Source organism: Moraxella catarrhalis (genome assembly GCF_001656295.1).
GTDB lineage: Bacteria > Pseudomonadota > Gammaproteobacteria > Pseudomonadales > Moraxellaceae > Moraxella > Moraxella veridica.
Genome location: NZ_LXHE01000017.1, coordinates 57,672 through 161,950 on the forward strand (window position 1 = coordinate 57,672; position 104,279 = coordinate 161,950).

General features: G+C 44.2%; 81 protein-coding genes, 1 tRNA gene and 4 pseudogenes (1 of these 86 only partly in view). 47 read left to right on the top strand and 39 right to left on the bottom strand.

Annotated features, from left to right (window positions below; translation table 11 throughout):
- From rpsA to pyrF, 4 genes are all read left to right on the top strand, one after another.
- Positions 1–98, top strand: partial view of a 30S ribosomal protein S1 gene (gene rpsA, locus AO382_RS07700; protein ID WP_064619783.1) — the 3' end only. Its footprint begins 1,579 nt before the window's first position; 98 of the gene's 1,677 nt are visible here — the last part of the coding sequence; its start codon lies off the left edge, out of view; the stop codon is at positions 96–98.
- A gap of 206 nt (positions 99–304) precedes the next feature.
- Positions 305–604: an HU family DNA-binding protein gene (locus AO382_RS07705; RefSeq protein WP_064609950.1), complete on the top strand. Its 300-nt coding sequence runs from the start codon at positions 305–307 to the stop codon at positions 602–604.
- A 19-nt stretch (positions 605–623) separates the two neighbouring features.
- Positions 624–1,025 (top strand): lipopolysaccharide assembly protein LapA domain-containing protein, encoded by a 402-nt coding sequence (locus AO382_RS07710; RefSeq protein ID WP_064619787.1) that lies wholly within the window; start codon positions 624–626, stop codon positions 1,023–1,025.
- A 128-nt stretch (positions 1,026–1,153) separates the two neighbouring features.
- The gene (pyrF, locus tag AO382_RS07715) at positions 1,154–1,846 is read left to right on the top strand and encodes an orotidine-5'-phosphate decarboxylase (protein ID WP_064619790.1); all 693 of its coding nucleotides are present in this window, start codon (positions 1,154–1,156) and stop codon (positions 1,844–1,846) included.
- Positions 1,847–1,920: 74 nt separating this feature from the next.
- Here pyrF and queC read toward each other — a convergent pair whose 3' ends face one another.
- A complete protein-coding gene (gene queC, locus AO382_RS07720) occupies positions 1,921–2,619 on the bottom strand; it encodes a 7-cyano-7-deazaguanine synthase QueC (protein WP_064619793.1) in 699 nt (232 codons plus the stop codon).
- A gap of 157 nt (positions 2,620–2,776) precedes the next feature.
- On the opposite strand from queC, the gene AO382_RS07725 reads away from it, so the two are divergent.
- Positions 2,777–3,424 carry a MarC family protein gene (locus tag AO382_RS07725; RefSeq protein ID WP_064619796.1) on the top strand — a complete coding sequence of 216 codons (648 nt, stop codon included), beginning with the start codon at positions 2,777–2,779 and terminating at the stop codon, positions 3,422–3,424.
- A 30-nt stretch (positions 3,425–3,454) separates the two neighbouring features.
- Here AO382_RS07725 and mnmD read toward each other — a convergent pair whose 3' ends face one another.
- The 6 genes from mnmD to dnaQ are packed head-to-tail and all read right to left on the bottom strand — an operon-like array spanning position 3,455 to position 10,745.
- Entirely contained in the window at positions 3,455–5,401 is a 1,947-nt protein-coding gene (gene mnmD, locus AO382_RS07730; RefSeq protein ID WP_064620002.1) for a tRNA (5-methylaminomethyl-2-thiouridine)(34)-methyltransferase MnmD, read from the bottom strand.
- Between the two features lie 11 nt (positions 5,402–5,412).
- A complete protein-coding gene (locus AO382_RS07735; protein ID WP_064609960.1) occupies positions 5,413–5,709 on the bottom strand; it encodes a YciI family protein in 297 nt (98 codons plus the stop codon).
- A 21-nt stretch (positions 5,710–5,730) separates the two neighbouring features.
- Positions 5,731–6,999, bottom strand: coding sequence for a DUF2868 domain-containing protein (locus AO382_RS07740; protein WP_227513659.1), 1,269 nt, complete (start codon positions 6,997–6,999; stop codon positions 5,731–5,733).
- Positions 6,996–7,850, bottom strand: a complete 855-nt coding sequence (locus AO382_RS07745) for an RnfABCDGE type electron transport complex subunit B (protein ID WP_064620008.1) — start codon at positions 7,848–7,850, stop codon at positions 6,996–6,998. Before AO382_RS07745 ends, AO382_RS07740 begins: the two co-directional genes overlap by 4 nt.
- 13 nt (positions 7,851–7,863) lie before the next feature.
- Positions 7,864–8,715, bottom strand: a complete 852-nt coding sequence (nudC, locus tag AO382_RS07750) for an NAD(+) diphosphatase (protein ID WP_064619799.1) — start codon at positions 8,713–8,715, stop codon at positions 7,864–7,866.
- Positions 8,712–10,745, bottom strand: coding sequence for a DNA polymerase III subunit epsilon (gene dnaQ, locus AO382_RS11480; protein WP_227513660.1), 2,034 nt, complete (start codon positions 10,743–10,745; stop codon positions 8,712–8,714). Before dnaQ ends, nudC begins: the two co-directional genes overlap by 4 nt.
- Before the next feature lie 135 nt (positions 10,746–10,880).
- Here dnaQ and trmB point away from each other — a divergent pair, with 135 nt between their 5' ends.
- Positions 10,881–11,561: a tRNA (guanine(46)-N(7))-methyltransferase TrmB gene (gene trmB, locus AO382_RS07765; RefSeq protein ID WP_064619802.1), complete on the top strand. Its 681-nt coding sequence runs from the start codon at positions 10,881–10,883 to the stop codon at positions 11,559–11,561.
- On the top strand, positions 11,558–12,766 hold the full coding sequence (locus AO382_RS07770) for a TIGR03862 family flavoprotein (protein ID WP_064619804.1): 1,209 nt from the start codon (positions 11,558–11,560) through the stop codon (positions 12,764–12,766). The genes trmB and AO382_RS07770 overlap by 4 nt, the downstream gene beginning before the upstream one ends.
- 46 nt (positions 12,767–12,812) lie before the next feature.
- Here the strand turns inward: AO382_RS07770 and AO382_RS07775 are convergent, their stop codons facing one another.
- The 6 genes from AO382_RS07775 to AO382_RS07800 form a co-directional block, all read right to left on the bottom strand.
- Complete coding sequence (locus AO382_RS07775; protein ID WP_064619807.1) at positions 12,813–14,180, bottom strand: ABC1 kinase family protein; 1,368 nt, start codon at positions 14,178–14,180, stop codon at positions 12,813–12,815.
- Positions 14,181–14,316: 136 nt separating this feature from the next.
- On the bottom strand, positions 14,317–15,588 hold the full coding sequence (purD, locus tag AO382_RS07780) for a phosphoribosylamine--glycine ligase (RefSeq protein WP_064619810.1): 1,272 nt from the start codon (positions 15,586–15,588) through the stop codon (positions 14,317–14,319).
- A gap of 107 nt (positions 15,589–15,695) precedes the next feature.
- The gene (locus AO382_RS07785) at positions 15,696–16,328 is read right to left on the bottom strand and encodes a fumarylacetoacetate hydrolase family protein (RefSeq protein WP_064619813.1); all 633 of its coding nucleotides are present in this window, start codon (positions 16,326–16,328) and stop codon (positions 15,696–15,698) included.
- A gap of 107 nt (positions 16,329–16,435) precedes the next feature.
- The gene (locus AO382_RS07790; RefSeq protein ID WP_064619816.1) at positions 16,436–17,425 is read right to left on the bottom strand and encodes an alpha/beta fold hydrolase; all 990 of its coding nucleotides are present in this window, start codon (positions 17,423–17,425) and stop codon (positions 16,436–16,438) included.
- A gap of 6 nt (positions 17,426–17,431) precedes the next feature.
- Positions 17,432–17,596, bottom strand: a complete 165-nt coding sequence (rd, locus tag AO382_RS07795; RefSeq protein WP_003658257.1) for a rubredoxin — start codon at positions 17,594–17,596, stop codon at positions 17,432–17,434.
- A gap of 202 nt (positions 17,597–17,798) precedes the next feature.
- On the bottom strand, positions 17,799–18,713 hold the full coding sequence (locus tag AO382_RS07800; RefSeq protein WP_064620011.1) for a transaldolase: 915 nt from the start codon (positions 18,711–18,713) through the stop codon (positions 17,799–17,801).
- A gap of 203 nt (positions 18,714–18,916) precedes the next feature.
- On the opposite strand from AO382_RS07800, the gene pheA reads away from it, so the two are divergent.
- The 10 genes from pheA to AO382_RS07850 all read left to right on the top strand — a co-directional run bounded on the left by pheA (position 18,917) and on the right by AO382_RS07850 (position 34,564).
- On the top strand, positions 18,917–20,029 hold the full coding sequence (gene pheA / locus AO382_RS07805; protein WP_064619819.1) for a prephenate dehydratase: 1,113 nt from the start codon (positions 18,917–18,919) through the stop codon (positions 20,027–20,029).
- A 30-nt stretch (positions 20,030–20,059) separates the two neighbouring features.
- Positions 20,060–22,363: a bifunctional prephenate dehydrogenase/3-phosphoshikimate 1-carboxyvinyltransferase gene (locus AO382_RS07810; RefSeq protein ID WP_064619822.1), complete on the top strand. Its 2,304-nt coding sequence runs from the start codon at positions 20,060–20,062 to the stop codon at positions 22,361–22,363.
- Positions 22,364–22,397: 34 nt separating this feature from the next.
- Positions 22,398–23,285, top strand: a complete 888-nt coding sequence (rarD, locus tag AO382_RS07815; protein ID WP_064619825.1) for an EamA family transporter RarD — start codon at positions 22,398–22,400, stop codon at positions 23,283–23,285.
- Entirely contained in the window at positions 23,286–23,657 is a 372-nt protein-coding gene (gene folB, locus AO382_RS07820; protein WP_064619828.1) for a dihydroneopterin aldolase, read from the top strand. It begins immediately after the preceding gene.
- Positions 23,641–24,066, top strand: a complete 426-nt coding sequence (locus AO382_RS07825) for a 2-amino-4-hydroxy-6-hydroxymethyldihydropteridine diphosphokinase (protein ID WP_064619830.1) — start codon at positions 23,641–23,643, stop codon at positions 24,064–24,066. The genes folB and AO382_RS07825 overlap by 17 nt, the downstream gene beginning before the upstream one ends.
- 27 nt (positions 24,067–24,093) lie before the next feature.
- Positions 24,094–24,384 carry an FMN-binding negative transcriptional regulator gene (locus AO382_RS07830; protein ID WP_064619833.1) on the top strand — a complete coding sequence of 97 codons (291 nt, stop codon included), beginning with the start codon at positions 24,094–24,096 and terminating at the stop codon, positions 24,382–24,384.
- Between the two features lie 405 nt (positions 24,385–24,789).
- Entirely contained in the window at positions 24,790–27,537 is a 2,748-nt protein-coding gene (gene aceE / locus AO382_RS07835; protein WP_064619836.1) for a pyruvate dehydrogenase (acetyl-transferring), homodimeric type, read from the top strand.
- A gap of 27 nt (positions 27,538–27,564) precedes the next feature.
- Positions 27,565–29,253, top strand: coding sequence for a 2-oxo acid dehydrogenase subunit E2 (locus AO382_RS07840; protein ID WP_064619839.1), 1,689 nt, complete (start codon positions 27,565–27,567; stop codon positions 29,251–29,253).
- Positions 29,254–29,626: 373 nt separating this feature from the next.
- A complete protein-coding gene (yghU, locus tag AO382_RS07845; RefSeq protein WP_064619842.1) occupies positions 29,627–30,433 on the top strand; it encodes a glutathione-dependent disulfide-bond oxidoreductase in 807 nt (268 codons plus the stop codon).
- A 21-nt stretch (positions 30,434–30,454) separates the two neighbouring features.
- A complete protein-coding gene (locus AO382_RS07850) occupies positions 30,455–34,564 on the top strand; it encodes an exodeoxyribonuclease V subunit gamma (RefSeq protein WP_064619845.1) in 4,110 nt (1,369 codons plus the stop codon).
- 36 nt (positions 34,565–34,600) lie between these two features.
- Here the strand turns inward: AO382_RS07850 and AO382_RS07855 are convergent, their stop codons facing one another.
- Together AO382_RS07855 and AO382_RS07865 are read right to left on the bottom strand one after the other, a co-directional pair.
- Positions 34,601–35,632 (bottom strand): sulfate ABC transporter substrate-binding protein, encoded by a 1,032-nt coding sequence (locus tag AO382_RS07855; RefSeq protein ID WP_064619848.1) that lies wholly within the window; start codon positions 35,630–35,632, stop codon positions 34,601–34,603.
- A 189-nt stretch (positions 35,633–35,821) separates the two neighbouring features.
- Entirely contained in the window at positions 35,822–36,907 is a 1,086-nt protein-coding gene (locus AO382_RS07865) for a sulfate ABC transporter substrate-binding protein (RefSeq protein WP_064620012.1), read from the bottom strand.
- A 212-nt stretch (positions 36,908–37,119) separates the two neighbouring features.
- On the opposite strand from AO382_RS07865, the gene AO382_RS07870 reads away from it, so the two are divergent.
- The 3 genes from AO382_RS07870 to AO382_RS07880 all read left to right on the top strand — a co-directional run bounded on the left by AO382_RS07870 (position 37,120) and on the right by AO382_RS07880 (position 40,120).
- Positions 37,120–38,355 carry an O-succinylhomoserine sulfhydrylase gene (locus AO382_RS07870; protein WP_064619852.1) on the top strand — a complete coding sequence of 412 codons (1,236 nt, stop codon included), beginning with the start codon at positions 37,120–37,122 and terminating at the stop codon, positions 38,353–38,355.
- Positions 38,356–38,590: 235 nt separating this feature from the next.
- Positions 38,591–39,721 carry a class Ia ribonucleoside-diphosphate reductase subunit beta gene (gene nrdB / locus AO382_RS07875; protein WP_064619854.1) on the top strand — a complete coding sequence of 377 codons (1,131 nt, stop codon included), beginning with the start codon at positions 38,591–38,593 and terminating at the stop codon, positions 39,719–39,721.
- Between the two features lie 87 nt (positions 39,722–39,808).
- The gene (locus tag AO382_RS07880) at positions 39,809–40,120 is read left to right on the top strand and encodes a 2Fe-2S iron-sulfur cluster-binding protein (RefSeq protein WP_064619857.1); all 312 of its coding nucleotides are present in this window, start codon (positions 39,809–39,811) and stop codon (positions 40,118–40,120) included.
- A gap of 50 nt (positions 40,121–40,170) precedes the next feature.
- On the opposite strand, the gene AO382_RS07885 is transcribed toward AO382_RS07880, so the two are convergent.
- Both AO382_RS07885 and AO382_RS07890 read right to left on the bottom strand, forming a co-directional pair.
- Positions 40,171–41,040, bottom strand: a complete 870-nt coding sequence (locus AO382_RS07885; protein ID WP_064619860.1) for a hypothetical protein — start codon at positions 41,038–41,040, stop codon at positions 40,171–40,173.
- 171 nt (positions 41,041–41,211) lie between these two features.
- Complete coding sequence (locus AO382_RS07890) at positions 41,212–41,424, bottom strand: DUF2905 domain-containing protein (RefSeq protein WP_064619863.1); 213 nt, start codon at positions 41,422–41,424, stop codon at positions 41,212–41,214.
- Positions 41,425–41,509: 85 nt separating this feature from the next.
- On the opposite strand from AO382_RS07890, the gene AO382_RS07895 reads away from it, so the two are divergent.
- The 11 genes from AO382_RS07895 (at position 41,510) to lptB (ending at position 50,730) form a co-directional block, all read left to right on the top strand.
- Positions 41,510–42,712 (top strand): carboxynorspermidine decarboxylase, encoded by a 1,203-nt coding sequence (locus AO382_RS07895; RefSeq protein ID WP_064619866.1) that lies wholly within the window; start codon positions 41,510–41,512, stop codon positions 42,710–42,712.
- A 191-nt stretch (positions 42,713–42,903) separates the two neighbouring features.
- Complete coding sequence (locus AO382_RS07900) at positions 42,904–44,154, top strand: saccharopine dehydrogenase family protein (protein ID WP_064619868.1); 1,251 nt, start codon at positions 42,904–42,906, stop codon at positions 44,152–44,154.
- A 119-nt stretch (positions 44,155–44,273) separates the two neighbouring features.
- Positions 44,274–44,870, top strand: a complete 597-nt coding sequence (locus tag AO382_RS07905) for a 6-pyruvoyl trahydropterin synthase family protein (protein WP_064619871.1) — start codon at positions 44,274–44,276, stop codon at positions 44,868–44,870.
- Positions 44,867–45,313: a tRNA (adenosine(37)-N6)-threonylcarbamoyltransferase complex ATPase subunit type 1 TsaE gene (gene tsaE, locus AO382_RS07910; protein WP_064619873.1), complete on the top strand. Its 447-nt coding sequence runs from the start codon at positions 44,867–44,869 to the stop codon at positions 45,311–45,313. Before AO382_RS07905 ends, tsaE begins: the two co-directional genes overlap by 4 nt.
- Positions 45,313–46,422: a tRNA (adenosine(37)-N6)-dimethylallyltransferase MiaA gene (gene miaA / locus AO382_RS07915; protein WP_064619876.1), complete on the top strand. Its 1,110-nt coding sequence runs from the start codon at positions 45,313–45,315 to the stop codon at positions 46,420–46,422. The genes tsaE and miaA overlap by 1 nt, the downstream gene beginning before the upstream one ends.
- 55 nt (positions 46,423–46,477) lie before the next feature.
- A complete protein-coding gene (hfq, locus tag AO382_RS07920; protein ID WP_064619880.1) occupies positions 46,478–47,122 on the top strand; it encodes an RNA chaperone Hfq in 645 nt (214 codons plus the stop codon).
- A 190-nt stretch (positions 47,123–47,312) separates the two neighbouring features.
- On the top strand, positions 47,313–48,290 hold the full coding sequence (locus AO382_RS07925; RefSeq protein WP_115346524.1) for a KpsF/GutQ family sugar-phosphate isomerase: 978 nt from the start codon (positions 47,313–47,315) through the stop codon (positions 48,288–48,290).
- 38 nt (positions 48,291–48,328) lie between these two features.
- Complete coding sequence (locus tag AO382_RS07930; RefSeq protein ID WP_064619885.1) at positions 48,329–48,850, top strand: KdsC family phosphatase; 522 nt, start codon at positions 48,329–48,331, stop codon at positions 48,848–48,850.
- Between the two features lie 9 nt (positions 48,851–48,859).
- Entirely contained in the window at positions 48,860–49,435 is a 576-nt protein-coding gene (gene lptC / locus AO382_RS07935; RefSeq protein WP_064619888.1) for an LPS export ABC transporter periplasmic protein LptC, read from the top strand.
- Positions 49,436–49,467: 32 nt separating this feature from the next.
- Entirely contained in the window at positions 49,468–49,995 is a 528-nt protein-coding gene (lptA, locus tag AO382_RS07940; protein ID WP_064619891.1) for a lipopolysaccharide transport periplasmic protein LptA, read from the top strand.
- 9 nt (positions 49,996–50,004) lie between these two features.
- Positions 50,005–50,730: an LPS export ABC transporter ATP-binding protein gene (lptB, locus tag AO382_RS07945; protein WP_049236039.1), complete on the top strand. Its 726-nt coding sequence runs from the start codon at positions 50,005–50,007 to the stop codon at positions 50,728–50,730.
- 75 nt (positions 50,731–50,805) lie between these two features.
- On the opposite strand, the gene putA is transcribed toward lptB, so the two are convergent.
- Entirely contained in the window at positions 50,806–54,390 is a 3,585-nt protein-coding gene (putA, locus tag AO382_RS07950) for a bifunctional proline dehydrogenase/L-glutamate gamma-semialdehyde dehydrogenase PutA (RefSeq protein WP_064619894.1), read from the bottom strand.
- A 342-nt stretch (positions 54,391–54,732) separates the two neighbouring features.
- Between putA and AO382_RS07955 the strand changes: the two genes are divergently transcribed.
- On the top strand, positions 54,733–55,491 hold the full coding sequence (locus AO382_RS07955) for a YoaK family protein (protein ID WP_064619896.1): 759 nt from the start codon (positions 54,733–54,735) through the stop codon (positions 55,489–55,491).
- A gap of 38 nt (positions 55,492–55,529) precedes the next feature.
- Here the strand turns inward: AO382_RS07955 and AO382_RS07960 are convergent, their stop codons facing one another.
- Positions 55,530–56,975: a M16 family metallopeptidase gene (locus AO382_RS07960; RefSeq protein ID WP_064619899.1), complete on the bottom strand. Its 1,446-nt coding sequence runs from the start codon at positions 56,973–56,975 to the stop codon at positions 55,530–55,532.
- 12 nt (positions 56,976–56,987) lie between these two features.
- Positions 56,988–58,382, bottom strand: coding sequence for a M16 family metallopeptidase (locus AO382_RS07965; RefSeq protein ID WP_064619902.1), 1,395 nt, complete (start codon positions 58,380–58,382; stop codon positions 56,988–56,990).
- Positions 58,383–58,775: 393 nt separating this feature from the next.
- Here AO382_RS07965 and AO382_RS07970 point away from each other — a divergent pair.
- The 12 genes and pseudogenes from AO382_RS07970 to dusB all read left to right on the top strand — a co-directional run.
- Positions 58,776–60,887, top strand: a pseudogene (locus tag AO382_RS07970) (PhoX family protein); the annotation flags it as partial.
- 154 nt (positions 60,888–61,041) lie between these two features.
- On the top strand, positions 61,042–61,983 hold the full coding sequence (ftsY, locus tag AO382_RS07975) for a signal recognition particle-docking protein FtsY (RefSeq protein ID WP_064619905.1): 942 nt from the start codon (positions 61,042–61,044) through the stop codon (positions 61,981–61,983).
- Positions 61,980–62,602, top strand: a pseudogene (locus tag AO382_RS07980) (methylated-DNA--[protein]-cysteine S-methyltransferase). Before ftsY ends, AO382_RS07980 begins: the two are co-directional and overlap by 4 nt.
- A gap of 38 nt (positions 62,603–62,640) precedes the next feature.
- Positions 62,641–63,666: a quinone-dependent dihydroorotate dehydrogenase gene (locus AO382_RS07985; protein WP_064619911.1), complete on the top strand. Its 1,026-nt coding sequence runs from the start codon at positions 62,641–62,643 to the stop codon at positions 63,664–63,666.
- A gap of 4 nt (positions 63,667–63,670) precedes the next feature.
- Entirely contained in the window at positions 63,671–64,183 is a 513-nt protein-coding gene (locus AO382_RS07990; RefSeq protein ID WP_064619914.1) for a CvpA family protein, read from the top strand.
- Between the two features lie 65 nt (positions 64,184–64,248).
- The gene (purF, locus tag AO382_RS07995) at positions 64,249–65,778 is read left to right on the top strand and encodes an amidophosphoribosyltransferase (RefSeq protein ID WP_064619917.1); all 1,530 of its coding nucleotides are present in this window, start codon (positions 64,249–64,251) and stop codon (positions 65,776–65,778) included.
- Between the two features lie 240 nt (positions 65,779–66,018).
- Positions 66,019–67,350 carry a lytic murein transglycosylase gene (locus tag AO382_RS08000; protein WP_064619921.1) on the top strand — a complete coding sequence of 444 codons (1,332 nt, stop codon included), beginning with the start codon at positions 66,019–66,021 and terminating at the stop codon, positions 67,348–67,350.
- Between the two features lie 122 nt (positions 67,351–67,472).
- Positions 67,473–69,587, top strand: a complete 2,115-nt coding sequence (gene uvrB, locus AO382_RS08005) for an excinuclease ABC subunit UvrB (RefSeq protein ID WP_064619924.1) — start codon at positions 67,473–67,475, stop codon at positions 69,585–69,587.
- Positions 69,588–69,653: 66 nt separating this feature from the next.
- Positions 69,654–70,244, top strand: a complete 591-nt coding sequence (locus tag AO382_RS08010; RefSeq protein WP_227513661.1) for a uracil-DNA glycosylase family protein — start codon at positions 69,654–69,656, stop codon at positions 70,242–70,244.
- Between the two features lie 85 nt (positions 70,245–70,329).
- On the top strand, positions 70,330–74,277 hold the full coding sequence (locus AO382_RS08015) for a UvrD-helicase domain-containing protein (protein ID WP_064619930.1): 3,948 nt from the start codon (positions 70,330–70,332) through the stop codon (positions 74,275–74,277).
- A 34-nt stretch (positions 74,278–74,311) separates the two neighbouring features.
- On the top strand, positions 74,312–76,360 hold the full coding sequence (gene recD / locus AO382_RS08020) for an exodeoxyribonuclease V subunit alpha (RefSeq protein ID WP_064619934.1): 2,049 nt from the start codon (positions 74,312–74,314) through the stop codon (positions 76,358–76,360).
- Positions 76,361–76,471: 111 nt separating this feature from the next.
- The gene (gene dusB / locus AO382_RS08025) at positions 76,472–77,488 is read left to right on the top strand and encodes a tRNA dihydrouridine synthase DusB (protein WP_064619937.1); all 1,017 of its coding nucleotides are present in this window, start codon (positions 76,472–76,474) and stop codon (positions 77,486–77,488) included.
- A 58-nt stretch (positions 77,489–77,546) separates the two neighbouring features.
- Here the strand turns inward: dusB and nfsB are convergent, their stop codons facing one another.
- The 3 genes from nfsB to ppk2 all read right to left on the bottom strand — a co-directional run bounded on the left by nfsB (position 77,547) and on the right by ppk2 (position 81,143).
- Positions 77,547–78,203, bottom strand: a complete 657-nt coding sequence (gene nfsB, locus AO382_RS08030; protein WP_064619939.1) for an oxygen-insensitive NAD(P)H nitroreductase — start codon at positions 78,201–78,203, stop codon at positions 77,547–77,549.
- Positions 78,203–79,852 (bottom strand): exodeoxyribonuclease VII large subunit, encoded by a 1,650-nt coding sequence (xseA, locus tag AO382_RS08035; protein WP_064620013.1) that lies wholly within the window; start codon positions 79,850–79,852, stop codon positions 78,203–78,205. Before xseA ends, nfsB begins: the two co-directional genes overlap by 1 nt.
- A 106-nt stretch (positions 79,853–79,958) precedes the next feature.
- Complete coding sequence (gene ppk2, locus AO382_RS08040; RefSeq protein ID WP_227513663.1) at positions 79,959–81,143, bottom strand: polyphosphate kinase 2; 1,185 nt, start codon at positions 81,141–81,143, stop codon at positions 79,959–79,961.
- Between the two features lie 275 nt (positions 81,144–81,418).
- Here ppk2 and AO382_RS08045 point away from each other — a divergent pair.
- Together AO382_RS08045 and AO382_RS08050 are read left to right on the top strand one after the other, a co-directional pair.
- Positions 81,419–81,505 (top strand) — tRNA-Leu (locus AO382_RS08045).
- A gap of 279 nt (positions 81,506–81,784) precedes the next feature.
- Positions 81,785–82,150 carry a hypothetical protein gene (locus AO382_RS08050; protein ID WP_064619943.1) on the top strand — a complete coding sequence of 122 codons (366 nt, stop codon included), beginning with the start codon at positions 81,785–81,787 and terminating at the stop codon, positions 82,148–82,150.
- A 107-nt stretch (positions 82,151–82,257) separates the two neighbouring features.
- Here the strand turns inward: AO382_RS08050 and AO382_RS08055 are convergent, their stop codons facing one another.
- From AO382_RS08055 to AO382_RS08120, 14 genes are all read right to left on the bottom strand, one after another.
- Positions 82,258–83,367, bottom strand: coding sequence for an ABC transporter permease (locus AO382_RS08055; RefSeq protein WP_064619945.1), 1,110 nt, complete (start codon positions 83,365–83,367; stop codon positions 82,258–82,260).
- Positions 83,367–84,548, bottom strand: coding sequence for an ABC transporter permease (locus AO382_RS08060; RefSeq protein ID WP_064619947.1), 1,182 nt, complete (start codon positions 84,546–84,548; stop codon positions 83,367–83,369). The genes AO382_RS08055 and AO382_RS08060 overlap by 1 nt, the downstream gene beginning before the upstream one ends.
- A 23-nt stretch (positions 84,549–84,571) precedes the next feature.
- Positions 84,572–85,729, bottom strand: coding sequence for an HlyD family secretion protein (locus AO382_RS08065; protein WP_064619950.1), 1,158 nt, complete (start codon positions 85,727–85,729; stop codon positions 84,572–84,574).
- Between the two features lie 68 nt (positions 85,730–85,797).
- Positions 85,798–87,207, bottom strand: coding sequence for a TolC family protein (locus AO382_RS08070; RefSeq protein ID WP_081261393.1), 1,410 nt, complete (start codon positions 87,205–87,207; stop codon positions 85,798–85,800).
- A gap of 190 nt (positions 87,208–87,397) precedes the next feature.
- On the bottom strand, positions 87,398–87,694 hold the full coding sequence (locus AO382_RS10705; protein WP_154806263.1) for a hypothetical protein: 297 nt from the start codon (positions 87,692–87,694) through the stop codon (positions 87,398–87,400).
- Between the two features lie 407 nt (positions 87,695–88,101).
- Positions 88,102–88,497 (bottom strand): acetyl-CoA carboxylase biotin carboxyl carrier protein, encoded by a 396-nt coding sequence (locus AO382_RS08080; RefSeq protein WP_064619959.1) that lies wholly within the window; start codon positions 88,495–88,497, stop codon positions 88,102–88,104.
- A 15-nt stretch (positions 88,498–88,512) separates the two neighbouring features.
- Entirely contained in the window at positions 88,513–89,703 is a 1,191-nt protein-coding gene (locus tag AO382_RS08085; protein ID WP_064619962.1) for an NRAMP family divalent metal transporter, read from the bottom strand.
- Between the two features lie 66 nt (positions 89,704–89,769).
- Positions 89,770–90,501, bottom strand: a complete 732-nt coding sequence (gene pxpA, locus AO382_RS08090; RefSeq protein ID WP_064619965.1) for a 5-oxoprolinase subunit PxpA — start codon at positions 90,499–90,501, stop codon at positions 89,770–89,772.
- Between the two features lie 33 nt (positions 90,502–90,534).
- A complete protein-coding gene (locus AO382_RS08095) occupies positions 90,535–91,458 on the bottom strand; it encodes a biotin-dependent carboxyltransferase family protein (protein WP_064619968.1) in 924 nt (307 codons plus the stop codon).
- Positions 91,459–91,468: 10 nt separating this feature from the next.
- Complete coding sequence (pxpB, locus tag AO382_RS08100) at positions 91,469–92,158, bottom strand: 5-oxoprolinase subunit PxpB (RefSeq protein WP_064619971.1); 690 nt, start codon at positions 92,156–92,158, stop codon at positions 91,469–91,471.
- 8 nt (positions 92,159–92,166) lie between these two features.
- Complete coding sequence (gene accC, locus AO382_RS08105; protein ID WP_064619975.1) at positions 92,167–93,540, bottom strand: acetyl-CoA carboxylase biotin carboxylase subunit; 1,374 nt, start codon at positions 93,538–93,540, stop codon at positions 92,167–92,169.
- Positions 93,541–93,715: 175 nt separating this feature from the next.
- Positions 93,716–94,207 (bottom strand): acetyl-CoA carboxylase biotin carboxyl carrier protein, encoded by a 492-nt coding sequence (gene accB / locus AO382_RS08110; RefSeq protein WP_064619978.1) that lies wholly within the window; start codon positions 94,205–94,207, stop codon positions 93,716–93,718.
- 1,467 nt (positions 94,208–95,674) lie between these two features.
- The gene (locus AO382_RS08115; RefSeq protein ID WP_064619981.1) at positions 95,675–96,214 is read right to left on the bottom strand and encodes a hypothetical protein; all 540 of its coding nucleotides are present in this window, start codon (positions 96,212–96,214) and stop codon (positions 95,675–95,677) included.
- Entirely contained in the window at positions 96,214–98,130 is a 1,917-nt protein-coding gene (locus tag AO382_RS08120; RefSeq protein WP_201030225.1) for a hypothetical protein, read from the bottom strand. The genes AO382_RS08115 and AO382_RS08120 overlap by 1 nt, the downstream gene beginning before the upstream one ends.
- A 276-nt stretch (positions 98,131–98,406) precedes the next feature.
- Between AO382_RS08120 and AO382_RS10885 the strand changes: the two genes are divergently transcribed.
- The gene (locus AO382_RS10885; protein ID WP_064619987.1) at positions 98,407–98,727 is read left to right on the top strand and encodes a hypothetical protein; all 321 of its coding nucleotides are present in this window, start codon (positions 98,407–98,409) and stop codon (positions 98,725–98,727) included.
- Here the strand turns inward: AO382_RS10885 and AO382_RS11485 are convergent.
- A pseudogene (locus AO382_RS11485) lies at positions 98,710–99,120 on the bottom strand (hemagglutinin repeat-containing protein); the annotation flags it as partial. The gene AO382_RS10885 and the pseudogene AO382_RS11485 sit on opposite strands and share 18 nt — an antisense overlap.
- A gap of 323 nt (positions 99,121–99,443) precedes the next feature.
- Positions 99,444–104,255, bottom strand: a pseudogene (locus tag AO382_RS08130) (filamentous hemagglutinin N-terminal domain-containing protein); the annotation flags it as partial.
- Between the last annotated feature and the right edge of the window lie 24 nt (positions 104,256–104,279).

A 104,279-nucleotide genomic window follows, 5' to 3' on the forward strand; every position in this document is an offset into this window, starting at 1 on the left:
CTGATGAGCGTCAAGCAATCAAAGAGCTTTCTAATACAGCAGCTGAAGCACAGCCAAAAACACTTGGCGATATTTTCGGCGAGCAGCTTAAAGGTTAATTACCTTAAGTATTATTAAGCCTATTAAAAAGAGCGATGTTAATCATCGCTCTTTTTTATTGCAGTAAACTACTCAGACTGTAGTTGCAAATATTTGAATGTGTTATGTATTAACAAAAAAATCATTTTCTTTTTTTGTGTTTTAAGTTATTATTTTATTTTAAGGTTATTTTATAAAAGCTTGACTTGTGATTGAGGTAGGTAGTATGCAGGCGGTAATAAATAAATCTAATTTGATTTCAAATTTGGCATCAGTCTGCGAGGATTTAGAAGAGCGTGTCGTTGATGAAGCAGTGCGCCTAATGATTGCAATGATGGTAAATGAGTTAGTGCATGATGGGCGTATTGAAGTCAGAGGTTTTGGTAGCTTCTGCTTGCATCACCGTTCTGCACGCATCGCCCGCAATCCGCGTACAGGCGAGAGCGTTTCTGTCAAGGCTAAAGCTGTTCCCCATTTTAAGCCCGGTAAAGCGCTACGTGAAGCAGTGAATTCGGTTAATGACTGACTAAATATAAGAGTTAATTATGCATATTATTTTAATCATCCTTTTGGTATTGGCATTCGCTTATTCATTGGCGCTTGTCGTTTTGAATAATCAAGCAATCGCTGTTAATTTGTTATTTTCAAACGTTGCAAATATGAGCTTAGGCTTGGTTTTGGTTGCGACAATTTTTCTAGGCGTTCTGATTGGAATTTTGCTTGCGCTTTTATTGTTTCGTGTCTTTCAAAACAAATGGGAAATCAGCCGTCTTAAAAAAGAAAAAGCTGCCATTCAAGCCGAACTTAGTGAAGCCAATCTTAAGTTAGCCCAGCGAGCCGAAGAGGTCCGCAGATTGGAGCTTGAGCACCAGCCAAATGTATCAACTTTAGCTGAATCCACGTCACCAAAAGTGACCAATGATAACTACCATAATCCGAATTTATAAATTAAATTCTTATCAATGGCGGCTTTTCGGTAAATTGCGAAAGTAAGTGAATTATGCTATGATTGCCGCCATAATTTTAATAAAAAGCCGTTATTTGCGGCTTTTTATATTGATAACAAGGATATCTCATGGCGATTACTTCACCCATTATTGTAGCAGTTGATAAGCATAACTTAAACGACGCATTAGCTTTAGCGGACAACTTAGATCCGGCACTGTGTCGCCTAAAAGTGGGTAAAGAGCTATTTACTGCATGCGGTACCCAAGTGGTCAAGGCATTTCATGAACGTAAATTTGAAGTGTTTTTGGACCTAAAATTCCACGATATCCCAAATACAACAGCAAAAGCGGTGCTTTCAGCGGCTGATATGGGCGTATGGATGACCAATATTCATGCCATGGTTGGCACCGACGCGATGCGCTTGTGTAAGACCCGCTTACAAGATGGTGGCTATGATACGCTACTGATTGCGGTAACTGTCCTGACTTCTATGACGGAGGCTAACTTATCTGAGCTTGGTATTCAGCGTCCTTTGAGCGAGCAGGTCTTGCATTTGGCGGGATTGGCGCATGATTCAGGATTGGATGGGGTTGTCTGTTCAGCCCAAGAGGCGCAGCTTTTGAAACAAAAATTTGGTCCACAGTTTAAATTGGTTACCCCTGGCATTCGCTTGTTAGAAGACGCCAAAGATGATCAAGCGCGTGTTTGCACACCATATCAAGCACTGCAAAACGGCTCGGATTATTTGGTCATAGGGCGCTCAATCACAAATGCGCCTAACCCGAACGATAAGCTTCGGACAATTTTAGCTGGTATTTAATTTAATTCAGCATTCACTAAAACTAAGCCCTGTGATCAAACAGGGCCTAGTTTATGATAATCGGTGAGTCTGCTTTATTGATAGCGCGTTGGATCGGCGATCTGGGCATCCATAAAGCCTTGTTTACGTAGGTGACAGCTGTCACAGTGACCACAAGCGCGCCCGGACTCATCGGCTTGATAGCAAGAAACGGTCAGTGAATAGTCCACGCCCAATGAGACACCAAGCTTTAAGGTTTCAGCTTTTGATAAATTTTGTAATGGCGCAATGATGGATAGGTGGTTGCCTTGTCTGCCTGCAACAGTGGCAAGGTTTGCCATGGTTTCAAAGGCGGCGATATAGTCAGGGCGGCAGTCAGGATATCCTGAATAATCCACCGAACTTACGCCAATGATAATGGCGGTAGCTTGTGTTACTTCAGCGACTGCCAACGCATAAGATAAAAAGATGGTATTGCGTGCTGGCACATAAGTGATCGGTGCAACTTGATCATCATCGTTATAGATGATGGATTCATCGTGAACTGGTACTGATAGAGTCATATCGGTCAATGCCGAACCGCCAAGTTTTGCGATATCAATATCAATGACATGATGCCTGATGCCAAGTTTTTTGGCGATATTTTGAGCGGCGTCAAGCTCGCTTGAATGGCGCTGACCATAGCGAAAACTGACGGCAGTGACAGTATTAAATTGTGATTTTGCCCAGTATAAGCAGGTGGTTGAGTCCAGCCCCCCTGAAAATAACACAACGGCATTTTGATTGTTATTCATATGATATTTCATTGGATAAAGTTTCAAGAAAGATACTCTAAATTGTTGCATATTTCAACTATTTTTTAGCCAAGATTCTTTCATAAATACAAATGCCATCAAAGCATGATAGAATGAGCAGCCATAATTGATCTAAATTTGCTGTACCGAGGAATGAATGGAAGTTGAGATTATCAAAATTATTCTAGCCTTTATCGTGCTGATTAACCCATCGGCAGCTTTGGCAATGTTCGTTAATTTTACGCATGGATACAGTTATGAGGATAAACGCCGTGTTGCACGGATTGCCAGTGCGACAGTATTTATTGCGATTGCATTTTTTTCATTATTTGGTGAGACCATGTTGCGTGGTTTGGGCATCTCGTTGGGGTCGTTTCGAGTTGCAGGCGGTATTTTGCTATTTTTAATTGCGCTTGGTATGATGAATGATGGAAATAATCCCGTCAAGCCTAACGAAGATGAGCTAGAACTATCTCAGCCTAAGGCAAAAGATCCAAGCTCTTTGACGGGCATTGCAGTGGTACCGCTAGCGATCCCGATGATGGTTGGACCTGGTGGCATCTCTACCGTCATTATCTATTCGTCTCAAGTGACGGGTGTTGTTGGGATGTCACTGATCATCGTTGCAGGGCTGTGTATTAGTATCTTGTGTTATTTATCTTTGATGGCGGCAGGGCGGATTAGTAGACTGCTTGGAGATACTGGCTTAAATATCATCAACCGTATTATGGGGATTATTTTGGCGGCTTTGGCGATAGAAATCGTTGTGGCAGGTTTAAGAACCATTTTCCCAAATTTATTATAATCAGCCAAACAGTTTAGGCTAAAGATCGCTTTAGTCTTTTTCTTGGATAGGTGTTTTTAATCGGTCACGATTTGGCGACAGTTTCGCCAATAGCTTAGATGACACGGGAAAAATGCCCCCATCCATCATATCAGCCAATACTTCAGCACAAAACGGCGCAAAGCTAAAGCCCTTAGATCCCATGCCATATAGACAAAATATATGGTTACTATTGGCAAGCTTACCGACCAAAGGGTGATAATCCGGCGTTTGGGCACGGATGCCAACGCGACCTTTAAAATTGGCGTCTCTAGAAATATTTAAAGCATGACAATAGTTGGGCAGAGCTTGGTTGAATTTTTGGAAGTTGCTAAGATGCTCATCGTCATTGACCGTGGTATCTGTGCTATTGCGTATAAAGCTTGCGCCAAACAACAGGGATCTTGATTGACTCTTAGGATCAAAAAATTCAGTGCTATAACCATCATATTTGATGGCGTTGGCAGCTTGAGTTGGCTTTTTTGGATCATCGCTGTCGGTAAGGGTAAGCCAAGTGACTTGACCACGAATTTTTCGGCAATTAAAAAGCCGATCATCAATTAAATGGCTGGCAAATCCTGCAGCGATCACGACTTGATCAAAGCTGAAGTTTTGATCATTCTCACCATTAAATGCTGTCAGATCCACCCCATTTTCTTGCTCATGGATCTGCGTGACCCTATAAGGATGGTGTATAAAATGATCTTTGAGCGAAGCAGCGATATTGGCTGGATATAAAATACCACCCATGGGGATGTGCGCAACGATCTCTGTTTGCAGCAGGTCTTGGCTGAGTGCAGAGCTGTCTTTTTGTGGATGATGGGTGCTGATTAATGATTTTGGATATTCATCAATCAGTGCCTGTCTTTTTTTGACCGCTTTTTGACTGGGTAATAAAAAATCAAGAATGCCAATCTGATCAAATATTTGTGAGTGCAAATTCATTGCTTTATAATGGCGATATGAATACAAAAAACTGACTGTAGGCAGATGAGTGGCAGCATGATCTAGCAGTGTTAATTTGGGTGCGAATAATGCACATGGATTGCCCGAAGCGCCCGTCATGATGGCATCAGGCTCAAACAAATACACCTCATGCCCGCGGCAGCTCAAGGAAGCGGCGGCACTGACGCCACTGACGCCACCGCCGATGATTGCGATTTTTTTGGGCTTAAAATCTGCTTGACCAAGACTCAGGGTAGGCTGATTTGGCGTTGGCGATGTACATAGCATCTGTCTTTTTCGCCCAAAGCCTGCCGATTTAACCATATCAAACCCTGCATCAATCAAGCCACGGCGTACAAATCCTGCCGCAGTAAAAGTTGCGACTGTGGTTTGGTTATGAGAAATCCGTGCCATCGCCTTAAATAAATCATCGCTCCACATGTCTGAGTTCTTGGCAGGGGCGAAGCCATCTAAAAACCATGCATCAATCCGCGCACTATGTTTGTGTTGATTATTGGCAATTTCATTCAGGCTGTCTAAAGCCTCGCCAAACCATAAATCCAAAGTAATCCGCTCGCTCAGATGTAAGCGGTGGCATCCTGCTAAAGGTAAGGGATAACTCTCAATCAGCGCATCAACCCAATCACTTAAGTCATCGTCAGTACGCCATACAGACAATGCCTGTGCAAAATCATCATGACCAAGCGGATATTTTTCGGTACTGATAAAGTGTAATCGAGCGGATTTTGGGGCTAGTTTTTGCCAAAGCTGACAAACTGCTAAAAAGTTTAACCCTGTGCCAAATCCAGTTTCAGCGATAATAAAGCGCTGGTCATCACTTAAACGACCAAATCGTTCGGTTAGCCGATTACCATGAATAAACACATGATGAGTCTCGCTCAAACCACCAGCTTGTGAAAAATATATATCATCAAAATGCCGTGACGCGGGCACAAAACAGCCATTATGATCTTCTTTCCATACGATATCAGCGGTTTTAAGCGTACCTGTCATCATCTACCTCGCTATGACTTAGGAAGGACTTGGATAAAGGGCTTGACATCGACATGACTGTACACGCCTGCGATGATATAAGGATCTTGTGCTGCCCAAGCTTTGGCGGCATGAATATCCTCAAACTCAGCCACCACCAAGCTGCCACTCATGGTAGGCTCTCCATGTGCGATGGGCGTGGGACCAGCAATGATGAGTCGATTTTGCGCCATCAGCGCGTTCAAGCGGTCAAGATGAGCAGGTCTGGCTTCGGTGCGCTTATCTAGACTGTCAGCGACATCGTGACCAATAATGGCAAATAACGGCATATTGTCTCCTTTGACTTAAAATCAGTGATTAAATATGGGGATGCGGCGTTCATTCAGCGCCGATCTCCAAGCGTCATCGTGCGCTTGCCCACCAACAAGCATGGCAATGATACCAAATTGATGGTGAGCCAATCGCTCCACTTTACGCAAGATTCCACGATCAGGGGCGGTATCGGTATTGATCACTAAATAAATTTGCGCTGATAAGTGATGAGCGTCTAAAAGCAGTGCATCTATTTGCGCGCGCGTATCAATCACCCCAAAATCTTTGATTGCACTGATGGGAATGTGATCGTGGTAAGGTTTTTCAAGTGCGACGATGACCAATCGATCGCTCAATACAACAGGCGCAGCAGTCGTGGGCGTAGGCGCTTGATAATCATCCGCATCAATGATGATCTGGCTATAAAAATTCATTAAATTGGCGTAATAGGGCGCTTTGACATCAATACTAAATTGTTGGCGAGCTCGCATGCGACTGTACAAATATGCCGCCAAGCGAGGCAGAACGCCATAAATCATCAGGCTTATCATTGCCAATAGGGAAAATTGTGCAGGCGTGTGATTTGATTCATTGGGCAATGTTAGCCCCAGCTGACTGGGGAGATAGCCAATGATATTTATCAAACGATAAAAATGATGATCAGCCAGTAGCGTCGATTCCCAGTGAAAGCTGTAGCTTTTGAATAAAAATAAACCGAGCATGCCTAAGATGCTGCCCATCAGCCCAAATAGCCAAGCTCCATGCAAGATACTGGCAATCTGCCACCGCTTAGTAGGCTTGATCGTATCATTTAATACACCAAAACAAACTTTGCGAATGCTGGTATCGCCATCAGTTAGCTTATCAAATAGCTTGTTTTTAAGGGTGATATGCTCCACCGCGCTGCCCAGCATCGAAGGGCGATGGGGTAATGCAAGCGATGTAAGCCACCAAACCAAAGAAAGCGTATGCCAACCTAATAAAGCCACCATCAAATAAAAAAAGTTAATCGCTTGAGAACCAAGCAGACCTGCCACACCGATGAGCGCCAAGATAAAATAAAGCAAATAAATCAATTTAATGACACTTAAGATGCTATGCTGCGCCTCTGATAAGGTCTCCATGATGCGCCCATCGTTGTCAATTTTTTGGGCGCGAATAAACAGTTTATCAAATGCTGTGCCATTTTCCAACTTAACAGCCTCGGTGATGATTTTTGGATCTTGGGTAAAAATATAATTTTGATCTTCAAGCCGTCTGATCACTTCTAAGTGCTGATGCGCTTTTTTGGGATCGTTTGTTATCATGTCGCATTCTCACTGGTCGCTGGCATAGACTGTAGGGCGCTGAGCTCGGCATTGAGCTTGATCAGTTTATTTTGTAAGTCTGGATCGGTCTTGAGCGCTAATTGTTTATTAATTTTTTTAATTTGAGTGCGTAGCTTAGCTGCAGCGATCGCATTTTTGGCATGGGTTTCGTCAATTTCGGTATGTTGACGTTGGCTAAGTACATTCACCATGGCGGACTCGATGGTGCTTACAACTGGCTTTGCGCCCTGTTCGATGGTCGTAGCGACTCGATCAAGATGCTGATGATAGCGGCGGCGCAGATGGTTTTGTTCTGTGATTCTGTCATCATCACTTAATGTACGAAAGTGTGGTATGACATCAATGCAGTCCACAGGGCAAGGTGCCAAGCACAGCTCGCAGCCCGTACACAGATCGGTAATGATGCTGTGCATGTGTTTGGCAGTGCCGATGATGGCATCAACAGGGCAGGCGGGTATGCATTTGGTGCAGCCGATACAGTCGGCTTCTTGGATGGTGGCTCGCACTTCTTTGGGTCGATTGGTCAGCGGATCGATTTGCCACTGGCTTGGGGTAGCAGGCTTGGTGAGTCTGTTAAGTGTGTTTGCAATGGCGTCGGTCACCGCTTGACCACCTGGGACGCACAAATTAATCGCTTCACCGTTCATCACGATGCCATGCGCATAAGGCAGACAGCCATCATGATGACCGCATAAGCCACATTGAGTTTGCGGTAAAATTGCATCAATGGCGGCAATGGCTCGACGATCAGTGTCGTCTAAGCTTTGTAAATTTAACGGCTTAAATAAGATGGGTAAATTATCTAAGCGCTCTGTCGAGTATGTAATCATGCTATCTTGTTGATTAGGCATTCACCACCGCTTGAATCAGTGAGTGAGCGATGGTGCCTTGATTTGGAATGGGCGGTAGCTGATCGATATCAAAAAATTGAGCGTCGGCAAGCTCATTGCGCTGAATTTTGATTTGACCATGTTTATAATTAGCGATAAATCCAACCATCAAATTGCTTGGATAAGGCCAAGGCTGACTGTCAAAATATTGAACATTGTCAATATGCAGTCCCACTTCTTCGAAAACTTCGCGGTGAGCCGCCATGGGCAGCGTTTCACCAACCTCCACAAAGCCTGCAATCAAGCCATAGATGCCACTTTTATGGTGATGATGACGCGCCAAAAGAATCTGTTTTTTGTGGGTCTTAGGATGCGTGCGAGTAATGGCAACAATGACGCAAGGCTGTACTCTAGGATAGGCGCGGTGGTGGCATTTTGGGCAAATTTTAGCATGTTCGCCTTGGGGATGCGCAGCTGTTTTAGCGCCGCAGCGACTACAAAACTGATGATCATTGTGCCAACCGATCAGCATGATCGCGCGAGCCATTAAGTTTAGCGTCTCATCATCTATCACGGTCAAAAATTCACGAAAACTGATGACTTTTAGGTTTCTGATGGTTTTGGTGTCATAGCCTTGACCATAAGCAAAAATACACCCAAGCTTGATGGCATCATCTACAGTCATGGCATGACTGATCGGTAGCTGATCTGATGAACATAAAAATAAGGATTGCTCGTCATGCGTTTCTGCAAAACCCAGATGGATGGCTTCGCTTGGCGCGTTGGGCAGTTTTAGCACAAATGGCAGCCCATCGCTTGTACACAAAATACCATCACCTTGAATGAGCCAGATTTTAGCCGTCATGATAGCACCTTGGCGCGCCATGCCGCATCAGCCTCGATATCAGACCTAGACAGCGTGAGTAGATCTGCATACTGCGATAGATCATGAAATTTGGATCCGCCGGCGTGGGTATCGCCACCTGCAGTGTCGTCATCATCAATCGCCATCGCAATCTGACCACCTGTCATCGCCAAATACACTTCAGCCAAAATCTCTGAGTCAAGTAATGCCCCGTGAAAGGTGCGATCCTTTTGACCGACGCCAAGCCGCTTGACCAAAGCATCCAAGCTGTTTTTTTGACCAGGATACATCTGCTTGGCGAGCGCCAGTGTGTCGGTAACTTGAACACTGGCTGCAAAATTACTTAAACCTGCACGGTTAAATTCCATGTTCAAAAATTTCATATCAAAGGTAGCATTGTGCGCAATGACCTCACTGCCTGCCATAAAGTCATAAATTTGCTGAGCAACTTCAGCAAATTTGGGCTTATCTGCGACAAACTCATTACTGATGCCATGAACTTGTATGACCTCATCATCCATGGGCTTTTCAGGATTGATGTACACATGTAAAATATTGCCTGTAAATTTACGCCCAACCAATTCAACAATCCCGACCTCGACGATGCGATCGCCACCAACTTCATCAAAACCTGTGGTCTCAGTATCCATGATCAGCTGCCTTTCGGGGGCGCCTCGATTGTCGGGCTTCGGTAAAATTGGCCAAAAATCAGGATTAGCGCGGCTGGTATCACCATCATAAGCAGGGTTTTGAATGGTGTTATATTCACCAATTTTAGGCGCTTGAGTGCGCTCAGCTGGCTCTACTGATGCCATCTCGTCATGGGGCGGATATGGCGAACCTGAAAGACTTTGATCATAAGGCGCCAACGGTTCTGCCAAATCCATCTGACCGCCTGTCATCGCCAAATACACTTCAGCCAAAATCTCTGAGTCAAGTAATGCCCCGTGAAAGGTGCGATCCTTTTGACCGACGCCAAGCCGCTTTACCAAAGCATCCAAGCTGTTTTTTTGATTGGGGAAGTTTTGCTTGGCGATGACATATGTGTCAATGACCTGCACGCGATTTGAAAAGTCCGTCAAGCCAACACGGTCAAATTCCGCTTTCAAAAATCGCATATCAAACTCTGCATTATGTGCGATAACTTGGCTATCCACCATAAATTCATAAATAAACTGAGCCACTTCGGCAAATGTAGGCTGCTGCGCGGCAAATTCATTACTGATGCCATGAATGCTCATGACTTTATCGCTCATTGGTCTTTGGGGGTTGAGATACACGTGTAGCACATTACCTGTGTATTTGCGATCAATCAGCTCAACAACACCGATCTCGACAATGCGATCGCCGTCAAGCTCATACATGCCTGTCGTTTCGGTGTCAAAAATTAATTGACGCTTTGGATTACCGCGATTAATGGGCTTTGGTAGGATTGGCCAAAATTCACTGTCTGCACTTTGTGTATCGCCCGTATAATTGGGATTTTGGATGGTATTGTGCGTGTAATGGCGCTCTGGTTTGGGTGTATCCACCATGAAATTTTCGCCATTTTGGGCTATGGGATTAGGGGAGAGTTCATCTCCAAAACTATCAACGCCTTTATTGGCTAACTGATCTGCCATTTCGTTGCCAGCATGACCGGCATGACCTTTGATCCACTGCCAATCGATGATGCGATTTTGGGTCAGCTGATCCAATCTTTGCCACAGATCTTGATTTAAGACAGGCTTACCATCTGCTTTTTTCCAACCGCGCGACTTCCAACCGCCAATCCACTGAGTTATGCCATCTTTAACATAGCCTGAATCTGTCCAAAGCTGTAGGGGAATCTGTGCAGGCGTTGCCTCCAAAGCTGTGATGGCAGCCATCAATTCCATGCGATTATTGGTCGTATCAGGCTCACCGCCCCACAGATGTCGCTCATCGCCATTGAAATACTGCAAATACACGCCCCAGCCGCCTGCAGATACGCCTTGTTTTCCATTGCCTTTACAGGCGCCGTCGGTATAAGCGATATTAAGTTGGCTCATGGTGTTTGCTCGTATGATTGATAGTAATTAGACTATTATAAATCATTGAAGGATTTTGTGCGAATTTTTTGGTCTATGCAGAGACTTTGAGTATGATATAATGCTTTATTTGATTTGCCGAAAATTAGATTGTTTATGATTCATCATGACACGCCAAGCCATCGTTTTGACCGTTTATTTGACGCCAAATTTTTACATGCACCAAAAACTGTCCAACACCAAGACAGACAAAGCATTTTTCAATCATTGACCTCAAACACACCACTTTTTTTGGAAATTGGTGCAGGTAAGGGCAAGCACGCCATACAATTTGCCAGCTCAAATACAGACAAGCATTTGATCGCCATTGAAAGAACTCGTGAAAAATTTAACGCATTTCAAAAACAAGCTACTCTTGGTGAATTGAATAATTTAACCTTCGTTCATGCTGACGCCATTGCCTTTTGTGTGCATTTTATTGCACCCAATTCGCTTGATGGCGTATTTATTTTGTATCCAAATCCTGAACCGCATAATAAAAATCAGCGTTGGCTGAATATGCCATTTTTTGAATTTTTATTATCTCGTCTAAAAGCGGGGGGATTTGTCATCATTGCCAGTAATATTGAATCTTATATGGATGAGGCGTGCCAGCTGTTGGACGAAGTTTGGCAGCTGCCTTATACCAAGCGTGCCATTGATTCAACATCAGCACGCACACACTTTGAGATCAAATATTTGGCTCGTGGCGAGCTTTGTCAAGAAATTATCCTCACCAAGCCTGCTGGTTATCAGACCAGATTTGATCATGTGCTTGTAAAAGAGCAGGCTATATGAAACCAAAAATCGCTGTGATTGGTGCCGGTGCTGCTGGACTTATGGCGGCTGAAGTGCTGTCTTTATATCCCGTATCAGTAGATGTCTATGAACATAAACCAACTGCCGCACGCAAAATACTGATGGCAGGCAAGACGGGTTTAAATATCTCGCACAGTGAGCCTTTTGAGACTTTTGTGGATCGTTACACGCCAAATGATTGGCTGACTGGATATTTACAGTCATTTCATGCCGATCATATCGTTGCGTGGATGGCATCTTTGGGCATCAAAAGCTACATTGGTTCATCTGGTAGGATTTTTCCAGTAGAAATGAAAGCCTCAAAATTGGTTCGTGCGTGGCTATCTCGGCTAAATGGTCGGGGCGTTCGGTTTTATTATCGCCATCGCTGTACTCAGATATCAGGCAGGGTATTAAGCTTTGATAAGCTTGATGCTAAGGCGGAGCTTATTGACTCTTTTTGTGCTGACTATGATGCGGTTATCTTAGCATGTGGCGGTGGGTCATACCGAGCGCTTGGCAGTGATGGTGCTTGGCAGCAGTGGTTTGATAAAGATTTATTAACACCGTTATATGCCAGTAATGTCGGCGTGCTGGTTGAGTGGTCGTCTTTTATGGTGCCGTTATTTGGTCAGCCATTAAAGCGTATTCAAATCAGTGTAGGGAAAAAGTCGTATCAAGGGGATGTCATCATCAGCCATTATGGACTAGAAAGCGGACTGATTTATCGTCTCAATCGGGCAATGCGCCGCAGCCAAAAAGAAAATGGCTTTCATTTATCGGTCGATCTGATGCCTGATAAATCTGTTGATACCATTCATCATATTTTAAGCCAAACTAAAAGAAAATCGCTGAATACCTTACTCAAAAAAGCGGGTCTAGATGCTGTCAAAATCGCTGTCTTAAGGGAGTGTACGCCTAAGGCAGATTGGTCGGATACCGCCAAAATGGCAATGCATATCAAAAACTTAACCATTCAAGCGACAGGTTTTCGACCGATGGATGAGGCGATTAGTACTGGCGGCGGCATCAAGCGCATTGCTCTAGATAGCGATCTGCAGCTCATCTGCGAACCGGGTGTATTTTGTGCTGGTGAGATGCTTGATTGGGACGCACCAACAGGCGGCTATTTATTAACCGCTTGCTTGGCTACAGGGCGTGCGGCAGCTTATGGCGTCTTACGGTTCTTAAATATTGATCAATAAAATCATCACGCTCATTGGCTTGTATCTTATGATCGTAATAAACGAGCTAATCAATGAATTTAGCGACCAATGCTTCGCTGTCGGTGCGCGCATCGAGCGCCACAAGCAAAGCATAAGCACCAATGAACTTACGACTGATAAACATCATTTCTTTGGGCGGTAGGCTAAATTCGCGCGACTGCATGCCATTTTTGGCGGTATTCATCACTCTAGCATACAAATCACTGCCCGACCAAATATATAAGCCTTGCTCATCAAGATGTGTAGAATGACCGCCATACCGTTCATTAAGTGCTTGTGCATGAGCAAAAGGCTCGCAAGCCATCAAAAATACTTCTGCCATATCAGACCTCGGCTTACCGTTTAGCTGATCGAAAAAATCATAGCCTGTCATGGCAGCCATCATCTTTTGTTTGTCTTGATGATAGCCTGCGCTGATTAGTCCGCGCGCGATGCTCAAAAGATGATCGTCAAATTGCTTGATTGCCCCAAAGTCTAATAAGATCAGTTTATCAATACCATCTTCATAGCGCACCAAATAATTACCAAAGTTAGGATCGGTTTGCATCTCGCCCCACTCAAACAGCTCGCGGATAACAATCTCAATGGCAGCCTGCCCAAGCGCATTTTTGCGGTCTTGGGGCAAGGTGGTGATGACAGGATCATTCAGCGATACACCCGCCTCAAAGCTCATGCAGATCAATCGATTGGTGCTATAGTTATCATAAATCGTCGGCACAACATAACGCTCATCATCCGCCAAATAACGAGCAAAACGCTTGGTGGTCTCTGCCTCAAGCTGATAATCCACTTCGCGGTGCAAAAGCTCACCGATCTCCTCAAACCAAGCATCCAAAGCTTTGGTCTGTGGTACTGCATTGGTAATCTTTAATAAATGCTTAAAAATGGATAGATCAGAATCAATCGAATCAGCTACCCCTGGATACTGTACTTTGAGCACCACATCTTGGCCACTGAACTTATGTACAGCCTTATGAACCTGTGCCAAGCTTGCTGTACCTATGGGAGTACGCTCAATCTCAAAGTCGGCGACTTGTTCGCCAAGCTCTGCTTTGAGTGTTTCATAGATGACATGCCAAGACAGCGGAGCAGTTTGAGCATCCAATGTGTGCAGGGCATTTAGGACTTCTTTGGGTAGAAAATGCTCGCCATATAGTGCAAGCATTTGACCGACTTTGACGACCGAACCCTTTAATTTACCAAGCTCACCGACCAAGTAATCTGCTTGCTCTTGCATTAAGGTGTGCTTAGCGATCTGTCTTTCTTCCTTGGTCATCAAAAGACCGCTCATGCTAGACTTTGCCCAATTTTTACCGATATTTAAAGAAGTTTTTGCAATCGATAGACGACGTGAAAAAGGCGAAGTTTTGAGTTTATTCAGTGGTTGGCTCATTGTTGTGATGCAATAAATAATATGGTTATCAATGGTTGCATTATAGCAAATTTCTATTCATTTAACATCTGTCAAACCTAAAAGATATTTGACAAAAACAAAAAAGATGGTTAAACCATCTTTTTTGTTGATTAAATCAGCGTTTGATGGCACGCCAGCCGATGTCGCGGCGGTACTGCATACCATCAAATTGGATGCTCTCAATCGCTGCCAGGGCGTCTTTTTGGGCGGTTTGAATATCATCTGCCAGTGCTGTCACGCATAAAACTCGTCCACCGTCGGTAACGATGTCATTGCCTGATTTTTTGGTGCCAGCATGGAAGATTTTTAAGTGGTTCGTTTGGGTATCAAGTCCTGTAATGATATCGCCTTTGGTGCTGGATTCAGGATAGCCGCGACTTGCCAAAACCACGCCCAATGCCACTTGATCCGACCACTTAGCTTCACTTGGTAAATTTCCCAAAAGACCTGCTTCGATCAGACGGGTCAAGGAGCTTTCAAGGCGCATCATAATCGGCTGAGTCTCTGGATCGCCAAATCGGCAATTAAACTCAATCACATAAGGGTCGCTTTGCTCATCAATCATCAGCCCTGCATACAAAAACCCTGTATAAGGCGTGCCATTGGCTTTCATCGCCTCAACGACAGGGCGAATGACACGTTCAATCACCTTATCATGCACCGCTTGTGTGACCACAGGCGCTGGCGAGTATGCGCCCATACCACCTGTGTTAGCGCCAGTGTCGCCCTCAAAAATACGCTTATGATCTTGACTGGTCGCCATCGGTAGGATGTTTTCGCCATCAATCATACAAATGAATGATGCTTCTTCACCTGATAAAAACTGCTCAATGACCACGCGGCTGCCTGCATCGCCAAATTTATTGCCATCAAGCATATCATCAATCGCATCGAAAGCCTCAGCTTCATCCATGGCGACGATCACGCCTTTACCAGCTGCTAAGCCATCTGCTTTAATGACAATGGGCGCGCCTTTTTCACGCACGTAGTTCTTGGCGGCTTCAACTTCTGTAAAGACTTGATAATACGCTGTGGGAATACCATGTTTTTGCATGAATTCTTTGGCAAATGCTTTTGAGCCTTCAAGCTGAGCACAGTATTTTGTTGGGCCCCAAACAGCAATGCCTGCCTTGCGCAAATCATCTACCACGCCAGCAACCAGCGGCGCTTCAGGCCCAACAACGACAAATTGAATGTCATGTGATTGGCAAAATTCAATCAATGCGTTATGATCGGCAACATCCAGATCAATATTTTGCAGTTTTGGCTCAATATCAGTGCCAGCATTACCGCGCGCAACATAGACGGTTTTGACTTCATCATCTTTTGCACAAGCCCAAGCCAAAGCGTGCTCACGACCCCCTGTGCCAAGTACCAAAATATTCATCATTCCCCCAGTGATTTGCTAAGAAATTGGCGCTTATTGTAACAAAAATTTGGAAGATCGCCAATGAAGTTATGAAAAAAAGCGCCAGTTGTTTTGACGCATGATGGTTAGGCGATATGGATGGTGTATGACTCTGCATCAAGCCGAGCGACGAGCGTATCACCACTGACGAGCCTGCCAACACCTTTGGGCGTGCCTGTATAAATGATGTCACCTTGACGCAAGCCAAACTTTTCATGCAAAAAATTTAATTGATAAGCTATATCAAATAAAAGCTTATCTGTGCTATCGTCTTGACGGATATCACCATTGACCGTCAGTGATATCTGATGCATTGTTGGTATGCCTTTGGTTAAAATGGATAACCACGCACCATCGCGAAAGCCTTTGGCGGTCGTCCATGGCATGCCTTTGGCTTTTAGATGACTTTGGACATCGCGCGCTGTCAAATCAAGCCCAATCCCATATCCTGCAATACAGCTTAGATCAGGGATTTGGTCATCTGCCACATCTTGATTGATATAAACAACCAGCTCAACTTCATGATGGATATCTTCTGAATAATTTGGCAGTCTTAAAGTGTCATCTGTACTCAAAGCTGTGGTCGGCTTTAAAAAGACCAAAGGCTCCCCAGTGGGCACATTGCCAAGCTCACTGATATGCTCAGCATAGCTACGACCAATACAGTAAATGTTATTGACAGGGGCGGTGCTACCATCTTTAAATATGACGTGCTTCATAAAAATCCTCAACGGTTTTGTCGGCAGTTTTTACCAAATTATAGTAGCAATATCGATCCATCGAATCAATCTTCAATTACCCAGATGAGTCATTAAGATCATCAAAACTATGAGCGGCAGTGATCACTGATCAGTCCTGTCAGATAAGGGTAGTAATAGTTTGGTAAGTCATGCCCCATGCCGCTGACCAGCACAAAGCGAGCGTTTGGGATGACTTTGGCAAGAAATTTACCATGGCTTGGTGCGACCAAACCGTCTTTGTCGCCATGAATTACTAACGTGTTCGCGCGGATCTGCTTGGTGAAGCGCAATATCGAACCTGATGCCAAAATGGCGGTCAGCTGCTGCGAGACACCCAATGGATGAAAATTTCTTTGGTAGCGCTTTTCGGCGATGGCGCGCGTACCTTTGATGTCTAAATGCCCAGGCGATCCGACCGCCGTCATAAACCATACGCTATGACGCACCATATCTCTTTCAGAATGACTTTCGGGGCGACGGACAAATGTCATAAACTGTTTGGGATTTGGCGGTCTTAAAAATGCCCGATTGGATGTAGAAAATAGCAGTACTAAATTTTTGATATATTTGGGATAACGCGCTGCGACGATTTGTGCGATCATGCCACCCATCGAAGCCCCAACAAGATTGACATCGCTAAGCTGCATGGTCTTGATCAGCCGTGCCACATCTTCTGCCATATCTGTCAGCGTATAGGCGACTTGCTCCGAGCGATTGGACAGACCTGTCTGCATTTTTAGCATCATTTTAAAGGTGTTCAGTCTGGGCAGCCCATCAATTTGGATTTTACTTGATAAGCCTGTATCACGATTATCAAAGCGTATGACAAAAAATCCAGCGTCCATAAACAGCTTTAAAAATTGGTCAGACCAAAACATCATCTGTGAGCCAAGACCTGTAATAAAGATCATCGGTGGATGCATGGGGTTGCCACCTGCTTCCACACAAAGCTCAATGCCTTCACCGATATCAATGATGGCTTGAAATAGATGTTCTGACAGATCAGAAGGATACCAGTGAATATCCCCAAATCTTTGCCAGCTGTCGGGTGGTGTCATAGGGCGATTGGTGCTCATGATGGCTTAGATTTCTACCATTTCAAAGTCTTCTTTGCCGACGCCGCACTCAGGGCAAAGCCAGTCATCAGGCACATCTTCCCAGCGCGTACCAGGCGCAAGCCCTTCTTCAGGGCAGCCCAGCGCTTCGTCATAAATCCAGCCGCATACGATACATTGATATTTTTTCATAATCACCTTTGACCTTAAAAAGTCCACCAAATCCCATAAAGGCTTGATCATTGGGTAAATAAAATATTCAATTAGTTTACAGATGTATCGAATTTTTGCAAGTAAAATTTGTGATTTATGAAAATAATTTGATCAAATCTCAATTTTTGCACAAAAAAGCTAAGCGGATCATGTAGCTTAAATAACTAAAAGCGTGCCAAAATCAGCGATCCAAAAGCTGCTTGGCAAGCGTTTGTCTTGCACCAATAAACCCCTCAATACCTTTGAGTAGTAGTGCATTAAGCGGATGACCATCTTGCTTAGCCATAAAGCTGCTTTGGCTTAAAGGCTCAGGCTTTTCGATGATTAAATCGCTTGGTGTTAGCATGCGGGAGACCTTTTGACTACTTTGAGAGAGCTCATCTAATAAGGCAGGCGAGATGGTTAAAAGATCACATCCTGCCAATGCGATGATTTGATCAATGCTGCGAAAACTGGCGCCCATCACTTGTGTGGCATAGCCATGTGATTTATAAAATTGATAAATATGTTTCACAGAATTGACACCCATATCTTCGCTGACAGGGATGGATTCTCGGCTTTCGTGCGCTTTTTGCCAATCGGTGATACGCCCAACAAAAGGAGAGATCAAAGTTACGCCAGCGTCGGCACAGGCGCGCGCTTGGATATCGGTAAATAATAAAGTCAAATTGCAATGAATGCCTTGTTTTTCAAGGAATTGGGCAGCCTGAATGCCTTCATAGGTGGCTGCAATTTTGATCAGTACACGATTAGGATCTACCCCAGCAGCGACATAGCGATCGATATAGTCAAGCGCCTTATCGACCGTGCCTTGGGTGTCAAACGACAAGCGCGCATCCACTTCTGTTGAGACGCGTCCTGAAATGCGCTCACTGATTTGCGCACCAAGCAGTACGGTGAGTGTATCAATGGCAGCGTCCACATCCATCCCTTGAATTTGCTGTACCAGTTCAGCATTTTCGCCACCACTAAAAGCGGCGGTAATCAAACTGGGATTGGTCGTAGCATCGACAGGCTTTAGCCGTGTGATGGCGCCCAAATCGCCTGTATCGGCGACGATGGTGGTGTATTGTGCTAATTGTTCTAAGCTGTTCATTTTGGTCTCTGATTTGTTGTCAAGTTTGCCACAAATTAGCACACTTGACGGTATTAGGCTAGAAATTTTTGCTGGCGTCATCTAAATTTCATCTAAAAATTATTCGATATCAGATATAAAATAAAGTTTGATAAAATCACTACAACTAAGCTTTAAAATCGTGTATCATTAGCCATATTTTAATGCGTATAAGGAATGCCATCATGAGCGAAACCACCCAGGCTTTGCCTGTTAATACTGATGAAATCAAAGGCTATCGTGCCCAAATTGATGCCATTGATGAGCAAATTCAAACGCTCATCAATGAGCGTGCCAAAGTCGCTCAGCAGGTGGCGGTCGCCAAAAAAAATCACGAAAATCATCCGATTTTTTATCGTCCTGAGCGAGAAGCTCAAGTATTAAAATCAGTGATGGCGCGTAATGAAGGTCCGCTGTCTGGCGAAAAGATGGCGCGCCTATTTCGTGAAATTATGTCGGTATGCCTTGAGCTTGAAGCCCCACAAAAAGTAGCTTTTTTGGGACCCGTTGGGACATTTACCCATGCAGCTGCATTAAAGCACTTTGGTAAAGCAGCAACCACAGTGTCTTTGACGACCATTACTGATGTGTTCCGTGAAGTTGAAGCAGGCAGTGCAATGTATGGCGTGGTGCCAGTTGAGAACTCATCAGAAGGCGTGGTGAATCATACGCTGGATGCTTTTCTTAGCTCCAGTCTAAAAATCATCGGTGAGGTGGAGCTGCCGATTCATCATAATTTCTTGGTGGCGGAGCATACGCGCGTTGAGAGCTTAAGCCGAATTTATAGTCATCAGCAGGCTTTGGCACAGTGTCGCCACTGGCTGGATGTCAATTTCCCAAATGTTGAGCGCGTAGCGGTTTCATCCAATGGTGAGGCAGCTCGTCGCCTTCAAAATGAATGGCACTCAGCAGCCATCGCAGGGGATGTGGCAGTAGCAGAGTATGGGCTGCATAAGCTGTATGAAAATATCGAAGACAATCCAGGTAATACCACCAGATTTTTGATTATTGGTCGAGAAGACATCGCACCTTCTGGTCAAGATAAGACCTCAATCATGGTCTCAAGCCCAGATAAAGCTGGTGCGCTGATTGAGATTTTGGAGCCTTTGCGCCGTCATGGGGTATCGATGACCAGTATCGAGACACGCCCTGAGCGCCCAAATAAATGGGCTTATGTATTTTTCATTGACATGAATGGTCATATCGAAGATGAGCATGTAGCTGCTGCGATCGAAGATATCAGACCGCTCGTCAAGGATTTGCGAGTGCTAGGCTCTTATCCAAAGGCTGTTTTATAAATTTTAAAATAACAGCGCATGGAAAATCCAATGGATAATACAAAAAAGCCGATGTTTGAGCGATTGTGCGTGATCGGTCTGGGGCTGATTGGTGCATCGTTTGTGCAAGCGGTGCATAATGCCAATCATCGGCTTGATACCCCTTTGGTTGGCCAAATCACAGCCGCAGATACCAACCAAAAAAGCATCGATGATGCGCTGGCAGCAGGCGTGATTTCAAGTGGCAGTACGGATGTTTTGAGTGCAGTTGTCGGCTGTGATTTGGTATTGATTGCTACGCCTGTCAAAAGCATTTATCCAATCATGAAACTGCTAAAGCACGCAATAGATTTGGGTGCTTTACCAACTCATGCCATCATCACAGATGTGGGCAGCACCAAAGTATCAGTTGCTAAAGCCGCTGATGAGATTTTTGGTGCGCACCATCATTTTATTGGCGGGCATCCGATTGCGGGTGCAGAGAGATCGGGGTTTGATGCACGAAACGGCGAGCTTTTTGTACAGCATAAGCTGATTTTATGCCCAAGCGCTGACAGTCAGGCAAGTGATCTTGGCAAGATCACCAAAATATGGCAAGCGATCGGTGCCGAGGTCATACAAATGAGTGCATCACGCCATGATGAGATTTTGGCTTATACCAGTCATTTGCCGCATTTGCTTGCTTTTAGTTTGACGCATCAGTTAGCCAGTCATGACGATAATTTGGATATTTTTCGTTATGCAGCGGGCGGATTTAGGGATTTTAGCCGTATTGCTGCCAGTCATCCGGTGATGTGGCATGATATTTTTATCGCTAATAAGCCTGCGCTTTTAAATTCATTGGATGAATTTGTGAGTCATTTACAAGAGTTTCGCCAAATCATCGATCAAGAAGACTCTGAACAATTACTCGATTGGCTCGCCACCGCGCGCCATGCTCGTCGTCATTTTGGGCATATGCTCGCCAAAAAACCAATGCACAAACCTAATATTGTTATTACTCCAGATGCCATCAAGGATACTATTATGAGTCAAAGTTATCACATTCGACCACAAAACGCCATCTCAGGCGTGATTAGCGTACCAGGGGATAAGTCGATTTCGCACCGCTCAATCATGTTTGGCTCTCTGGCTGATGGTGTCACTCATGTAACAGGATTTTTGCAGGGCGAAGATGCGCTAGCGACGCTACAAGCGTTTGCTGATATGGGTGTTAAAATTGAGCGAGATGGCGATAAAGTCACCATTTATGGTGTCGGTATCGATGGTCTAAAAGCGCCAAAAGCCCCACTTTATATGGGTAACTCAGGCACCAGTATGCGTCTGTTGGCAGGTATTTTATCCGCCCAAGCCTTTGACAGCGTGATGACAGGCGATGTCAGTTTGTCTAAGCGTCCAATGGAGCGAGTGGCTGCACCACTGCGCGATATGGGCGCCAAAATCCAATCAACAGGCGAAAAAGGCACAGCGCCATTATCCATTACAGGCTCACAAACCCTACATGGCATCGATTATCAGCTGCCTGTCGCTTCTGCCCAAATTAAATCTTGTCTAATTTTGGCAAGTCTGTGGGCTGAGGGGACAACCACCATCACCGAGCCAGAAGTGAGCCGAGATCATACCGAGCGTATGCTAAATGCCTTTGGCTATCCTGTGCAAGTTGATGGGCGTAAAATCAGCGTGACGGGCGGCGGCAGGCTGACAGCTGCAGATATTATTGTGCCAGCAGATATCTCCAGTGCGGCATTTTTTATGGTGCTGGGTGCGATTGGTGGCGGTGAAGGGCTGACCATTGAAAAAGTGGGCATGAACCCAACGCGCACAGGCGTCATTGATATTTTAAAATTGATGGGCGCCGATATCACAGTGGCGAACGAAACCGTGGTGGGCGGCGAGCCGATTGCTGATATTACGGTACGACCTTCTGATTTGCATGGCATTGACATACCAGAGCATCTGGTGCCGCTTGCGATTGATGAATTTCCTGTATTATTCATCGCGGCAAGCTGTGCCCATGGCGTTACCAAGCTGACTGGCGCAAAAGAGCTGAGAGTCAAAGAGTCAGATCGCATCCAAGTGATGGCAGATGGCTTGGCAACGCTTGGCGTTGATTCTGAAGTGCTAGAAGACGGTATTATTATCCAAGGTAAAGGTATCCAAGGTGAGAAAAATGCCATCTTTGGCGGTGGTGTGATTGAGAGTCATCATGATCATCGAATCGCGATGAGTTTTGCGGTGGCAAGCAGCCGTGCCACAGATGACATCATCATTCAGGGCACCGAAACGGTCAATACCAGTTTCCCAAATTTTGCCGAACTTGCCAATCGCGTCGGTCTTTCGATTGAAGTAAAATAATCCATTCGCTGATTGGTCGATAACGGTAATCTCTATGGCAAAAACTATCACAACCACACCGAAGGGTTTGCTTACAGCGCTGTCAGCCTTTTTGATTTGGGGCTGTTTTCCGCTGTATTTTAAAGAGCTGACAGAATACGATGCCATCGAAATCATCGTTCATCGTGTGGTTTGGACTTTTGTTGTACTGCTTGGGATCATCGTGATCACAAGGCGCTTTAGTTGGATCACTCAAATCAAAAAGCAGCCGAAATGGCTGCTTTTAACCTTTGTTGCTTCTGTTTTAATCGCAACCAACTGGCTGGTTTATGTGTGGGCAGTGACGCACGATCAGGTGCTTGAAGCAAGCTTGGGCTACTTTATCCATCCTTTGGTGGGCGTACTGTTTTCGATGCTGATTTTCAAAGAAAAGCTGCGTCCGATGCAAACAATCGCCGTTCTACTAGCTTTTATTGCTGTTGGTATTCAGATCGTATGGATGGGCGGGCTGCCATGGGTGAGCATGCTGCTGCCGCTGTCGTGGGGATTTTATGGCGTCATTCAAAGACAAACGCCTTTTGATGCGCTTGATGGACTATTTCTTGAGACGGCGCTGCTTGTGCCTGTCTCACTGATTTGGCTGCAGTTTGCCCATGTTGCCAGCTCATCCATGGCGTTTTGGGCATCATCTGAGATTTGGCTTTTGATGTTAGCAGGTCCTGTGACATTGGTGCCGCTGCTTTTATATAATATGTCGACCAAACTGGTACAGTTTAATACCTTGTCTTTTTTAAATTACTTAACGCCAAGCTTGATATTTTTATTGGCTATTTTTTATTATCACGAGCCTTTTGATACCAAGCGATTGTTGGTTTTTGTATTAATTTGGGTAGGGCTTTTGATGTTTAGTGCGGATATGTTTAAACATAAAAAAGGAGCATAAATGAGCGATATTGTATTTATCCAGGGGCTTAAAATTGATACTGTCATTGGCGTCTATGCTTGGGAGCGTGTCATCAAACAAAGGCTCATTATCGATGCACAGATGGTTTGTGATATGACGCGTGCCATTGCCGATGATGATGTGGCGCATGTGATTAATTACAAAACAGTCTGTGAGGATATCGAAAAGCTGTGCCATGAGATGCAGGCTGAGCTTTTGGAGACTCTGGCGGATAGAATTGCACACCATGTTTTGACCCATTATCCATGCCGTGAAATCACGCTGACCATACATAAACCCAATGCCATCAAACAAGCCGATAGTGTGGGCGTTAAAATCATCCGCAGGGCAGCGCATGAGCAGTCAAGCTAGTGTCAATGAGCTTGTCATCGCTTTGGGTAGTAATCATAACGCCCAAGCCGCGTTTACTTGCGCCATCAAAGCACTTCAAGAACTTGGGCAAATGATACTGTCAGAAGTGATCTGCGGAAAAGATTTCACTGGGCGTAGTCAGCGCATTTATCATAATGCTTGTGCTTATATTGTGCTGACAAAAGCCATGCAATATACAGACATTGAACAAAAGCTGAAACAAATTGAACGTCGCTGTGGACGCAATCCTGCCAAAAAATGTGCCGAATATGATTATGAGGTAGTGATGGATCTGGATATTTTAGCGGTGCGTTTTGATGAAGAGTGGCAGATGAATTTGACACGACTACCGCTAAAAAGCCATGATTTGTCAGGTGTAGAACAGGTGGCTGGATTTTTGCTTGATTGAATTTTAATTATTGAACTTTTGGCGACAGTGAGTTATGTGGCTGATGGCACAGCTCAAACATGTCATGTGCTTGTGCTTGCCGAGCGTCGTGATGATGGCATTTGGCTATTTACCCGTGTCGATCGAGCCAATCTAATTTGGCTGTACTTTGAGACGCCTTGGCTGTTACCATTCGTCGGTGCCAGCCATTACATCAGTGCAAATTGGTATCCGTCTAAGGCACTCACGCGCAAAGAAGTGCCAACTTATCACTACCAAGCGATACATATCCGTGCAACGCCAAGTATCGTAACAGGCTTGGATGCGGTCCGTATTTAGGCTAAGACCCCGATTGTTTTGAAAATCATCTACACAATATCAATCCAGAGCACACGCCATGGCGACTGACGGATGCACCCGATGAGTTTATTTACCAAGTTTATTCATCAGATGTGACAAGCATTGGTGCAGCAGCAGAGAGTCACTACAACATAACGACATGATGCAGATGCGGACAGAGTGCAGATATGGATATTCATTTTGATTAATTCCACTATTTTTTTAATAAATGAAACTGGCATCGATATTTATTTTTTTGAATAAACTTTTGGTAAAAATCCTTTTATAATAAACAAGAACATTTGTATATTGAACTTGTTTCAATAGGTTGCATGGGCAGGCAGCTGCTTGTGTGTCATATTCCACCATGAGCAATGGATGGGCAATTTTATCAGGGTAATTTCAATGACAAAATATTATAACGATCCCGATCACATCGAAACCCAAGAGTGGCTTGATGCTTTTGAATCGGTCATCAAAAATGCGGACAAAGATCGTGCGCAGTTTTTATTAAAAGCACTGTATAACATGGCTGTTCAAGAAGGATTGCCATTCAACCGCCTTGATACTGCGTATATCAATACCATTCCAGCCGAAGATGAGCCGACTTATCCTGGCGACTTGCACATGGAGCGTAAAATTCGTGCATTGATTCGTTATAACGCCTTGGCAATGGTCATGCGTGCCAACCAAAATAGCGATGAGCTTGGCGGACATTTGGCAACTTTTGCATCATCAGCGACACTGTATGAGACGGGATTTAACCATTTTTGGCGTGCGCCTAGCGAAAACCACGGCGGTGACATGATTTATTATCAAGGTCATGGCGCACCAGGCATGTATGCCCGTTCATTCTTAGAAGGTCGCTTGTCTGAAGAGCAGCTGATTAATTTTCGCCGTGAAGTCGATGGCAAGGGCTTATCAAGCTATCCGCATCCTTATTTAATGCCTGATTATTGGCAGTTCCCAACAGTCTCCATGGGCTTGGGGCCTTTGATGTCAATTTATCAAGCCCGTAATCAAAAATATCTGACCAATCGTGGTCTGATCAAGGACGAAGATCGTAAAGTTTGGGCATTCTTAGGTGATGGCGAAACTGACGAACCTGAAAGCTTGGGCGCCATCTCAATGGCAGGCCGTGAGAAGCTAGATAACCTAATTTGGGTGATCAACTGTAACCTTCAGCGCCTAGACGGTCCTGTGCGTGGTAATGGTAAAATTATCCAAGAGCTTGAATCGGTATTCCGCGGTGCAGGCTGGCGAGTGATTAAAGTCATTTGGGGCGATCATTGGGATTCATTGCTTGCCAAAGATACCTCAGGGGCGCTCAAAAAACGCATGGAAGAGGTAGTAGATGGTGAGTATCAGCTGTACGAAGCACGCGATGGTGCCTTTGTTCGTAAAGAATTTTTTGGCAAGTATCCTGAGCTTGAAGAGATGGCAAAAGATTTCAGCGATGAAGAGATTATACGCTTAAATCGTGGTGGTCACGACCCCAAAAAAGTCTATGCCGCCTATGCTGAAGCCATGAAAACCAAGGGTCAGCCGACGGTAATTTTGGTGAAAACGGTGAAAGGCTATGGTCTGTCCACCCAGATTCAAGCAGTCAATAAAGCTCACCAAATCAAAAAAATTGACGAAAGTGGCTTAAAATACTTCCGTGACCGTTTTGATTTGCCATTGACCGACGAACAGCTCAAAGAATTGCCTTTTTATCGCCCAAGTGAAGATTCAGCCGAATATAAATATCTGATGGGTCGCCGAGAGGCTTTGGGCGGTCATTTGCCATCTCGTCGCAGTGGTCACATTCCACTTGAGATTCCTGAGATTTCGGTATTTAATCAAGTTCTGCAAGGCTCAAAAGGCAAAGAACAATCAACCACCATGGTATTTGTGCGTTTATTGTCAGCCCTATTAAAAGACAAAGGTCTAAATAAACATGTTGTGCCGATTGTGCCTGATGAGGCGCGTACCTTTGGTCTAGAAGGCATGTTCCGTCAGCTTGGTATCTATTCATCAGTGGGTCAAAACTATGTCGCTGAAGATGCTGATGCCTTGATGGGTTATCGTGAAGCCAAAGATGGCCATATGCTAGAAGAAGGCATTAATGAAGCAGGTGCAATGAGTGCATGGATTGCCTTATCAACCAGCTATTCGGTCAATGCGTTACCAATGATTCCAATGTACATTTATTATTCAATGTTCGGTTTCCAGCGTATTGGTGATTTGGCGTGGGCAGCAGGCGACTGTCAAGCACAAGGATTTTTATTTGGTGCCACAGCAGGGCGTACCACATTAAATGGCGAAGGCTTGCAGCATCAAGATGGCCATAGCCACATCTTATTTGGCACCGTGCCAAACTGCGTGACCTATGATCCATGCTATGGCTATGAGCTGGCTGTCGTCATACATGATGGGTTGCGCCGTATGTATGCACAAGGTGAGCGAGTTTATTATTACATCACCTTGATGAATGAAAACTATGAACATCCAGCCATGCCTGAGGGTGTTGAAGAAGGCATTAAGCGTGGTATGTACCTATTAAAAGATAATGGCTCAACTCAAGTTCAGCTACTGGGTTCGGGTGTGATTTTGCGTGAAGTTGAAAAAGCGGCGCAAATCTTGCAAGATGAATTTGGTATCACTGCCAATGTTTGGAGTGTGACCAGTTTTAATGAACTGACTCGTGATGGCATGGCGTGTGACGACTACAACCGCCTACACCCAACCGCCGACCAAAAAACCCCATGGGTAACCAGTCAATTGGCATCACATAAAGGTATCGTGGTGGCTGCGACAGACTATATACGTAATTATTCAGAACAAATCCGTGGATGGTTACCTGACAGCCGTCCATATGTGACCTTGGGTACTGATGGCTTTGGGCGTTCTGATAGTCGAGCCAAATTACGCAGTTTCTTTAATGTCAATGCAGAACATATTGTTGTGGCAACTTTGAAAAAATTGGCAGATGAAGGTGACATTGATGTTCGCTTGGTTCAAGATGCGATCAACAGTTTTGATATCGACGCCGACCAAGCACCAGCATGGCAACCACAGCCTCAATATGATTTCTTCCCAGATGCGCCAGCACCAAAGGCAACTCGTGAGCCAAACCCTGTGCCTGAACTGGTCGAAGATGACAATCACTGATAACTGCCCAATTTATAGGAGAATATGATGGAAATCAAAGCCCCCGATTTGGGTGTTGAATCAGCTGAAGTTGCTGAAATTATGGTAAAAGTTGGCGATAGTGTCAGCGAAAATGACAATATGATTTTGGTTGAGTCTGATAAAGCCTCGGTTGAAGTGCCATCAACTGGTGCTGGCGTCATCAAAGAAATTCATATCTCGGTCGGTGATCATATCTCCGAAGGGGATTTATTATTCACCCTTGACAGTGATCAAAGCAGCGATGCTAAAAACACTGATTCAAAAACCGAGGATGAATCTCAAACCAAGCAAGCGGATGAATCCAAAGAAGATACCCCTGTCAGCGATGATGAGTCAAAAGACGATCAGCCTGACTTAAATGAATCAGCTGGTAGCCAAACGCATCATTTGCCAGACCTTGGCGTGGATAGTGCTGAAGTTGCTGATATTATGGTGGCAGTTGGTGATGAAATTGCCAAAGATCAGCCATTGATTTTGGTTGAGTCTGACAAAGCCTCGGCTGAAGTACTTGCACCAGTTGATGGTGTGATCGAAGCAATCTTGATCAAAGCAGGCGATAGCGTCTCAAATGGTCAAGCTTTTATTACGATTAAGAGCAAGGGTGTTTCAGCCAAAAAATCATCAAATAAAGAGCAACCAGCTGAAAAAACCAAACCAGCTGAAAAAACCAAAGAAGAAGATACCAAAGCTAACCAAGCGGTGGCATCTGAATCAAAAAATAAGTCTGTACAAAGCCCACAAACCAAACTGCCAGAAGCTGTCGTAAACGAAAAAGCTCGCCATGTTTACGCAGGTCCTGCAGTGCGTAAACTTGCGCGTGAGCTTGGTGTGGATATCAGTGCTGTGACAGGGACAGCAGCTCACGGGCGAATCTTAAAAGAAGACTTATTTGGCTATGTCAAATCAGTCATCAGCGGTTCTACCAGTCAAGCAAAATCTGGCACGACCGAGGTACGTTCTGGTTTGCCAAGCTTACCAGATATGAGCAATAAAGAGATTTGGGGCGAGCTTGAAATCCAAGATCTCACTCGCCTACAAAAAGTCTCTATTCCGCAGCTAAACTACAATACCTATCTGCCTCAAGTGACACAGTTTGATGTGGCTGATATCACAGACACCGAAAGTCTGCGTAATGAGCTTAAGGGCGAGTTCAAGGCGCAGGGTATTGGTCTGACTATTTTGGCATTTATTGTTAAGGCGGTGGCATACGCACTTACCCAAACGCCGAAATTTAACAGCCATTTATCGGATGATAATACTCAAATCATTATCCGCAAGTCAGTCAATATGGGTATTGCGGTAGCAACCGATGATGGTCTGATTGTACCTGTGATCAAGGATGCTCAAGATAAAGGTATCAAGCAGATTGCCATTGAGATTGGTGAACTTGCCAAAAAAGCGCGTGATAAGAAACTGACCACCAAAGACCTACAAGGTGCAAGCTTTACCATCTCAAGTCAAGGTAATCTTGGCGGCACAGCCTTTACGCCACTTGTAAATTGGCCACAGGTCGGTATTTTGGGCGTATCTGAAGCATCGTATCAGCCAAGATGGAGTGGCAAAGAATTTGAGCCACGACTCATGTTGCCATTATCACTGTCTTATGACCACCGTGTGATTAATGGTGCAGATGCTGCGGTCTTTACTCGCCATATTGCAAAATTGTTAGCAGATCCGCGTCGTATTTTGTTATGATTTAATCGCTAAGACTAACAACGCATCGATCAAAATCGGTGCGTTTTTTTATAAAGTAATATGAATTAAATTAATGAATAATACTTTCAAATAATAATATATGCATATTAAAAAGATGATTTTTATCATTAAATATTAATCATAAAAATAAAAGATGGACATCAGCTGATTATTGCTCTAACCATGTTAACCATTTCATGTTAATCATTTTATCAAAAAATACGCAAACAAAACCCAGCCTACAAAGCTCAAAAAGCTGCTCAAAAAGCTAATGCAATTGATACTTTTTTGTTGTATAGTGATACATACTGACATTTCATGATGCCATTTTATGCCTATCAACTCAAAAAACACTTAAGCAAAAGGATATTATATGAACACTTATACACCGCCAGAAGTTTGGGATTATCAAAGTATCAAAGCCAAAAACGGCGGCACATTTGGCGGTACAAATCGCCCCACAGCAGGGGCAACGCATGAGCAGAAGTTGCCTGTTGGCGACTTACCTTATCAGCTATATTCTTTAAACACGCCCAATGGTATTAAGGTGAATATCTTACTGCAGGAGCTGAAACAACTTGGGGCAATCACAGGATATGATGCCTATAAGATTAATATCATGGCAGGAGATCAATTCGGATCGGATTTTGTCAAAATTAACCCAAACTCCAAAATTCCAGCATTGCTTGATCAAAGTACCACGCCTACTACTCGTATTTTTGAAAGCGGGGCGATTTTATTGTATTTAGCCCAAAAACATAACGCCTTTATCCCAACTAATCTCAATCAGTTATCAGAACTTTACTCATGGCTCATGTGGCAGATGGGTTCAGCACCGTTTGTGGGTGGTGGTTTTGGTCATTTTTATGCCTATGCACCAGAACCAATGGAATATCCTATTAACCGTTATGCGATGGAGACCAAACGACAATTGGATGTCTTAGACCAACATTTGGCAAACCATACCTTTATGATTCAAGATGATTATACGATCGCTGATATGGCGATTTATCCATGGTATGGGCGTTTGTGCTTGGGAGAGCTTTATGTCTCTGATAGCTACGATGCCGCCAAGTTTTTGGAAGTACATACTTATCAAAATGTCATTCGATGGGCAAAAACCATTGCAGCTCGTGAAGCAGTACAATATGCCCAAGCTCTTGAGCTTAAAGCAATTTGATGGCTGAGTTATCTTGATAATATGTTTACAATCACTCAGTCAAATGATACCCAAATTCTATTGGATCATCTGATTCATTACTACCAGCAAACACAGGCACAGCGTCAAGGTGAGGCGCTGGGTATTTCTGTTTTTTCACCATTTATCGTCATTGTTCCATCGATGGTACTTGGTGATTGGCTAAATCGCAGTATTGCTGAACGGCTTGGGATTAGCACACTTTTTATGACACAATTTTGGGGTCAATATCAGTGGCAGCTTATTCAGCAAGTGCTTAGGATTGATGCCAATCATCATCCTTCAGATGCCTTGCAGGTGCCAGAGGTGGCGGTACTATCTGGTTCGGTCATGCGTTGGCGGATTTTTGGCTTTATCAAAACTTTGTCTAGTGAGCAGATTATCAAGATTATGCAAGATGATAAGCATCCGTTGTATGATTTTTTGATGACAATCTATGACACTCAGCACCAAAGCATTCCAGAGCATCGACTGTGGCGAAGCTGTGAGGAGGTGTCATCAGTTTTTGTGCGATATTTGACCCACCGACCCGAATGGCTACATGCATGGACCCATGACTTACCACTACCTGAATCAATCGATGAGATGATCAAGACTAAGGATCGCTTTGCCAATGAGTACGGCAATAGTGATCCAACGCCCGAGTGGCTGATTCAGCAATATCACGACCTTGAAAAATTGTTACGATATCTGTGGCGACAGCTATTTTCTGAGGTCTATGCCTATCGTGAGACACTTGAGGTGCGATTTTGGGCAGTGCTTGATGGTCTGCGTGGTGAAAGTGTGGCAGCTGAAGCATATAAAAGCTTGCCTAATCACCTTTATTTATTTACTATCCAGCAAATTCCCTTGCTGGAGCTACAATTTTTAAAACGCTTATCAGTTCATTTGAATGTGCATTTATTGCATTTTAATCCATCAAAGATGTTTTGGGCGGATATTGTTGATAAAAACTGGCTGGCGACGCAGCGCATCGTCAATCCAAGCTCGGTGTATCTTAAAGATTATGGCCATGCTTTATTATCAAGATTGGGTAAAGAGTCCCGAGAAACTTTTGCGATGCTGGCAGATATGTCGGGTGGTGATTATTATTATGAAAAAGAGGGAGTGAATCGCAGATTTTATGACACTTACCGCACGCCCAAAGACTGGCAAGTTGACTGGCAAGATGATTTCGTATCGCCAGTTCAAGAATCTGAAAGTTTATTAAATCAGCTAAAATCTGATATTTTAATGCTCGAAGATGGCGAGGCTACCAAACAATGGTGGCAACAAGAACTTGTATCAGCCTTCAAAGACAGCGCGTTTTGGGAACAAAAAATCAAAACCAAAAGCCAGTTAATGTTGCCTCTTGGATTGGATAAAAATGATCAATCTCTACGCCTGCCCAGTCTAAGTATCCATGCCTGCCACAGCCTAAAACGGCAGCTTGAAGTAGCTCGTTTGATCATAGCTCGCTACCTTAATGAGCCAAATTCTGACGGCAGCTACCGCAAATTATCTGACATTGTGGTTTATTTACCTGAAGTTCAGGCGGCCGAAGATCTTATCCGATTGGTTTTTAATAATGATGTTGGTATGGATGGGCTAAGCTTACCTGCCAAAATTACGGGTACTGCCAGTCGTGAGGTGGACTCGCTGATGAGTGCCATCTGTGGATTTTATCGGCTGCTTGGTGCCAAAAATGCACGGTTTTATCGTGAAGATGTGTACGAATGGCTGATGACGCCAGCGCTCTACGAAAGCCTTGATCTGGATTTTGAGTCAGTCAATCGAGCCTGTCAGTTATTGGATGCAGCTGGCTTTCGCCGAGGATTTGACGCTGAGCATTTAGCAATGACGCTTGATGAAGCTGATTTGGATTATCGTTATAGCTTTAGCTATGCTTTGGATCGTATTGTGGCAGGCTTTTTAATGCCCCAAGATACGCCACTGCCAAGCCCATTGATGCATCCGTTTGAATGGCGTGACGAGTCGTTTCAAGAAGCAAGCCTACCTTTGGTGGGTGTCACATTAGCCGATCAGCCGATCGTTGAGGCGCTGTGTCTGATCCATGCAGGATTAAGAGAGTTTCGTGATGAATATCAACGACTTGCGCCTGTGATTGATTGGCTTCATCATATCGAGCATCGCGTTATTAATCGCTACTTCGCCAAATATCGCGAAACCAGTCAGATGCGCGTCATTTTCAAGGCGATGAACAGTATTGCAGCGAGTATTCGCGCCAACCACCATTATGACCGCCATGTCGCTACGCCCACACAGACTGCTCAAAATATAGAGCTTACGCTTGAATTTGTGCTTGAGAGTATGACAAGCCTGCTTTCTTCTCAAGCGGTGAGTGCTGAGCCGGCGGGCAAGATTACTTTTGCGCGTTTTGGAGCCTTAAGAAGTGTGCCTTTTGGCTTGACGCTGATGCTGGATATGAATTTATCGGCATTTCCTAGGCAGGATCGCCAAGCCCGCCTAGATTTGATGAAAGCTGGGCTTAAGCGTCGCGGCGATCGGTTTTTGGAAGATGACGACAATGGCGCATTTTTGGATGCCATGTTATGCAGCCGTGATGCCTGTGCGATTTTTTATACCAGTGTGGCGGAGGATGGCACCCAGCTGTTGCCAGCAGCGCCAGTCAGTGAGTTGATTGAATTTTTTAAATCCAATGTCGACTGGATAGCTGACTTACAGGCAGACCACTATCAAGCCGATCAAATGCACGCCAAAATCGCTGCCATCGCACCCAAGCTGGTTCAGAAGCTTTTGATTTATGAGCACGCAGCCAATGCGTTTGATGCTGCTGTATTTTATCAGACAGATGAGATGACCTCCGATGAAGATGAGTTGGCTGATTTTTTAACCCAAAAAATCTTACACGCCAAACAATCCCAAACATATTACCTGCCGCCATCACCCATAACGGTGAAACTGCGCAGCTTGCTGGATCAAGATTTTGATCAATTATCCATCATAAGCCTACCTGAGGCGAGCGTTTATGAAACGCTTGCCCAAGCACTACAAAAAAATTTACAAGGCGAAAGTGCGCCATTGGAGGAGATTTTAACCAGTTTTGGCATTCAAGTACCAAACAGCCTGCCGCTTGATCAGATCCATAGATCGCTTAAAAACCCTGCCATGGATTATCTAAAGCACAAATTACCGCTGTTGTATGAAGCAGACGACAGCTTTGCAGAAGAGCCGCTGTCTTTGGATGGCTTGGGTCAATATCAGCTCAAAGAAGCTTTGATTGATGCCATGGCGCAAGGGGTGTTTGATGGGATGTCTATGGATGAGTTTGATCATCATAAGCTCATGGACGCCATTCATATCAAGGAGGACCAGGCAGCGCTCACTCAAATTGTACGCGTCTATTATGACAGTTTGCTGCCTGCTGGCGCCAATCGATTGACCAGTTTGGATACTTTGGTTGGTCAATTGGCAGATCTGACTGATGATTTTGCACAAAATCTAACAGATCTATATCCAAAAAAAGAGCAATTATTATATTCATCCATGATCAGCCCTACCACAGAGCAATATATTGCAATTGATCTAAACAATACGCCACTGGATATCGTCGCAAAAGTACCTTTAAGCGGCGATCACTGGCTGCGAGTGCTGCCAAATTCAGCGCGCGCAGGGCATTTTTTACGCTTTTATTTGCATCATTTGGCGTGGCAAGTGTGTAGACAAACCGACCAAAACGACATCGAAAAAAATCTTGGCTGCAGCTTATGGCAGTTTGGGCGAGCTAGCAACGACTTAAAAGATTTTAGTCTCGGTGACACGTCTTTATTAACGCTAAAGCCCATCCATAAAGAGTTGGCTAAGCGGCAGCTGCAAAACTTTATGGCAGTCAGTTTATTAACGAAGCAGGTTCCCTTAGTTCTGCCTTTGATGACTTCGCTGACCATAGTCGCTTTGGATGCCAAAAATGAGCTTGAATTTAGCCCAAGTTGGTTTGGTGATTGGTTATCGGGTAAGTATGACGATCACTGCCAAGGGCAGCCTTGGCAAAAGATATTAGACGGTTTGGATCCACTACCTGAGATTGAAAAGGGTAAACAGCTTGCTTTGGTTTTATATGGTGGCTTAGTAGATACTCTAAAAATTGACTAAAAAGCAGCCAAATCACTGACTGCTTAATTGACAAAGCTAATGCTTGGCTAGTGCGTCAAATTTTGCACCATCTGCAAAAAATTGGCTCATCACTTCATCCCAGTTACCAAAGACATCTGAGACAATAAAGGTGGTAAGCGCAGGAAATCTGTCCTGATACTCTGCTAAAATTTGTGGGCTGCTTGGACGCAAATAAAACTTGGCTGCTAGGCGCTGAGCATCATCTTGATATAGCTGCGCTAAATAGCTTTTTGCTACTTCTTGTGTCTGTTTTTTATCGACCACAGCGTCGACAACCGCGACAGGGTTTTCGGTCGCAACTGTATAACTGGGATAAACAACTTCAAACTCTCCAGGTCTTAGCGCATGAACGATATGGCTGGCTTCATTTTCAGGGGTGATGAGGACATCGCCGATACCGCGCTGGGTAAATGTGGTGGTTGCGGCGCGCGCGCCGTGATCAAACACGCTGACATTGGCAAGTAGCTGCTGCATGAATGCGTCAGTTTTTGACTCATCATTACCAAATGTGTGTAGTCCATAACCATACGCGCCCAAAAATGCATAGCGACCATTGCCTGAAGTCTTAGGATTTGGGATGACAATTTCAATCCCTTCACGAGTCAAATCCGACCAATCTTGAATGTTTTTTGGATTCCCAGCGCGAACTAATAACACAGTTGCACTGGTATAAGGCACGGACTGATTTGGTAGTTTTTCTTGCCAATTTTGATCAACCAAATTTTTATTGACCAATAGATCGATATCAGAATTTTGGTTCATGGTGACAACATCTGCCTGAAGCCCATTGGCTACGGACATGGCTTGTTTGCTTGAGCCGCCATGCGATTGCTTAATACTCAAAGTGATATTTGGATGAGACTTACGATAATGATCTATAAATAACTCATTGTATTCTTTATAAAAATCTCGGGAAACATCATAAGACACGTTCAAAAGCTCAACTTTCTGTCCCTCATTATTGGCGTTGCTATTGGCTGAATTTGTACAACCATTTATGCCAAGACAAGTAATTGCGACAGCAGTTAAAAATTTGATTTTATTCATTTACAAACACTCCTTTTATGGATCATTGATCTTAGGAATAATTTATAATAATCAATAAAATATTCATAATAATAAAAAAGGCTTTTGTTTTTCCATTTTGGAATGATGAAATTTTTAAGATTGATTTTATTTAAGTTCAATAAAAAAGCAGCCAAACTCATCGCTTGGCTGCTTTTATACAAAAGTGAATTACTGGTTTTGGGCTTCAACGGCGAGCTGATCGTACAAGCCGCCATCGCTAAAATAAGTTTTCATGATGCTTGCCCAATCTCCAAACACATCATTTGGGAAAAAGGTCGTCATGACAGGGAATTTATCGGTATGTTTGACTAGAATATCAGGATTGCTTGGTCTTAAGAAAAACTTCGTCGCAAGCTCTTGAGCTTCGTCGCTGTACAGATAGTTCAGATACTCTGTCGCAGCTTCGGTTGTGCCTTTGCTGTCGGTCACAGATTTCACGACTGCAATCGGATTTTCTGCATTGACAGTGTAGCTTGGATAAATAATATCCACATTGCCAAATTTGCCTTTGATGACATTGGCTTCATTTTCAAAAGTGATCAGAACATCACCAATCCCACGCTGAGCAAATGTCGTCGTTGCTGCGCGCCCACCGTTTTCAAATACTTTAACATTGCTTAAAAGTGCTTTGGCGAACGCTTGAGTTTGTGCTTCGTCATTATTATAAGCATTCAAGCCATAGCCGTAAGCACCCAAGAATGCATAGCGACCGTTGCCAGTGGTTTTTGGGTTGGCGATGACGATCTCTGTGCCGCTTGTCGCCAAATCATTCCAGTCTTTGACGCCTTTAGGGTTGCCTTCTCGCACCAAAAATACGATGGTGCTGGTAAAAGGAATGGCATTATTTGGGAATGCTTGGCGCCAATTGCTATCCACTAGCTTAGCATCAGCCAGCAGCTCAATGTCGGAGCCTTGATTCATGGTAGCAACATCCGCTTGCAGTCCGTTTTTCACCGAAAGCGCTTGCTTGCTTGAGCCGCCATGAGACTGTTTGATCTCAATTTTGGCATCTGGATGATTGGTCAAATAATGGTTTTTAAAAACTTCATTATATTCTTTATAAAAATCTCGAGATACATCGTACGAGACATTCAAAAGCTCAATTGAGCCTTGAGTAGGTGCTGTGCTGCTGCTTGCAGTGTCAGCACTTTGGGCTGGCGTTTCGGTATTATTAGAGCAGGCAGCTAAGCCAAAAGCGGCACCAAATGCCGTTGCCATTAATGTTGTTTTTTTCAGTGTCATCAATGTTGTCATGATAAATTCCAAACCAAATGAATAGATGGTGCATACTTTACGCAAATTTGTCATAAAAAACCAACGATAAATCAGACTTTTTATTTTCTATTTTGGAATTAGTAAACGCCCATAAACCCATAAATAAGTCTGAGCATGGCAGATGACTGATGAAAATCCAAAAAAATTATGCTATGCTTACCGCGTTTTATATCCCAATTTAAGGAATTTTTATGACTCAGCTTGACCCAAATTGGCAGACAGATGCACTTGATCCAAGCCTTGGCTATTTTGAGCAGACTTTGGCAGTTCGAGGCGGGTATCATCGCACGGATGAAGGTGAGCATAACGAAGCTATTTTTACAACCAGCAGTTATGTGTATGCCAGTGCCGCTGATGCCGCCGATCATTTTAATGGCAATCTCAAGGGCAATGTCTATTCGCGTCATACCAATCCGACGGTCAGAGCGTTTGAGCGTCGTTTAGCTTTGCTTGAAAATGGTGAGCGAGCTGTGGCGACTGCTTCAGGCATGGGCGCCATACTAACCATGTGTTTGGCGTATCTAAAAGCAGGCGATCATTTGCTTTGCGCCAAGCAGTTGTTTGGGTCATCAGTCGCGCTTTTTGATGGCTATTTTCAAGGATTTGGGGTAGAAGTCAGTTATGTGGACTGCTTTGATAATGAAGCATGGGCAGCGGCAATCCGTCCAAATACCCGTGTGCTTTATTGCGAAAGCCCAAGTAATCCTTTGGCGCAAATTGCTGATTTGCGCTACTTGTCCAGTCTTGCCCATGCACACGAGGCTTTATTAATTGTTGATAATTGTTTTGCCACACCAGCCATCCAAAAGCCACTGGATCTGGGAGCTGACGTGGTCATTCATTCAGCCACCAAATATATTGATGGACAAGGGCGTATCTTGGGCGGAGCGCTTGTTGGGCGTGATGAGCTGATGGAGAAGGCATTTGGCGTGGTGCGCACGGGTGGCATCAGTCTGTCACCTTTCAATGCATGGGTGCTCTTAAAGGGACTTGAAACTTTGTCCTTACGTATGAAGGCGCATTGTGATAATGCTAATCAAGTCGCTCAATTTTTAGCAAGCCATCCCAATGTCAAAAAAGTTCATTTTTCAGGGCTGTCAGACCACCCATCGCATAAGCTCGCCAAATCTCAGCATACCGCTCTTGAAATGGATGGGGGAGCATTTGGGGCGATCATCGGATTTGAAGTGGCTGATCAAGCCTCGGCATGGCAAGTGATCGATAGTACTCGTATGATTAGTATTACTAATAATTTAGGCGATGCCAAAACCACCATTACCCATCCTGCTACCACCACCCATTTTCGCATGACGCCCGAGCAGCGTATTGAAGCAGGCGTCAATGAAGGCTTAATTCGGTTATCGGTTGGGATTGAAGATGCTCAGGATATTATTAAGGATCTGGCACACGGTTTGGATGCACTTTAGATAGAGCTTGCATAATTAACCATAGCTTAATTTAAAATAATCTATGGTTAATTTTTTTAATAAGAAATTATTTAAAATAAATTTAAATAACATGATAAAAATTACTAAGATGATAAATGGGTTTTAAGTTTGATGCGTTTATGTTAAAATGACCAAAACACACAAAATGATAACCACTATCAGTCAAACCAAATCCGTTTAGTCACCTTATTTTAATTGCAATTTGAGCCATCACATGAGTTACTCTATTTTTTGCCAAACTAAAAATAATGTCTTGTTAGAGCCGATGTTTTTTGGTCAGCCGGTGAATGTCTCTCGCTATGACCAACAAAAGCACCCGATTTTTGAGCAGCTTATCGAAAAGCAGCTGTCGTTTTTTTGGCGTCCCGAAGAAATCGATGTCTCAAAAGATCGTATTGATTTTGCCGAGCTTTCTACGCACGAGCAGCACATTTTTTTAAGTAATCTTAAATATCAGACCTTGCTTGACAGCATCCAAGGTCGTAGCCCGAATGTGGTTTTATTACCTTTGGTTTCTATTCCTGAGCTTGAGACTTGGATTGAGACATGGTCATTTAGTGAGACGATTCATTCGCGCAGCTACACACATATTATCCGCAATGTGGTCAATGATCCAAGTAAAATTTTTGAAGATATTGTGGATAATGAATACATTCTTGAGCGTGCAAGTGATATCGCCAAATATTACGATGACTTACATTTATGTGCCAAATTGTATGACTTGCATGGTGAGGGCGTTTATCAAATTGACGGTCAGTCGGTTGAAGTGACTCTGCCAAAACTAAAAAAACAGCTGTATTTGTGCATTGTCGCTGTTAATGTGCTTGAAGCCATTCGTTTTTATGTGTCCTTTGCTTGCTCTTTTGCCTTTGCTGAACGTAAAGTCATGGAAGGTAATGCCAAAATCATTAAGATGATTGCGCGTGATGAAGCACTACATTTAAATGGCACTCAGCATATGATCAATCTGATGCGTCAAGGCAGAGATGATCCTGACATGGTTGCCATTGCCGAAGCGTGTCAAGAAGAAGCGATTGAGATCTTTAAAAGTGCTGCCGAACAAGAAAAAGCTTGGGCAGATTATTTATTCAAAGATGGTTCAATGATTGGTCTAAACCGAGATATTTTATGCCAATATATTGAATTTATTACAAATACTCGTATGTCGGCTATTGGATTGCCAGCTATTTTTGAAACCAAAAGCAATCCCATTCCTTGGATTAATGCTTGGCTGTCTTCGGACAATGTTCAGGTTGCCCCTCAAGAAACGGAAATTACCACTTATTTGGTTGGTCAGATTGATTCTGATTTAGATGATGTGGATTTGGACGATTTTGAGCTATAATTAATTACCAAAATTACCAAAAGGGCTTGTTATAAGACAAGCCCTAATTCATAAATCAGTCATAACAAGAAAAATAAAGATTGCGATATGGGTTGGATATTTACTGACGAGACACGATTTTATTTACACGACAACGAAACACTGCTCGATGGCATGATCCGTACAGAGCATAAAAAGGTGCGCTACGAATGCCGACAAGGCTACTGTGGCACTTGCCGCATGAAAGTGATTGCAACCACAGGATTGATCACTTTGGTAAAAAAACCGTTGGCGACTTTAGCAGATGATGAAATATTGGCGTGCTGCTGCACCTTAAATGGTACAGCCAAAGTCAGCTATTACCCTAAAAATGACAATCAGCTGTCTTTATTTGCTGACTTTACCGAGTGCCTGCCCTGATTTGATCACGCATGTCGAATCAGGGTGTATGATCTGATATAAATTGATTGTCAATTTTCTGCTTCAGACTTTCTATTATTTTCTTCTTGGTGCTTTGGATTGTCTTTTTCGGTGATGATGTCAGCATCTGGATCGCCGAAGCTTAAGATATCACCAAAGTTTGGCTGAACTTTTAACAAAAGCTGTTGGGCTTTTAGATGGCCATCATTAACTTGAGCTTTTTTAAGGTTTTTCATGATCATATCGCTATTTTTTAACCAGCGACCAATTTCAAGATAAATGACATTGCCTTTATGCTCGGTAAACGGGATGCCTTTGATCTTAATTTTATTTAAAATAAACGGCAGCGGATCTTTACGTAGTAGCGCACGATATAAGCTTACGCCAAGTCGTGCAGCTGGGGCTTTATACCATTGTTTGCTGTGTAGCTCAATCACTTCTGTGTCGCTGATTTGCTTAAGCACCAACCGCTGGGTGTGGCGATCCAGCTGAAGATGAACCAGCTCAAAATTACTGGCCACTGTCGTGTATAGACCCATGATATCCACTGTGCAGGTTAGTCTGAGCCACCCATCATGAATATCCAATTTTAAATTATGTAACAGCCCAACATTTTTTGTAACAAACTTATATAAAGCATCATTAACTTGCTTTTGAGTCAGTGTTACCAAAAGCTCATCAACCAAATTATCAGCTGCTTTGACATAGCCATGCTTGATATTGCCAAAAGTTTGTTGCCAGCTTAAGAGCAAGCTTTCATTAAACCAACTGCCACTGTCTTTGGCATCTAATTGATTTTCAAAAATCATCGTGTCCGTTTGCGTTTTATCTGTATGATAAAAAGTTGTGTCATTGCCGTTTTTCATCATTTGGGCATTGGGCAGCTGAGAAGATGGGTGGGTTGTTTGAGTATTATCCATATGATTCGATCTTAAATTTGATTATCCTAAATCGCTATGGTTTGATAACCAAAGCCTACTAAATATAAATTGATGAGTATTTTAGCAAATTTTTTGTGGGATAAGATGGGTGAATCGGTAATTTTTTGTAGCTTTAAAAAGTATGTGATCTTGTCAATGCCGATCGATTATCTAACGCCGAAAAATATGTAAAACAATGCTCAACACCACGCTAATAATGATCATGGTAACAATCGGAAAATAAACACGCGTCTGCCCACTTGGGGAATGATGGCTGATATCGCCAGGCAATTTACCAAACCATGAAAGTGCGTTTGGAAAAATGCTCAAAATAATACCAATAAAAACAAAAACAATGCCAATTAAAAGAAATATTTTTGCCATAAATGATCTGAATGCCTGCCTTTTAAAACAAATCTACCAAAAATTTTGTTAAAATATACCATGAATTTTATCAAAGGAATTTATCATGAGTCAATTTTTTGCTCGATTAACTCCTAAGCAAAAGCAATGTTTAGCAACCATTCAAACGCCGTATTATTTGCTTGATGAGCGTGCCATCATTGACAACCTTAGCATCACGCAAAAGGTTTGTCATGAGTCTGGTGCAAAAGCGTTACTTGCACTCAAATGCTTTGCCACTTGGGGGATTTTTGAATCTATGAAGCCTTATCTTCACGGCACAACTTCCTCGTCCTTAAAGGAAGTGCGACTGGGCAAAGAATGCTTTGGCGGTGAAACACACGCTTATAGCGTGGCTTATGCCGATCATGAAATCAAGGAAGTTCTTGGTTATTGTGATAAGATCATTTTTAATTCTTTTAATCAATTAAATAGATTTGGACAACTGGCTCGCGATAAAAACATCCCTGTTGGGCTTCGCCTAAACCCCCAAACCAGTAACTCATCATTCATCATCGCCGATCCTGCCAGACCATTTAGCCGTTTGGGCGAGCATGATGTTGAGAGCATTATGGCGATAGCTGATCAGATTACTGGTGTGATGATTCATAATAATTGTGAGAACACTGATTTTGAGGCATTTAGCCAAAGTTTGACCGATATAGAAAACCGCTTTGGTGAGTTATTTCATCGCTTAGAATGGATCAGCTTTGGCGGTGGTATCCATTATATTGACCAAAATTATCCTTTAGATAAATTCATCAGTCGTCTGAAGTCTTTCAGCGAAACCTACGGCGTGCAAATTTACCTTGAGCCTGGAGAAGCGTCGGTACATCAAGGTGCTGTGCTGGTAACCAGTGTGCTTGATACGCTGCATAATGGTAAGCCTCTGGCGGTAGTTGATGCATCCATTGAGGCGCATATGTTAGATTTGCTGATTTATCGCCAATCTTCGCCGCTGGCTTATGTTAATGACACAGCTTATGATATTGAAGGTACAGATTTTGATGGCACATCGGCAGATGAAACCTCAGTAAGAATCTATGGCAAATCCTGTTTGGCGGGTGATATTTTTGGAGATTATACGCTTAATGAACCTTTAAAGATTGGTGACAAAGTCGCTTTTGGCAATGCCGCTGCTTATACAATGGTTAAGAAAAATTGGTTTAATGGCGTTGATATGCCATCGATTGTGATTATTCGCCAAGATGGTGAAATCATGATTCAACGCCAATTTGATTATGAAGATTATAAAGCCAGTCTGTCTTAAATGAAACATTACTTTGAAGAATAAATGATTGCCTAGCTGCTTGAAAATCAGGCAAATAATCGCTATTATTAAAGGCTTTATCATCAATAGCAAATAATTTGGGTGTGTGAATTTTCCTTGAAGTCTTCCTTTTTAATTCATGCACAAGTATTGATAAGCTCATTTCATTCATTGGGCATTAAGGAGGATTGATGTCTCAGGCAAAAAATGTACTCATCATTGGTGCAGGTGGTGTCGCTCAGGTGGTTGCACACAAATGTGCAATGGCAAATGATATTTTTGGGGAAATTCACATCGCATCACGCAAGATTGACAAGTGTCAAGCTATTGCCAAAAATGTCGCCAAAAAGGGCAGTTTTAAGCGTGATGCCGTTTTGCATACTCATGCTGTAGATGCGATGAATCATCACGCTGTGGCTGAATTGATCCGCAAAACAAATACAGATATCGTGATTAATGTTGGCTCACCATTTATTAATATGAGCGTGATGGATGCGTGCATCGAAACAGGTACGCATTATTTAGATACTGCCATTTATGAAGATCCGCATAAAATTTGTGAAACGCCGCCTTGGTATGAAAATTATGAATGGAAAAAACGAGAAGCCTTCAAAAAAGCAGGTGCGACCGCCATCTTGGGTGTGGGCTTTGATCCAGGTGTTGTCAATGCATACGCACGGTTGGGTGTTGAGTATTTTGATGAAGACAGCGTAACCGATATTGATATCATTGATATTAATGCTGGTAGCCATGGCAAATATTTTGCAACCAATTTTGATCCTGAGATTAATTTTCGTGAGTTCACTGGCGTGGTTTATTCTTGGCAAAATAGCCAATGGCAGACCAACCAAATGTTTGAAGTCAAGCGCACGGATGACTTACCAGTCGTCGGTATTCAAAACAGCTATCTAAGCGGGCACGATGAACTGCACTCTTTGCACAAAAACTTAAATGTGCCGAATATCCGTTTTTGGATGGGGTTTGGTGATCATTATATCAATGTATTTGGCGTGCTAAAAAATCTTGGTCTCTTATCAGAGCAGCCGATCACAACTGCCGAGGGTCTAGAAGTAGTGCCTCTAAAAGTCGTCAAGGCGGTTTTACCCAATCCTGCCAGTCTTGCCGAACATTATACAGGTAAGACCTGTATCGGCAATAAAGTTAAGGGGGAAAAAGACGGCGAGACTCAAGAAATATTTATTTATAATATCATCGATCATGAAGACGCTTATGCCGAAGTCGGTAGTCAAGGCATTTCTTATACCGCAGGTGTGCCGCCTGTTGCAGCAGCACTTTTGATCGCCAGTGGTGAATGGAATGTAGGTACGATGGTCAATGTTGAAGAGCTAGATGCTAGACCTTTTATCAATCTACTAAATACCATGGGTTTGACGACACGCATTGCTGATAAAGATGGCGATCGATTGTTAGCATTTAGTTAACCTAAGCTTTGAATCATAGTGCAGCAATGCAAATGCCTTGCTGCGTTTTTGCTTTTTGTCAAAAATCACCTGTGATATAATCATTCTAAACGAGCAAAATAGTACATTAAAGGCTTATTATGCGAATTCGCAAACTGTTTAAATTTGAAAATGCACACATTGTGCGTAATTGTTCATCCGATCGCTGTAAACGATCCATACATGGACACAGCTATGAAGTTGAGCTGATTTTGGAGGCGCATCGTCTTGATCATGGTCAAATGGTTTATGATTTTGGACTATTAAAGCACCATATCAAAGATATCATAGATAGTTTTGATCACGCCATCACTTTTTGGGATAAAGACGATCCAAGCTATATCCAAGCCTGCAAGGACTTCAGCGCGCGTTGGGTGAGTTTGCCTGTGTCGCCTTCAGCCGAGCAGTTTAGCCGAGTGATTTTCTTTTGGGCAGATGCCATTTTGAATCAAACTGTCATGCAAAACGGTGAACAAGATATCAGCATTTATTCCGTCATTGTCCATGAGACAGCGACAGGCTATGCTCAGTGCTTTAAGCAAGATGTTGAAAATGAACAAATGGGCGTACTTCACTTAGCTGATTTTGAGTTCAGTGAGCAAGTTAAATCAGAGTGGAGCGACCCTCAAATGTATGATAAGCTGCTAAAAGGTGACGCATTTGTCAATCCAAAAGTGGATTTGCAGGTTCAAGTATGAACAGTCAAACCTTATCCTTACACAGTGAAGCGGACACCCAAGCACTTGCCGAAAAATTGGCTCAGATGCACTTATCGGGCAGTGTGTGGTTGTCAGGTGATTTGGGTGCAGGCAAAACGACTTTAGTACGCTATTGGCTACAAGCTATGGGTCATAAAGGTGCTGTCAAAAGCCCCACTTACACGCTGGTAGAGCCTTATCAAATCAATATACAAGGGGGGTTAAAGCCTGTTTATCACGCTGATTTATATCGCTTGAATGATTCTGAAGAGCTTGATTTTATTGGCTTTTATGAATATTTTGATGAACCAAACAGCCTTGTTATTATTGAGTGGGCAAGCCGTGCCAGTCAAGTCCTGCCTAAGCCTGATTATCATATTGATATCATTCGCCATCTTGATGACAAAAGAGTCGTTACCTTGACAGGCTTTGAGGAAGTATGATGAATCTGCCGCATTATACCGATTTGCCGGATAACAGTGTTGTTTGCCTAATGTCTCCGACCGCCAGTGGCAAGACAGATTTGGCGTTCAAGCTGTACGATACGGGCAGATTTGAGCTGATATCTGTGGACAGTGCGCTGATTTATCAAGGTATGGATATTGGTACTGCCAAACCTACCAAAGATGAGCTTAGAGCTTATCCGCATCATTTGGTAGATATTTTGACGCCCACTCAGAGCTATAGCGTCGCAAATTTTATCCAAGATGTGGAGTGCTTGATTGGCAAGATTCATGCGCGCAATAAAATCCCTGTTTTAGTCGGCGGAACGATGATGTATTATATGGCGCTGCTTGATGGGATATCCACAGTACCACAAACCAAGCCAACCATCCGCAATCAAGTCAAAGCTTGGCATGATGAAAAAGGCAATGAACCTTTGTATGAGTACCTAAGGCAGCATGATCCTGTGATTTGCCAAAAGCTCAAAGTTACAGACACACAGCGCATCACCCGTGCGGTTGAGGTGCACATGCAAACCGGTAAGCCCTTAAGTGAATGGCAATCGACGCCCAAAGTAGCGATCAGCGACCACCCAAAATGGCATTGGTACGCTATCATCGTCACGCCAGACAGAGCTTGGCTGCATGAGCGGATCGAACAAAGGCTTGAAAAAATGTGGGCGGATGGATTTTTACAAGAAGTGATCGGACTCATTGAGCATCATTCAGATCTGACAGCTGACATGCCGGCGCTGCGTGCCGTCGGATATCGCCAAGTGCTTGATTATTTGATCGCAATTAACCATCCCTGCGTCACCGCTCATCCTGGGCTTAAGTCATATTATGATGTTCAAACATCTAACAAAAAGCAAGAAATTGGCTCAATTCATCAAGATTTTAACAAAAAATTTAAAAAAACCATGACAAATGCAGGGGATTTGGCTTGTCAAGATATGAAAAATAAGGCATTATATGCTACAAGACAGTTAGCAAAACGCCAATATACTTGGCTGAAGCAATTGGCACAGACAGATAACCCAACCAAAAATAATTTAACAATAGTATCATTTAATAGCATAAAACAAGTAGAACAGCAATTGTTGCAATAACTTATGAGGAATTTCCCCGTTTGCATTGCTTTAGCTATTTAGATTGGAGAAACTTATGTCAAAAGGACAAACTTTACAAGACCCATTTTTGAATGCTTTGCGTAAAGATCGTATTCCAGTATCAATTTTTTTGGTCAATGGCATAAAGCTACAAGGACAGATCGAATCTTTTGATCAATATGTTGTCTTATTGAAGAACACAGTCAGCCAAATGGTGTATAAGCACGCCATTTCAACGGTTGTACCCACCAGAAACCCCCGCACAGAAGGCGGCTCTACACCAGCTCAATCCACAGGTGGATATCAAGGCTCTAATTTGGGCGTCATGACCAGTGGTACTTATCAAGGCAATGGCTTTGAGCGCCGCCAAAATCAAGGCGGATTTGATCGCGGTGGTATGGGCTATCAAGGCAGCCCTCGTCCACAGGGCGGCTTTACTCGCACGCCTCAGAGTGGCTTTGAGCGTCAAACTCAAGGCGGATTTGATCGCGGTGGTATGGGCTATCAAGGTGGCGGCATGGGCGGCATTAATCACACAGGATTTGATCGTCAAAGCTTTGATCGTTCAGGCTTTGAGGAACGTGGATTTGATGGTAAAGCTTTTGAAAGCAACGATACCAGAAATTTTAACCACTCAGGCTTTGATGCTAAGCCAGACCCAAAATTTAATCATGACGATGATTTTGAGAATCAGTCCTAATCCAGTTATAACCTGACTGACTTATCCAGCCCAAAATGAAGTATTTTGGAATCAAACTTGTATGCGAGCTTATCGTGTACAAGTTTTTTCTTGGGGATGTTTTATAGGTCATAAACTCCAAAATACCAATCAATAGACAGATAAAATGTGCTATTATTATGGTCTAAGTTTTTTGATGAATTAAATGGTAATGAGACAAAATAACCTTGCGCCCAGCGATTACATTCAAGATGCTATTGACGCGATCCGTACAGAACAGCGTGCTTTAGACCTGTTGATTGATGAGCTTGATGAGCGTTTTGTCAATGCGTGTCAGGCGATTTTGAATTGTTCTGGACGCGTGGTAGTAACAGGCATGGGCAAGTCTGGACATATCGGTCGTAAGATCGCAGCTACTTTTGCATCGACGGGCACGCCAGCCTTTTTTATGCACCCTGGGGAAGCAGGGCATGGTGATCTGGGGATGCTGGTGCAAGGAGATGTACTCATTGCCATCTCAAATTCGGGTGAGTCAGATGAGATACGCATGCTGCTGCCTGTCGTCAAGCAGTTAAAAATCCCACTCATTAGCATCAGTCGCGATAAGCGCGGAGTTTTGCCAAGATCGGCGGATATTGCATTGACTTTGGGTCTGTCCGAAGAAGCGTGCCCCCTTGGGCTTGCACCAACTTCAAGCACCACAGCAACACTGGCTTTGGGCGATGCGTTGGCGGTGGCGCTATTGCATGCACGTGGATTTACTAGCCATGATTTTGCGCTTTCTCATCCTGCGGGTGCACTTGGGCGTAAGCTTTTGACGCGTGTTTCTGACATCATGCATACCGATAATTTGCCCATTGTGCATTATAAATCAAGCTTAAATGAAACTTTATTGGCTATGACCAGTGGGCGCCTAGGTCTTGCTGTGATTGTCGATGATGAAGACAACGTGGTCGGTATTTTTACCGATGGGGATTTGCGCCGTAAATTGGCGGAGCATACTAAGCTAACCGTTGAAATTCAGACACTGATGACCAAGACACCAAAATCTGCTGATGAGCAGATGCGCGCATCTGATGCACTTACTTTGATGAACGAAAATGCAATCAGTCAGCTATTGGTGCTAAAAGACCATCAATTAATCGGCGTAATTAGTATTCATGATATACTAAAAGCTGGCGTCAGCTAAACTTAAATTCAGTTGATCAAAATTAAAAAGATAAAGCCATGAATGAAATTTACCAAAAAGCCAAAAATGTCAAACTCTTTGCCATGGATGTCGACGGCATTTTATCGGATGGGCAAATTATTTATAATTCTGAAGGTGTCGAAACCAAAGCATTTTATGTGCAAGATGGTTTGGGCTTGCAGGCGCTAAGACAGTCAGGTGTAATTTTAGCCATCATCACAGGTCGAAGCTCTGCCATGGTAGATCGACGCGCCAAAGAGCTTGGCATTGCACACATCATCCAGGGTCGAGACGATAAATTTACTGCTTTGGCAGGGCTTGCCAAGGAGCTTGGATTTGAGCTGTCGCAGTGTGCCTATATCGGTGATGATTTGCCTGATCTAAAAGCTGTGCGTGGGGCAGGCTTTGGAATCAGTGTGCCTAATGGGTGTGAGCAGACCAAGGCGGTTTCAGATTATATTACCACCAAAACAGGAGGTCATGGCGCGGTCAGGGAGGTTTGTGAGCTGATTTTAAAGGCGCAAAATAACTTTGATGCATTCATTGCAAAATTTGAATAGGCAGCCCAAATGAACTTTCGTATTTTAAGTGTGTTGGGTGTGATGGCGTTGGCGGTTGCGGCGTGGTTTTTTTATCAAGAGGATGTCGAGGTCAAGCCTGCTTTGCCTGAAGCGCCGACTGTAGACTCTGAAGTCACCCAAATCAAAGCCATCCAAACCGATCCTGAAACTGGCGAAACAGAATATACACTGACCGCCGATTCGTTGGTTCAAAATGCCAATGGTCAAGATGAAATGCTCGGCGCGACCATTCATTGGCAGCCCCCACAGGGTGAAACCTACACGCTGACCGCTGACCGTGCGACGCTTGATCAGGGCAGTGGCGGGTTACGATTATCCCAAGGGTTTCAGTTGGTGCGTGCGGCAACTGCTGATAAGCCTGAAATGATCATTGAGGGTTTGAGCATTATCGGCAATACCAAAGATCGCACTGTATCAAGCCAAGAGGCTCTGACTGTGCAGCAAGGCATGGATAGCTTTAAAGCGCAGGGTTTTCGAGCAAATCTGCAAACTGGCGAGTATGAGTTTGATCGCATCGAAGTGCTTTTTGATGCGCCCAAGCGTCAGAATAAGGCGTTATTTTAATTAAATTTTCTTAAGTTTTTTCAAGGTTCTATATGAAAGCTGATTTTGTAATTACAAAATACTTATTTTTAGCGTGCATAGTCAGTGTACCAATGATTGCTTCAGCATTACCTTCTGATGCCAATCAGCCGATTCGCTTATTGGCTGATCGAGCCACTTATAGCGAACGCACTGGCGTAACCACTTATTCGGGTAAAGTGACGATTGAGCAAGGCACATTAAAGATTGCTGCCGATAATTTGACCGTGAATCTTGATACCAATAATCGCAGCATCAAGTCAGCGGTTGCGACAGGGCGACCTGCCACCATGCAGCAGGTGGTGACCCAAGAAAAAGGCTTGGCAAAAGGTCAGGCAAATCGCATTGATTATAACGCCGTGAGTGGGATTGTGACGCTGACAGGTAATGCTAAACTCACTCAAGCTGGATCGAGTTTTTCAGGCAATACGATTCGCTATAGTCTATCTGCCGGTGATGTCGAAGCCAATGCTGGTGGTGGTCAGCGTGTAGAGCTGGTCTTTCCGCCAAGTGATTCAAATTCTCGAAGTGGTTTGCGCTAAGGTCTGAAGATGACAGTATTATCGATGCGCCACTTGGGCAAGCGTTATGGTCAAAGATGGGTGGTCAAGGATGTCTCTTTTGAGATTGAGCAAGGCCAAGTAGTAGGAATTTTGGGTCCTAATGGGGCGGGTAAAACCACAAGTTTTTATATGGTGATTGGGCTTGTGCCTATGGATAAAGGTCGCGTGATCTTGGGTGATCAAGACATCTCAAAAAATGCCATGCATGAGCGCGCCGCTAAAGGCATTGGCTATCTACCCCAAGAGGCTTCGATTTTTCGTAAGCTGACTGTCGAACAAAACATCATGGCAATCTTGCAGACGCGCAAGGACTTAACTCAAGCACAGCAGCATCAGCAGCTTGAAAAGCTGATGGCTGATTTTCATTTAGAACATGTCCGCCATTCGTTGGGTATGAGCGTATCAGGGGGTGAGCGTAGAAGGTGTGAGATTGCCCGCTGCTTGGCATCAGACCCCAAATTTATCCTGTTGGATGAGCCATTTGCCGGCGTCGATCCAATTTCAGTAGGCGATATCATGCAGGTCATCGAAACATTGCGCGAGCGTGGGATTGGTGTACTAATTACCGATCATAATGTTCGCGAAACACTGTCAATTTGCCAAAAAGCTTATATTGTTTCTGAAGGGGAAATCATCGCTGAAGGAAATAAAGATGAAATTTTATCCAATGAGTTGGTTCGTAAGGTTTATTTAGGTAAAGATTTCGTCGCTTAAGTATTTTTTATAATTATGGCACTTTTTATGATAAAACCGCTCCAAGATAGAGCGGTTTTATTGTGGTTTAAGGGCTTACGCCGAAGCCATTAAGCTGGCATTGCCCCCGGCGGCGGTCGTATTATAACTTTGGCTGATTTCGTGATACAGCCTGGTCATATCAAGCCCTGAAGTGGCATCAATGATACGGCGAATCGAGCCATCCAAATCGGCAAAGCGAAGCCGCTCATCTGCCGGCATGTCTGATAGCGCCACAATAACATCATTCATATCAGCCGCTGGCTGCTCAACGACTTGTAGAACACCCTCAAGGTCAGCGGCATAATCTGCCAATGCGTGAGAAGGACAGACTTGGGCGATGACGCCATTTAGCGCCAATACTGCCAAAGCGACCAAACTGTCAGCTAAGTTGCCGCCATAAATGGCAACCGATTGTGGCGCGCGCCAGCTTAAGGTATTGGCTTCGCCGGTCGGTCCTGGCAAGACAGCCACAGCTTCATTCAAAGATGAATTGATGGCTTGTTGTACAATGGCATCAAACGTCGCCTGTTCAGCATCTGACACTAAGAGCTTGCGCGCCAGATGCTGCACTTTGCCCAGTCCTGCATGATCAATACTCGCTGGCGTGTCAACCGTCGGTTTTTGCCAGTTTGTCAGCTGACTTAGACGCTGAAGATAAAAAGGACCGCCTGCCTTAGGACCTGTACCACTCATGGCATGACCCCCAAAAGGTTGAACGCCAACGACTGCACCAACAATATTACGGTTAATATAAACATTACCTGCTTGGATGCGATCAGTGATTTGATCAATCGTACCATCAATGCGACTATGGATACCGTGGGTTAGGGCGTATCCTTTTTTATTGATACTGTCTATCAAATCATTAAGCTCATGCGCGCCAAAGCGCACAACATGCAACACAGGGCCAAAAACTTCCTTTTTAAGCTGTGATAAATCTTTGAGTTCAAATAAAATCGGCGCGACAAAGGTCGATGGTGCCTGCGATCGGATGGCAACTTCATGATAAGGCGCGATTTGTTTGAGTGCGTTGATGTGTTCAAGTAGGTTTTTTTGTGCTTCTTCATCAATCACAGGTCCAACATCGGTCGCCAGTGAAGCAGGGTCATTGACGATTAATTCATCCATTGCACCTTTGATCATCTCAATCACATGATCGGCGATGTCTTCTTGGACACATAAAATTCTCAAAGCAGAGCATCGCTGACCTGCTGAATCAAATGCTGATGCCAGTACATCAGCACAAACTTGTTCAGGTAGAGCGGTACTATCAACAATCATTGCATTCATCCCGCCTGTTTCGGCGATGAGTACTGGATTATCATCACGAGCAGCAAGTAGTTTATTGATATGTTTGGCAACTTCTGTTGAGCCGGTGAAAATAACACCATTGATGCGTTCATCTGATGTTAAAGCTGCCCCAACATCGCCTGCACCTAAGACAAGCTGTAAAGCATCTTTTGGCACACCAGACTCATGTAGCCAAGATACTGCCAAATGTGCAATTAAGCTGGTTTGTTCGGCAGGTTTGGCAACAACAGTATTACCTGTTACCAGTGCCGAGACAACCTCACCGACAAAAATAGCTAGGGGGAAGTTCCATGGGCTAATCGCAACGACCGTACCAACAGGGCTAGACAGATTAAGCGATTCTGCTTCATCGGCATAATAACGACAAAAATCAACCGCTTCACGAACCTCAGCAATGGCATTTAATAAGGTTTTGCCTGCTTCACGGACGGCAACCATCATCAATAGTGCCATATGAGCAGAATCTTCCATCAAATCTGCAAAACGGCGTAAAATGGCTGCTCGTTCGGCAGCAGAGACAGCTTGCCAATTTGTTTGGGCGTTTAAAGCTGTGGTGATAACATCTGGTACGCTTTTTGGATCAATAAAAGAAACTTGACCAACAACATCTCGATGATCACTTGGATTTAAGACGGTATGAGTAGGCTGATGGCTGACATCTACTGCCGTTAATGAAGAGACATTAAAATCAATCTGACTGGCAGGTTGCATTAAGTCTTCTAATCTAGCAAGTGTATGTTCATTGGTTAAATCCAAGCCAAGCGAGTTTTTGCGATCACCATAAATATGGCGAGGCGGTGGCGTGAGTGGATTTTGAGAGATGCCATTGGCTTTGACAATATCAATGGGAGATTCGATCAGTTCATCAATACTGACATTTTCATCGACAATGCGATTAACAAAAGAGGAATTTGCACCATTTTCTAGCAAGCGGCGCACCAAATACGCTAACAAAGTCTTATGTGTGCCGACAGGTGCATAAATACGCACTCGCCGACCCAAATTATTATCACCAACAACTTGGTCATACAGCGTCTCGCCCATGCCGTGCAAGCATTGAAATTCAAATTCTTTATCTTTACCCATCTCATAGATGGTTGCTAAACTTTGGGCGTTATGCGTGGCAAATTGTGGGTAAATCACATCTTGGGCTGCCAGTAGTTTTTGCGCACACGCCAGATAAGACACATCAGTGTGCACTTTACGTGTGTAAACAGGGTAGCCGCTCAAGCCATCAACTTGCGCCCATTTGATTTCGCTATCCCAATAAGCGCCTTTGACCAAACGAATCATCAGTTTTTGATGATTGCGACGAGCCAAATCAATCAAATAATCAATCACATAAGGGCAGCGTTTTTGATATGCTTGTACCACAAAACCAATGCCATTAAATCCTGCTAAATCAGGATCAGAAACCAGTTTTTCCATCAAGTCCAATGACAACTCAAGACGGTTGGCCTCTTCAGCGTCAATATTTAGACCGATATTATACTGTTTGGCAAGTACAAACAAGGCTTTTAGGCGTGGCAACAGCTCATTCATCACGCGTGCGTGTTGCGCACGGAAATAGCGTGGGTGAATGGCAGATAATTTAACTGAAATACCATTACCATCATAAACGCCTCGACCAACAGAATCTTTGCCAATCGCATGAATTGCAGTAACATAATCTTGATAATAGCGATCAGCATCTTCAGCGGTCATGGCTGCCTCGCCAAGCATATCAAAGCTGAAACGATATCCAAGCTTTTCACGCTCTTTACCATTAGACAAGGCTTCTTGGATCGTCTGACCAGTAACAAATTGTTTACCCAAGATTTTCATGGCATGGTTAACGCCTGCACGAATAAATGGTGCGCCACCTTTTTGTAGAACACGGGTTAATGCCGAGCTTAGCCCTTTTTCGCTGGTCGGTTGGGTGAGTTTGCCTGTCAAAACCAAGCCCCAAGCAGCAGCATTCACAAACATTGATGGACTATGACCGATATGGCTTTTCCAATTACCATCAGACAGTTTATCTTGAATCAGTCTGTCTCGTGTGGTCGTATCAGGAATGCGTAGCAAGGCTTCTGCCAAACACATCAATGCCACACCTTCTTCGCTGGATAAGGAAAACTCGTGCATGAGCGCATCCACGCCTGAGGATTTGCTGCGATTGGTTCGAACTTGGGTAATCAATCGGCGAGCCAAATCACTGATGCGTGATTTTTCATCATTATTAAAGTTTAGAGTTTCTAATAAATTTGATACGGCAGTGACTTCATCCAGTCGGTAGGCACTGGTGATGGCGTCGCGTAATTGGGATTGCGGCTGAGTAAAATTAAACATAGAACAACTCGTCAGGAAAGTAGCACAAATAGAACATAAATCCAATATACAAATGTTAATTATATATCACAAAAATGTATAAACCAAGTTTATTTTAAAGTATTTCAAGGGTAATTTATGAAATTTTATGATAATAAAATAACACTCATTTCTGAATGACCATTAATCAATACCTTTTATGAATGTATCTCTATGAATTCATATGAATTTGCAACATAATGCCTATGTCCGAAGTTTAGACGTTCTGATAATGAATGAGCGTTTGGTTCATGCTATTTTGTTGCTGATATGTAATCTTGTGCTATATAATGGCTGGCTAATGGAAGATGGGGGCGAAAATTCATGAAAATCATGGGGGAGGTCATCCCAACTTGGGTGCTTATAGGTGCTGTGGTTTTGGCATTTTGCGCAGGTATCTTAAATACCACTGCCTTGATGGGCATTACTCATATCTCAGCATCGCATGTGACAGGCAACGTCAGCTTATTTGTGGTTTCGATGCTTGCAAGCGATTGGTCAAATTTTAAGTTATTGTTAATATCCATCGCGTCATTTTGGCTAGGCTCGGTATTAAGTGGCGCCATCATCGGCTCAAGCGAACTGAACATCCGCCGAAATTATGGCTATGCCATGCTCTTAGAAGTGCTGATGCTGTGCTTGAGTCTGTGGATGTATTTGTCAGAGCATCATTTTTTTGGGCAAATGCTCATCGCCATGGCGTGCGGACTTCAAAATTCAATGGTCGCCACTTATCATGGTACAGTCATTCGTACGACTCATTTGACTGGCATTACTTCAGATTTGGGTTCGGCGGTAGGGAATTGGCTAATTGGTCGGCGTGTGAGCTTGCGCAAAATTATTTTGCACAGCTCGCTATGGTGGGCGTTTTTTATCGGCAGTGCTGTGGCGGTAATTTTGTATATGCACATCGGGTACTTATCGATGATTTTGCCAATTATCATCATTTTAATCGCTGCATTATTTTATAATCAAATGGGCAAGCTCTATACCCAAATGTCGCGGTTCACGCGCCTAAAACTGATCCAAAATCAGCGAAGAAAATGCCGCTCAAAGTCTCATCGCTCGAAAATATCCACCTAAAACATGCCAAAACGCTTGGCATGTTTTATGGGTTTGGGTTATTTAGCCAAATTTGGCTTGGTTTTACCGACGGTGATGATGATAAATTCATCAGGCTTGATGCGCTGTCTTAAGGCGGTATTGACGCTATCAATGGTGGCACTATCAAGCCGCTCTAAGTGAGTGTGGATATGGTCTTTTGGATATTCTGAGATGACCAAAGAGCTGACTGTGCTATGGATACTGGCGTTACTTGAAAAAAGATTGGCAAAGCCATTTTTATTGCCTAAGCGCACCAATTCAAGCTCTTCATGTGTGACGCCATCTGCCAAAGATTGGGCGATGATCTGTAGCGTATCTTTGATCGCGTCGGCAGCTTTATCGCCATCCGTTGAAAATTTAACCATATGACTGCCACCTGCTTTTAGCCGCTCCATGCTGCCATAAATGCCATAGGTGTAGCCTTTTTGTTCGCGGATGGTTTTCATCAATCGGGCATTAAAATCACCACCTGCCAAAATTTCATTACCCAATGCAAAATCGCTGAATGCTTGACGGCTTGATGCATCATTTTGCTCTTTATCGGCGATGTGTCCGATGATGACTTGGGTTTGGCTGCTGTCATGCGGGATATGGATGTGCTTGGCTTGAGCTGGCTTGACGACAGCCAAGGCATCTTTATAAGACTTGCCCGCTGGCAGCTGACTGGTCAAGCGATTAGCAAATGTCTTGGCAGATTCAATATCCATATCCCCAGTGATGATCACGGTTGCATTATTGGCGTTAATAAAAGTGCGCCAAAAACTGATCAGATCGTTACGCGACATCGCATCTAAGGTTTTTTCATCACCTGTCACAGCGTGGGCATAAGGATGATCACCATAGACGGCTTGATTGTAAGCCAAACCAGCGACATAAGCAGGGTTTTGTTTTTGCTGCTTTAGGCTGACCATCAGACGCTGTTTGTTACGCTCCAAAACTTTATCATCAAAGGTAGGATTTGCTAGCGCATCCACCATTAGATCTGCCGCTTGCGTTACGGTTGAGGGATCGGACAAACTTCTGAGCGATAAAGATAAGCCGTCCTTGCTGGCATTGCTCGAAAGATTAACGCCAAGCTGCTCTTTGGCGGCTATAAACTCATCTTCAGGCAGTGTTTGGGTGCCTTGGGTAAGCATGGTTGCTACCATATTGGCGGTGCCTGCAGTATCATCATAAGCAGATCCAGCAAAAAAATGCAAATCCACATCCACAATAGGCAGCTCATGCAGCGGCGTAAAAGCTACAGTCACGCCGTTGTCTGTTTGGAAATAGTGAGTTTGTGGGATATGGACACTTAAGTCGCCCAGCTGATTGATACTATCAATGATACTATCATCAGCAAGCCTAAGCTCGCTGCTGGTGGGTGTGTGATCATGCGCCATATTCGCCTGAACGCTGGGGCTGAAAATAAATAAAGTGCTGCTGATGGCTGCTGCCAAGCTATGTTTTATAAGTGCTTTCATGATTTCACCGCTTTATTGTTGAGTGTGATTGGGTAAAACATACACTGTGGTCAAATTATCCTTTGTGATATATTTTTTGCCAACAGCTTGAATGTCTGATTTACTGATTTTATCAAGTGCTTGCGGCAGGGTGTGTAGCGTCTCTAGCGGCAATCCAAGCGTAGATAATAATCCTAAGCTGATGGCTTGATTGGTGATACTGTCATTGGCAAAGACCAAGGACGACAACAAGCCTGCACGGCTGCGAGACAGCTCATCATCAGTGATTTGACCTTCGGTGATGGCGTTTAGCTCTGCCAAAATGGCGGCTTCGGCATCTTGCAGACTCACCCCATCACGCGGCGTTGCGATGATGGTAAACGATCCATCGCCTTTTGAGAGCATGTCGTAATGGATAGAGACGCTGCTGAGCACTTGCAGGTTGCGAATCAGTTGACGCTCAAACCGTGCCGATAAGCCGCCATCAGCAAGATCACTTAATAGTGATAGCGCATGGGCTTCACTGGTGGATTGGCTGTTTTGGCTGCCAAGCGTTGGCACATTAAAGCCCATGATCAGGCTTGGCACTTGCACATTTTGATGGCTTTTGGCTTGGGTGTAGCCTCGGTGGCTAGGCTGATTTAAATTGGCTCGCTTGGGCAATGAAGATGGCGTCAGATCCTTAAAATATTTTTCGATCCAAGGCATGGCAACATCAGGGGTGATGTCTCCGACAAGTACAAGCGTGGCATTATTTGGGCGATACCATTTACCATACCAATTTTGTAAATCTTGCAAATCAATCCCTTCGATATCTGCCATACTGCCAATGACTGGGCGACCCATTGGTGAATGAGGCATGGCGATCGCTAAAAATTCTTCATAGGCTTTGGCGATTGGGTTATCATCAGTGCGCAGACGGCGCTCTTCTTTGATGACTTGTTTTTCGGTGGCGACTTTATCGGCGGTCAAGATCAGATGATTCATGCGATTGGCTTCAATCTGCAGTGCCAGTGGAAATTGATTGGCAGGCAAACTTTCATAATACGCGGTGAATTCATCACTGGTGAATGCGTTGGTCTGACCACCAAAATGACTGATCAGCCTTTGATAATCATCATGGCTAATCCCTTTGGCATCTTTAAACATCATATGCTCAAGAAAATGCGAAATGCCGCCTTTGCCCACAGGCTCATCACTTGAACCCACATCATACCAAATTTGCGTCATTACGATCGGCGCGCGACTGTCTTGCTTGATGATGACTTTAAGCCCATTATCTAAGGTATGGGTATAAATATCGTGATGTTTTGCTTGGGTGCTTGTGGGTTTTGTGGTTGAGGCAGCGTCTTGGGTGGGGGTAAGACTTTGACAGGCAGATAAGCCGATTGCCGCACTGATCGCAAAAGCCAATGGAATAAGTTTCATGGGTTGTCCTTACTGTGTTTTATAATGTGGTTGTGCCGCCAATCATGACTGATGCCGTCGGCGAAACACTGGTGCAGCCGACGACTACCAAGGCAAATATCATAAGTAAGCCGCTTTTTAATATATTCATAAATTACTCCAGCCAAAATAATTAGTAAAATAATCTGACCATTATAATGATAATCATCAGCAAAAACACATCTTCCAAGCCAAATGTTGCAGATTAGATACATTGAGTAATAAATGCTTATCAAATGAAAATTTTGCCAAACAAAAACCGATTAATCTCTGTCATGAATCTGTCATGAACCAGTCACTAATCTGTCATGCTTACTTGCTAAGATAGCGGCATTCACCAAGCCCGCTTACTATGGCAAGCCTAAGGAAATACAGATGAATAACCCACACGATTTTATCGAAGACTCAAACCCAACCAGCAACCCAAACTTTGCTGATATCCTAAATCAAACCGTGTCACGCCGCACCATTTTAAAAGGTGGCGCAGGCTTGACAGCTGCTGCCATGTTTGGCTCATTGCCTTTGATGGCGAGTGCAAATTCCACCACCGCACCAACCAAAACAAATTTGGCACGCCCAACAAAACTTCAATTCAAAGCCGTACCACATTATACAGGCAATGACATGAAAGTTGCCGAAGGCTACACGGCGCGTGCATTTTTGCATTTGGGTGAGCCGCTGATCGATGGCATCGAAGCGTTCCGTGACAACCGCGAACATTCGGGCGAATCATTTTTGTATCGCATGGGCGATAACCACGACGGTATGCATTTTTATGGCATGACCAACGGCAAATTTGATCCTAATCAATCAAATCGTGCTTTGTTGGCAATCAACCATGAATATACCAACGAAAATCTACACCCAATGGGTTTCTTTACACAGGAAGATAACAATGCCGCGCCGATTTATCGAAAAAAACGCCTTGCTATGGATGTGCGTCGCGATGCTAACGCTCATGGCGTGGCTGTGGTTGAGCTAAGAAAGACAGGCGATCGCTATGAAATGGTCAAAAACTCACCATTTAATAAGCGTTTTTCAAGCGCAACGACAGTAGATTTTGCAGGTGCAGCAGCAGGTAGTAAAATGCTTATCACCAAATTTGATAAATCAGGCAAAAGCACTTGGGGCATCAATAACCAATGTGGTTCAGGCATGTCACCATGGGGCACTTATCTAACTACCGAAGAAAACTTTTTAAATGTCTTTGCACGCGGTGAAGACAAAGCCAAAATCGGCACCCAAGCAGATATCGCACTGGCTCGCTATGGCTTAAAAGAAAACAGCACAGGCGGCGGCTATTTGTGGCACACCGCTGACGATAAAGAAGGCATTGTGACTGATGAATTCAGCCGCTGGGAAGCCACTGCCAAAGCCAATGACGCAAGCGCTGATTATCGTAACGGGTTTAATGGCTTTGGATACATCGTTGAAATTGATCCATTTTATCCAAAAGCTCGCGCAGTAAAGCGCACAAGCTTGGGGCGCTTTGCTCATGAAAACTGTGCCTTTGTACCGCCTGTTGCTGGCAAGCCTGTGGTCTTTTATATGGGTGATGACGCGCGCGGTGAGTACATTTATAAATTTGTCTCTAAAGCCAAATGGTCACCAAATGATGTGGGTAAAGGCTTAAAAGCAGGCGATAAATACATGAACGATGGCACGCTGTATGTTGCTGTGTTTAATGCAGATGGTACAGGCGAATGGCGTGAGCTGTCTTATGGTAAAGTCAATCATAAAGATTATCAGTTCAAAGACCAAGCCGATGTGGTCATCAATGCTCGCTTGGCAGCCGACAGCGTAGGCGCAACCAAGATGGACCGTCCTGAGTGGATCTCGGTCAGTCCGATCACAGGCGAAGTTTATGTGACTTTGACCAACAACTCAAAGCGTACAGTTGAAGCTACCGATGCCGCCAACCCAAGAAGCTATAACAACAAAGGCAACCAACATGGTCATATCGTCCGCTGGTGTGAGCGCGGTGAGCATACCGCAACAGCGTTTGATTGGGATGTGTATTTATTTGCTGCGCCAAATGATTTGACCGAGCAAAACTTATCCAACCTATCTGCTGAAAATGACTTGTCTTCTCCAGATGGCTTGTACTTTGACCCGCGTGGTGTCTTGTGGATTCAAACGGATGACAGCGCTTATACCAAGACCACCAACTGTATGCTACTTGCAGCGCTGCCTAGCCATGTGGGCGATGGTAAAATCATGACCACAACCACAGGACACAATACGCCCGTGGGTGCGATGGCGACCAATGATACCCTAAAAAGATTCTTTGTGGGTCCAAAAGGCTGTGAGGTTACAGGTATCACCATGACACCTGACTTTAAAACCTTATTCATCAATATCCAGCATCCTGGCGAAGACAGCCCTGATGTGACTTGGGGTGCGGTTCCAGGCGGACGCGTACCACGCTCAGCGACAGTCATGATTACCAAAAATGATGGCGGCGTGATCTTAGGCGAATCATTACAAAAGAATCATTACAAAACATGGCTTAATATCAGCTTAATACCACCGATCCCCAAGCATGTTATGACAGGCTTGGGGATTTTTGTGTAATGAATTTTGGGCGAATTTGTGTTACAATCACAATCAATGACCAAATCATAAAATCGTAAGGCAGGATATGAGCGAAAACGAAAAAGGCGGCTGGTTTTCCCGCATGAAAGCTGGACTATCAAAGTCAAGCAAAAACTTATCAGAAGGGCTGGTTAGTGTCTTAGTTGGTGGCAAAGAGATTGATGATGAGCTGCTTGAAGAAGTTGAAGATCAGCTACTGGTTGCTGATATTGGTGTCAATGCCACCAATCGTATTATCAAAAATCTCACCGAGCAGACTGCGCGTGGTGATTTGATTTACTCGCATGCTTTGTATAAAGCACTCAAAACCGAGCTGACCGACATTTTGACGCCAAAAGTTGCACCTTTGATTATTGATACCACCAAAAAACCCTTCGTCATCTTGATGGTGGGCGTTAATGGCGTTGGTAAGACCACCACGATCGGCAAGCTTGCTAAGCGCCTACAAGCCGAAGGCAAATCAGTGATGCTTGCTGCTGGTGACACCTTTCGGGCAGCGGCGACCGAGCAGCTTCAAATCTGGGGCGAGCGAAATGGCATCCCTGTCGTCGCTCAAGGACATGGCTCAGACAGTGCTTCGGTAATTTTTGATGCCATGCAGTCTGCCAAGGCAAAGGGTATTGATGTGCTCATCGCTGATACAGCAGGGCGCCTACAAAATAAAACCTATCTCATGAATGAGCTTGAAAAAGTCGTCCGCGTGATGAAAAAGGGCGACGAGACAGCCCCCCATGAGACAATGATCGTGCTAGATGCAGGCACAGGTCAAAACGCCATTAATCAAGTGCAGGTATTTTCAGAAGCAGTGAATTTAACTGGCATCAGTGTTACAAAGCTTGATGGGACAGCCAAAGGTGGCGTGGTATTTAATATCGCCCAAAATACGGATATTCCCATCCGTTTTATCGGCGTTGGAGAGGGTATTGACGACCTACAGCCATTTAAGCCAAAAGATTTTGTTGATGCACTTTTGGAAAAAGAAGAATGACGAGCGAGGCGGTCAGCACCAACTATCATCCGCCAAGTTTTTTACCTGATTTGCCAACCATGCGCTTGACTGCTAGTAACGGCAAGCTTGTTTTGCTTGATTGGCAAGATATCAAAACCCAAAAACTGCTCAATCAAGCCAATCAGCATGCGGTATTTATGAAACCGTCTCAATTAGATATAAATCAGCCCAATCAGGCGATTCTTTTACAGATCATTGAGCAGCTTAATGAGTACTTTGATGGTACTCGCAGGCACTTTAGCATACCGCTTGATATTTCTTATGGTACCCAGTTTCAGCAGCAGGTTTGGGCGGCACTGTTGACGATTGATTATGGTCAGACCATCAGCTATGCCGAGCTTGCCGCACGCATTGGCAATCCCAAAGCCTATCGTGCCTGCGCCAACGCCAATGGCAAAAATCCCTTGAGTTTACTCATTCCATGCCACCGAGTGGTCGCCTCTGATGGTAGTTTGGGCGGCTACACTGGCGGCATCGCTATTAAAAAAGCACTGTTGGATCTTGAGAGGGCGCATCGCTTGCGCTAACTTGGTTGCATTTGTGTATATAAGCCAAAATAAAAACACCCACTGATTTTGATTATTTATGCTATAATTAGATGATTTCATTTCACATTTGATGGTTGAGGGGGTGTTTATGCCTTATGCGCTGCTGCGTCCGTTATTATTTAGTATGGATCCTGAGCAAGCACACGAAAAGACGCTTGAGATGCTTGAATCCGCCAATAAAGCGCATCTTTTGGGTTTTGTGTATGCCAAGCAGGCGCTGTCTACCGAGTGCATGGGCATCTCTTTATTAAATCCTGTGGGTCTGGCGGCAGGCTTGGATAAAAATGGCGAATACATCGATGCCTTAAGCGAGCTAGGATTTGGGTTTTTAGAAATTGGCACCGTTACCCCAAGACCTCAATCAGGCAATGAAAAACCTCGTTTATTCCGCATCAAAGAAGCGCATGGCATCATCAATCGAATGGGATTTAACAATCATGGCGTAGACGCGATGATTGATAATATTGAACGGACAAAGTATCAAGGCGTGCTTGGAATTAATATCGGCAAAAATGCCACCACCCCTGTTGAAAATGCGCTTGATGATTATATTTATTGTCTTGAGCGTGTGTATCCATACGCGAGTTATATCACCATTAATATCTCAAGCCCGAATACCAAAAATTTGCGAGACTTACAAAGCGGTGATGCGCTATCACAGCTGCTTGATGGCATCAAAAACTGCCAACTTCGCTTAGCTAACGACTATGGATTTTATGTCCCTTTGGCGTTGAAGATTGCGCCTGATTTGGATTTAAGCCAAATTGATGAAATCTCTCGCACTGTCCTTGATTTTGAGATCGATGGTTTGATTGCAACAAATACCACCTTATCACGTACAGGCGTTGAGGGCTTTCGTCATGGAGAAGAAGCAGGTGGATTATCTGGTCGTCCTGTAAACCATCAAAGTACACTAATATTGTCTCAATTTGCAGATCGTATCGCTGATAAAGTGGATTTGATTGGCGTGGGTGGTATCGAGACAGGCGAGCTTGCTGTCAAAAAAATTCATGCAGGCGCCAAAGCGGTTCAGTTATACTCTGGGCTTATTTATAAAGGTCCCGGACTGGTTACAGACTGTGTGCAGGCGCTCTCAGGCGATCGCTACGGATAAGCCTATGAATTGGATTGATATCATTATCAGCATTGTTGTACTTTTGGGTATTTGGCGTGGTTTTACTGCTGGTATCATAAAAAGTATGGCAATGCTTTTGTCGTGGTTCATCGCCTTGGTTGTCGCATCAAAGACGGCAAACAGCTTTTCTCATATTTTTGCCCCATTTGTCGATAATTCGGTTCTGCAAGTTGCCATGGCTTTTATTGCCATCATGCTGATCACTGTTTTGCTTGTCGGCACAGCTGCCAACATATTGGCGCGCTCATTTAAGGCGCTAAAGCTGGGATTTTTGGATCGTATTGGTGGGGGTATGTTTGGTGCTGCTACCGGCGTGCTGAAGGTTTTGGTTGTACTAAGTATCATTTCTCCTGTATTGGCGCTGATGCCTGTGGCTCAGTCGTCTGTGCTTGTTCCAAGCTTATTACCGTACGCACCAGTGGCAAAAAATTTATTACATAAGGCATTTGACAGCACTTGGAATCAGCTGGAAAATCCCTATAAAGACCAACAATGATGATATAACTTAACATCAGCTTTCGATAATTATTAATTTATTGTTATCAATAATTTGGAGTAAATATGTGTGGTGTAATCGGCGTCATGGCGCATGAACCCGTCAATCAAATGTTGTATGATGGCTTAACCATGCTACAGCACCGCGGTCAAGATGCAGCAGGCATTGTCACCCTAAAAGACAATCGCTTCTATCTGCGTAAAGACAATGGCATGGTGCGCGATGTGTTCTTGAATCAGCATATGGTGCGCTTGGTGGGTAACTGCGGCATTGGTCATGTGCGCTATCCGACAGCTGGCACTTCTAGCACCGCAGAAGCTCAGCCTTTGTATGTTAACTCGCCTTATGGCATTACTTTGGCGCATAATGGCAACTTGACCAATGCTGAAAAACTGGCTCGTGAGCTGTACGAAGAAGATCGCCGTCATCTAAACACTCAGTCAGATTCTGAAGTATTGCTAAATATTTTTGCGCATGAGCTCCAAAAATTCACCAAGCCTGCTTTGGCGTCTGGCGATATTTTTGAGGCGTTGACTAAGCTGTATAAACGCTGTGAAGGTGCCTTTGGTGTGGTGGCTTTGATTACGGGTCATGGATTGGTGGCATTTCGCGATCCTAACGGCATTCGCCCATTGATTTATGGACGCCGATTGACCGAAAAAGGCATAGAGTATATGGTGGCATCAGAGTCAGTGGCTTTGCAGGCATTGGGCTTTGAGGTAGTCAGAGACATTGCACCTGGCGAAGCGATTTTTATTGATCTAAATCACAGCCTCCATACACATCAGTGCGTGCCAGTCAAAGAAGGGCAATACACGCCTTGTATCTTTGAATACGTGTATTTTGCGCGTCCTGATTCGATCATTGATAATATTTCCGTTCACAAAGCGCGTATGCGCATGGGCGAAAAATTGGCAGATCAAATTTTGCGCGAGTGGGGTGAAGATCATGGTATTGATGTGGTGATTCCAATTCCTGATACATCAAGAAACTCAGCGCTTGAATTGGCGGTGCGTTTGAATGTCAAGTATCGCGAAGGTTTTAATAAAAATCGCTATATCGGCCGCACTTTTATCATGCCAGGTCAGCAGCAGCGCAAAAAAAGCGTACGCCAAAAACTAAACGCCGTACCGCTAGAATTTAAAAACAAAAACGTGCTTTTGGTGGATGATTCAATCGTACGCGGCACCACGTGCTATGAGATCATTCAGATGGCGCGCGATGCGGGCGCCAAAAATGTCTTTTTTGCGTCAGCAGCGCCGCCGGTGATGTATCCGAATGTCTATGGTATTGATATGCCTGTGCGTAGCGAACTGATCTCATCGGGTCGCAGTGTTGAGGAAGTGCGCGAGATTATCGGTGCAGATCGTTTGATTTTCCAAGACTTAGACGATTTGATTGAATCGGTCAGCGACACCAAGCACAGCCGAGTGGATGGCTTTGATTGTTCGGTTTTTGATGGCAAATATATCGCAGGTAATATCGATGAAGCCTATTTGACCGACCTTCAAAATAAACGAAATGATGCCGTCAAAGACAAAGGCGTGACCTTGGTTGATACGCCTGTTGATATGACGGGTGTCTCTGCGGTCTAGGGATTTTAAAGAGTAAAAAAGAGTAAAACAGCGTCAAAATTGATTTGGCGCTGTTTTTTTTATTTGGCAAATGTCATTAAGCAGTTAAACTTATCCGTTATCATTTTATGATTAACCACGAAATTGAATCTACAAAATTGCTAAAATTTTTGCTCATTTTATGTGATAATGATCGACTTTTTGCCTGATTCTTGCTAAAGTGATTTGGCATATGATTCATAGACATTGTTGGAAATACTTATGACAAAAAAAACTTTTCCTTGGTCAGCCCTACCTTTGACGATTTCGGCGCTGCTTTTGGCATCTTGTGCATCACAGCCCGCCCCCGATCGTGCGCCAATCAAAGTGGTGCAAGCCACGCCTCAGCCTACAACCAAGCCACCTGTTGTGGTTCAAAAAGCGCCACCTGTTGTGGTTCAAACACCTACAGTGGCTAAGCCAAGTACCGGCATTGAGTATCAATATGGCAGCTTTGGTGAGTGGAAAAGTGACTTTATGCACCGCGCGGTATCTCAAGGTGCCAATCCCAATATTTTAAATTCATTGATGGCGGGCGCAATGCTAAGTCAGCGCGTGATTGATTTGGATCGTAGCCAAGCTGAATTTACCAAAATGCCTTGGGAATATGTCGAGTCAGCCGCCTCTTCAAATCGCATCAGTCAAGGTAAATCCAAATTAAATGAAAATCTAAGCATCTTGACCTCAGCCGAATCCATCTATGGTACACCAAAAGAGATCACCACTGCCATTTGGGGTATGGAGTCGTCGTACGGTGCCGGCATGGGCAGTATGGATTTGGTGAATGCATTATCAAGCCTGGCTTATGATGGTCGCCGCCGTGAATTTGCTGAAAGTCAGCTGATTTCTATGGTTCGAATGATTGAGCGTGGTGATGTGACAGCATCTCAGCTGCAGGGCTCATGGGCAGGTGGTATGGGGCATACTCAGTTTATCCCGACCACATGGATGCAAGAGGGCGTCGATGGTAATGGTGATGGACGCAAAGACCCTTGGAGCCGCCAAGATGCTTTAACGTCCACTGCAAGTTATCTGGCAAATGCTGGATGGGTGCGCGGCTTGCAGCCTTTTTATGAGGTACGGTTGCCTGCTGGGTTTGACTTCTCGCAGCTAAATACCAAGCGCAGTCTCGATGCCTGGAAGGCATCTGGATTGGTCAGTACAAGTGGCGAATATTTCGGCGGCGCACATGAAGCTGAGCTGTGGCTACCTGCGGGTCAATACGGACCAGCTTTATTGCTCACCAAAAATTTTGATGTCATTCGAGTGTATAATAACTCATCAAGCTATGCCTTGGGCGTGTCATTATTAGCCAAGCAAATCGCAGGGGGTTCTGGGTTAATTCAATCTTGGCCACGTCATGAGCAGCCATTGTCAAGAAGCCAAATTTTGACCCTTCAGCGCAACTTAACCACACAAGGCTTTGATACTCAAGGTATTGATGGTGTGGCGGGCAGTAATACACGCCGTGCCTTTGCACGCTGGCAAGCTGCTAATGGTCAGGTGCCAGATGGCTTTATCAGTCAGCGCACCGCAGGTAATTTGATTTGGTAAGCTTATTGGTATCATTAGCCATTTTTGACTGAGGATAATTGCCCTTGCAAAACCCCATTATCACCCCCATGATAATGGGGTTTTTGTTGATTTAATTATTTAAAGAAGAAAAAGAATCCATTATGCGACTGCCCGAAACTTCCAGAGCCGAACGCCAAACCAATCAGCTGGCTCGCGAGCTCCAAGAAAAAGCTCAGCTTACTGGCGTGAATGTGTCAGGAACTCAAATCTCAAGCCAAGCCTTTGACATGGTGACCGACTTTGAGCCGTCAGGGGATCAGCCTGCGGCGATCTCCAAACTCGTCAAAGGGATTGAATCGGGTATGCACGGGCAGCTTTTGTTAGGCGTCACAGGATCAGGTAAAACCTATACCATGGCAAAGGTGATCGCCGAGAGCGGGCGTCCTGCCATTATTATGGCGCATAATAAGACTTTGGCAGCTCAGCTGTATGGCGAATTTAAGGCATTTTTTCCACATAATGCGGTTGAATATTTTGTCAGTTATTATGATTATTATCAGCCCGAAGCTTATGTGCCTGCCAGCGATACTTTTATCGAAAAAGACAGCGCCATCAATGATCATATTGATCAGATGCGCCTATCGGCGACGCGTGCTTTGCTTGAGCGGCGTGATGCCATCATTGTGGCGTCTGTGTCAGCCATTTATGGTCTGGGCGACCCTGAAAGTTATCTAAAAATGCTACTTCATATCGTCGTCGGCGATCGGGTGCATCGAGATGCGATGATAAAAAGGCTTGTTGAGCTGCAATATGAGCGTAATGAGCTGGACTTTGGGCGCGGTACTTATCGCTTGCGTGGGGAGACTTTGGATGTATATCCTGCCGAAAGTGAAAGCTTGGCGGTGCGCATTTCTATGTTTGATGATGAAGTGGAAAAAATCACTTGGTTTGATCCATTGACTGGTAAAAATATCAAATCCGTGCCACGCATCACCATTTATCCCAAATCACACTATGTCACCCCAAAAGAAAAGCTAGAAGCTGCCAGCGCCACGATCAAAGAAGAGCTTGCCCAAAGGCTAGAATATTTTCGTGCCAATGATAAGCTTATCGAAGCGCAGCGCATCAAAGAGCGCACTCAATACGATCTTGAGATGATTCAGCAGCTCGGCTATTGTAACGGCATTGAAAACTATTCTCGCCATCTGTCGGGTCGACCAGCAGGTGAAGCGCCGCCGACATTGTTTGACTATATTCCATCGGATGCACTGCTGTTCATTGATGAAAGTCACGTCACTGTGCCACAAATCGGTGCGATGTATAAAGGCGATAAGAGCCGCAAAGAGACGCTTGTTCAATATGGTTTTCGCTTGCCAAGCGCCATGGATAATAGACCCATGAAGTTTGAAGAATGGGAGCGTATCTCGCCTACCACCATCTATGTGTCTGCCACGCCAGCCAATTATGAGCTTGAAAAATCCGAGCAAGTCGTCGAGCAGGTGGTGCGCCCAACGGGCTTGGTCGATCCTGTGCTTGAGATTCGCCCAGTGCTGACTCAGGTGGATGATGTGCTGAGTGAGATTAACCTTAGAAAGCCTTTGGATGAGCGCGTACTGATCACGACGCTGACCAAGCGTATGGCAGAAGATTTGACCAGTTATCTCAAGGAATACGGCATCAAGGTGGCATATTTGCACTCAGACATCGATACCGTTGAGCGCATGAAAATCATTCATGAGCTGCGCACAGGCATTTATGATGTGCTGGTGGGGATCAACTTACTTCGTGAAGGTCTTGATATGCCTGAAGTGAGTCTTGTGGCGATTTTTGATGCTGATAAAGAAGGGTTTTTGCGCTCGGAGCGCTCACTGATACAGACCATCGGTAGGGCAGCTCGGCATGTAAATGGTAAAGCCATCTTATATGCCAATACCATCACGCCAAGTATGCAAAAAGCCATTGATGAGACTGAGCGACGACGCGCCAAGCAAATCGCCTTCAACGAAGCGCATGGCATCACGCCCAAGTCAGCCAGCCGCGCCATCACTGATAAAATTGATACAGGTGATGATGAAAATACCGAAGTGGTGCAGATTATTTTATCTGAAGCACTGGCAGGCGTGGATGAAAATATCCTACATTCGCCAAAGCTGCTCGCCAAAGAAATTGCTCGCTTAGAAAAACAAATGCAGGTATTATCACGCGAGCTAAAATTTGAAGAAGCTGCAAAAGTGCGTGACACAGTCATTGCACTCAAAGAACTTTTGGTCAAATAAACTTATAATGACGATGTCTTTACTTTTTAAGTATAAAGTAAAGACAAATCCATGTTTAATCAACCTATGACAACAAAAACGATCCATACACACCCTTTACCGCCTTTCACACCGCTTAATGCGCGCGTGATGATGCTTGGCAGCTTTCCGCCGCCGCCTGAGCGCTGGAAAATGCCATTTTATTATCCAAATTATAATAATGATATGTGGCGCATTTTGGGCTTGGTATTTTTTGGTGATGCTGAGCGATTTATTGATAAAGCCAACAAAACCTTTTATCAAGATGAGATTGAAAAATTTTTGGTGAGTGCAGGCATCGCCATCGGTGATACGGCTTATCAGGTGATCCGCCAAAAAGACAATGCTTCTGATCAGTTTTTACAGATCATAACGCCCACAGATATCGAAAGCATACTTAGGCAGCTGCCACAGTGCCACGCTGTGATCACCACTGGCGAAAAAGCCACCGAAGTTTTATGTCAACAATTCACCAGCCAAAAAACACCCAAAATCGGTGAGCAGGTGCAGCTGTTGATCGCCAATCGGTGTATTGACTTATACCGCTTGCCGTCATCATCACGGGCGTATCCTTTGGCGATCGATAAAAAAGCCGATGTTTATCGACAGGTTTTTGATGCGCTTGGTCTGCTTACATAATATTCTGCTTACATAATATAAAGTCGGACTGGATTTTGGGCGCATATTTGCTAAAATACTAAAACCGACGCAACCAGATACAGCAATGACCGATATTATCTTGCCCACGCTGCTAACAGCACCCAAACATTCTGAACAAACTGAGCAAATTGCCGCCTTGCAATGCACACTTGAGCAGGCGTATTTGATCGAAGCTTCGGCAGGTACTGGCAAGACTTGGACGCTGACGGGGATTATTTTACGCCTATTAATCGAAAAAAAATATCCACCTGAGCGCATCATCGCTACGACGTTTACTCGGGCAGCTGCCGCCGAGATGCAAGAGCGCATCAGTGAGCGGCTGCACAGCTTTTATGGGTTGGTGCGCTGGCTACAAGGTATGGCGAGCACACAGCCTGAGTGGTTTGACGGGGCGGCGCCCATGGATCAGATCATCACGTATGCCACTGAAGCTGGGCATGACGCCGCTGATCCCATCAATGAGCATTTACTTGAATTTATCCTATCTCAGCCAGCGACGTTCTTAAATGAAGTGATTTATCGTACAGGGCTTTTACTGACGTCTTTGGATAAGCTGTTTGTTGGCACGCTAGATAGCCTTGCCCAAAAATGGCTCAATGAATTTGCCGCCCAAATCGGTCATCAGTCCGGCATGGAGATTTTGAATCACGCTGAACAAAAAGTCACCGCCATCGTCCATGATGAGCTACGCGCCGAAGAAGTCAGACTAAAGCACGCCCATCCTGAATTTTATCAAATCTTCAAAGCGTTTTATCCGAATTTTTTTAGTCAAGTGGCTGCGGTCGCAAGTATCGTCAATAAAGCCATCGACTTTTATTCTGCGCCCATTGATGAGCTGAATATGCCTGCAGATACAGATATCAGCTCAGCCCAAACGGTGATTGACCAAATTTTAAACACTAATTTTACAGGATTTACGCCATATTTTGATACTGATTTTCGTAAAAGTGTGTCCATGAACCAAAGTCTAGGCTTTGGTAAACAGATTCATCATCTGCCACATGTGTTGTCTTTGATCCAAAAACATGGGGCGCTGTTTGTTAATTTTGTGGATGATGACGCGCTTAAGCTGATTGATAGCATCACTAAAGCGGCTGAAAAAGAGTGGCAAATTTTTAATAAAAGCGCAAATCCAAGCGATGTGCATCAATTTATCGCACTGCCAATTCAAGCGCTCAGTGATATTGCTAATCTTTATACCGCTCTTGGTGAACAAGCCAAGCTGTATCATGGGCACATCTGCCGACACATCATTGTAAGTGCAAAAAATCAGATCGCCCAACGGCTTGAAACACAGAATCAGACCACATTTACCTTGCAAATGGTGAGATTGAATGAAGCGCTTGGCAATAGTCCTGCACTTGCGCGGCACATTCGCCATCATTATCCTGTGGCTTTGATTGATGAATCTCAAGATGTCAATGGGCTACAAGTTGAGCTCATTGAGCGGGTCTATCTCACTGAGATTGCCCATTATCACAAAAGTCTTATCCGCTATGAGCAAATCGGTGGTGATAAACCGAAATTGCCCCGAGGGTTTTTGCTATTGGTTGGAGATCCCAAGCAGGCAATTTATCGCTTTCGGGGCGGTGATGTTACCAATTATAATTTGATCAAGCACTATGGCAACCAAGATGCGCTCATCAAAGCGCCGCTGATCGATCAGTCGCTGTCTTTGACGGTCAATCGCCGCTCAAGCAAAGCATTGATTGAGGCGCTCAATGCATGGTTTGAAAATAACGGTCAAGAGGGCGTCGCCAATCATGCAAATTTGGGTCAAGGGATTTTTTATCAGCAGATCCAAGCGCATAAAGACAGCGGCGGTATCCAGTGGCAAGCTGATGCCTATGCTGATTATTATGGCAATCATCCCGTGGCGGTGCTGCATTTTGATCATATCGAAGGTAATCAAAAAGCCGACAAAAGAGCTGAAAAAATTGCTCAGCATATCAACACCATTTTACAAGGTGATCATACACTGCATAGTCAAAAGATCCTGCCAAAGCACATCGCGGTACTTGGGCGTACAGCCGATGCGCTAGATAAGATAAAAAGCAAGCTTGACCATCTGAAGATTCCAGCGGTCATCCCCAAAGAAATTAATGTCTTTATGACTCAAGCTGCGGATGATCTTTTGGCGCTCATTATCGCAATGGTACAGTCAAACCATAGCGAAAATTTGGGCAAATTTTTGGTCTCACGCTTGGTGGGTATGACGCTCAAGCAAGCGATGACTATCATCGAGCCAAATGAGCAGGATTTGAGTGATGCACCGTCAGATGCCCAAAGCTTAAAAACCCATATTTTAACTTATCTAAAAAAATCATACGAAAGATGGCAAAGATATGGGGTGTCATCAGCACTTGCCTATGCGCTTTATCATTCGCCCATCGATAGCGATCACGACAAATCGCCTTGGCTTAAGGCAGCCACTCAAGGCGAACGTTACTTGGCGGATCTTGAGCGATTGGTGGCATTGGTCAGTGAGCAATCGCAGCTGCATGAGATGCGCTTAATTGCTTGGTATCATAAACAGATGAGCGCTGATGTTGATAGCTACAATAAGCGTCCTATCCTACCTAGCGAAAGCGGCGTGAATTTGATGACCATTCATAAATCAAAAGGACTTGAATTTCCCATCGTGTATGTGATAGGGATGGATGAAAAGCCAAGAAATAACAATGGTTTGACGATCTATCCTTATAGTGATCATAATTTTCAGCGTCGCTTAAGTATAAGTAAAGGTAATCACATTGATGAAAGTTATTATCACGATATCAATCGTCAAGAATTGATTGATGAACTCAGACGCTTGGGCTATGTGGCATTGACGCGCGCTTCTGAACAGCTGTATATCGTGGGTGGTGATTTATCTAAAAAAGATTCTAAAGAAATGCCTTTGTATCAATGGCTTGACTGTGCAGGCGAAAAATCACTGAGCCTACCAGATAGGCTAAAAGACCTCGTGGGCTGGATCGCCATGACTGAAGCAGATTTATTAAGTCAGCCTTATCAAAATCAGCTGTCTAACCCTATCGCTAAAAATTATGCGCCATGGGATGTGGTTATGACCAAGACACAGTTTTTTGGAGAGCATAAAACCAGCTTTAGCGCACTGATCACTCGCTTGGATAAGTCTGTCATCCCTCCTGATGAAGCTGATATCGATCAGCTGTCTGTGATTACCGATACAGCAGCATTTGATCAGCTTGATGACATTCGTGCAAGTTTTTTTAAGGGCAGCGTGGCAGGTGATTTTTTGCATAAAGTCATGCAATTTTTGCCAACAGATCGTCTAAAATCAGCATCATCACAGGCTGCCTATGACATCATCAGTGGGGTGATCTATGAACAGGGGCGAAAACTTGGCATTGCCGAGCGCTATTTACCCACTTGGCAGGCGGGCGCTCGCATCCATGCTTCTGGCGGTCAAACCAATGATCATGATAAATTGGTCGCTTGGATTGATCAGCTTGCCTACGCGCCTTTTAGGGCGTCTCGTCGTTCACTGATGTCTCTGCCGATGACCGCTCAGCTGCGTGAGCTTAGCTTTACGTTGGGTCTTGGAGACAGCTTTAGTATCGCCCGCCTCAATGAGGTATTCAAAGCGCACAGCGATAAAGATCTGGTCCTGCTTGAAGATGACTATCGCACCATTTATTATCGTTATTTGCGCGGTGAGATTGATTTGGTTTATGAGTCTGATGGGCGATTTTTTATTGTGGATTATAAATCAAATTACTTGGGTGGTACGCCTGATGATTATCATGATCACGCCATGAGTGCCGCGATGGATAAGGTTGGCTATTGGCTACAAGCCGCAATTTATCAAGTGGCACTGCATCGACTTTTAAAGATTCGCTTAAAAGGCTATGTGGGGAATGAGGCACATTATCTGGGCGGCGTTGAATATGTCTTTTTACGCGGTGTTCAAGATGATGACGAAAATACAGGGCGTTTATTTTGGCAGCCGCCGCTGTCTTTGATTTTGGCGCTTGACGACATTTTATAAGTTAAAATTCACTATTAATGGCAGAGATAATAAGATGGCAGGGGATATCATTAGCCGATATGTGACCGATCGCATACAAGACAATCACCACTGGTATGCCAAAAAGCAAGTTTTGGCTGCTGAGTGCACGCTTGGCCTGCCTGACTTTGAGCTATATCATATCATGCAGGATGCTCTGTTATTTCAGCTCAATCAAGGACATACGATACTGCGCATCAATGATCATGACGACTTGAATAATCGTCATGGCTTGAATGGCGTGATACCCATTTGGCAACAAAAAATCATGGATTCATGCCTGACCGTGATAGCCCAGGCATTGGCAGATGAGGGCGTGGACTGGGCTGCGTTTTTTGATAATTATCATCATTGTGCAGAAGATCCTGCTAAGATCAAAGAATTCGTTGAGCACACCTTAAATAATTTTCGTTGGCAATTATCCTTACTTGATCATACAGTCATTGAAAATGAGCGGCTGACTGCGCTGTTTTTGTCCATGCTGCGTATTTACTATGTCTTATATAAAAAAGCCAATTCTTTGAGCCAATTTGTGAGTATTTTGGATAAGAACACTTTTTTTGGCGATATTTTGGCACCAAAGACTCAAAGCGTGCTTACTCATAAGCCGCCGATTTATTTTAGCCATCAAGCGGACGGGCTGTGTTTATGGACTCATCGCGCCTACCTGGCTGAATCACATCTGATGGCGCATATCTTGCGCATCAGTGAGGCCAAGGTGCCTGTATTTACTCTGGATCAGTTATCAAATAGCCTAAACGCCGAGCAGCGTGAAGCCATCAAGCTGGTCTCAAAGCAGGCATTTTGCTTAATCACTGGTGGTCCTGGGACGGGTAAGACCTTTACAGTTGCCCAGATTGTGATCGCGCTCAATCAGCTGCCCGAGCCTAAACTGGTGCGCTTGGGGCTTGCCGCGCCTACAGGTAAGGCGGCTCAGCGCATGAGCGAATCTTTGCTCAAATCCCTGGGTGAGAATAGCGATGTACAGCTGCCTGAACCTAAGACCATTCATCGCTTGCTTGGCATTGGGGCGGATGGCAGTCCGCGCTATCATGCCAAAAATCAGCTGCCGCTTGATATTTTGATTGTCGACGAGGCTTCCATGCTTGGCACAGAGCTGGCAAGTCAGCTGTTCGCCGCCATCGCCACTGGCTGCCGTGTGATTTTACTTGGTGATGCTCATCAGCTGGCTGCAGTTGATGCCGGCGCGGTGCTGGCTGATTTATGCCGAATTGATCGCCTAAAGCATTTGCGTGTCAATTTAACAGTCTCAAAACGCTTCACAGACACATCAGGGGTTGGTCAATTAGCAAGGCTAATTAATGATCATCGTCAAAACATACTCTTTGAGGAGGTGCAGCAGCTGATCGATCGTGACACAGAGATTGATTTTGAGCCCATCGCCCACGCTAAAATGAGTCATGACATATACCAAAAACTTAGCCAAGGCTATCAGGATTATTTTTTGGCAAGTAAACAGCTTCGTTTTAGTTTTGTAAAATTATCTGCTCAAGAGTCCATTGATAGCGTCAAAAAATTATTTGAAATATTGGACGCTTACCGCATTCTTTGTGCTTCACATCATGGCACATTTGGCGATGATCAGATCAATGATTACTTAAGCTCATCTCATCGAGCTTTTCAGAAAATACCGCCATCAGCTTCGCCTTGGTTTCATGGGCGTGTGGTGATGATCACCAAAAATTTATATGATTTGGGCTTATTTAATGGGGATATCGGTATTTGTTTGTGGGGATCGTCTGGCCTTAGCGTCTACTTTGAGGGTGAAAGTTTGCGCATGGTGGCGGTTGATATGTTAAGCGAGGCCGTCGTAAGCACTGCCTATGCCATCACAGTGCATAAATCACAAGGGTCTGAGTGGCAAAAAGTCGCCATTGTCTTTGACGAAAATAGCGAGCGGCTACTATCAAAGGAGCTGATTTATACTGCTGTCACGCGAGCAAAATCTGCGGTGCACATCTACAGTACGCGCGGCGCGCTGATGAATGCCATCAATACGCCTACGGTTCGTCAAACTGGGCTTGATAAAGTGAGCAGTATATGATGTGGCAGTCTCAACCAAAGCTTGGCAAACCTAAGATATAAATTTTATCCTACCTATGCATCAATGGCAAAATTGTGTCATAATATGCGATCCTAAAAAAGATATCTCAAAATGCAAGCATACTCAAAACCCCTTGAAAATCAACATATTTTACTACAGCCCTTATTCATTGGGGGCTTGCAGATTCAAAATAGATTGTTCGTAGCGCCGATGGCAGGGGTGACGGACAACCCTTTTCGTAGGCTTTGTAAGTCATTTGGCGCAGGTCATGCGGTCAGCGAGATGATCATTGCAGATACGGCGCTGTACGCACGTAAAAAATCTCTTTATCGCGCGAATTTTGATGGCGAAATTGCGCCCATCAGCGCACAGATTGCAGGGGCTGAGCCTGATAAACTGGCGCAAGCTGCCCAGTTTCAAGTCGACAATGGCGCTCAGATTGTTGATATTAATATGGGCTGTCCTGCCAAAAAAGTCTGCCGCAAGCTTGCAGGCTCGGCGCTACTTCAGGACGAAGATTTGGTTAAGCGACTGCTTGATAGTGCCGTCTCAGCAGTTGATGTGCCTGTGACCTTAAAAACTCGTTTGGGATTTGCCAACGGGCAAGAAAACATTCTTAATATCGCACAAATCGCTGAACAGTCAGGCGTGGCCGCCATCGCCATTCATGGGCGCACACGAGAGGATTTTTATACTGGTCAGGCGCGGTATGAGCTGATTCAGCAGGTTAAGCAATCAGTCAAAATACCCGTCATTGTCAATGGCGACATCGACAGCCCCCAAAAAGCCTTGGATGTTCAAGCCCAAACAGGGGCAGATGCCGTAATGATTGGGCGGGCAGCTCAAGGCAAGCCCTGGCTATTTCAGCAAATTATCCATTTTGCCAAGACTGGCGAGCTTTTGGCACCGCCTACGGTTGGCGAGATCCACGAAGTGGTCTTAAGACATTTAGATGAGTTATATCGCTTTTATGGGGAATATTCAGGGTGCCGCATTGCTCGTAAGCACATCGCATGGTACACGGGCGGTCTGCCCAATTCTAACGCCTTTCGCGATGCCATGTATGCGTGTGAGACCACCAAAGAGCAATTTACCGTGGTGGATGAATTTTTTAAGACAATTTCTTGAGTATTTTAATAAATAAAAAAAATGGATTGAGTGTGTATTTCAATCCATTTTTTATAATTTAAATAAACTTAATAACTTCTTCGGCATTTAGGCGTGCCTTGGGTAGATTTTTATTACCATCGTTTTGTGAGGCGTATCCAAGCGCAACCAGCACAGAGCTTTTTAATCCTTGATCAGCAAGACCAAACGCTTCATCTAGCACTGCCTGATCATAGCCGCCAATCGGCGTGGCACCAATCCCCATCAGTGATACCGCAAATAGCAGGTGCCCAAGCGCAATAAAGGTTTGATTTTCAGACCATTGGAATAATTTTGTTTGATCGTCTGCCAGTTGGGAAATATAATGATTGCAAAGTTCAAATCGCGCCTGCATGACCTCATCGCTAGCAAAACGTCCACCATCTTTTTCAGCTTGCAGCACCTTTTGTAAGTGAGCATCGCCCAAATCAGTGCGTGTGCACATGATGATGACATGCGATGCATTGTTAATTTTAGCGGCATTATGCGCATCACCGCCCACCATGGATTGGGTAATTTTAGCTTTGGTATCGGCGTTGTCCGTCACCAAAAATTGCCATGGCTGACTGTTGATAGATGAAGGCGCCAAACGAAGTGTCTCAAGTAGTTCATTAAGATCCGCTTCGCTGATTTTTTGGTTAGCATCATAGGCTTTACAAGTATAGCGGCTTTGGGCATGGTGTCGTGCAGTTGACATTATGACTCCTTATAAGAATTAATAGGTGTGATTAAGTGATCAGAACTTGGGTGCATACTGACATCTTCGATGATGGCACTGGCTGACCCATCTTTAAAAGTTATCTTAACTGACTGATTTTTTTGTAGCGTTTTGGCGCTTTGAATGATTTCATGGCTATGAGTGCTATTAACGATTGCATAGCCTTTTTGGAGCATTCGACTTGGATGCTGAATCAAGATTAAGCTTTGTAAATGCCGACAGTCATGTTTGGCTTTTTGCAAATGATCAAACACGATTTTATGCTGATTAAGATAAGTTTTTGTCGCATGTTTGGCTTGTAAGGTGATCGCTAAGCTTGATTTTTGGGTCTGAGCCAGTAGGGCGCTTAGTGCTAATTTTTCTTGATGATAGCGAAACTTGGCGGTGCTTTTGATATGGCTAAGCTGATATATATTGTCTTTTTTTGCCATACTGATGGCATGTAAACTGCTTCTTTTTATTCGCTCAATTTGCCGTTGGCTGTTTGACTGCGCTGTCGCCAGACGCGTGTTGGCAAGTTTGCTCAAATGCTCCATCGTAGCCACCGCCTGACGCGTCATCTTGACCAGATGCGCTTCGATACCAAGGACAACTTTTGATGGCGTATCAAAACTGGTATGCGCCACTTCATCAAGAATCACGGAGTCGCGCTCATGCCCAACGCCGACCCAGACGGGAATCGGGCATTCTGCCACCAAAGCCGCCAATTCAAAATTGTTCAGATACGCCAAATCACCAACCGCACCGCCGCCACGAATGATGACCAACAGATCCGGCAAAGTGTCATGTGCATTTTTAAAATTGCTTAAACTCTCAGAGATCGCAAGGCGTATCTCATCAGGGGCATGATTGCCTTGAAAAGTGGCATGATGATAGTGAAATTGGCAAGCGCCCGCCAAAGCGAGCCGATCAGCTTCAGCGCGAAAGTCACCCAAGCCTGCTGCCTTTTCAGGGGCGATCACGATGACATGACGAATATCAAACGGCATCGGATGTTGTTTGTTTAAATGAATCAGCCCTTCTTCAGCCAGTCGTTTTTTCATCTGCGCATAGGCAGCGGCGATCTCGCCTAGGGTATAGTTCGGATCAATATCGCTGATGTTTAGGCTAAAACCGTAATTGGTATGAAAACTGGCTGAGCACTTGACTAAGACTGAGACACCTGCTTGCAGGGTTTGACCAGTGATTTTCGCAAATTTGCCCATCACTGTCTTGGCACGAAATCGCCATAAAGTCGCGCGGCAGCTTGCGGTGATCTGATCGGCATCATCGGTCTCAGCCAACTCAAAGTAATAATGACCGCCCTTGGTATTCATGGCGCGGATCTCGGCGCGTATCCAAACTTCATGGTCAAAACTATCATCAATCACCATTTTGACCGCTGTCAAATAATCCGATAAAGACAGGTGAGTGCCCGCTAAATTGTTGTTATTTTCATCTGAAAGCTCTGCTTTGGCAAGCTGAGCTTCAAAACTTTCAGCAATTTGACGATGTTTATTTAATAGCGTTTCGGGGTCGGACGGGGCGGCGCCCAATGCTTCGGCGCGCTCTACGATGGAGTCTTTTGGCATAATTTTGGCGTGATTTAAGTGAGATAATATTGTAGCAAAGCCAAACCAAATTGGCAATTTTAAGCTTTTTAGGCTTTTTAAGTGGTTTTGTTTGAATAAAGGCATAAAAAATCGCCCAAACGAATTTGAGCGATTTTAAAGCCAAAGAGCTTATTTTAAAGACTTATTTAGCTGCAGTAGTTTTGTTGGCGGGTTTGCTGGCAGGTTTAATCGTTAAATTTACCGCTGCTCTGATGGGTAATTGAGTACCGACGGTCAAATCTGTGCGCTCATCCATCTCATACAGCGCACCCGCACGACCAACGATCAAAGGATCAATATTGCCAATTTGAGAAGTGTCTTTATTTTCGTAGGTCAATTTATTAAGCACATAACGCATGGCGTTTAAGCGTGCACGTTTTTTACAGTCAGACTTGATCACAATCCAAGGCGCTTCTGCTGTATCGGTGTTAAAGAACATGGCTTCTTTGGCAAGTGTATAATCATCCCATTTATTGAGCGATGCTTTGTCCACTGGTGAGAGTTTCCACTGTTTTAACGGATCGTTTTCGCGGCTAGCAAAACGCGCACGCTGCTCTTCACGGCTAACCGAAAACCAAAATTTCACCAAATGAATGCCAGATTCTACCAAATGCTTCTCAAACTCAGGCACTTGATGCATAAAAATACGATATTCTTCATCAGTACAAAAGCCCATGACGCGTTCTACAACAGCGCGGTTATACCAAGAGCGGTCAAACAAGACGATTTCGCCAGCGGTTGGCAGATGCTGTACATAGCGCTGAAAATACCACTGACCGCGTTCTTGTTCGGTTGGCTTTTCTAAAGCGACCACGCGCGCGCCACGCGGATTTAGATGCTCCATAAAGCGCTTAATGGTACCACCTTTACCTGCGGCATCACGCCCTTCAAAGATGATGACAAGTTTTTGACCAGTAGTTTTGATGTGGTGTTGGAGTTTTAGAAGTTCAATTTGTAGCTTGTATTTTTGGGCTTCGTAATTTTTGCGACTTAGGCGATATTTGTAGGGATAACCGCCTTCGCGCCAGTTGTCTGACAGCTGAGTGTCGCGTGATTTATCGGTACGAACTTGGCTGATGACTTGAGTTGTGGGAAGATATTCTTTGAGCGCCTCACCAAATTCTGCCAACTCCTCAGGGGTAGCATGCTCAAGTAGATCTTCTAATTGACCCACAGTTTGAGCCATGATCACTTCGGCTTTTGACGGCTTTGGCTTAGCTTCTGTCGTAGTCGATGCTTTGGCGCGAGTCGATGTTGTTTTTTTGGGAGCAGTTGCGTCAGTCGTTGAACTTGTCGCAGCTGTCTTAGGCTTTGGGGTAGTTGTCATGAAAACTCCTTAGGTAAACAAATGAAAAACAACAAAAACCTTGCTATTAGTATGTTAGCATGTTAATACAATGTTATCAACTGTTAAGCTATTTGTAATATTGACTGACCATTTCACCATAACTGATGACAAGGTATGGACAAGCTTATTTCTGGCTTAATATGAGCTTAAGCGGTTTAGATGACAATTTAAAGAAAAAAATTTATAAAAGTTGTTGACAGTGGTAAAAATATCGGTATAATACGCACTCATAGCCAAACAGGCTAACCATACATGCCAGTGTGGTGAAATTGGTAGACACGACGGATTCAAAATCCGTTGCCCTTAAAAGCGTGTCGGTTCGAGTCCGACCACTGGTACCAATAAAATCAAAGACTTACAGCGAAAGTTGTAGGTCTTTTATTTTGTCTTTTAATAACCAAAAAATAATAATAACCACATAATAACCAACGTTAAGACTTTGTGTAGGCAAAAAACACCCCGTATGGGATACGTACGGGGATAGCTAATTCAGCAACCTGCGCCTGTGTATCGCCTGTCATTTATCTTTTAGCAGCCATTGCTTTTCCAACCGCTTGGCTTAATTGTTTATCCGTTCTTACCACTTTAAGTCTTCGGTAAGATGAAACATGGAGGATTTTATGAAATTTGCAATCGCATTACTCTTATGCATCGGGGGTGTATCACTGTTATCACATGCACGCCCCAATCCCGATCAGATTGGGGTTTGTTATTTATTTCAAGGCGATAGCTTGAAGAAAAAAGATGTATGTGTGATTTCTAGTGGTAGCGGTGCAGGTGGGTACTACATCAATTTATATTTGAATGGTAAACCATACTTGTTTGAGTTTAGTCATGATGATATGGACTCAAGTAAAGGTAGCTACTCAAGAGATCCTTATTTTTATCAAAAATTAAAGGATGAAACGCAAGATTATGTAGATTCCGAAGAGTCAATCTACTGTTTTAAGCATAAGCCTTATGATATTTGTTATAAAATGCCGTAATTAATACTCATCATTTAGTCAAGGTAACTAATAGCTTCAAATAAGGTCTATTTAAATGGCATGCATGTGGTGCAATGCCATTTTTTACTAATTGACACTTAAAAAACTTAACCCACTTTGGTGCTCTTAGTTTTGAGTCGCAGCCGCCAAAACGCTATGCTCAAACAAACCGCCGCCACGCTCGCCAAATACACCATTTTTTGCCACACATCTTGGGTGGGTACGCCCATTTGATTAAGCTGCACAAACATTTGTACGCCTTGCGTGGTAGGTAGGGCATGGGCGATGGCTTGTACAAATTTTGGCATTGCGATCAAAGGATAAGCAAGTCCTGTCAGCATAAATAATGGCACAGAAGTAAAAATCAGCAACACGCCCACTTTTTCGCTACCATTGACCCACGATGCGATCAATAAAGCTATGCCGATTGCGCAGCTGACAAAGATGGGTACACCAAGCATCATCCCCCAAAAGTTGCCACCCCTGGGATAATCGTGCCACCAAAAAGCAAAGCCAAATAAATAAAAACACGACAAACAGCCGATGGTCAGCGCCACAGCATAAATCGCTAAAAAATCAGAGACGGTTGCACGCCATCGTCGCTGGCGATAGCCCGCCACCAGCATGGCAAGACCAAGTACAACTGTCTGGTGCACGATCAGCGGTGCCACCGCAGGAAAAATATAGCTGCCATAGCCCGATAAAGGATTAAATAATGCGCTGGTATGAATAATCTGTGGTATGGGCTTATGCCTGGTTTGGGTGACTTGTCCTAGCTCATCAATGATGGTCGCCTGTAGCGATGACACCAAGCCTGCACCGATGTTTTGAATACGCAAAAAGTACGCCGAACTAAGATAAAGTCCAACACCGCCTGTTTCGCCGTGGTGAATGCTTTGGCTAAGATTATAAGGCAGCAACAAAATGCCATCTGCTTGCCCAGATTGCACCATGCTTTGAGCGTCATTAAAGCTGTCAGTGATCGCCAAAACGTGTATATTTGGCGTATGGCTCGCGGTATGGATGATGGCTTGGGTCAGCGGACTTCTCTCTTCGTCGACGATGATGATAGGTAGGTCGGCAGGGCGTTCAGCCTGATAAGCAAAAGGATAAAAAAAACTATAAAACACCACCGACAGCACCATGGTCAAAAAAATGGATCGGTCTTTGACAATGTCTAGCCAAATGCTGGCATACTTTTTGATAAAGCGCATCATCACTCCTTGTCCAAACCAAGTGGTCGGCTTGCTAATGAGTGGTGGCGGTGCACAATAAAGACACTGATCGCACCAAAAATCAGCACAAATATCAGCAGGGATTTAAGGTTTGGTAGGCTGATACTCACTGGGCTGCCAATTACCCACTGCTCGACCTGCAAGCGCGCAAAGGGTGTAAAAGGGATAATTTCTGACCAAAACTGGGTAAATCCAGGCGCGTTGTTTAATGGCAGCGTCACACCTGCAAAACTCATCGATGAACCGCCATAGACGGCTAAAACGCCATAGCTTTTATTGACATCTTGGGTTCTTAGCACGACCATTGCACCAAATAGGGCATAAGCAATATAAAACAGCAGCTGACCAATGATAAGCACAAATAGTGAACCTGCCACAAACCAACCGCGTACGCCTACCAGCCACGCCTGCCACAACCAATGCCAAAGGCTGATAATCAGCACATAAACCCACAGCTTGCCAAACAAGGCGCCCACAGGTGATTTTTGTAGCCATTCGTGTGTTGTTCGCTCGCGAAATTCTTGACCGATGGCATTTGCCACCAAGCAGCACAGCAGCAAATGCAGCACCGCTGGCACCAAAAACGGCTCCAAGAAAAATTCATAACTTAAATTGGGATTAAATAGCACAGATACTTTGATATGCGGCACATCGACAGGCAGGTGGGGTAATACGCCGTTCAGATGCTCGGTTTTGACAAATTCAGCGATAGCCCCTTTGGTGCTACTAGATAAAGCCGATGACACAGCGCTGCCAATGCTAAAAAAAGACTGGTTATAAGCGATGTGGATGCCAGTGTTCTCACCGCGCACCAGTCGGCTCTGAGCGCCGCTAGGAATATGAATATATCCCCCAACTTCCAAGCGATTGATGGCATGGTGCGCATCTTGTATATCGGTTGAGCTAAGCGCAATATGCACAGCTTCATTATGGCTGATACGATGATGGATCAAACTGCTCAAGGTGCTATGATCTTCATCAATCAGTGCCACAGGCAGATGATGCGCCTTCCCATGATAAAACATCGCCCCAAACAGCACAATGATCATCAAAGGAATTGCCATCACCATCACCAAGTCAAATCGGCTGCGTGATAAGCGGTCAAGCTCACGCCCAAACGCATGACAAAAAGCACGGATAAAGCGAGTAGGATCGATTGCCATGACAAATACCCTGATCTGATAATTTAAGGTGTCACAGTAATGTCAAATACCACACTCATACCTACTTTTAAGCCTTCAATGGGTGCGATTGGCTCAAGTTTGGCTTTAAAGCTATGTATATCATAGCCGCCGGTTTGTCTGGTATTTTTGATGGTGGCAAATTCGCCTTCAGCATCAGTATGTACGATTTTGAAATCGGCGCTTTTATTGAGCGCAGGTATAAAACCGGTCAGCTTGGGCAAAGCTTGCACATGGCTGTATTGATCTTCTTGGATATTGATGCTAATGGTAGGGTGATTGTCAAGCAGGCTCATCACAGGCACCGCTGGCATGATCAGCTCGGTGGTTTGGGCATAGATTTTTGAGACTGTACCATCAATGGGCGCATAAAGCATGGTTTCGGCTTCCAAAGCATTGGCTTCGGCAACCGCCGCTCGCGCGATTTGGACTTGGGCGTCGGCAGACGATTTTAATTCATCGGTGCGGCCACGCTCAGCTTTTAGGTATTGCTGATGCGCTGCATGGGCGATTTGAGCAGATGACCGATGCGCAGCTTGCATTTCATCGCGGCGCTGACGCGAGATGACGCCTTCTTGATACAGATAATCGCTGCGACGGAAAGTATCGGCTGCCAAAGCCGCCTGAGCTTCTGCACTTTGCCAATTGGCATACAGCGTATCGACATTTTCTTGTCTTGCACCACGATCAGTTGAAGCTTGGAAGGCAAGGGCGGACTGTAGCATGGCAGCGGCTTGCTGTTTTTTGGCTTCGATTTCAGGGCTGCTTAGCTCAACCAAAGGATCACCTGCTTTGACTGTTTGACCTTCTTTGACATAGATGGTATCGATACGGCTGGGCAGTTTGGTGCTGATATTTACCGTTTCGCCCTCGACGCGTCCTTGGATGCTAAATGTGGTCGGTTTGGCAATTTTTTGTCTGACGCTACCGATTAAGCCTGATTTTGAGTCATCGGTATTCAGCTGATTATTACCTGTAGGCGTACTATGCTTGGTATCATAGCTTTGCATCAGCCCAAAAATTATCACGCCCAATACCGCACCAATCAGCACCAACAGCAGCTTGGCAGCGATACGCTTTCGCTGATCAGCGGTCAGAGCAGATTTCTTTTTTGGGTAGCCAGTCTCAGCGCTTTGCTTTTTGTCATCAATGTTATCAGTCATAGATGTTGTCTGTGGTTAATGTGTTAAATTGTCTAATGATTTGGTTTATAAGCTACTGATTTGATCAATCACAGTCGATGCGCATCAGGCAAATACAGATGGCTATAAAATTCATCAATCGATCCCGTATGGTGCAGCAGTGTCGCCAACGCCAAGATATATCGATACGCATTGAGTGCCGTTTCACTTTCGATCTGCGATAAAGCAGTCTGCGCATCGACCACATTGGTCACTGTCCCAAATCCTTCCTGAAAAGATAAGGTTTGGATGCGCAAGTTTTCTTCGGCAGCTTGACGATTTTGCTGAAGTAGGGCGTGTGTGCTTTGTGCAAGTGCCATCTCACCATAGGCGGTATGCATGGTGGTTGTAATATGCTGATTCACACGATCGCGACCTGATTGAGCTGCTTGTTTTTGTAGATGCGCTGCTTGGACTTGTTTATCGCGATCGATCCCTGAGAACAAATTATACTGAACTGTCACCCCGGCAAACCAGTCCGGCTCATCATCCAAAGTATAACGAGCGACTGCGGCGACCTTGGGTTTTTTGGTGGATTGTCTGAGCGCGATATTGGCATCAGCAAGACGAATATCGGCTTCAAGTTTTTGATTTAATGGCGCATTTTGGGAAGCGCTGACTAAGGCTTGCCAATCAGGGCGCTCTTTGGTGTTGATAAATAGCGGCGTGCTAAGCCTATCAAGCCGAGACAAACCAAGCAATGATTCAAGCTCATAAATGCTGTTTTGATGCTGATTTTGGGCGGCTTGATGCAGCCTTTGAACTTGGTTACGCGCCACTTCAAACTGCATACGCTGCCCACGACTGATAAAGCCTTGTTGCTCTAGTTTATAAGCGTTATTCACATGCAGCTGCATGGCGTTGAGCATTTTTTGTTGGGAAGTGGTCAGCTGCTCTTGCAGCTTTACATTAAAATAGTGGCGGATTAAGTTAAGTTTTGCCAAAGAAGTTTGATCTTGTAGCCCAAATTCGCCGCGCTCTGCTTGTAAATTGGCGATATTTTTGGCGCTGCTGATTAATCCGCCTGTATAAATTGGCATAATGGCAGAGATACTCGGCGTGACGCCATCATGGCGCAGCCTGATATCTTGATGACTGGGCAGGCGATCAATGGCGCTTTGGGTGCCAGCATGCAAGGTGTCTAGTAAGCTTGATGGCGCATTATCAAAGCGATGGTCAAAATGCGCGTTGATGCGCTCAGCCGTCTGCTCTTTGATATTATCTAAAGGAATGCTGCTATTTTGGTGTAGTGTAAAGGCGTGTACATTGAGCGACACCCTAGGATAGTGTAATTTTTGTAGTGATTCTGCTTGCAAGACATCGGCTTGATACAAAGCATTGCTTGCTTGAATGGTAGGGCTGTTGCTCATGAGCTGTTTTTGGGCATCAAGCAAGCTATAGTCGGCATAAGCCTGCTGGCTCAATAATAAGCCCAAAAGTAGTAAATAAGGCATTTTCATAATAAAAGCAAACAAAGTAAAGCACGTGAAATATGATGAGCCGATGGTGTGTAGAATATTAATTTTTATTAAAAATTAGATTAATAACTCTTGACCAATGACAGGCAGTGAATATATCCATGCTGTATGATAACAAGCGATGATGGTATTTTCAATAGCGACTGATCAGCATTTGATAACCCTAAGGTATTCATTTTAAGTTGATTTTTGGGATGAATTGTGGTTTGTGCGGTTTGATAGGGCGGTGTGGCAACTGTATGCATACCAAAGCCATACGATAGTGCGGTAGTAACTGAGATGGGTTTGGTGGTGTCTGGTTTTTTATTGTCATCACGACGGCTGAGATCGGTTTTGTAAAAATTTTAATCGGCACTGACCTTTGATAACTGATTAAATTCAGATAAGTATAACCGATACTTCTAACACCTGGTTTATTTGTTAGGTTGATATTTTGTGGTTTGAGAAGATTGCTGGTTAATTCACTCATCAATATTTCCAGCTCCACCATATCAGGTCTATCTTTTTATTTATCGTAATTTTTCATATCATAGCCATAAGATCCGAAAAACCCCACCGAATATAACCGCCAAGCAATAAGCACCAATATCAAAAAAGATATGGTTGTGATCGCTGGATTGATTTGATGGCGTGAGGGTAGTTTCATGGTTTAATGCCTTAATATACCTATCTTTGATAAAACAACTTTGATGATAAACCCACATTGCTCATAGCGCCAAAAATCCTTTTTTATAGTAGTTTTGCTATATTTTCATGTATGAAAAATTCTAAATCCAAACAGCTCTTAGATTGTTTTCATCGTTGGCTTTCGCATCTTTTACCGCTTAGTTAGAAAAAATCGGACGCATCTCCGTCCGATTTTTATTTTATGCTACATTAAGACAGTGTTATAAGTGTCGTGCCATACTCCACTTTGTCTCCATCACCCAAAAACACTTCGCTTACCACACCTGCTTTATCAGCAATAATCGGTGATAGCACCCCAAGCGCTTCCACACTTGCTACCATATCGCCGACATTGATGGTATCACCGAGTTTGGCCATAGGCACAAATCGCCCCACGCTTGTCGCGACAATGGTTTGACTGTCATCAGTGTGACTATTTGCCATATCGGCGGGAAGGGCAGGCGCTTGAGTATTGACATTTACTTGATTTGCCAAAGTGCCATTGACCACTTTGATGCGCTTGTCACCATCGGTGATTTCAATTTCATAAAGCTCGCTTTGGCTTGCCAGATCGACCACTTTTTGAATCTTTTCAAAATCAATCATTTTTCAACCTATCTTTTATCCCGCTAAGTATTTAGAAATGGTAATGACGCTCAAAATTGACATGGCAACCGCCACAATCCAGCCAAATACTGCCATCCATACAGGATGCTTATAATCGCCGATGATTTTTTTGCGATAAGCAGCAAGCAGGATAACCACAAGAGCAATCGGCAACACCAAGCCGTTTAATGTTCCCACAAGTACAAGCACCTGAGCGGGTCTGCCAATGGTTGCAAAGACAAGTGTTGAGATGGCGATAAAACCAATGATAAAGTAACGGCTATGTTTGGCAATGATAGGATGAAAATTGGTCATAAATGATACAGATGTATAAGCACAGCCAATCACAGATGTGATAGATGCTGCCCAAATGACCACACCAAAGATAATCCGACCTGTGTCGCCAAGTCCGTGCATGAATGGCGTGAGAGCAGGGTTATCTGCTATCATTGCCACGCCGGACGAAACCACACCAAGACAGGCCAAGAATAAGAATACGCGAATGACGGACGCCGCCAAAATGCCTTGAATGGAGCTTTTTGAAACCTCAGGTAAGTTTTCTTTGCCTGTTATGCCTGCGTCTAGTAGTCGGTGAGCTCCAGAAAATGTAATGTATCCGCCCACCGTACCGCCCACCAGTGTAACGATTGCCATGGCATCAATTTTTTCAGGGGCGATGGTTCGTGCGATGGCTTCACCAAAGGGCGGATTGGTGCTAAATACCACATAGATAATCAGTGCAATCAGCACAAAACCCATGATCTGAGCAAATTTATCTACCAAAGACCCTGCTTCTTTACTCAAAAATATCCCAACGGCAATCACACCTGACACTAATGCTCCAATAACAGGATCAATGCCAAATACTGACTGCACGCCAAGCCCCGCGCCACCGATATTACCGATATTAAAGGCAAGCCCGCCCATGATAATGAGGGCGGCAAGCACATAGCCCATCCCGGGTAACACAAGATTGGCAATCTCTTGGGCTTTCATTTTTGAAATGGCAATCACGCGCCAAACGTTCAATTGCACACCAATATCCATGATGATAGACATCAAGATAACAAAGCCAAAACTTGCCCCCAATTTTTCGGTGAACGTGGCAGTTTGGGTCAAGAATCCCGGCCCTACTGCAGATGTCGCCATTAAAAATGCCGCTCCCAAAATGGCGGAGCGATTAACAGAGTTATTGGTATTTTTCATAAATTTCCTTATTACCAAAAGCAACAATGATGTTGATTAACATAATCCTGGTGGTTAAATCAAAACCTAACCAATTGTAATACCTCGAGCCAATAAATTTTCTTTGATTTTCTTGGCAAAAGCAAGGGCATGTTCGCCATCGCCGTGCAAGCAAATACTGTCCACATCAAGGGCAACCACTGTACCGTCCTCAGCGACAACTTCGCCTTTTTCTACCATGCGGATAACTTGGCTGATCGCTTCATTTTCATCATGGATAAGGGCATTTGGCAGGGTGCGCGAAACAAGCGTGCCATCAGCATTATAATGCCTGTCAGCAAAAGCTTCAGAGATGGTTGTCAGCCCAAGCTTTTTGCCTGCACGAATTAGCTCGCTACCTGATAGCCCCATTAGTGCAAAGCTTGGGTTAAAGTCATGTACTGCCTGCGCGATGGCTTGAGCAAGTTCAGGGTCTGTGCCGGCTTGATTGTACAGTGCGCCGTGTGGTTTGACATAGCTTGGTGTTAGTCCCATCGTGTTGCACACCGCACATACCGCACCCATTTGATAAAATAATAATGCACGCACGTCCTCATATCCAAGGCGATGATTGGTACGCCCAAAATTTTCACGGTCATCATAGCTTGGGTGTATGCCGATTTTTACGCCGTTTTCTTTGGCATAGCTCAAAGTTTTGACCATATCCGCAACACCGCCTGCGTGCAGCCCGGCACAGATGTTGGCTGAGCTGACAATGGCTATAAGCTCTTTATCAAAAGCAAAACCTTCGGCAACATCGGCATTTAAATCAATATTCATGTTTTATCCTTGTTTTAAAAGTTAAAAGGCGACCTAGAACCGCTTTGCCATATAAGCCACCTGGTGAATATGGGCATTTTGTTTGGTAAGGCTATCAATGGCAAAGTCCATATCCACCCACTTAAATTGTACTTGCCTACCAAATCGCAACTGGGCAAGTCGCCCCAAATCCGCCTCAATCACTGCTCCAATCTTAGGATAACCACCTGTAGTCTGTGCGTCCGCCATGAGTACAATGGGCTTACCGTCTGACGGCACTTGTATCATACCAAAATCCACACCGTGCGATTTCATCTCAAGGGCATCAAAGACAAGGGGCGCACCTTCTAGGCGATAGCCCATACGGTTGGAATTGGAGGATAGGGTATAGATTTGTGCGCTAAAGCCATCTTGTTCTTTGATAATTTTGTCATATTCACTGCTTTTAATGACGTGAATAGTGGTGAATTGATCAAAGTCATAAGGACTTGGCGCACCCATTTCGCTCATCTTTACGCCTAATTGATAGGGTAACTCGTCGCCAGATTGCACCGCTCGCCCAACGCCCCCCAAGCCTGTTTTGACATCGGTACTTGATGAGCCTAGCTCAGATGCGACATCAAATCCGCTTTGTACGCACAAATATGCGTGCATCCCCTTGATTATGCGTTTAATAGTGAGCGTTTGCCCAGCTTTGGCAAAATAACGGTAGCCTGTGATGACAACTGTGTTGTCAAGTGCCGCCTCAACATATGCCCCCGTCAGGCAAAACGTTGTATCTTGGCTGAATGTCGCTGTCAGACCGCCAAGAGTCACCTCAAGGGCAGGTGCATTGTCATTGTTACCAAGTAGGGCATTACCAAGGCGTAAAGATAGGCTATCCATTGCCCCACATTTGCCAATGCCAAGTCCCAAATACCCCACACGCCCCAAATCTTGAATACTGGCAGTGGCTGTTAAAGTGTTAATTTTCAACATATAATAACCCTTATTCTAAAATATCTTGTACGACAAATTGTAGCGTATCGCCTGCCTGCAAGAGAGTTGGGGGCGTATTTGCTTTGTCAAATAAGGGTAACTGTGTCCGCCCAAGCAGCTGCCAACCGCCAGGCGATGAAAAAGGATAAATGCCTGTTTGAGCACCGCCAATGCCCACCGAACCTGCTGGTACATTCGTGCGTGGCTTGGTGTGACGTGGCAGATGCAGCTCATCGGGCAGACCGCCAAGGTAGGGAAAGCCTACTTGAAAGCCAATAAAATACACGGTATAAATCGGTGCAGAGTGTCGCTCTACAAGCTCAATCACGCTCATACCAAGACGCTTGGCACTATCCGTCAAATCCACCCCAAACTCTCCACCATAGATGACAGGGATTTTGACGTGCTTGCCACTACTTTGGGTATTGCTTACTGGATTAAAATTAGCAATAAATTCATCAGTCAAAGCTTGCAAAATCTCCCTTTGGGTATTCAGGCATTTGGCGGATTTTATCGTGCTTATGTCTAAATATAAGGTCAAAGCATTCATGCCCACGACCGTTTCAACGACAATGGGGTTTTCTTTTAAATACTCAGCAAGTGACCAACATAATTTTTGCTTATCAAGACTAATCTTGCCATCCAAAAACAGCACAAGAGTCCGCTCTGATGAAAACTGCCAAATGGCTTGGAATTCCATATTTTCCCTTACTTGTGATTCGGTTGGTTGTTGGTATAATTTTCAAGCCAGTGGGTCAAATAATGAATGCTTACGCCACCTTTGCTAAACGATTTGTCATTAAACATCGCTTGGTGTAGAGCCTTGTTGGTTTGTATACCTTGGATATCAAGTTCGCTTAGAGCCGATTTCATCTTTTGCATGGCGAGCTCACGAGTCGGTGCATGAACGCAGATTTTGCCAATCAAGCTATCATAATAAGCAGGGATTTTGTAGCCTGTATAAATATGACTATCCACTCGCATACCATAGCCTGCAGGCAAATGACAGTAGCTGATGACGCCGGCTGATGGCATGAGTGTAAAAGAGTGCTCGGCATTGATACGGCATTCAAAGGCATGTCCTGTCAGCGTAATGTTGTCTTGGGTGAACTGTAAGGGCGCACCTTCAGCGACACGGATTTGCTCGGATATTAGGTTTACGCCTGTTACAAGTTCGGTCACAGGGTGTTCAACTTGAATGCGAGTGTTCATCTCAATAAAGAAAAATTCGCCATTTTCATACAAAAATTCAAATGTACCCACCCCACGATAACCCATATCACGACAGGCTTTGACACACGCATCACCGATTTTTTGGCGTGCAGTTTCATCAATAAATGGAGCCGGAGCTTCCTCAATGATTTTTTGATGTCTGCGCTGCATAGAGCAGTCTCTCTCACCGAGATGAATGGTGTTACCATGCGTGTCGGCGATGACTTGAATTTCAATGTGGCGTGGGTTTTTAAGATAGCGCTCCATATAGACCACAGGATTACCAAAGGCACTCATGGCTTCTTTTTTGGTCATAGTAACAGCAGACAACAGCTCACCCATCGTCTCAACGACTCGCATACCTCGCCCACCGCCACCACCTGCAGCTTTGATGATGACAGGTAAACCGACCTTTTCGGCAATCGCGATAATCTCATTATCATCATCAGGCAAAGCGCCGTCAGATCCTGGCACACATGGCACGCCTGACGCTATCATAGTGTCTTTGGCGGCCACTTTATCACCCATCATGCGGATATTTGTGGCGGTAGGGCCAATAAAGGTAAAGCCTTGATTTTCAACAAATTCGGCAAAATCGGCATTTTCTGATAAAAAACCATAGCCAGGATGGATCGCATCCACATCCATCAGTTCGGCAGCAGCGATAATAGCACGTTGGTTCAGATAGCTGTCTTTTGGTAAATGACTGCCAATACACACCGTCTCATCAGCAAGGCGGACAGGCAGGCTGTCTTTGTCAGCAGTAGAATAGACAAGTACTGATTTAATGCCAAGTTCACGACACGCACGGATAATGCGTAGGGCAATCTCGCCACGATTGGCGATCAAAATTTTAGTAAATTTAGCCATATCATTTCCTTTTAATATTTATAGTATTAGAATTTCTGCAAAGCTTTATTGTTAAGAAACCTGTTCGTGCCAAACCTGTCAGAGCGTAACCACTTCCCGCTAATCCTTAGACGCAGCTTAGGATCAGCGAAAAACTTAGTTTCATAGTAAATCCATTATAACTTAATAACTTAAATCATTCAATCACAAATAGCGGCGCATCATATTCCACCATATCGCCATCTTCCACAAGAATTTCACGCACCACACCATCTTTTTCCGTTTTTACTTCGTGCATGATTTTCATGGCTTCTATAATGCACAGCTTGTCGCCTTGTTTAACTGCATCACCCACATTGACAAAATTGGGCATCTCAGGGCTAGATTTACGATAAAACGTCCCAAGCATGGGCGATAAGATAGTATGGTGAGTTTGGTTGAGCTCTGTGTTTGTGCTTGTGCTTGATAGTTGGCTTATTTGGCTGTTAGTTTGCGCAGTTTGTGTGGTTGGTGATTGTGATGGTTGCAAATTAAGGTCGGTATGGTGGGTTGTTTGTGGGGCATGAGTGCTATCTGCGTATTTTTTGATATGAATTTTTTGTTGACCATCTTGCACTTCCAAGGCGTGAATGTTAGCAAGTTCGACGAGACTGATGATTTTTGCAAGTTGTTCAAAATTAATATCCATCAGCTTTCCTTTTGACCCTATGTTAAATATCAGCGAAGTATAAGATAGGCTTGGATAAAAATCAATGGGCAATCATTATAAAATCCGTAAGAAAAACTGGTAGCTTTACCTTGGTTAATCAAGAGGTTAACCAAAATATTTCATACTGACCGACCGTTATCAAACATAGCAATCAATCTAAATTGAAATAAAATTTAGTAAATTATAATTCTTACTTTATAATAAAAAGATCGGGTTTATGGTATTGTTTTAATAATCCAATCGCCAGGATATTATGATTATCCTAGAGTAGGGTAAAGGGTTTACTTCATTGTGGAATAAATTTTTTAATACAGACTTTATTTCTTATCAATTTTAAGTCGCATAAAATTTTAGAGGTTGTACTAGATAAACCCCTAAATCCCACACCATTTTCTTAACAATCTTAATTGATTCAAACAACCGCTCATCAAATCATTGTGTCATAGATACCACTATATGAATCTTACCGCCACAATTATCATTTAGCCATGTAGCCGCCAAGATGGGAATGGAGTTTTGAAATCGATAATTTAATATTTATAAGTTTTTACTGAGAGGGAGCCGAAAGGTCGCACACCAAATCCCTAGAATCTTTAAACCTGATACCCGATAGATCATATTTAACAAATCTTTTATGTAACGAACTTCAAAATTATAATAATATTAAAAATCAATTATTTAACTAATTTCTTTGATTTTTGAGTTCATAAACAAGCATTTTGTTCGTCTTATTATGCCACATCTTATAGATATTATAAGTCTTTTGCTTTCAGAAATACCAAGACAAGACTGCGAAAGAATTAAAAAATGAGAGTTTGGCTCCCACAAGAACGGAAGAGGAGCGGTGTTCTTGTGTGTCATGTAAAGTCAAGCAAACAATCAGACTATCTGTGCAATACAGCCCATAACAAGGCATGGAGCATCCACTCAAGCTGACTGCACGAGCAACCTTTACTCCGTGGATGGATGATATCTGGGATCGACATATGTTTGATAAACAAGATGCAAATTACTACTGGCACGGCTATCGGGATGTCTGCTTTAGAGTGCAGGCGTATATCAATGAAGATCCCAAGCTAAGAGATATGCATCCTTAAACCGCTTGATCAAGATTAAAAACCACCATCAAAAAAGATGGTGGCGGGGTTGGGATTGATTTGTACCGGTACAATCACGCTTGCCAAAGTGTAGTCATCTACAAGGAGGTAATGAAAGCCATGAAGCTTTGGCAGGTTTTATTGCCAAAGACTTGTTAGACCCTCAACGAGTAGAATTCTATCAAACCTTACTTGCCTTGATTGGGTTTCGTACCTCAGCCCGGCCTACGGGCTGTATGCACATTTTTCTCTAACGAATTAATTTGCTTCACGCCACCTGGCATTTTACCATCATGCATTGTGCCCGCAATACCTTCACGAACACCGACACCTGCTTGCCTTTTAAATGCTACCATTTTATCATCTGACCTGTACTGATTAGTTCGGGTATATCAGGGTCTATGGCATAAAGATTGTACCAACCGCCTTTATTGATTTTTGGGTTAGTAAATTGTAAAATCACCGTTTTAAGATGTGGGTATTTAACTGAATGTCCTGCTTCTGTAAAAATAAAGTTGCCATCGGCATTTTTTGGTATAGTTATTTGATGCTTTAAAGTGCCATCTGAATAATAAATGGCGGCATTGTCAGGGGGTGGGAAATACCAAGGGGGTTCTTTGATTTGACTAAAAGAATTAGGCTCTTCACCGAATATCACTAAAAATTCGGTTCTGTCTTTGTTGATGATTTGTATATCTTCTGAAAAAGGAGGTATCCATTCAGAGCCATCTTCATAAATTAGTTTATTGACCAAAAATATAGGTTTCATATCTCGTTTTCTTTTATCTAAAATAATATCAGAATAATCACCCCATTTGCTTGATGAAAATTCTAAAATAGTACCATCTTCATATATATATATATCACAAATATCCACAATCTTCTTCATCACTTAATCTCCTTAATGCTATCAAGGTCAATAATAAATTTATCGGGGTCTGTATAGGCGTTTTCTTTAGCAAAGTTAATTTGCTTAACACCACCTGGCATCACTTGACCTGTTTTGTTATCAAACATTGTACCTGCAATGCCTTCACGGACACCGACACCTGCTTGGACTTCAAATTCTACCACATAGAATTTGTTTGGCGTGCCGTCTTTGGCAATATTGGACTTAAAATCTTCGGTGACTGCCAATCGCTGACGCATATCAGCAACCGAGTTAATCGGTTCTTGGGTTGCCCAGCCACCTAAAGCTTGTTTTCGTTGCTCAGGGGTGTAGTTTTCATATTTTTTTCCTTGTCCCATCAACTGATCGTATTGGTCTTTGTCAATCACCATCCGCATTTTTTCAGGCTTATCCAGCACTCTGTCCACCACTTCCGTACCAGGCTTCCAAGCGGGGTAACCTGTTGGGTGGTATGATAATTGCCATCTATTCTCTAAGCCTAAATTGTTGGCAATTTGGTCATCACTCAATTCTTTGATTTTATCAACTCTTGTTAATCCATCACGGTCAATGGTTTGTCCTAAATTGATATTTTCTGCACGATGAATAACAGGATTACCTTTGGTGGCGGTAAACTCTCTGACTGCGTGTACAGCAAGACCGGGATTATCCACATTAACATTATTTTCAATTTTTACAGTATTCTCTTGAGTGGAGGCGAGCTTATCATACCCAACATTCCTCCCTAACAAAACCTTTTCAGCTGCAAGTGCTGATACCTCAGCTGCCGGCATTGTCATCCATATTTTTTGAGAGTTTTCTATATCTTGAGATGCCTTTAAGTATCCGTAGTCATAGTAATTACCTTGCAACTGCAATAGTCTTTCATAATCTTTTACTCCTCGGACACTGTCTATAGGTCCAATATCAGAGCTTTGTACAGATTTGATGATGTTAGGAATTAAATCAATAAAGTCATCCAATATGAGCTTTGTAGTTTCAATAGGGTTGGTGTTTGCTGTGTTATAAGCATTAGTGACACCTTTATTATACTCAAAAGTTGCCAATGCAGGATCTTTATTAACCCATATTAATTTTATATACTCCCTGACGGTCTGATCATGAGCTGCAGCCCGCATTAGCTCATCTAAGTTTTTAAAAGAGTCTCCACGAACCTTATCTGTTAAATCGTCTTCAAACAACTTCATGCCGCTATTGGCTTCAGTAGAATTGTGCCAATAGTTTTGAACATCCTCATCGTAGTATAAAAAATCAAAAGCTCTATCCTGATCCTCGTGCAACACATTTAATTTATCACCATCTTTTTCAAATGCCTCTGCCCATTGCAAATCATGATAAGCCGTAGCAACAATTGCTAACTCTTTTTCCGCCTCTTCAATGCTCAATCCATACTTATCAGCGAATCTTTTTACTCTATCTTTGTCTAAAATAAAACGAATCTCATCAGGGTGCAACTGCCGATTAAACGCATCTGCATTCACCGCCATCACAGTGCTTGATGCATCTACGCCTGCTGATTGGGTGACGGTAGCAATGGCAAGGCTCGTGATTAGACTTGTGGCATTTTGTGCCGTATCTTCTGAAATGCCAGCTTTTACCAATTGTTCGGTTATTTGTTCTGACAGTTTATCGATTGTTGGTGCAGCTGCTGCCACACCACCTGTAGTGACAGCACCTTCAATAGTACCTGTGGTAAGGGCTGCGGTTGCAGTGTGTAAAGCCACACGGTAAATACCACCTTCATCCCACTTGGCTGCTTCGCTTAGGATGTCATTGATCTGTTCATCGCTCAAATGTTCGATATTTTGTAACTGCGATAGGATAGCATCTTGTTGATACTGGCTAAACTTTGCCACTGTCTTTGGTGCTTCTTTGCCAAACTCTGTGGTAATCACCACCTGAGTATTTAACTCTTTAAGTGCTTGCTCTTTGTTAAAGTCATTGGTGATGATTGGGTTAAGCTGGTTTTGAACTTCTTTTTGTTTGAAATTCTCTGTATTGATATGGCTAAGCCCTGCTTGGTCAGTGATGGCAGTGTGGGTGGTACTGGTTTTATGAGTTGGGTCTATTTTACCATAACCAATGCCTTGTAGGGCAGGTTTGGCTTTGTCATCTGGATTGCTGGTGTCTGCACCAATGCCGATGCTGATGGCATCACCTTCATAATTTAAGTGATTTTCAATGTCTTGGGTTTGGATACCTTGGGCAAATTGGGTTTGGTTTTTACCTGCATCGGTGATGAGATAGCCACCAGTGAACTTACCTTGTCCTTGTACAGACAGGGTAGATTCTTTGGCTTTGATACCGGTTTGGTCGGTGACTTGGGCATAGCTTGCATTGGCGTTTGTGTTACTACCATTAATACTGGCAGATTGTGGTACGCCTTGGAAGCTAACATCAAGATTGCCACCTACTTGGGTTTGATTGCTGTTGTATTGATAAGTGTCTTGACGGCTTTTGACGATGAGATCTTTGCCGACTGTACCTGTTAGATGGTCTGTCGTTAGGTTGGCTCCGTCTAGGGTGAGGCTGCCGCCGATGTCATTGATGGTTGTACCGCCGACAGTGATTTGGGTATTGGTGTGGGTTGTAGCAATCTCTTGGGTATTACCTTTTAATTTGTTAGCATTGATGGTAAAGCCAGCAGAGTTTGAGCTTAGCCCATCGGTGCTAAGATTAGCAGAAGCATAAACACCAAAGCCTACGCCTTTGCTGCTATTTTGGCTGTCTGTTGTGCTAGTTTGTGTAGAAGCTTGATAGATGACACTGCCTTCGACTTGATTGTATAAATCTTTTCCAACACTGATGTTTGAGCCTGTGACGGTGACCGTGCTGTCAGCACCTTTGCCTTTGACATCAAAGGCGAGATTGCCATCTGTGTGGATGGTGGCAGCGTCATTGGTCTCTTGGTAGCTGTGGCTGTGGCTTTTGGTGCTTTGCGAGCTTGGGCTCTGACAGAGCCTAGTTTGCCGTCTTGCAAGTTTTGATTAAGGGTGCGTACTTTGGATGCAGCAGCCAAGCCGCCCATGAGCTTGGCACGGCGAGAGTCAGTGTCTTGGGTAGCGTCTTTTAAGGTTTCGATGCTTTGGACATCACTGACAAGACTGCTGGAGACGCCGGCAGTTAGCCCTGAGGTTTTTTGGCTAAAGCTGTGTGTATTGGCAGCGGTGGCATTTTGACTTGTGATATTGACAGCTTGTGACTTAAACAAGATATTGCCTGTATTGGCATCAGTCTCATCTTTTTGGGCGATGATGTCACTGTTGATGACATCAGTGTCATCGCCTGCTTCAAGGCGGATATTGCCCCCTGTCGTACCAATCACCGAGCCTGTGTAGGTGACTTGCTCATAGGCATCGTTCTGACGAGTTTGCTGTTTGCCTAGTGTAACAGAAGTTGGCGAAGTGGCAAATAAGCCTTTTTTTGAGACCTCGTGGCTACTATGCCCGCTCGCATTATCTTCAGCAGAGCCGATAAGCAGCTGATTATCAGCCTTAATCAGAATGTCCTTATCTGCCAAGACTTCGGTTGAGATTAGGCTGGTGTTTACACCTTGAATGACGACTTCATTACCACCAACTTGACTTATTAGGCTCTTGTCACTGTACTGTCCAAAGCTAGACTGCTCAGTTTTACTGCCTGTTAGGCGACGATTGGTGAATTGGCTGGCACTTTGCACGCTTTGGGTAGCACGGCCTTCAGTGATGCTGATATCGCCTGTGGCAATCAGTGCTGTGGTGCCAGTGGCATTTAGATGCGAGCCTTGGATGTTGATACCAGCCCCTTTGCCTGTTGTGGCTATCGTTAAGTTGCCAGCACTTGTGATGGTTGAACCCACATCGGTGCTTTGGCTGTAGTTAAAGTAGTTATTCTCATCAGCGACAGCACTGATGTGATTGCTTGTGGTGAGGGTTGTGATGTTGATGCCGTTTTGGGCAGTGATTTGGGTGCTGCCACCATCATTTTGTATGTTGGCAGCTTTGTTTAGAACATAGTTGCCCGCTTGGATGCTAAGCGTGGTCAATGGATTGCCATGTTCATCTGTTTGGTCTTTTAATCCATCACCCACACGGATGGTAGCGATGCGTGTGATGGCGGTGTTGAATGAAGCGCTTTGCCCTTGTTTATTGTGATGGGCAGTGGTTTGGCTTTGGTTGGTGATGTTATTGCCAGCACTTAGCGTCATGGCAGCGTTGGCAGCAAGTGTCCCGCCTAAATTATTAATATCTTTGGCAGCAGTGATGGCAACAAACTCACCTTGGATACGATTGGTATTGGTGATGGTGTTGGCAGCAATATTGGCAGCGTTATGGGCGACAAGATTACCGTTGTTATCTAAGTTGCCAGTCAGCTGTAAATCCATGTTTTTAGCAGAAATGGCGCTGTATCTACCATCAGGGGTAAGTGTGCCTGTCGCAATGTTGGCAGATCTAAGATACAGCTTGGGTACCAGAACATCTTGGGTTTTGGTGATGCTATTGCCATCTTTGTCTTTGATGGTGTAGGTGATAGACTCTTTCACCAGCCAAACGATGTCAGTAGTAAGATTTGCCATCTGATCGGCAGTGAGTGCGTTGCCAAGCGTGTAGCCGAACTGTTTGGCTGCCGTGATGCCATTATCCATTAAGGCTTTGTAGGCTTCTTCGTTACTGTGATAATCGGTGTTGATGTGTCTGCCTGTCAGTAGATAATACTGATCTTTAATACGAGCTTGTTCACCATAGCCATCAGAGAGGCGTTTGTGGATGTGATTTGGGTCTGATTGTAATGCTTTTAGCATATAATCAGACGATAGCCACTGTTTGTAATCGGTGAACGCAGGGTCAGTTTGGATCAGTGGCAAGTTAGGGTCGTCAGCAGTGATGATGTATAAGGCTGAAGTTGGTAAGGTGATGGTGTCATCATTGACATCCTTGATGATGGTAGAGACATCATTGCCTGTCGCTGGTTTATCAATACCTGTGCTACTTGGTGTACTGTTGATGGTGGCGTTTAAGATGGGCAGCTGATACGTTGCTAGTGGCGCAAAGGATTGTGTAAATATGCCGCTAGCAATATCCACACGCTTGTGCCTGCGACCTGCACCAGATGAGACCACTGTACGACTGACATATCGACCATTTTCAGTGACTTTGGTTTTTTCACCATACAAACCATTGTCAGGTGTTTGAATGACTCTATCACCAAGCACTGCAAAGCCTAAACCTGCATTCATTTGGCTTTTATCATTAATTAAGGTGTCGCCATGAATGATAAGATTTTGTCCCGCTACCATACGAGCAGGGTCAGAAGTCAGAGTTTTGTCTTCATAGACAACAAAGTCTACCGTGATTTCATCAATCTCTTCACCAACACGATAATAGCGTCCGTTTTCTTGCTTGACATACAAAGCGCCAGTCGGTGCACCTTTTTTACTGGTTGGACCTAAATACGCTTCATCGGTGGTGTAGATGTTTAGGGCTAAATCCACATCGCTTTTATTTTTGTTAAATTGGCGGTTGTATGCTCTAAATTGCTCGCGATTGCGATAAAGTGTTTGCCTGTAAACAGATTCTGCTTCTACCTTAACCGTATGCTTTTTAAAGTCAGCATTGGTGTTTAGCAAGGTTTTGGTGTCAACTTGCATCTCCCCACCAGACTCAATGGTTGCGCCTTTATTAACAACCGTCTCTGCTTTGCCTGCAGCTTGCTGATTGTCATCTAGACTACCGCCAATGTGCAGACTACCCAAGCTTGTGATTAAAGCCTGATTGTCAAAGCCGTCATTGAATTTACCCGCTCTGTCAGGGTTGGGGTGGTTGTTTAAGTGATTCACACCAATATCCAGACGCTGTCTGGCAGCGATGACAGGGGCAGTGTGGTGAGTATCGATATCTTTGGCTTTTGCTGGTGTGTTATTGAGCGTGTCAGCTTGGATGGCAAGCTGTGTGCCATAGATACGACCACCTGACTGATTGTTGATTGTATCCTTGGCTTTAATAACCGTGGTTTCGCTGTTGATTAAACCTTGGTTTGTGATATCCGTTTGGCTAGTAATCTGTGTGTGATTGCCGCTTGTGATGATACCTGCTTGCGTGTTATCAATGTGATTGGCATTCAGTGTTAATGTTTGACCTGCGGTCAATTGGCTTTGATTAATCAGCTTACCACTTGTTGTAAACGCTAAGCGATTGGCAACAAGCTTATCTTGATCGGTATGGGTATAGTCCACTTGTTGGGTGATGGTAAGTGTATCAGCCGTGATGATGCCACCGTTTTGTAGCTCTTTGGCAGTAATGTCTGTTTGCTTTGCTGCAGTGATGCTACCACCTTGATTGATGATGTTGTCTTTGGCGACAAGTGTGATATCGGTGCCGCTTGTTAGGCTACCGCCTGTGTTGATGATGGCAGATTCACTGCCAATCACCATGCCATTTTTGGCAGTGATGCTGCCTTTGGTATTATCAAAGCTCTTTAATTGCCAGTTGATCTCATCTAAGGCGATTTTACTGTCGGTGTTGGTCAGGGTGTTGGTATTTAGGCTTTGTGCATCGATGGATGCTTGCTTGGTGTTACTGGTCTGATTAGCCGTGATGGTAATATCACCTGTGGCTGTGATGAGTGCTTGATCGTTTGTGTTGTGAATACGATTGGTAGCAATGATATGGCCACGAGCATTTGGGATGGGTTTGGTTTGTGCGTTTGCACCAGAGTCACTTAAAGCAGGTGGCTGTGGGTCTGTCCCCAAATTACCTGTACTGCCTGCCGTACTGTCTTTCGGCTGATTGCTAATACTGCCAGCACTTTGATCACTGCTTGGGGCAGAGGGTGTAGGGATACTGGTTTGTCCATACAGGCTTTGACCAATCACCGCTTTATCAATGTTGATCAGTGTATCGGTCGTGATATCAAGCTTACCTGTACCGGTTTGGATAAGCTGACCGGTGTTATTCAGCTTATCAGTATTCACTTGCAAAACACCGCCATAGACACTGCCACGGTTTTCAATCGCTTCTTTGGCTGCAATCTTGGCGGTTTGGGTGCTGTGAATGATGCCTGTGTTATTAAGACTTGCGGTATTGATGGCAATGTCTGCTTGCTTGCTTAACAGTATGCCGTTGTTTTGAGTAGTGCTGCCATGGGTGTTGATGGTGACAGCATCTTTGGCTAGGATTTTACCGGTATTGACCAGATTGCCTTGGCTGTCCAAGGTGAGCGTACCAGCACCAAGCTGTTGTCCACTACCTGTGGCTGTAATGACCCCTTGGTTATTGACCCCAAAGCCTTTGTCAGTGCCGATAAGATGGATTTTACCTGCATACATCCCACCAAGATTTGAGATGTCCAATGCCAAGGTTGGCGTAGCGCCTTGTTGCTCCTTATTGGTGGTTTGATTGGCAGATGATGTGCTTGTTTGTTTATTGATGGCAGTTAATTGTGTGAAATCGCCATCTTGAAGATGGACACTGTTTTCACCTAGAATAACATCAAGTTGTCTGCCAGCATAGATTTCATCATTAATCTGCACAGCTTTGGCAATGAGTGCGGCATAATCCGTGCCTTGTAGGTTTAATTTGCCATGGGCGGCAATATGACCTGTGCCAACCTCATAACCTGTCACTTGTCCTTGATTAACTTGGCTGTTTGCTGCTGCCAGATGCACATTAGCTGCATTGATAAACCCAGCACCATTGATGACAAGCCCTGATGGATTGGCAATGATGACATCGGCTTTTTTGCCTGCCACTTCAATAAAGCCACCCAAATGACTTGGGTTGTTGGAATTGACTTGGTTTAAGATGGTAGAAGCTTCCCCACGAGCCATATAGGGGTTAGCCGCCACAAAGCCTGCGATTTGGGTACCCACCGCTTTACGGTTGTTATTTAATACAGCACCTGTGCTACCCACATCAAACTGGCTGTAATGATTATTGGATAAGCCACGAGCATTAGGCGTGGCGATATTGACAGAAACCACACCACTTGCGGTGTTTAATACAATCGGCTGTAAGGCTTTATCAGCGGATTTATCTGCAATGATGGTGGTGGGGGTGTTGGCATGGGC

Coding starts and splice junctions, on each gene's coding strand:
- AO382_RS07710 (WP_064619787.1), top strand. CDS start 624: ATGCATATTATTTTAATCATCCTTTTGGTATTGGCATTCGCTTATTCA.
- AO382_RS08050 (WP_064619943.1), top strand. CDS start 81,785: ATGAAATTTGCAATCGCATTACTCTTATGCATCGGGGGTGTATCACTG.
- AO382_RS08000 (WP_064619921.1), top strand. CDS start 66,019: ATGACAAAAAAAACTTTTCCTTGGTCAGCCCTACCTTTGACGATTTCG.
- recD (WP_064619934.1), top strand. CDS start 74,312: ATGGCAGGGGATATCATTAGCCGATATGTGACCGATCGCATACAAGAC.
- AO382_RS07775 (WP_064619807.1), bottom strand. CDS start 14,180: ATGAGCCAACCACTGAATAAACTCAAAACTTCGCCTTTTTCACGTCGT.
- AO382_RS08065 (WP_064619950.1), bottom strand. CDS start 85,729: ATGACTGATAACATTGATGACAAAAAGCAAAGCGCTGAGACTGGCTAC.
- AO382_RS08055 (WP_064619945.1), bottom strand. CDS start 83,367: ATGATGCGCTTTATCAAAAAGTATGCCAGCATTTGGCTAGACATTGTC.
- trmB (WP_064619802.1), top strand. CDS start 10,881: ATGATTCATCATGACACGCCAAGCCATCGTTTTGACCGTTTATTTGAC.
- ftsY (WP_064619905.1), top strand. CDS start 61,042: ATGAGCGAAAACGAAAAAGGCGGCTGGTTTTCCCGCATGAAAGCTGGA.
- lptA (WP_064619891.1), top strand. CDS start 49,468: ATGAAAGCTGATTTTGTAATTACAAAATACTTATTTTTAGCGTGCATA.
- uvrB (WP_064619924.1), top strand. CDS start 67,473: ATGCGACTGCCCGAAACTTCCAGAGCCGAACGCCAAACCAATCAGCTG.
- AO382_RS07895 (WP_064619866.1), top strand. CDS start 41,510: ATGAGTCAATTTTTTGCTCGATTAACTCCTAAGCAAAAGCAATGTTTA.
- AO382_RS07955 (WP_064619896.1), top strand. CDS start 54,733: ATGAAAATCATGGGGGAGGTCATCCCAACTTGGGTGCTTATAGGTGCT.
- AO382_RS07705 (WP_064609950.1), top strand. CDS start 305: ATGCAGGCGGTAATAAATAAATCTAATTTGATTTCAAATTTGGCATCA.
- AO382_RS08095 (WP_064619968.1), bottom strand. CDS start 91,458: ATGTTGAAAATTAACACTTTAACAGCCACTGCCAGTATTCAAGATTTG.
- lptB (WP_049236039.1), top strand. CDS start 50,005: ATGACAGTATTATCGATGCGCCACTTGGGCAAGCGTTATGGTCAAAGA.
- AO382_RS07905 (WP_064619871.1), top strand. CDS start 44,274: ATGCGAATTCGCAAACTGTTTAAATTTGAAAATGCACACATTGTGCGT.
- putA (WP_064619894.1), bottom strand. CDS start 54,390: ATGTTTAATTTTACTCAGCCGCAATCCCAATTACGCGACGCCATCACC.
- AO382_RS07810 (WP_064619822.1), top strand. CDS start 20,060: ATGGATAATACAAAAAAGCCGATGTTTGAGCGATTGTGCGTGATCGGT.
- AO382_RS07840 (WP_064619839.1), top strand. CDS start 27,565: ATGGAAATCAAAGCCCCCGATTTGGGTGTTGAATCAGCTGAAGTTGCT.
- AO382_RS07960 (WP_064619899.1), bottom strand. CDS start 56,975: ATGAAAGCACTTATAAAACATAGCTTGGCAGCAGCCATCAGCAGCACT.
- pyrF (WP_064619790.1), top strand. CDS start 1,154: ATGGCGATTACTTCACCCATTATTGTAGCAGTTGATAAGCATAACTTA.
- nudC (WP_064619799.1), bottom strand. CDS start 8,715: ATGACGGCTAAAATCTGGCTCATTCAAGGTGATGGTATTTTGTGTACA.
- queC (WP_064619793.1), bottom strand. CDS start 2,619: ATGAATAACAATCAAAATGCCGTTGTGTTATTTTCAGGGGGGCTGGAC.
- ppk2 (WP_227513663.1), bottom strand. CDS start 81,143: ATGACAACTACCCCAAAGCCTAAGACAGCTGCGACAAGTTCAACGACT.
- AO382_RS08070 (WP_081261393.1), bottom strand. CDS start 87,207: ATGAAAATGCCTTATTTACTACTTTTGGGCTTATTATTGAGCCAGCAG.
- AO382_RS07800 (WP_064620011.1), bottom strand. CDS start 18,713: ATGAACAGCTTAGAACAATTAGCACAATACACCACCATCGTCGCCGAT.
- AO382_RS07890 (WP_064619863.1), bottom strand. CDS start 41,424: ATGGCAAAAATATTTCTTTTAATTGGCATTGTTTTTGTTTTTATTGGT.
- AO382_RS08010 (WP_227513661.1), top strand. CDS start 69,654: ATGACAACAAAAACGATCCATACACACCCTTTACCGCCTTTCACACCG.
- hfq (WP_064619880.1), top strand. CDS start 46,478: ATGTCAAAAGGACAAACTTTACAAGACCCATTTTTGAATGCTTTGCGT.
- miaA (WP_064619876.1), top strand. CDS start 45,313: ATGAATCTGCCGCATTATACCGATTTGCCGGATAACAGTGTTGTTTGC.
- dusB (WP_064619937.1), top strand. CDS start 76,472: ATGCAAGCATACTCAAAACCCCTTGAAAATCAACATATTTTACTACAG.
- AO382_RS07965 (WP_064619902.1), bottom strand. CDS start 58,382: ATGAAACTTATTCCATTGGCTTTTGCGATCAGTGCGGCAATCGGCTTA.
- nrdB (WP_064619854.1), top strand. CDS start 38,591: ATGAGTTACTCTATTTTTTGCCAAACTAAAAATAATGTCTTGTTAGAG.
- AO382_RS10705 (WP_154806263.1), bottom strand. CDS start 87,694: ATGAGTGAATTAACCAGCAATCTTCTCAAACCACAAAATATCAACCTA.
- purF (WP_064619917.1), top strand. CDS start 64,249: ATGTGTGGTGTAATCGGCGTCATGGCGCATGAACCCGTCAATCAAATG.
- pxpB (WP_064619971.1), bottom strand. CDS start 92,158: ATGGAATTCCAAGCCATTTGGCAGTTTTCATCAGAGCGGACTCTTGTG.
- AO382_RS07825 (WP_064619830.1), top strand. CDS start 23,641: ATGAGCAGTCAAGCTAGTGTCAATGAGCTTGTCATCGCTTTGGGTAGT.
- AO382_RS07880 (WP_064619857.1), top strand. CDS start 39,809: ATGGGTTGGATATTTACTGACGAGACACGATTTTATTTACACGACAAC.
- AO382_RS07925 (WP_115346524.1), top strand. CDS start 47,313: ATGAGACAAAATAACCTTGCGCCCAGCGATTACATTCAAGATGCTATT.
- AO382_RS07735 (WP_064609960.1), bottom strand. CDS start 5,709: ATGCCGTTATTTGCCATTATTGGTCACGATGTCGCTGACAGTCTAGAT.
- dnaQ (WP_227513660.1), bottom strand. CDS start 10,745: ATGAGCCAACTTAATATCGCTTATACCGACGGCGCCTGTAAAGGCAAT.
- AO382_RS07790 (WP_064619816.1), bottom strand. CDS start 17,425: ATGAGCACCAATCGCCCTATGACACCACCCGACAGCTGGCAAAGATTT.
- AO382_RS08015 (WP_064619930.1), top strand. CDS start 70,330: ATGACCGATATTATCTTGCCCACGCTGCTAACAGCACCCAAACATTCT.
- accB (WP_064619978.1), bottom strand. CDS start 94,207: ATGGATATTAATTTTGAACAACTTGCAAAAATCATCAGTCTCGTCGAA.
- lptC (WP_064619888.1), top strand. CDS start 48,860: ATGAACTTTCGTATTTTAAGTGTGTTGGGTGTGATGGCGTTGGCGGTT.
- AO382_RS07870 (WP_064619852.1), top strand. CDS start 37,120: ATGACTCAGCTTGACCCAAATTGGCAGACAGATGCACTTGATCCAAGC.
- purD (WP_064619810.1), bottom strand. CDS start 15,588: ATGAATATTTTGGTACTTGGCACAGGGGGTCGTGAGCACGCTTTGGCT.
- AO382_RS07930 (WP_064619885.1), top strand. CDS start 48,329: ATGAATGAAATTTACCAAAAAGCCAAAAATGTCAAACTCTTTGCCATG.
- rd (WP_003658257.1), bottom strand. CDS start 17,596: ATGAAAAAATATCAATGTATCGTATGCGGCTGGATTTATGACGAAGCG.
- mnmD (WP_064620002.1), bottom strand. CDS start 5,401: ATGACAGGTACGCTTAAAACCGCTGATATCGTATGGAAAGAAGATCAT.
- AO382_RS07855 (WP_064619848.1), bottom strand. CDS start 35,632: ATGAATAAAATCAAATTTTTAACTGCTGTCGCAATTACTTGTCTTGGC.
- AO382_RS07785 (WP_064619813.1), bottom strand. CDS start 16,328: ATGAAGCACGTCATATTTAAAGATGGTAGCACCGCCCCTGTCAATAAC.
- aceE (WP_064619836.1), top strand. CDS start 24,790: ATGACAAAATATTATAACGATCCCGATCACATCGAAACCCAAGAGTGG.
- folB (WP_064619828.1), top strand. CDS start 23,286: ATGAGCGATATTGTATTTATCCAGGGGCTTAAAATTGATACTGTCATT.
- AO382_RS07740 (WP_227513659.1), bottom strand. CDS start 6,999: ATGATAACAAACGATCCCAAAAAAGCGCATCAGCACTTAGAAGTGATC.
- AO382_RS07885 (WP_064619860.1), bottom strand. CDS start 41,040: ATGGATAATACTCAAACAACCCACCCATCTTCTCAGCTGCCCAATGCC.
- AO382_RS07745 (WP_064620008.1), bottom strand. CDS start 7,850: ATGATTACATACTCGACAGAGCGCTTAGATAATTTACCCATCTTATTT.
- pxpA (WP_064619965.1), bottom strand. CDS start 90,501: ATGAATATTGATTTAAATGCCGATGTTGCCGAAGGTTTTGCTTTTGAT.
- AO382_RS07865 (WP_064620012.1), bottom strand. CDS start 36,907: ATGACAACATTGATGACACTGAAAAAAACAACATTAATGGCAACGGCA.
- tsaE (WP_064619873.1), top strand. CDS start 44,867: ATGAACAGTCAAACCTTATCCTTACACAGTGAAGCGGACACCCAAGCA.
- AO382_RS08060 (WP_064619947.1), bottom strand. CDS start 84,548: ATGGCAATCGATCCTACTCGCTTTATCCGTGCTTTTTGTCATGCGTTT.
- AO382_RS07900 (WP_064619868.1), top strand. CDS start 42,904: ATGTCTCAGGCAAAAAATGTACTCATCATTGGTGCAGGTGGTGTCGCT.
- AO382_RS08085 (WP_064619962.1), bottom strand. CDS start 89,703: ATGAAAAATACCAATAACTCTGTTAATCGCTCCGCCATTTTGGGAGCG.
- AO382_RS07850 (WP_064619845.1), top strand. CDS start 30,455: ATGTTTACAATCACTCAGTCAAATGATACCCAAATTCTATTGGATCAT.
- AO382_RS08115 (WP_064619981.1), bottom strand. CDS start 96,214: ATGAAGAAGATTGTGGATATTTGTGATATATATATATATGAAGATGGT.
- AO382_RS07725 (WP_064619796.1), top strand. CDS start 2,777: ATGGAAGTTGAGATTATCAAAATTATTCTAGCCTTTATCGTGCTGATT.
- AO382_RS07985 (WP_064619911.1), top strand. CDS start 62,641: ATGCCTTATGCGCTGCTGCGTCCGTTATTATTTAGTATGGATCCTGAG.
- AO382_RS07990 (WP_064619914.1), top strand. CDS start 63,671: ATGAATTGGATTGATATCATTATCAGCATTGTTGTACTTTTGGGTATT.
- accC (WP_064619975.1), bottom strand. CDS start 93,540: ATGGCTAAATTTACTAAAATTTTGATCGCCAATCGTGGCGAGATTGCC.
- rarD (WP_064619825.1), top strand. CDS start 22,398: ATGGCAAAAACTATCACAACCACACCGAAGGGTTTGCTTACAGCGCTG.
- nfsB (WP_064619939.1), bottom strand. CDS start 78,203: ATGTCAACTGCACGACACCATGCCCAAAGCCGCTATACTTGTAAAGCC.
- pheA (WP_064619819.1), top strand. CDS start 18,917: ATGAGCGAAACCACCCAGGCTTTGCCTGTTAATACTGATGAAATCAAA.
- AO382_RS08080 (WP_064619959.1), bottom strand. CDS start 88,497: ATGATTGATTTTGAAAAGATTCAAAAAGTGGTCGATCTGGCAAGCCAA.
- AO382_RS07770 (WP_064619804.1), top strand. CDS start 11,558: ATGAAACCAAAAATCGCTGTGATTGGTGCCGGTGCTGCTGGACTTATG.
- yghU (WP_064619842.1), top strand. CDS start 29,627: ATGAACACTTATACACCGCCAGAAGTTTGGGATTATCAAAGTATCAAA.